The organism is Acinetobacter pecorum, assembly GCF_014837015.1.
Classification (GTDB): Bacteria; Pseudomonadota; Gammaproteobacteria; order Pseudomonadales; family Moraxellaceae; genus Acinetobacter; species Acinetobacter pecorum.
Genome location: NZ_JACSPT010000008.1, coordinates 57,672 through 156,661, shown reverse-complemented (window position 1 = coordinate 156,661; position 98,990 = coordinate 57,672). Strand labels below are relative to the sequence as shown.

At 41.6% G+C, this 98,990-nt stretch carries 89 protein-coding genes and 2 tRNA genes (1 of these 91 only partly in view); 32 read left to right on the top strand and 59 right to left on the bottom strand.

From position 1 onward, the window contains the following. Positions 1 to 394: 394 nt before the first annotated feature. From H9629_RS08185 to def, 3 genes are all read right to left on the bottom strand, one after another. Positions 395 to 2,425: a TonB-dependent copper receptor gene (locus tag H9629_RS08185; protein WP_191730893.1), complete on the bottom strand. Its 2,031-nt coding sequence runs from the start codon at positions 2,423 to 2,425 to the stop codon at positions 395 to 397. A 73-nt stretch (positions 2,426 to 2,498) separates the two neighbouring features. Then, positions 2,499 to 2,918 carry a DUF2946 family protein gene (locus tag H9629_RS08180; RefSeq protein ID WP_064096964.1) on the bottom strand — a complete coding sequence of 140 codons (420 nt, stop codon included), beginning with the start codon at positions 2,916 to 2,918 and terminating at the stop codon, positions 2,499 to 2,501. A gap of 91 nt (positions 2,919 to 3,009) precedes the next feature. Continuing rightward, on the bottom strand, positions 3,010 to 3,540 hold the full coding sequence (gene def, locus H9629_RS08175; RefSeq protein ID WP_004644875.1) for a peptide deformylase: 531 nt from the start codon (positions 3,538 to 3,540) through the stop codon (positions 3,010 to 3,012). A gap of 121 nt (positions 3,541 to 3,661) precedes the next feature. Here def and H9629_RS08170 point away from each other — a divergent pair, with 121 nt between their 5' ends. The 3 genes from H9629_RS08170 to H9629_RS08160 are packed head-to-tail and all read left to right on the top strand — an operon-like array spanning position 3,662 to position 6,622. Next, positions 3,662 to 4,816, top strand: coding sequence for a LysM peptidoglycan-binding domain-containing protein (locus H9629_RS08170; protein WP_064096963.1), 1,155 nt, complete (start codon positions 3,662 to 3,664; stop codon positions 4,814 to 4,816). Between the two features lie 56 nt (positions 4,817 to 4,872). Then, positions 4,873 to 6,012, top strand: coding sequence for a DNA-processing protein DprA (dprA, locus tag H9629_RS08165; RefSeq protein WP_064101729.1), 1,140 nt, complete (start codon positions 4,873 to 4,875; stop codon positions 6,010 to 6,012). Positions 6,013 to 6,052: 40 nt separating this feature from the next. Beyond that, positions 6,053 to 6,622: an L-threonylcarbamoyladenylate synthase gene (locus H9629_RS08160; protein ID WP_064101728.1), complete on the top strand. Its 570-nt coding sequence runs from the start codon at positions 6,053 to 6,055 to the stop codon at positions 6,620 to 6,622. Between the two features lie 432 nt (positions 6,623 to 7,054). Here the strand turns inward: H9629_RS08160 and H9629_RS08155 are convergent, their stop codons facing one another. Then, complete coding sequence (locus H9629_RS08155; protein ID WP_074384151.1) at positions 7,055 to 7,963, bottom strand: DMT family transporter; 909 nt, start codon at positions 7,961 to 7,963, stop codon at positions 7,055 to 7,057. A 190-nt stretch (positions 7,964 to 8,153) separates the two neighbouring features. Here H9629_RS08155 and H9629_RS08150 point away from each other — a divergent pair, with 190 nt between their 5' ends. Together H9629_RS08150 and H9629_RS08145 are read left to right on the top strand one after the other, a co-directional pair. Beyond that, positions 8,154 to 8,699: a glutathione peroxidase gene (locus H9629_RS08150; RefSeq protein ID WP_064096960.1), complete on the top strand. Its 546-nt coding sequence runs from the start codon at positions 8,154 to 8,156 to the stop codon at positions 8,697 to 8,699. A gap of 410 nt (positions 8,700 to 9,109) precedes the next feature. Then, complete coding sequence (locus H9629_RS08145) at positions 9,110 to 9,685, top strand: hypothetical protein (RefSeq protein WP_191730892.1); 576 nt, start codon at positions 9,110 to 9,112, stop codon at positions 9,683 to 9,685. 76 nt (positions 9,686 to 9,761) lie between these two features. Here the strand turns inward: H9629_RS08145 and adhP are convergent, their stop codons facing one another. From adhP to H9629_RS08080, 13 genes are all read right to left on the bottom strand, one after another. Further along, complete coding sequence (gene adhP / locus H9629_RS08140; RefSeq protein WP_191730891.1) at positions 9,762 to 10,793, bottom strand: alcohol dehydrogenase AdhP; 1,032 nt, start codon at positions 10,791 to 10,793, stop codon at positions 9,762 to 9,764. A gap of 401 nt (positions 10,794 to 11,194) precedes the next feature. Beyond that, a complete protein-coding gene (locus tag H9629_RS08135) occupies positions 11,195 to 12,571 on the bottom strand; it encodes an NAD-dependent succinate-semialdehyde dehydrogenase (RefSeq protein ID WP_100355396.1) in 1,377 nt (458 codons plus the stop codon). Positions 12,572 to 12,772: 201 nt separating this feature from the next. Further along, entirely contained in the window at positions 12,773 to 13,564 is a 792-nt protein-coding gene (locus H9629_RS08130; RefSeq protein ID WP_191730890.1) for a DUF4145 domain-containing protein, read from the bottom strand. A gap of 77 nt (positions 13,565 to 13,641) precedes the next feature. After that, positions 13,642 to 14,061, bottom strand: a complete 420-nt coding sequence (locus H9629_RS08125; RefSeq protein ID WP_004814254.1) for a F0F1 ATP synthase subunit epsilon — start codon at positions 14,059 to 14,061, stop codon at positions 13,642 to 13,644. A gap of 26 nt (positions 14,062 to 14,087) precedes the next feature. Then, the gene (atpD, locus tag H9629_RS08120) at positions 14,088 to 15,482 is read right to left on the bottom strand and encodes a F0F1 ATP synthase subunit beta (RefSeq protein ID WP_004280997.1); all 1,395 of its coding nucleotides are present in this window, start codon (positions 15,480 to 15,482) and stop codon (positions 14,088 to 14,090) included. 26 nt (positions 15,483 to 15,508) lie between these two features. After that, positions 15,509 to 16,378 carry a F0F1 ATP synthase subunit gamma gene (atpG, locus tag H9629_RS08115; RefSeq protein ID WP_004280996.1) on the bottom strand — a complete coding sequence of 290 codons (870 nt, stop codon included), beginning with the start codon at positions 16,376 to 16,378 and terminating at the stop codon, positions 15,509 to 15,511. An 88-nt stretch (positions 16,379 to 16,466) separates the two neighbouring features. Beyond that, positions 16,467 to 18,011, bottom strand: a complete 1,545-nt coding sequence (gene atpA, locus H9629_RS08110; protein ID WP_005094547.1) for a F0F1 ATP synthase subunit alpha — start codon at positions 18,009 to 18,011, stop codon at positions 16,467 to 16,469. Between the two features lie 43 nt (positions 18,012 to 18,054). Next, positions 18,055 to 18,591: a F0F1 ATP synthase subunit delta gene (locus tag H9629_RS08105; RefSeq protein WP_191730889.1), complete on the bottom strand. Its 537-nt coding sequence runs from the start codon at positions 18,589 to 18,591 to the stop codon at positions 18,055 to 18,057. A 12-nt stretch (positions 18,592 to 18,603) separates the two neighbouring features. Then, positions 18,604 to 19,074: a F0F1 ATP synthase subunit B gene (locus tag H9629_RS08100; RefSeq protein ID WP_064096954.1), complete on the bottom strand. Its 471-nt coding sequence runs from the start codon at positions 19,072 to 19,074 to the stop codon at positions 18,604 to 18,606. A 39-nt stretch (positions 19,075 to 19,113) separates the two neighbouring features. Continuing rightward, a complete protein-coding gene (atpE, locus tag H9629_RS08095; RefSeq protein ID WP_000424060.1) occupies positions 19,114 to 19,359 on the bottom strand; it encodes a F0F1 ATP synthase subunit C in 246 nt (81 codons plus the stop codon). Between the two features lie 85 nt (positions 19,360 to 19,444). Then, a complete protein-coding gene (gene atpB / locus H9629_RS08090; RefSeq protein ID WP_005094552.1) occupies positions 19,445 to 20,320 on the bottom strand; it encodes a F0F1 ATP synthase subunit A in 876 nt (291 codons plus the stop codon). A gap of 110 nt (positions 20,321 to 20,430) precedes the next feature. Next, positions 20,431 to 20,823: an ATP synthase subunit I gene (locus H9629_RS08085; RefSeq protein ID WP_005173819.1), complete on the bottom strand. Its 393-nt coding sequence runs from the start codon at positions 20,821 to 20,823 to the stop codon at positions 20,431 to 20,433. 174 nt (positions 20,824 to 20,997) lie between these two features. After that, on the bottom strand, positions 20,998 to 21,834 hold the full coding sequence (locus tag H9629_RS08080) for a metal ABC transporter solute-binding protein, Zn/Mn family (protein ID WP_100329707.1): 837 nt from the start codon (positions 21,832 to 21,834) through the stop codon (positions 20,998 to 21,000). Positions 21,835 to 21,980: 146 nt separating this feature from the next. On the opposite strand from H9629_RS08080, the gene H9629_RS08075 reads away from it, so the two are divergent. Genes H9629_RS08075 through znuB form a run of 3 tightly spaced genes read left to right on the top strand, consistent with a single transcriptional unit; the run spans position 21,981 to position 24,046 of the window. Further along, positions 21,981 to 22,478 carry a transcriptional repressor gene (locus H9629_RS08075; protein ID WP_064096950.1) on the top strand — a complete coding sequence of 166 codons (498 nt, stop codon included), beginning with the start codon at positions 21,981 to 21,983 and terminating at the stop codon, positions 22,476 to 22,478. Next, entirely contained in the window at positions 22,460 to 23,242 is a 783-nt protein-coding gene (znuC, locus tag H9629_RS08070; RefSeq protein ID WP_404793772.1) for a zinc ABC transporter ATP-binding protein ZnuC, read from the top strand. Before H9629_RS08075 ends, znuC begins: the two co-directional genes overlap by 19 nt. A 3-nt stretch (positions 23,243 to 23,245) precedes the next feature. Beyond that, a complete protein-coding gene (gene znuB, locus H9629_RS08065) occupies positions 23,246 to 24,046 on the top strand; it encodes a zinc ABC transporter permease subunit ZnuB (RefSeq protein WP_191730887.1) in 801 nt (266 codons plus the stop codon). Between the two features lie 88 nt (positions 24,047 to 24,134). On the opposite strand, the gene H9629_RS08060 is transcribed toward znuB, so the two are convergent. Then, on the bottom strand, positions 24,135 to 24,755 hold the full coding sequence (locus H9629_RS08060) for a LysE family transporter (RefSeq protein ID WP_005108402.1): 621 nt from the start codon (positions 24,753 to 24,755) through the stop codon (positions 24,135 to 24,137). 161 nt (positions 24,756 to 24,916) lie between these two features. Between H9629_RS08060 and H9629_RS08055 the strand changes: the two genes are divergently transcribed. Next, a complete protein-coding gene (locus tag H9629_RS08055) occupies positions 24,917 to 25,837 on the top strand; it encodes a Dyp-type peroxidase (RefSeq protein WP_191730886.1) in 921 nt (306 codons plus the stop codon). A gap of 131 nt (positions 25,838 to 25,968) precedes the next feature. On the opposite strand, the gene H9629_RS08050 is transcribed toward H9629_RS08055, so the two are convergent. The 3 genes from H9629_RS08050 to H9629_RS08040 are packed head-to-tail and all read right to left on the bottom strand — an operon-like array spanning position 25,969 to position 30,576. After that, positions 25,969 to 26,439 (bottom strand): hypothetical protein, encoded by a 471-nt coding sequence (locus H9629_RS08050; protein WP_191730885.1) that lies wholly within the window; start codon positions 26,437 to 26,439, stop codon positions 25,969 to 25,971. After that, positions 26,426 to 27,724 carry a LysM peptidoglycan-binding domain-containing protein gene (locus tag H9629_RS08045; RefSeq protein ID WP_191730884.1) on the bottom strand — a complete coding sequence of 433 codons (1,299 nt, stop codon included), beginning with the start codon at positions 27,722 to 27,724 and terminating at the stop codon, positions 26,426 to 26,428. The genes H9629_RS08050 and H9629_RS08045 overlap by 14 nt, the downstream gene beginning before the upstream one ends. 2 nt (positions 27,725 to 27,726) lie before the next feature. Further along, positions 27,727 to 30,576 carry a type VI secretion system Vgr family protein gene (locus tag H9629_RS08040; RefSeq protein ID WP_191730883.1) on the bottom strand — a complete coding sequence of 950 codons (2,850 nt, stop codon included), beginning with the start codon at positions 30,574 to 30,576 and terminating at the stop codon, positions 27,727 to 27,729. 246 nt (positions 30,577 to 30,822) lie between these two features. Between H9629_RS08040 and H9629_RS08035 the strand changes: the two genes are divergently transcribed. Beyond that, on the top strand, positions 30,823 to 31,977 hold the full coding sequence (locus H9629_RS08035; RefSeq protein WP_191730882.1) for a methionine aminotransferase: 1,155 nt from the start codon (positions 30,823 to 30,825) through the stop codon (positions 31,975 to 31,977). Positions 31,978 to 32,109: 132 nt separating this feature from the next. Further along, positions 32,110 to 33,474, top strand: a complete 1,365-nt coding sequence (locus tag H9629_RS08030; RefSeq protein WP_064101713.1) for an MATE family efflux transporter — start codon at positions 32,110 to 32,112, stop codon at positions 33,472 to 33,474. A 118-nt stretch (positions 33,475 to 33,592) separates the two neighbouring features. Here the strand turns inward: H9629_RS08030 and H9629_RS08025 are convergent, their stop codons facing one another. Beyond that, positions 33,593 to 34,441: an SDR family NAD(P)-dependent oxidoreductase gene (locus H9629_RS08025; RefSeq protein ID WP_191730881.1), complete on the bottom strand. Its 849-nt coding sequence runs from the start codon at positions 34,439 to 34,441 to the stop codon at positions 33,593 to 33,595. Positions 34,442 to 34,665: 224 nt separating this feature from the next. Here H9629_RS08025 and H9629_RS08020 point away from each other — a divergent pair, with 224 nt between their 5' ends. From H9629_RS08020 to phoR, 3 genes are all read left to right on the top strand, one after another. Then, on the top strand, positions 34,666 to 35,343 hold the full coding sequence (locus H9629_RS08020) for a TetR/AcrR family transcriptional regulator (RefSeq protein WP_064096939.1): 678 nt from the start codon (positions 34,666 to 34,668) through the stop codon (positions 35,341 to 35,343). Positions 35,344 to 35,593: 250 nt separating this feature from the next. Continuing rightward, positions 35,594 to 36,304, top strand: coding sequence for a phosphate regulon transcriptional regulator PhoB (gene phoB, locus H9629_RS08015; protein WP_064096938.1), 711 nt, complete (start codon positions 35,594 to 35,596; stop codon positions 36,302 to 36,304). Positions 36,305 to 36,330: 26 nt separating this feature from the next. Continuing rightward, a complete protein-coding gene (gene phoR, locus H9629_RS08010; protein WP_064096937.1) occupies positions 36,331 to 37,689 on the top strand; it encodes a phosphate regulon sensor histidine kinase PhoR in 1,359 nt (452 codons plus the stop codon). A gap of 48 nt (positions 37,690 to 37,737) precedes the next feature. Here the strand turns inward: phoR and H9629_RS08005 are convergent, their stop codons facing one another. After that, positions 37,738 to 38,388: a glutathione S-transferase family protein gene (locus H9629_RS08005; RefSeq protein WP_191730880.1), complete on the bottom strand. Its 651-nt coding sequence runs from the start codon at positions 38,386 to 38,388 to the stop codon at positions 37,738 to 37,740. Between the two features lie 160 nt (positions 38,389 to 38,548). Next, a complete protein-coding gene (locus tag H9629_RS08000; RefSeq protein ID WP_191730879.1) occupies positions 38,549 to 39,496 on the bottom strand; it encodes a pirin family protein in 948 nt (315 codons plus the stop codon). Between the two features lie 502 nt (positions 39,497 to 39,998). Here H9629_RS08000 and H9629_RS07995 point away from each other — a divergent pair. Together H9629_RS07995 and H9629_RS07990 are read left to right on the top strand one after the other, a co-directional pair. Next, a complete protein-coding gene (locus H9629_RS07995) occupies positions 39,999 to 41,321 on the top strand; it encodes a GGDEF domain-containing protein (protein WP_191730878.1) in 1,323 nt (440 codons plus the stop codon). A gap of 193 nt (positions 41,322 to 41,514) precedes the next feature. After that, positions 41,515 to 42,276 (top strand): GGDEF domain-containing protein, encoded by a 762-nt coding sequence (locus H9629_RS07990; RefSeq protein ID WP_225215748.1) that lies wholly within the window; start codon positions 41,515 to 41,517, stop codon positions 42,274 to 42,276. 259 nt (positions 42,277 to 42,535) lie between these two features. On the opposite strand, the gene guaA is transcribed toward H9629_RS07990, so the two are convergent. Both guaA and H9629_RS07980 read right to left on the bottom strand, forming a co-directional pair. Continuing rightward, positions 42,536 to 44,104 carry a glutamine-hydrolyzing GMP synthase gene (gene guaA / locus H9629_RS07985; RefSeq protein ID WP_064101707.1) on the bottom strand — a complete coding sequence of 523 codons (1,569 nt, stop codon included), beginning with the start codon at positions 44,102 to 44,104 and terminating at the stop codon, positions 42,536 to 42,538. A 191-nt stretch (positions 44,105 to 44,295) separates the two neighbouring features. Then, positions 44,296 to 44,658, bottom strand: coding sequence for a NirD/YgiW/YdeI family stress tolerance protein (locus H9629_RS07980; RefSeq protein WP_191730877.1), 363 nt, complete (start codon positions 44,656 to 44,658; stop codon positions 44,296 to 44,298). A gap of 271 nt (positions 44,659 to 44,929) precedes the next feature. Here H9629_RS07980 and H9629_RS07975 point away from each other — a divergent pair, with 271 nt between their 5' ends. Beyond that, positions 44,930 to 45,568 carry a DedA family protein gene (locus tag H9629_RS07975; RefSeq protein WP_064096932.1) on the top strand — a complete coding sequence of 213 codons (639 nt, stop codon included), beginning with the start codon at positions 44,930 to 44,932 and terminating at the stop codon, positions 45,566 to 45,568. Between the two features lie 21 nt (positions 45,569 to 45,589). Here H9629_RS07975 and H9629_RS07970 read toward each other — a convergent pair whose 3' ends face one another. From H9629_RS07970 to H9629_RS07950, 5 genes are all read right to left on the bottom strand, one after another. After that, a complete protein-coding gene (locus tag H9629_RS07970) occupies positions 45,590 to 46,183 on the bottom strand; it encodes a hypothetical protein (protein WP_064096931.1) in 594 nt (197 codons plus the stop codon). A gap of 197 nt (positions 46,184 to 46,380) precedes the next feature. Further along, positions 46,381 to 46,773: a hypothetical protein gene (locus tag H9629_RS07965; RefSeq protein WP_064101705.1), complete on the bottom strand. Its 393-nt coding sequence runs from the start codon at positions 46,771 to 46,773 to the stop codon at positions 46,381 to 46,383. Between the two features lie 13 nt (positions 46,774 to 46,786). Continuing rightward, positions 46,787 to 47,623, bottom strand: coding sequence for a ParA family protein (locus H9629_RS07960; RefSeq protein WP_191730876.1), 837 nt, complete (start codon positions 47,621 to 47,623; stop codon positions 46,787 to 46,789). A gap of 96 nt (positions 47,624 to 47,719) precedes the next feature. Beyond that, positions 47,720 to 48,112: a SirB2 family protein gene (locus H9629_RS07955; RefSeq protein ID WP_064096928.1), complete on the bottom strand. Its 393-nt coding sequence runs from the start codon at positions 48,110 to 48,112 to the stop codon at positions 47,720 to 47,722. A gap of 9 nt (positions 48,113 to 48,121) precedes the next feature. Then, positions 48,122 to 48,430 (bottom strand): BolA family protein, encoded by a 309-nt coding sequence (locus tag H9629_RS07950; RefSeq protein ID WP_064096927.1) that lies wholly within the window; start codon positions 48,428 to 48,430, stop codon positions 48,122 to 48,124. Positions 48,431 to 48,663: 233 nt separating this feature from the next. Here H9629_RS07950 and H9629_RS07945 point away from each other — a divergent pair. Both H9629_RS07945 and H9629_RS07940 read left to right on the top strand, forming a co-directional pair. Further along, positions 48,664 to 48,736, top strand: a tRNA-Gly gene (locus H9629_RS07945). A gap of 48 nt (positions 48,737 to 48,784) precedes the next feature. Next, positions 48,785 to 48,860 (top strand) — tRNA-Gly (locus tag H9629_RS07940). Between the two features lie 170 nt (positions 48,861 to 49,030). Here H9629_RS07940 and H9629_RS07935 read toward each other — a convergent pair. The 10 genes from H9629_RS07935 to H9629_RS07890 all read right to left on the bottom strand — a co-directional run bounded on the left by H9629_RS07935 (position 49,031) and on the right by H9629_RS07890 (position 63,709). Next, on the bottom strand, positions 49,031 to 50,290 hold the full coding sequence (locus H9629_RS07935; RefSeq protein WP_191730875.1) for a capsule biosynthesis protein: 1,260 nt from the start codon (positions 50,288 to 50,290) through the stop codon (positions 49,031 to 49,033). A gap of 12 nt (positions 50,291 to 50,302) precedes the next feature. After that, positions 50,303 to 52,279 carry a capsular polysaccharide biosynthesis protein gene (locus H9629_RS07930; RefSeq protein ID WP_225215747.1) on the bottom strand — a complete coding sequence of 659 codons (1,977 nt, stop codon included), beginning with the start codon at positions 52,277 to 52,279 and terminating at the stop codon, positions 50,303 to 50,305. Positions 52,280 to 52,328: 49 nt separating this feature from the next. Further along, positions 52,329 to 53,651 carry a hypothetical protein gene (locus H9629_RS07925; RefSeq protein WP_191730873.1) on the bottom strand — a complete coding sequence of 441 codons (1,323 nt, stop codon included), beginning with the start codon at positions 53,649 to 53,651 and terminating at the stop codon, positions 52,329 to 52,331. Positions 53,652 to 53,750: 99 nt separating this feature from the next. Beyond that, complete coding sequence (locus tag H9629_RS15535; RefSeq protein ID WP_191730872.1) at positions 53,751 to 55,976, bottom strand: capsular polysaccharide export protein, LipB/KpsS family; 2,226 nt, start codon at positions 55,974 to 55,976, stop codon at positions 53,751 to 53,753. A gap of 16 nt (positions 55,977 to 55,992) precedes the next feature. After that, positions 55,993 to 57,675, bottom strand: a complete 1,683-nt coding sequence (locus tag H9629_RS07915) for a polysaccharide biosynthesis/export family protein (protein WP_191730871.1) — start codon at positions 57,673 to 57,675, stop codon at positions 55,993 to 55,995. A 3-nt stretch (positions 57,676 to 57,678) separates the two neighbouring features. After that, complete coding sequence (locus H9629_RS07910; RefSeq protein ID WP_191730870.1) at positions 57,679 to 58,776, bottom strand: capsule biosynthesis protein; 1,098 nt, start codon at positions 58,774 to 58,776, stop codon at positions 57,679 to 57,681. Continuing rightward, entirely contained in the window at positions 58,766 to 59,428 is a 663-nt protein-coding gene (locus H9629_RS07905) for an ABC transporter ATP-binding protein (RefSeq protein ID WP_191730869.1), read from the bottom strand. The genes H9629_RS07910 and H9629_RS07905 overlap by 11 nt, the downstream gene beginning before the upstream one ends. Beyond that, positions 59,425 to 60,252 (bottom strand): ABC transporter permease, encoded by an 828-nt coding sequence (locus tag H9629_RS07900; RefSeq protein WP_191730868.1) that lies wholly within the window; start codon positions 60,250 to 60,252, stop codon positions 59,425 to 59,427. Before H9629_RS07900 ends, H9629_RS07905 begins: the two co-directional genes overlap by 4 nt. 209 nt (positions 60,253 to 60,461) lie before the next feature. Further along, positions 60,462 to 61,505 carry a phytanoyl-CoA dioxygenase family protein gene (locus H9629_RS07895; protein WP_191730867.1) on the bottom strand — a complete coding sequence of 348 codons (1,044 nt, stop codon included), beginning with the start codon at positions 61,503 to 61,505 and terminating at the stop codon, positions 60,462 to 60,464. Positions 61,506 to 62,008: 503 nt separating this feature from the next. Beyond that, positions 62,009 to 63,709, bottom strand: a complete 1,701-nt coding sequence (locus tag H9629_RS07890; protein WP_191730866.1) for an NAD-dependent malic enzyme — start codon at positions 63,707 to 63,709, stop codon at positions 62,009 to 62,011. Between the two features lie 293 nt (positions 63,710 to 64,002). Between H9629_RS07890 and H9629_RS07885 the strand changes: the two genes are divergently transcribed. After that, positions 64,003 to 64,965 (top strand): alpha/beta hydrolase, encoded by a 963-nt coding sequence (locus H9629_RS07885; protein WP_064101694.1) that lies wholly within the window; start codon positions 64,003 to 64,005, stop codon positions 64,963 to 64,965. A gap of 5 nt (positions 64,966 to 64,970) precedes the next feature. On the opposite strand, the gene H9629_RS07880 is transcribed toward H9629_RS07885, so the two are convergent. Next, on the bottom strand, positions 64,971 to 65,294 hold the full coding sequence (locus tag H9629_RS07880; protein WP_171255265.1) for a hypothetical protein: 324 nt from the start codon (positions 65,292 to 65,294) through the stop codon (positions 64,971 to 64,973). Between the two features lie 28 nt (positions 65,295 to 65,322). Between H9629_RS07880 and exaC the strand changes: the two genes are divergently transcribed. The 9 genes from exaC (at position 65,323) to H9629_RS07835 (ending at position 75,418) form a co-directional block, all read left to right on the top strand. Continuing rightward, positions 65,323 to 66,834 carry an acetaldehyde dehydrogenase ExaC gene (gene exaC / locus H9629_RS07875; RefSeq protein WP_064096915.1) on the top strand — a complete coding sequence of 504 codons (1,512 nt, stop codon included), beginning with the start codon at positions 65,323 to 65,325 and terminating at the stop codon, positions 66,832 to 66,834. Between the two features lie 420 nt (positions 66,835 to 67,254). Then, positions 67,255 to 68,370, top strand: coding sequence for a bifunctional 3,4-dihydroxy-2-butanone-4-phosphate synthase/GTP cyclohydrolase II (gene ribBA / locus H9629_RS07870; RefSeq protein WP_191730865.1), 1,116 nt, complete (start codon positions 67,255 to 67,257; stop codon positions 68,368 to 68,370). Between the two features lie 18 nt (positions 68,371 to 68,388). Beyond that, positions 68,389 to 68,859: a 6,7-dimethyl-8-ribityllumazine synthase gene (gene ribH, locus H9629_RS07865; protein ID WP_004280926.1), complete on the top strand. Its 471-nt coding sequence runs from the start codon at positions 68,389 to 68,391 to the stop codon at positions 68,857 to 68,859. 4 nt (positions 68,860 to 68,863) lie between these two features. Next, positions 68,864 to 69,313: a transcription antitermination factor NusB gene (nusB, locus tag H9629_RS07860; RefSeq protein WP_005173752.1), complete on the top strand. Its 450-nt coding sequence runs from the start codon at positions 68,864 to 68,866 to the stop codon at positions 69,311 to 69,313. A 17-nt stretch (positions 69,314 to 69,330) separates the two neighbouring features. Further along, the gene (thiL, locus tag H9629_RS07855; protein WP_191730864.1) at positions 69,331 to 70,248 is read left to right on the top strand and encodes a thiamine-phosphate kinase; all 918 of its coding nucleotides are present in this window, start codon (positions 69,331 to 69,333) and stop codon (positions 70,246 to 70,248) included. Next, positions 70,226 to 70,747, top strand: coding sequence for a phosphatidylglycerophosphatase A family protein (locus H9629_RS07850; protein ID WP_064101737.1), 522 nt, complete (start codon positions 70,226 to 70,228; stop codon positions 70,745 to 70,747). The genes thiL and H9629_RS07850 overlap by 23 nt, the downstream gene beginning before the upstream one ends. A gap of 20 nt (positions 70,748 to 70,767) precedes the next feature. Further along, positions 70,768 to 72,132, top strand: coding sequence for a bifunctional UDP-N-acetylglucosamine diphosphorylase/glucosamine-1-phosphate N-acetyltransferase GlmU (gene glmU, locus H9629_RS07845; protein ID WP_191730863.1), 1,365 nt, complete (start codon positions 70,768 to 70,770; stop codon positions 72,130 to 72,132). 11 nt (positions 72,133 to 72,143) lie between these two features. Further along, positions 72,144 to 73,982: a glutamine--fructose-6-phosphate transaminase (isomerizing) gene (gene glmS / locus H9629_RS07840; protein WP_191730862.1), complete on the top strand. Its 1,839-nt coding sequence runs from the start codon at positions 72,144 to 72,146 to the stop codon at positions 73,980 to 73,982. A 59-nt stretch (positions 73,983 to 74,041) separates the two neighbouring features. Next, positions 74,042 to 75,418, top strand: a complete 1,377-nt coding sequence (locus tag H9629_RS07835; protein WP_191730861.1) for a phosphohexomutase domain-containing protein — start codon at positions 74,042 to 74,044, stop codon at positions 75,416 to 75,418. An 84-nt stretch (positions 75,419 to 75,502) separates the two neighbouring features. On the opposite strand, the gene H9629_RS07830 is transcribed toward H9629_RS07835, so the two are convergent. The 15 genes from H9629_RS07830 to tviB all read right to left on the bottom strand — a co-directional run bounded on the left by H9629_RS07830 (position 75,503) and on the right by tviB (position 92,333). Then, the gene (locus H9629_RS07830) at positions 75,503 to 76,381 is read right to left on the bottom strand and encodes a beta-1,6-N-acetylglucosaminyltransferase (RefSeq protein WP_191730860.1); all 879 of its coding nucleotides are present in this window, start codon (positions 76,379 to 76,381) and stop codon (positions 75,503 to 75,505) included. A gap of 2 nt (positions 76,382 to 76,383) precedes the next feature. Further along, complete coding sequence (gene galE, locus H9629_RS07825; RefSeq protein ID WP_191730859.1) at positions 76,384 to 77,403, bottom strand: UDP-glucose 4-epimerase GalE; 1,020 nt, start codon at positions 77,401 to 77,403, stop codon at positions 76,384 to 76,386. 1 nt (position 77,404) lies between these two features. After that, positions 77,405 to 79,063: a glucose-6-phosphate isomerase gene (pgi, locus tag H9629_RS07820; protein WP_191730858.1), complete on the bottom strand. Its 1,659-nt coding sequence runs from the start codon at positions 79,061 to 79,063 to the stop codon at positions 77,405 to 77,407. After that, positions 79,063 to 80,319: a nucleotide sugar dehydrogenase gene (locus H9629_RS07815; RefSeq protein ID WP_191730857.1), complete on the bottom strand. Its 1,257-nt coding sequence runs from the start codon at positions 80,317 to 80,319 to the stop codon at positions 79,063 to 79,065. The genes pgi and H9629_RS07815 overlap by 1 nt, the downstream gene beginning before the upstream one ends. Before the next feature lie 12 nt (positions 80,320 to 80,331). After that, positions 80,332 to 81,207: a UTP--glucose-1-phosphate uridylyltransferase GalU gene (gene galU / locus H9629_RS07810; protein ID WP_064096906.1), complete on the bottom strand. Its 876-nt coding sequence runs from the start codon at positions 81,205 to 81,207 to the stop codon at positions 80,332 to 80,334. A gap of 12 nt (positions 81,208 to 81,219) precedes the next feature. Beyond that, complete coding sequence (locus H9629_RS07805) at positions 81,220 to 83,094, bottom strand: polysaccharide biosynthesis protein (RefSeq protein WP_191730856.1); 1,875 nt, start codon at positions 83,092 to 83,094, stop codon at positions 81,220 to 81,222. A 118-nt stretch (positions 83,095 to 83,212) separates the two neighbouring features. Continuing rightward, a complete protein-coding gene (locus H9629_RS07800; RefSeq protein WP_191730855.1) occupies positions 83,213 to 84,388 on the bottom strand; it encodes a DegT/DnrJ/EryC1/StrS family aminotransferase in 1,176 nt (391 codons plus the stop codon). 31 nt (positions 84,389 to 84,419) lie between these two features. Next, entirely contained in the window at positions 84,420 to 85,088 is a 669-nt protein-coding gene (locus H9629_RS07795; protein WP_191730854.1) for an acetyltransferase, read from the bottom strand. Continuing rightward, positions 85,078 to 85,683, bottom strand: a complete 606-nt coding sequence (locus H9629_RS07790; protein ID WP_191730853.1) for a sugar transferase — start codon at positions 85,681 to 85,683, stop codon at positions 85,078 to 85,080. Before H9629_RS07790 ends, H9629_RS07795 begins: the two co-directional genes overlap by 11 nt. Continuing rightward, positions 85,684 to 86,826, bottom strand: coding sequence for a glycosyltransferase family 4 protein (locus H9629_RS07785; protein WP_191730852.1), 1,143 nt, complete (start codon positions 86,824 to 86,826; stop codon positions 85,684 to 85,686). Then, positions 86,819 to 87,679, bottom strand: coding sequence for a glycosyltransferase family 2 protein (locus tag H9629_RS07780; RefSeq protein ID WP_191730851.1), 861 nt, complete (start codon positions 87,677 to 87,679; stop codon positions 86,819 to 86,821). Before H9629_RS07780 ends, H9629_RS07785 begins: the two co-directional genes overlap by 8 nt. Before the next feature lie 3 nt (positions 87,680 to 87,682). After that, positions 87,683 to 88,747, bottom strand: coding sequence for a glycosyltransferase (locus H9629_RS07775; RefSeq protein ID WP_191730850.1), 1,065 nt, complete (start codon positions 88,745 to 88,747; stop codon positions 87,683 to 87,685). After that, a complete protein-coding gene (locus H9629_RS07770; protein ID WP_191730849.1) occupies positions 88,744 to 89,808 on the bottom strand; it encodes a hypothetical protein in 1,065 nt (354 codons plus the stop codon). Before H9629_RS07770 ends, H9629_RS07775 begins: the two co-directional genes overlap by 4 nt. 41 nt (positions 89,809 to 89,849) lie before the next feature. Further along, entirely contained in the window at positions 89,850 to 91,025 is a 1,176-nt protein-coding gene (locus H9629_RS07765) for an MATE family efflux transporter (protein WP_191730848.1), read from the bottom strand. A gap of 30 nt (positions 91,026 to 91,055) precedes the next feature. Further along, positions 91,056 to 92,333 carry a Vi polysaccharide biosynthesis UDP-N-acetylglucosamine C-6 dehydrogenase TviB gene (gene tviB / locus H9629_RS07760; protein ID WP_191730847.1) on the bottom strand — a complete coding sequence of 426 codons (1,278 nt, stop codon included), beginning with the start codon at positions 92,331 to 92,333 and terminating at the stop codon, positions 91,056 to 91,058. Positions 92,334 to 92,626: 293 nt separating this feature from the next. On the opposite strand from tviB, the gene H9629_RS07755 reads away from it, so the two are divergent. The 3 genes from H9629_RS07755 to H9629_RS07745 are packed head-to-tail and all read left to right on the top strand — an operon-like array spanning position 92,627 to position 96,361. Then, complete coding sequence (locus H9629_RS07755) at positions 92,627 to 93,730, top strand: polysaccharide biosynthesis/export family protein (RefSeq protein ID WP_191730846.1); 1,104 nt, start codon at positions 92,627 to 92,629, stop codon at positions 93,728 to 93,730. Further along, the gene (locus tag H9629_RS07750) at positions 93,730 to 94,158 is read left to right on the top strand and encodes a low molecular weight protein-tyrosine-phosphatase (RefSeq protein ID WP_191730845.1); all 429 of its coding nucleotides are present in this window, start codon (positions 93,730 to 93,732) and stop codon (positions 94,156 to 94,158) included. Before H9629_RS07755 ends, H9629_RS07750 begins: the two co-directional genes overlap by 1 nt. A 16-nt stretch (positions 94,159 to 94,174) precedes the next feature. Beyond that, positions 94,175 to 96,361, top strand: coding sequence for a polysaccharide biosynthesis tyrosine autokinase (locus H9629_RS07745; RefSeq protein WP_191730844.1), 2,187 nt, complete (start codon positions 94,175 to 94,177; stop codon positions 96,359 to 96,361). 438 nt (positions 96,362 to 96,799) lie between these two features. Here the strand turns inward: H9629_RS07745 and H9629_RS07740 are convergent, their stop codons facing one another. Continuing rightward, positions 96,800 to 97,429 (bottom strand): sugar transferase, encoded by a 630-nt coding sequence (locus tag H9629_RS07740; protein WP_318245699.1) that lies wholly within the window; start codon positions 97,427 to 97,429, stop codon positions 96,800 to 96,802. 1,106 nt (positions 97,430 to 98,535) lie between these two features. Further along, positions 98,536 to 98,990, bottom strand: the end of a protein-coding gene (locus H9629_RS07735; protein WP_225215746.1) for a GNAT family N-acetyltransferase. Its footprint extends 502 nt past the window's final position; only the last 455 of its 957 coding nucleotides appear in the window; its start codon lies beyond the right edge, outside the window; it ends in the stop codon at positions 98,536 to 98,538.

The window sequence follows — 98,990 nt, the reverse complement described above, 5'->3', positions numbered from 1 at the left end:
TAGGTCGGCTATATTACTCTCTATCTCTAGAAAGTCAACCAGTCATGAACATTATTTTTAAACTTTCTTTCTAAAACCCAACTCAATCAATCTTAACTAAGTCACTGTTTTATCAGAAGTTTTAATCTTCATCACCGCCGATGGATGTGCATTCTACAGCATTTCAGGAGGCTTGCAACCCTATTTTTCAAACTTTACAAACGCATGTTTATTTTATAATCCACAGAATTAATAAATTATTGTTTTATTTATAAAAATTATTTTAATAAAAATTTGAATTATTATTTAATGCAAAACCAAACAACATCAACTTATTGATAAATATATATTTGAATTATCATCATCAACAAAAAGCAGGAAAAAATTCCTGCTTTTTGTTTGTTTTCAGTTCAAATTAGAATTTCATACTGATTCTTGCCCAGTAATTCCGTCCGATATTATTAAATTGCTCATTGGCAGCAAATCCAAAACCAGAACTGCCCATCTTGTTCAAATGCTCGGCATAGGTACGGTCCAGTACGTTATCGATGCCCACAGAAAGATCCATGCTGTCATTTACATGATATGTACCATTTAAAGAGAGAGTACCAAAACCAGCACTTTGCTTAAGATCATAGCCGACAATATTGCCTTCACGCTCACTAATCCGGTTCTGGCCATCGACCAGGCGCCAGTAGGCACCCAAAGTATAGTTATCCTGGATATAACGTAAATTTACCCGAGCCTCTAAAGGTGAAATCTGTGGCAACGGCGTATTGTCACTGGTATTTTCACCCCAGGCATACATCGCACTCAGGTCAGCCTGAATCGCATCAGTAAACTGATATCCGATTCCGACTTCTGCACCTGCCACTGTTGCATCTACATTTCGGCTATGTGCTTCTAACATTCCCATATTACCTGTCGGCAAGTAAGTCGTGAGGATGTAATCATTGATCACACCTGCATATGCCGATGCCCATGAACTGAAATTACCATGTTCATGCTGGTAGCCAATATCCAGCTGTAAAGTTTTTTCAGTATCAATGTTCTTAAAGGTATTTGGATGACCATTGCCTGATTTTGGACTGAACAGCTCCCAGTAATCCGGCATACGTTCGACATAGCCAATACCCATATAAGTCTTGCCATCATCATGGTCTGGATGCTGATTCTCAAAACGCAAAAAAGCGCTTGGTAAAGTTTTTTTACGCTCCTGGTTTGACTCCACTGCTTCTACTTTGACCTGATCCAGACGCAGGCCACTCACCAGCTTATGATTATCAGTGACCTGATAACTGAGCTCACCGAAACCACCGATCGACTGGAACTCCATATCTTTAATACGTGGCTTATTCTGATACGCTGTCATCAGATTTCCGTTACGTTTGCTATGCTGATTATTCTGGTTGTCGATACCTGTAATCAGCTGTAATTTATCCCATTCACTGGTCACGGCCATACGCGCATTCAATGTCTTACGCGCCACATTGGTGGCCATAGGCATACTCATCATACCGCCAGGCTTGAACTCGCGCAGACTATAGTTATCCATGACATGGTCATTAAAATTGTAGTTCACCTGTGCTTCAAATTTTTTGATCACATCGCTGACATTTCTCTTTTCAACACGCAAACCCAGACTTTCACGGGCAAACTTGGAGCCATCCATTGCACGGCCGGCATACACAGCTTCACCATCCGCCTTGCCCCCGGTCAGCTCTACCCAGGTATCGCTATCCGGCGTCCAGCCTAATGCAACGTCGGCATTCCAGCGCTCCCAATCGGAAGGAACGGTCGTGCCATTACCATCTTTATAACTGTCTGAAACAGAGCGGCTGGTATTCAGGCGAATATATTTCTGTGCATCACCTGCTGCGACTTCGACATTATGATCAAGACGTCCGAAGGAGCCCAGCAGGACACTGGCCTGACCGCGATAGTGATTGTCTGCATCAAACTGTTCAGGTGAACGCTCAAAAATGACGGTTGCGGCTGAACCGGTATTGGCATATTGCACCGTCTGCGGACCTTTAATGACCGAAATCTGGTCATAGCTTTCCGGGGAAATATAGGAGGTGGGCGAATCCATCCGGCTTGGACAGGCCCCCAGATTTTCCGTGCCATCCGTTAAAATTTTAATTCGTGAACCGAACATGCCGCGGAAAGTGACATCCCCATTGGTTCCTGCGCCACTATTGACTGAACTAAAACCCACAATGCTTTGCAGATAATCTGCGCCATCTGTGGCAGGAACAGGCTGGATCGGCTGTTTAGGATCGGCATGGACAATCAGTCCATTGGCATCATTCCCCGCAGTCGAGGTCACCACAATCGGAGCCATGGTTTGTACAGGCATGGCTTCATTGGCCATTACAGAAGCTGAATAACAGGCAATACAAATCGCAGCCGCAAGTGGCTGTAGAAAAAATTTAGGCTGAGCCATTTTCTATCTCACTGAATACATAAATTGAACACGGTCTAAGTCACTCAAGACCCAGACGAAAAACAACGTGGATTTATGCAAACAGTGGTGGAGCTCTGCCCTGCGGTAACAGGAACAGTCGCTGCAGAGCAAACCAGACATGCTTAAAGGTTTTTTCAAAAGCCAGCAGTCTGACCTGGATTCGGTCCAGAACTTCTTTAATGTCCAGCTCAGGCGGCAAGATCAGGTTGCCATAGACGGTACAGTACTGGCATTGATGGCTGGCATCATGCTCATGGACATCAGCAGGAATATGCTGTGCTGTAACAGAATGCTGAGCGTGCTGCTCGGCATGATGAGAATGATCAACAGAGGATTTGTCTAAAAGTGCATGCGTGATGGTTTCACAGACCGGAGCAACCTGATATTGCTTCGGCAATAAAGGCTGTAAAAATACCGCAATCTGTAAAAACACTGCTACCAAGGAAAGTAGCAGACCGCCCCGCAGGACCATAGGCAAGCCCTAAAATTTATCTAGGCCAAGTATAGCAAAGCCCAATCAGAATTGGGCTGGTTTGGCCATTAAAATAGACTTTGAAATTATCCTAACGTTTCACTGCTACTTTGTCTTTATTACGCTGGCGTACCAGTTTTTCCACTTTTTCACGGGCACGCTGGCGTTTTAGTGGAGATAAATAATCAACAAATAACTTGCCATTTAAGTGATCCATTTCATGTTGGATACACACAGCGAGAAGTCCGTCAGCATCGAGCTCAAATGCTTGACCTTCCAGATTAATTGCCTCAATTTTTACGCGTGACGGACGATCAACTTTATCGTATATTTGGGGGACTGACAGACAGCCCTCTTCGTAGGGCTGCGTTTCTTCAGTCAATGGTGTGATTTTGGGGTTAATGAACACCATCGGTTGATCTTTATTTTCAGACAGATCCATAACAATCAGCTGAATATGACGATCCACCTGAGTCGCGGCAAGTCCGATACCTGGTGCTTCATACATGGTTTCAAACATATCCGCAGCGAGCTGACGAATTTCATCAGTCACTTCTTCGACAGGTTGTGCAATGGTACGAAGACGGGGATCCGGGAAACTTAAAATAGGTAATAAGGCCATACTGCGTCCTCAATTATGCCATTGATCAAAAAAACCAAATGAAGGGAATGCTTCATCAAAAAAATGTGTGTAAGATCGTTATTATAACGCAACTACGCACATAATTTTAGGAATTATGATAATGAAAAAGGTTTTGAAAGGCATGCCATTTTTTAGTGCCTTGGGGTTTAAAAATCAGATGCTGGCACTTGCCGTCTGTGTTGGCGTCAGTATGGGGACCATTCATTCTGCCGAGGCAGCACCTGCGCGCAACGTTAATCCACCGGCATTAAAAGCCAATGCACCGAACGTTTATGTGGTGAAAAAAGGCGATACGCTTTGGGATATCTCAAAACGCTTCCTGAAAAATCCGGTACGTTGGCCGGAAATCTGGGCCAGCAATAAACACGTGAAAAATCCGCACTGGATTTTCCCCGGTGACCGCCTGCTCATGTGTGATTACCAGGGTCGTCCAATTATTGGTAAAGACGAAGGGGATGGTTGTGAGGGTATTATCAGCCGCTATCTGGGCAGCACCACCCTGCAACCCCAGATTCGGGTTGAATCTTTAAATAACACTATTCCCGTGATTCCACTAGAACATATCAGGCAATGGCTAGAGCGTTATACCCTGATGGCGCCTGATTCAGTTCAAGGTACACCCTATATTCTCGGAACCGCAGACCAGCGCGTACTGGCAGGCAAAGGCCAGAAAGTGTATGCACGTGGCAACGGTCTGGAAGTTGGTCAACGCTATGCCGTTTATCGTGAAGCGGAACCGTATGTATTTACGGATGCAAACGGCAAGAAATATACTGCTGCACTTGAGCTGCAACAGGTGGCGTCTGGTATTGCAGTACGTAACGAAGGTGATGTCACCACACTTGAACTGACGGACAGTTACAATGCTGAAGTACGTCGCGGTGACCGTGTACTCCCTGAATATGATCCAATGTTACCAACCCTGTTCTATCCGACCAGCGCGGAAAACATTGCTGCCGGTGGCCAGATTGTTCGCGTATTGGGATCAATTGGTACCGCAGCACGTCATAGTGTTGTGACCATTGACCGTGGTACGGCACATGGGGTTCAGACGGGTCATGTCTTTAGTGTCAACCAGAAAGGTGAAGTGGTGACTGATCCTAAAACTAAAGAACGTGTGCAATTGCCAGGTGAGCGTATTGGCCAGATCATGGTATTTAAAACCTTCGATCAGTTGAGCTATGCCTATGTGCTGGAGAGCGAATTACCAATCAAGGTTGGTGCAGGAATTCAAGCACCTCTTTTAGATGAATAAATATTTGTCTAAATAAAAAAACTTAATAATAAGAAGACAACCTTATAGGTCTCAATATGCTGAACCCGTTATCGCGCGCGCAACTGGAAACAATTACGTTATGGTATCTGGTTCAGCATTCTCTTTCGAGTTTCCATAAAGTCAGTCAACATTATGCCGAACTGGCCCATGCCATTCAGCCGGATCAAGCCCCTGTCTGGCAGGCACTCGGTATTCATGCCAATCATGTACAGCGCTTAAAAGAATTTTCTCTTCCCGAAGCCCAGCAGAAATTTCAGCGTTGTCTGCAGCAGATCCAGCAGGATAGTGACTTTGTTTTATTGCATGGCGATCCGCATTATCCGCAGCAGTTGCATCCTTATACAGATAAACCCCCAATCATTTTTGGTCAGGGTAGACCCGACACCCTGCTTCAGGCACAGATTGCCATTGTGGGCAGCCGCAAACCCAGTCCACACGGCCGGCAAGTAGCTTATGATTTTGCTTTTTACCTGAGTGAACAGGGTTTTTATATCAATAGCGGTCTGGCACATGGTATTGATGAAGCAGCTCATCGGGCTGCCCTACAACATCAGGGGACAATTGCAGTGATGGCGACCGGACTGGATCAAACCTATCCAGCACAGCATCAGTCACTGCGCCAGCAAATCATTGAGCATGGCGGTGCCGTCATCAGTGAGTTTCTGCCAGATACACTGCCTTTGCAGCACCATTTCCCACGGCGCAACCGAATTGTCAGTGGTTTAAGCCTAGGCATCATTGTGGCAGAGGCTGCATTAAAAAGTGGTTCTCTGATTACGGCTAAACTGGCAGCCGAGCAAGGCAAAACCGTGTTTGCCATTCCGGGACATATTTACAGTGAGCATCATCAGGGCTGCCACCAACTGATTCGTGAGGGTGCGATTCTGATTGACCATCCACAGCAGGTAATTGAAGAACTGGCACTGGCGACGCAATGGCAGGCTTTGGAAAATACTCCCAAACTGGAAGTCGCTGCAGCAGAATCACAACAGATCCCGCCACATCTGCTCAGTCTGTATAACCAGCTGGACTGGGTGGGACAGAGTCTGGATCAACTGGGAACGCAGGTTCAGCAAGAGGTATCTGCTTTGACCAGTCAACTGATGGAACTGGAGTTACTCGGTTTTTGCACCCAGCAAGCCGGCCTGTATCTACGTTGTCGGATTCTCAAATAAGGTTCACAATAGCGCTTTGTTGTTTGATAAAGGTATTCACATGATCACTACCTCTGTTGCCGAAGCAGCAGCATGGCTTAAAGACGGACAAGTCTTGGCATATCCCACAGAGGCTGTTTGGGGCTTGGGTTGCGACCCCTATAATGAACAGGCATTTCATCAGATTTTAGAATTGAAGCAGCGCCCGATTGAGAAAGGTGTGATTCTGCTAGCAGCTCATCTTTCACAGGTAGAACATCTGCTACAGGATTTAAGCGAAGAAATGCGTGAAAAAGTGATTGAATCCTGGAACCATGACAGGCCTGCTGAGCGTGCGACCACCTGGCTGCTTCCTGCAAATAAAGAGATTCCTGACTGGATTAAAGGTCAGCATACTCAAGTGGCCGTACGTGTAACCACTCACCCGCTCTGCGTGGCACTGTGTCAGGCCTTTGGTGGTTTTATCGTTTCGACCAGTGCCAATCCTGCCGGTATGGAACCTGCCCGCTCACTTCAGGATGCCCTCCGCTATTTTGACCAGAACCTGAATTATCTGAATGGCGACCTTGGTTTAAGTCAGCAACCGAGCCGGATTATTGATGCACTCACTGGCGCGGTTATTCGTGACTGAGACTTAGCGGATTTAGTCGGGATATTCAAACCCGACTAAAGTTTTAAGACAAAAAAAAGCTCAACCATATAGGGATGGCTGAGCATAAAAAAGGATGTGCATAAATCACATCCAGAGGGTTCAGAAAATCTCTGGGAGCCTGATAAAACAAGGTTTTTTTTGCTTGATCATTCTCGATGGGCGCATTATGCGAGAAATTAGTCACAACAACAAGTACAATAAAAAACTCAATTAATACATTTTTTCTATTAACAAAGTAGAACTTTTATTGAAAATTCAAAATATCTAACTCATTCCATTCCGATTTTAAAATAAAGTGCTAATTTTCTATTTATTGTTACATTCAGAAATCAGTATTTAACAGATGAATTCTATTAAAAAAACATGCCTAAATGATCAATATTTAAACAATTAAGGATTTTAAAAACTGGGCTACTTCCTTATGACTTGGCTTTTCCCGGGGTATTGCGCCCATAAAACCCCCAATAAAATAATACTGCCTCCAATAGTGTGATACATGGTCCAGGCTTCGCCTAACCACAAATATGCGACTACTGCGGTAAAAACCGGCATCAGGTTCATAAAAATACTGCTGCGATTTGGACCAAGTTGCTGCACAGCCATCATCCAGAATAAGGGCGCGGCAATGGAAGGAAAAATTCCGGCATAGACAATGCTAGCTGCATTCGCGCTATTGATGCTGTCCAGACCTAAAATCAGTATCAAAGGAATATGGTAAAGAAAAGCCATAAAAATCTGGATATACAGACTCAGTAGTAGTGGAATCTGAATCTGCCATTTCTTCAGCAATACGCCATAACAGGCATAGAAAAAGACCGCGATCAACATCAGCAGATCGCCAATATAACTTTCACCTACGCTTAAGAACTGCAGGCCCTGCCCTTGCGCCATGACATACATCAGGCCAATAAACGACAAAAGGCTTCCCAGCACTGCAGCCTGTGTCGGGCGAATCTTTAAAACAAAAATACCCACGATAATGGTAAAAATAGGAATAAAGGCATTGATCAACCCCATGTTGGTGGCAGTAGTGTAGTGTGCCGAGCTATAAGCCAGTCCCTGATACAGCACCATTCCCAGTGCACTCAAAATAGCAAAATGTCCGAGATGCGGACGGATTTCTGGCCAGGCTGCTTTGACTCTGGGCAACATGAAGGGAGTCAAGATCAGCAAAGCCAAGGCCCAGCGGTAAAAACTGATACTGATGGGAGAAATATAATCTGCCACATAACGGGTAACCGTCATATTCAGAGACCAAATCAAAACTGCGGCCAGTGGTAAGGCCATAGCCCACCAGACTGCTTTTTGTTGTTGTGTCATACTGTCATCCATGAGTCGCTGGTCTTGTGATTAAGCTATTCCTATTCGCACCCTAGCATAATAGATTTTTCACATAATATTGCAGCAATTTTACTGCCTTAAGTAAATCAGCTCACCTGTTTGTACTTGTACTAAATCTGAATACCCGTTAAAACAAATACCGATTCAGTCGCAATAAACAGGAAATCTAATGACTCGCTCTGTATATGACATTCCAGTCAAAACCATTGACGGAACAGAAACCACTTTAAACCAGTACCAGGGTAAGGTTTTGCTGGTGGTCAACGTCGCTTCTAAATGTGGCCTGACGCCGCAATATGAAGGTTTACAAAAACTGTATGATGACAAAAAAGCTGAAGGTCTGGAAATTCTGGGCTTTCCTGCCAACAACTTTTTGGAGCAGGAACCAGGCAGTGAAGCCGAGATTCAGGAATTCTGTTCGGTGAATTATAAAGTCGACTTTCCGTTATTCGCAAAAATCTCTGTGGCGGGCGAAGACAAGCATCCTTTATATACCACTCTTACGCAGGCTGTACCGGAACGTATCGGCGAGGGGCCTTGGTGGAAAGATCTGGTCGATTATGGCCTGACCCCTAACCAGCCACCGGAAGTACTCTGGAACTTTGAAAAGTTCCTGATCAATAAAAACGGCGAAGTGGTGGCACGTTTTGCACCAGACATTACTGCAGATGATCCACGGATTGTAGATGCGGTGAATGCAGAACTTGCAAAATAATGCTCTACTCTCTCAATAAGTATTAAGATTAAAATAAGTATCTGTTTTCATAATGGGTACTTATTTCTATTTAAAACTCTTATTTCACTAAGTTGATATTCACCTACATTTGTAAAGACTCAACCAAATCCGTGCACACTCAGCAATTGCTTAGGAGGCAGGAAAATAATAGTCGAATGAAATTCCACACAATAAAGTCTTCAAGTTAATCGCCGGCCAAACGAGCCGCCCCGCTTAAAATAAAATATTTACTTATTCATTTTTATTAGATTTTTCTCACTTCTATCTGGCTAATTATTTAAAATCCAGAAGAATTGTTATGAGTTTGCAACAATCTTTTTTATCTCCATAGTTTGTCCTTATATTAAATACTATCCAAATTCTATCACCTGTATCGAGACCCTGATTCTATGTCCAAAATTCTTGCCAATACTGTCCTTCCTTTCGCATTATTTAGCTCGGGAATTTTACTGATGGGCTGTGAACAGGCCGTCGAAACACCCACTGAACAGGCAGATACAACAACGTTAGATCTGGAACCAGCCTCTCAGCAACAAGGCTCGGCAACACCAACTGAACTCAAATCTGGCAACATGTTTTATATGGTTCGGGATGTCGCCGACTTGCAGCTCAAGGCCGGCAGTTATGTGGAACAGTTAAAACAGACCCAGACCGAACTGCAAACGGCGGTCGAAACCAAAGATACCCAGCAACTGCAATCCACTGCGACTCAGCTTCAACAGCAACTCAGCAGTTTTAATCAGGTACTGGGCAACCTGAACTTAAAAAGTCAGGAAATTGACCAGATTCGTAATAATATGATGTCTGCAAACCAGCAAGTGCTGGCTTCTCCCCTCTTGAATGGTCAGGTGGATTTTAGCCAAGTGGACTTGAAAAAGATTGAATCGCAGATGGTCAATGTTCAAGCCGAAATGGTCAAACTGGCAGGCTTGTTGATCCAGAATCCCGAGCAGGAACAAGGTTAAAACTCATTTAAACCCTTTCATCAAAAAGCCAATCCGGCAAGAACCAGATTGGCTTTTATTTCCCCTCAATGAGGAATTAAAGTCGCATATCGATCACGATCCGGCCATCAATTTTCCCTTGTTCCATACGCTGAAAAATATCATTGATATTTTGCAGCGGCTCAACCTTAATATGTGCCTTAACCTTACCCCGGGCAGCAATATCCAATGCTTCCTTGAGATCCAGTCGCGTACCCACTATCGAGCCGCGCACCGTAATGCCGTCAAGTACCATATCAAAAATCGACAAGTCAAACTTGCCTGGTGGTAAACCATTTAGCACCATAGTTCCCCCCCGACGCACGATCGAGACTGCCTGTTCAAAAGCTTTGGGAGAGACTGCTGTTACCAATACCCCATGACAACCTTCTCCGGTGGCTTTCATCACTTCTTCTTTTACATCAGATTTCAGTGCATTTATGCCCACATCAGCACCCAGATTTTTGGCCAGTTCCAGTTTTGAGTCATCCACATCTATGGCAATAACATTAAATCCCATGGTTTTGGCATATTGAACAGCAATATGACCCAGACCGCCAATGCCCGAAATTGCCATCCAGTCTCCTGTTTTGGCATCAGCCATTTTCAGACCTTTATAGACAGTGACGCCTGCACAGAGAATAGGTGCAATTTCAAGTAAATCTACTCCCTCTGGAATTACTCCTACATAATCTCCATCGGCCAGACAATATTCAGCAAAGCTGCCGTTGACCGAATACCCCGAATTTTGCTGTTTTCTGCACAGGGTTTCCCAGCCCGCATAACAATGTTCACAATGGCCACACGCCGAATACAGCCATGGAATACCGACAATATCTCCTATTTTTAAATGGTCAATGCCTGCACCTATTTCAATCACTTCTCCTACTCCCTCATGCCCGGGAATAAAAGGTAAGCTCGGTTGCACCGGCCAGTCGCCATGCATGGCATGCAGATCGGTATGACAAACACCTGTGGCAATGATCTTGACCAGGATTTTGCCTGGGCTAACTTGAGGGATGTCGAGTTCTTGGATTTCTAAGGGTTGGTTAAATGCAGTTACGACCGCTGCTTTCATTGTTGTTGGCATATTAATTCTCTCTTCTATTATTATAATTTCAGATTATTTTTGAATAATCTCCTTAACTATAGACAATAGAAAAACTGCAACAACAATAGAATTGTATTTCTCAGCTATTCTTTACAAATTCTTAAAATTCTTTTGGCTGTTATTTTTAAATTATGCTCGACTATCTCAAAACAAATATTTTTATTTATACATAAATATAAGAATAATAATGATTTAATTAAATTCACTATCAGCAGATATAATATTTTTATCCAAATAAGATAGCTTCAAATTTTAGACTCCATCTTCTTAAGCCCATATCTTTATAATAAGGTGATAATTAGTCATATTCGAAAGGAATTTAATCAATACTAATTAAAAGAAAGCCCCTTCAGCAGTGGCTTTCTAGTTTGGTGTTGGGCTTATTTGTTCGGGCTTTTGACGACGACCAGTTTTTTCTGCACAAATTCTCTGAAACCGTCAATGGAGAGTTCGTGACCATAACCCGAGTTCTTGATTCCGCCAAATGGCAGTTCTGGTGCAGTATCGGTATACCAGTTAATCCAGATCATGCCCGTTTCGACACGTGAAGCCAGCTTTTTCGCCCGCTCGATATCTTGTGAATGAATCACGCCACCCAGACCATAATTGGAATCATTGGCAATCGAAACAATCTCATCCTCATCCTTGGCCACATAAATCTGGGCAACCGGACCAAAGAATTCTTCATACCAGGCCGGATTATCTCGGCTGATATTTTCCAAAATCGTCGGCTGATAGAAATTGCCTGCATGCTCATACGGCTTACCACCAGTGACCACTTTCGCACCATGTTCTACCGCCTTATCGACCTGTTCAGTCAGCTTTTCCAAAGCGTCAGCGGAAGACAGTGGACCCAATGTGGTTTCAGGATCAAGCGGATCGCCAATTTTTAACCCTTCAAATACCTTGATCATGCCAGCCTTGAATTGTTCGGCAATTTTTTCATGTAGGATAAAGCGCTTGGCTGCTGTACAGACTTGACCGGTATTGTTCACCCGAGCTTGGCAGCCTATCTTGATGGCCTTTTCCAGATCAGCATCATCCAGCACAATAAAGACATCATTACCGCCCAGTTCCAGCGTTGATTTTTTAAGATGTTTTCCGGCCTGCTCAGCGACAGCACTGCCCGCACCTTCTGAACCTGTGAGTGCCACACCACGTACACGTTTATCTGCAATCACCTCAGCAACCTGATCACTGCTAATAAACAGGTTGGTCCAGACACCTTTGGGTGCGCCTGCATCCAAGATCAGTTGTTCAAAAGCTTCGGCACATTGCGGTACAATTCCGGCATGTTTTGCCAGAACCGGATTACCGATGGCACAGTTCGGTGCAAAAACCCGCATTAATTGATAAAACGGAAAATTCCACGGTTCAACTGCCATAACAATGCCCAATGGATGATGCTCAACCCAGGATTCTCCCAGTTCCGTTTCGTAGGACACAGGCGCTAAAAATTCTTTGGCATGATCAGCATAGTATTCAGCAATTTTGGCGCAGGTTTCGATTTCACCTTCACTCTGCTTGATCAGTTTACCCATATCCAGCGTCATGAGCTTGGCCAGTTCCGACTTTCGCTCACGCATACTGCTAGCCAGCTTGCGCAGTACCTCAATACGGGTATCGGCCTTTTGAGCCCATTCCGATTTCAGGATTTTTTCTGCGGTATCGAGGGCATTTTGAATATCTTGATCGCTATGGGAGGGGTAGTCTTTCAATTTTTGATTGGTAAATGGATTAATAGATTGATAAGCCATGATTTTCCCTTTTTCAATTATAAGTTTCGCCTGTTCTGAACCCAGTCAAATGAAGTTATAACAAGCAAGTATCTGTTCGAATTATTTAACTTATCATTGATTCTTTTATGGCGTGTGCCTGCTTACAGATTGGTTCAAAACATTACTGAGAAAGGGTAAAAGTTATATCGAGCGGTACAAAGCACAATACATGCAGGAGCTTTATAACTTTTTCTTGGGCTTTCTTTTTTGAGTAGTTTCTCTTACTACTGGAATGGCATATTTAGGTGAGGGTTTCAACTTTATACTTTTAGTTTGCTTTATTTCTGCTTGATCTAGATTGTAGTATACAAAAAGTTGCTGAATTAAATTTTCTAAAACCTTTAAATGCAAAATTAATTCTTTTCTAGATTTAGTATCCGCACGGTGTGCTGCATCATTTCCTAAATATCTAATATCATCAAGTAAAGCTCGTTGTTTGGTCGAAATAAATCCATCTTGCTCAAACTGATTTAAAATCAGACCCAAATCATTAGAATTACCAAAGTACTTAATGATCTGTTCTAAAAGAGTTCTTAGACCTAAACCAGTCAATAAAGGCATTTTATTATTTAATGCAACAATTACTTCCTCATATGTATTATAAATTTCTGTAGGTAAAATTTTTTCAAATTCGATTGAAAAAGCAGTTTCCTCATCCCTCATTGGAAAAACACTATAAGTTGCAGCCTCATCGTAAATAGGATCACCATTCAACTCATATCCTATTTGATAAACATCTTCAGAACATAAAGTTTTGGTTTGATAACTAATAGTACCGCAATTAATACATTTTAAAATTCTATAATTGAAGTAGAAATCAATAGGACTATGATTAAAATCAGAATCAGATATATCAACTAATACTTCATGTTTGATAAGAGTCTTACATTTTATACAGAGTACTTTCTTATGAGCTATTGTATTTTTAAATTCTGAATCCTGAAAAATAGGATTTAAGGTATTTAATTTCATTATTTTTTAGGTATTAAAAAATTAAGTATATAAAAAAACCACCCTTTCGGGTGGTTTCTTCAATCTTAAACCTGCAATTACATTGCGCGGTTTTTGATTTTGCGGATCGTTTCCAGCTGAGCAGCAGTTTCTGCAAGAGCAGCCAAAGCAGCAGCAGCGTCCAAATCGCCCTTTTGATTTGCTAGCAATTGTTCAGCGTGTTTACGCGCTTCAATAATTGCAGCTTCATCTAAGTTTTCTGCACGGACTGCAGTATCTGCAAGAACCGTAACAACATGCGGTTGAACTTCTAGAACACCACCAGATACATAGATTAATTCTTCTGTACCGTTTTCCAAAATAACGCGGATCGCGCCAGGTTGGAGCAAAGTTACCAGCGGAGCGTGACCAGGCATAATACCTAACTCACCGCCAGCACCTTTAGCAATTAGCATAGTTACAGTGCCTGAGTACAAAGACTCTTGAACACTTACAACGTCACATTGCATAGTCGCCATGAGAATCTCCTAAATTAGGGAACTAATTAAAGTTTCTCAGCTTTAGCAATCACTTCGTCAATACCACCAACCATGTAGAACGCTTGTTCTGGGATGTGATCGTATTCACCAGCTAGAAGACCTTTAAAGCCACGAATCGTTTCTTTAAGAGATACTAATTTACCAGGAGCACCAGTAAATACTTCAGCTACGTGGAACGGTTGAGAGAAGAAACGCTGGATTTTACGCGCACGGTAAACAACCAGTTTATCTTCTTCAGCAAGCTCGTCCATACCAAGAATCGCGATGATGTCTTTAAGCTCTTTATAACGTTGCAATACGTTCTGTACAGAACGTGCAATTTCATAATGCTCTTGACCAACAACTAACGGATCTAACTGGCGTGAAGTTGAGTCTAGTGGATCGATCGCCGGGTAAATACCAGAAGATGCGATGTCACGGCTCAATACAACAGTTGCGTCCAAGTGAGCAAACGTTGTAGCAGGCGATGGATCTGTCAAGTCATCGGCAGGTACGTATACCGCTTGGATTGACGTAATAGAACCAGACTTAGTCGATGTAATACGCTCTTGAAGAACACCCATCTCTTCTGCAAGTGTAGGCTGGTAACCTACTGCAGATGGCATACGACCTAGAAGTGCTGATACTTCAGTACCCGCTAGTGTATAACGGTAGATGTTATCTACGAACAATAGTACGTCACGGCCTTTACCGTTTTCGTCTTTCTCGTCACGGAAATATTCAGCCATGGTCAAACCAGTCAACGCTACGCGTAAACGGTTACCCGGTGGCTCGTTCATCTGACCGTAGACCATTGCTACTTTGTCTAGAACGTTAGAATCTTTCATTTCGTGATAGAAGTCATTACCTTCACGAGTACGCTCACCAACACCAGCAAACACAGATAAACCTGAGTGAGCTTTCGCGATGTTGTTGATCAATTCCATCATGTTTACAGTTTTACCAACACCGGCACCACCGAACAGACCAACTTTACCACCTTTAGCGAACGGGCATAGCAAGTCGATGACTTTAATACCAGTTTCTAGAAGGTCAGTAGAAGCTGCTTGTTCTGCATAAGAAGGTGCAGAGCGGTGAATTGGTAAACGCGCTTCAGTCGCAACAGGACCAGCTTCGTCGATCGGGCGACCAAGAACGTCCATGATACGGCCTAGAGTCGCTGTACCTACTGGTACAGAAATCGGCGCGCCAGTGTTAACTACGTTCAAACCACGCTTAAGGCCTTCAGTAGAACCCATTGCAATAGTACGAACTACGCCATCACCAAGCTGTTGCTGAACTTCTAAAGTAGTTTCAGTACCATCTACTTGGAGAGCGTCATAGATCTTAGGAACGCTGTTGCGTTCAAACTCGACGTCGATAACCGCGCCGATGATCTGAATGATACGACCGCTATTCATTGCTGTCTCCTCAATTCAAAATAATGTTAAACGGCAGCGGCACCACCAACGATCTCAGAAATTTCCTGAGTAATCGCGGCTTGACGCAGCTTGTTATAAATAAGTTGCAGGCTCTTAATGATCTCGCCTGCGTTGTCTGTCGCTGCTTTCATAGCGACCATACGTGCAGACTGCTCACATGCGATGTTTTCAATCACACCTTGATACACCACAGACTCGATATAGCGAACCAACAAGCCATTTAAAAGCTCTTCAGCTTCAGGCTCGTAGATATAATCCCAACCGTATTGACGGTTAAGAGTCTTGTCTTCTTCAGCAGCAGCCAAAGGAACAAGTTGTTCGATCTTTTGATTTTGAGTCATGGCATTGACAAAGCCGTTTGACACTAGATAAATACGATCTAACTCGCCTTTATCATAAGCATCCAACATCACCTGTACAGAACCAGATAACTGCTCAAGACTTGGAGTATCACCGACTTGCGTCGTCGCCCCAAGCACTTTACCGCCGTAGTTTTTAAAAAACGAAACCGCTTTTTGACCAATTAAAGCAAATTGAACTTCAATTGACTGCTCTTGTTGCTGTTGAACGTGTTTAACCACTTTTTTGAACAGGTTAATGTTCAAACCACCAGCAAGGCCACGATCTGATGACACAATAATATAGCCAACGCGCTTAACCGGGCGTTCAACCATATAACGGTGTTTGTATTCAGGATTCGCTTGAACCAAATGAGCAATTACACGGTGCATATTTTCGGCATACGGACGGCCTTGAGCCATGCGCTCTTGCGCACGACGCATCTTAGAAGCTGCTACCATTTGCATCGCTCGAGTAATCTTTTGCGTGCTCTTGATACTAGCTACTTTGGCGCGAATTTCTTTTAAATTTGCCATACGCTTAACCTAGTATTCGAAAGCCCTTGCGAGCTTCCGAAGGTTGATTCCGTGAACCAAACCAACACTAATCTAGCAAGTTGCTAAATTAGTAAGTTTGAGTCGCTTTAAAGCTTTCAATACCTGCTTTGATTGCAGCTTCGATGTCTTTGTTGTAATCACCAGAGGCATCGATTTGTTGCATTAACGCAGCATGTTCTGAACGGAAGTAAGAAATCAACGCAGCATCAAAGTCTACGATTTTCTTAACGTCTACGTCAGCCATGTAGCCTTCGTTAGATGCATAAATTGAAACAGCCTGGTCAGCAATTGAGTATGGAGCATATTGTTTTTGCTTCATTAACTCAGTTACACGTTGACCATGTTCAAGTTGCTTACGAGTTGCTTCGTCAAGATCAGAAGCGAACTGAGCAAATGCTGCCAATTCACGGTATTGCGCCAAAGCAGTACGGATACCACCAGACAATTTCTTGATGATCTTGGTTTGCGCTGAACCACCAACACGAGATACAGAGATACCCGCGTTCACAGCAGGACGAATACCTGCGTTGAATAATGATGTTTCAAGGAAGATCTGACCATCAGTAATCGAAATTACGTTGGTTGGTACGAATGCAGATACGTCACCCGCTTGAGTTTCAATAATCGGCAATGCAGTTAATGAACCAGTTTGGCCTTTAACTTCACCGTTAGTGAATTTCTCAACGTAGTCAGCAGATACACGAGAAGCACGTTCAAGTAGACGTGAATGTAGATAGAACACGTCACCTGGATAAGCTTCACGACCTGGTGGACGGCGTAAAAGCAATGAAATTTGACGATACGCAACAGCTTGTTTAGACAAGTCATCATAAATGATTAACGCGTCTTCACCACGGTCACGGTAGTATTCACCCATTGTACAGCCAGAGTACGGAGCCAAATACAGCATTGCTGCTGGATCAGATGCACCTGCTGCGACAACAGTGGTATACGCCATAGCGCCAGTTTCTTCTAGCTTGCGTACTACGTTAGCGATAGTCGATTGTTTTTGACCGATGGCTACGTATACACATTTAATGCCAGAGTTTTTCTGAGCGATGATCGCGTCGATCGCCATTGCTGTTTTACCAGTTTGACGGTCACCAATGATCAACTCACGCTGACCACGGCCTACAGGGATCATTGTATCTACTGATTTATAACCAGTTTGTACAGGTTGATCCACTGACTGACGCCAAATTACGCCTGGTGCTACTTTTTCAACAGCATCAGTTAATTTAGCATCGATCGGGCCTTTACCATCAATCGGGTTACCCAAAGCATCTACTACACGGCCTAAAAGTTCTGGACCAACCGGAACTTCTAATACACGACCTGTGCAACGCGCTTTTTGACCTTCTTGAAGGTTCAAGTAGTTACCTAAAACAACGACGCCCACTGAATCCTGTTCTAGGTTCAGTGCCATACCGTAAAGGCCGCCGTCGAATTCGATCATTTCACCGTACATAGCGTCAGCTAAGCCGTGAATACGCACAATACCGTCGGAAACCATAACAATGGTCCCTTCGTTCTTAGCGGTTGCGCTGGTGTCCAGATCGCCGATACGCTGTTTAATGAGCGCACTGATCTCGGATGGATTCAGTTGTTGCATTGCGCTATACCTCAATCTTTTTAAAGTTCAGTCTTCTTATTTATTAAGCAAGAAGACGAGTACGCATTTTTTCAAGCTTATTAAGCGCAGAATCATCTATCACTTGGTCGCCTGCACGAATAACTACACCAGCAATAAGCTCTGGTTTCACTTCCACAGAAACATTCACTGCTGCGTTAAAGCGTTTTTTCAACGCATCTGCAAGCAATTGTTCTTGGTCAGAAGTCAATGGGAATGCTGATTCAATCACAACATCCACAGTATTGTTATTCTGTGATTTGAGCTGTTCATATTCTGCAGCGATTTCAGGAAGAAGTTCCAAACGGTTGTTTTCAGCAAGCAATGTCAAGAAGTTAGACACTGCTGCAGTTTGGTCTTCACCTAAAACTTTAGCAAAAAGAGACACCTGCTCAGCAGGTGTAAGCTCTGGGCGATTTAGATAAGCTGAAAATGCTTCGTCTTGCACCGCAGCACTGAGCAATTCAAGTGCAGTCGACCAAGAGTCAGTTGCACCCTGCTCAGAAGCGTAAGCAAATGCTGCTTTAGCGTAAGGGCGTGCCAACGTCAAGAGTTCAGCCATAATCCGCCTCTCTTAAAGTTTAGCAGCCAGCTGAGTCAGCATGGCATTGTGAGCTTCTGCATCAACTTGCTGGCTAAGAATTTTCTCAGCACCAGTCACTGCAAGAGCAGCCACTTGTTGACGCAATTCTTCGCGAGCAGAATTGATTTCAGTATCAACAGCTTCTTTAGCCTGTTGACGAATACGCTCACCTTCAGCCGCAGCCTGGTTACGCGCTTCTTCGATCAATTGTGCACCACGACGGTTCGCTTGTTCGATCAATTGAGCCGCTTGTGCTTTTGCCGCGTCCAGTTCAGCTTTCACTTGTGCTTGCGCATCTGCAAGGTCAGCCTTCGCTTTTTCAGCAGCGTTTAAGCCATCAGCGATACGACGCTGACGTTCACTAATCGCATTGATTAGTGGTGGCCATACAAACTTCATGCAGAATGCGACGAAAATCGCAAATGCAATCGCTTGGCCAAACAATGTGAGGTTGATATTCATTGCAAATTCCTCAAATAGTGAATTTCGGAATTAAGCTGATTAACCTACAAATGGATTAGCGAAGATGAAGAACAAGCCAATACCAACACCGATCATAGGCACAGCATCAAGAAGACCCGCGATTAAGAACATACGAGTTTGAAGTTGTGGAGCCAATTCTGGTTGACGAGCTACAGCTTCAAGGAAACGGCCGCCTAGAAGACCAAAACCAATCGCAGTACCTAAAGCACCGAAAGCGATCAAGATAGCAGATGCAATTGCAACTAGACCTAAAGTGAGTTCCATGATAATTCCTCAGAGGTTAGGTTTTATACCAAATTAAGTTAAAAAATTGTGTGCCCAACCATCCGTTGACAGTTAGGCAATACCATTAATGCTTTTCGCTTGCCATACTCATGTACACGATAGTCAACATCATGAAAATGAATGCTTGTAGCGTAATAATCAAAATGTGGAAAATCGCCCAAGGCACAGACAACGCCCACTGGATCCAGAACGGTAATAACGCGATAAGAATGAAGATTAACTCACCCGCATACATGTTACCGAACAGTCGTAGAGCCAATGAAACTGGTCGCGCCAAGAAAGTGGTCAATTCCAACAATAAGTTGAATGGAATCAAAAGCACTTTAGCAACTGGGTTACTTGGGTTAAATGGGTTAAGTGCTAACTCACCAACGAAGCCGCCAACACCTTTCTCACGAATACTATAGAAAATGATCAAGAAGAATACAGAAATAGACATACCGAGGGTAACGTTTGGATCTGTAGTCGGAACAATTTTAAAGTAAACCTGATGAGGGTCTACACCCAGCATAGAAGCAATCGCGTGTTGAGCTACATAAGGAATAAAGTCAACAGGGATCAAATCCATCAAGTTCATGAGGAAAATCCACACGAAAATGGTTAAAGCTAAGGGTGCAATTAATCGAGACTTCCCGTGGAAGGTATCACGTACACTTGAATCTACAAACTCGATAATCATTTCAATTGCAGACTGGAACTTGGTAGGAACACCAGCATTAGCCGCTTTCGCAACCAACCAGAATAACAAACAGAAAATCAGACCCAGTCCGATAGACCAACCCATTGAATCCAAGTGAATAGCAGTGAACCCCATCTGTTGAGCTTCAGCACCGCTCTCGGCCAATTTCCATGTACCATCTGGCATTTTGCCATAGGTCATGTTGGTCAAGTGATGCTTGATATACTCGGTCGAAGTAAGGGCATGTTCTTCAGCAGCCATAAATCACACCTGGTCAATGTCAAAAAACTAATAGAACAAACGAATATCGCGTGCTGCTTGATATCTCGCCTGCTCCTGAAAAACTTTTCAATTTCTTGTTGTGTCTATACTCATTTTTGTAGACGTGACGCCCAAAACGGAGCGACCCACGACATGGCTTGAACAAGTATAAAACCACAAAACAACGCCACCGCTGACAACGGTTCGACATTGCTTAAAATTAAAATGAAACCAACAATCACAATTGCAAACTTTCCCATTAAGCCTTTATACATGTTCGAAAGAACTTGTTTAGACGCGCGGGCTCCTGCTGCTCGAAACGATTGCCACGAAAAATAACAAGTCGCGAGCCAACAAACGAGCGCACCTAATGCTGCACTCAAGGCTGCGGTTGAGTCTTTCACGACCCAACCGATCAAGGCTGAAACAGGGATCATACAGGCTTGCAGGAGGACCAAAGCTTTCGCTAATCGTCGGTCAATCAAGCGACTAGTTCGGCTCATTATTTATTCACTCACAGCAATCATGCTTGACAAGTTTAACAGGTGATTATTTTTAATCGCAGGCATTATAGAGTTACACCCCTGAACATGCAATCTTTTCCCGACCTTAGTCGTGTTTTTTTAAATCGGGGCAATGCTGTTAAACTAATCAAAATCTGTCTATTTTTTAAATCATTAGCGTGCATTTAATACGCACTTCTGGGTTTCTGCTGCTAATTGCTGCCAGGCTTGCACAAAGTCCCCTGCCCCGCTCATGCTTTCATCGACATGCTGAAACACCACCGGTTTCAGTTTTCGGTACTGATTTTCACTGGCATGCCCTTCGGCCAGAAGGCACATTTTAGGCTGTGGACGATGATCCTGTAAGAACTTGATTTGTGCCACAGTTGGCGAGACATGTGGATCATCGGTCAGTGCGCCCATGAATTTCAGATTCAAGGGACGTTCCAGATATTGATAGGCATCATGATACGACCAGTAAGCTTTGGCTTTAGTGCTGGAACTATAACGCTGGGCCGTCGCAAACATGCTTTGCGCAAAGTCGCGTGCATTTTTCCAATACAGTTCACGGTTCTCCGGCAATTGTTGCGAACGCAGCGCCGCAATAAAGAAACCAATCCTTACGGCATTATTCGGATCGAGCCAGACATGCGTATCTACCGTATTTTTTAAGGCCTCACCACGCGGGTTACGCATCGGCAATGTGGTCAAAATACCGGACTCTAAAATAGCGATACCTTTATGACTGTCATTCAGCACTTTGGCCAGCGGTGCCTCATGCGCCTGACCCAGCCAGATCACCAGACCGGCATCCTGAATGATTTTACGATGTGCCGGGGTCAGACTGACATCATGTCCGCTCTGATTGGCCAGTAATAAAGTCGGCTGTTCCACGCCCTGAGTAATTTTCTTGGCAATCAGATAGATCGGCTGAGTCGAGACCACCAGACTTTGTGACCAACTGAGTGTACTGAACAAAGCCAAAAGACCCATTGCAAGGAGACGGAACATGAGTAGAAATCACTTAAAAACGAGAAAATTAGTGAGTGTTATAATATAACAAAAATACAAAAATACCTATGCCCAATCGAAACTCTGAACGCTTCATGTTAAGATTTGAAATCTATTAATTTTCAGTTTCGCACTTGAGGTGAACTATGGGTTCTTGTTCGCACGAACACCACAACGCATTGCACGGCGTGCACGACCATCCGAATGTCGCACAACGTCTTGTCGAAGCTGAAAGTCTTTGTGCAGCAAGCGGCGCACGTCTGACACCTTTACGTAAAGAAGTGCTGGAACTCATTCTGAATGCGCATGGCCCAATGGGTGCCTATGATCTGTTGGCACAAATGAAAAATGCCAGTGATCGCCCTGCGGCCCCCCCAACGGTTTACCGTACCCTGGATTTTTTATTAAGCAAAGGTCTGATTCATCGCCTGACCTCGATCAATGCCTATATTCCTTGTTGCCATCCGCGTGAAGGACATCAGGCCGCTTTTTTAATCTGTACCCGATGTAAAGCCGTCAAAGAAGCTTCAGCGCAGGGTCTACTGGATCAACTCGATGCACTGGCAAGCTCGGACGACTTCACTGCACATCATAGTATTATTGAAATTTCAGGAATTTGTCAGCAGTGCCGCAACAAAGCGTAAGTGCCCCTCCCTTGATTCAGCTTTCCAATATCTGGGTCAAAATCGATGAGCGCGATATTCTAAAAGCCATTGATTTCTCGCTACAAGAGAAAGAAATTGTCACACTGATTGGTCCAAACGGTGCAGGTAAGTCAACCTTAATTAAAGTCATGCTCGGTATTCTGAAACCGCAATCAGGTGAAATCACGACTGCGCGCAAGCTCAAATTTTCTTATGTGCCACAGAAATTCAATCCTTCACATAGCTTGCCGCTACGGGTAAAGGATTTACTGGCACTAGAAAAGTGCCCAACCAAAATTAAAACCGAGATTATTCGCGATACCGGCATTAATAACCTACAAGACTCCAAAGTTCAGCAGTTATCTGGTGGCGAACGTCAACGGGTACTGCTGGCTCGCGCCTTGTTGCGCCAGCCGGATATTCTAGTTCTCGATGAACCGATGCAGGGTCTGGACATCCAGTCCGAAGCGGAACTCTATGAATATGTCCGCAGTCTGCCGGAAAAATATGGCTGTGCCATTCTCATGGTTTCACATGACCTGCAATGGGTGATGCAGGGTACACACCGTGTCGTTTGTCTGAACAAACATATCTGTTGTAGCGGCCTGCCAGAAAGCGTGCAGCAACATCCGGAATACCAAGCTATTTTTGGTACCAATCGGGTGTTTTACCAACATCATCATGACCACTGTGCTCATGGAGACTCTGCGACCCCCTGTCAGCATGATTCACGCCCTCATATCCACCCAGAGCCGGAAGCTTAAACCATGATGGATTGGTTACAACTCCTTTTACCTGCATGGATCATGGGTACGCTATTGGTATTTCTGACTGCCCCACTGGGCTGTCTCATGCTGTGGCGTCGTATGTCCTTTTTTGCCGACACCATGGCACACGGCACTTTATTGGGTGTAGCGCTTGCTGGCGCTTTAAGTTTACCGCTTTGGGCAGGTGTGACCTTTTTGGCCCTACTTTTGGTCGGAATTCTCTGGATTTTGCACGATCCTCGCTTGCCCAATGATGCCCTACTTGCACTTTGCTCAGCGACCCTGCTCTGCTCAGGATTGTTATTCATCCAGCATTTACCCAGCTTAAGACCGGAACTGCTCAGCTATTTATTTGGTGATTTACTCACGATCTCCTGGACTGACTTACCGACTTTTGCCATTGTCATTGGTCTGGCCTTAGCCGTCCTCTATAAAAGTTGGCAAGCGCAGATCCAAATCGCGATTGATCCAGACATGGCGGTCAGTGAAGGCGTCAATGCCAAATGGCAACGCCTGATTTTCATGTTGTTGTTAGCACTCTTTACCGTGCTCGCCCTAAAAGCTGTTGGTTCACTCTTGATGGGGGCATTACTGGTGATCCCTGCTCTGACTGCCCGATTACTGGCAAACTCCCCTCGTCAAATGGTGATCTGGGCATTCGTGATTGCACAAATTGGGGTGACCGTAGGCCTCTGGTCTAGTGCAGGCCTCAACACTTCAACAGGTCTAACCATTGTCCTGACCATGGCCACCCTATTTGCATTAATTTTTTGTATCCAGAAGTTTAAAAAGCTGAGTTAATCTTTCTTTCGCATCGTTATAACTTTTATATACTTTTTATTTTCTATTAACCCATTCAGCTCTCTCCAAAGGAGAGAGCAAACAATCTCTATTGATGCACCAAACTCAATAAAAATGCTGCGCCAGCAAATAAACCGGCAAAAGTCCGGTTCATGACTTTTTGTTGTTTCGGCGATCTAAGTAGCCTTAAAACTTTAGCCGCCAGTCCGGTATAACCGGCCATCACAATCAGATCAATTGTCACCATCGTTGCTGCCATAATCAGATATTGAATCCATTGCGGCTTGGACAAGTCCAGAAATTGTGGCAGGACTGCCAGTAAAAATACGATGGCTTTGGGATTACTCATATTGACCAAGAAACCATGTAATACCAGTTTCCCTGCCGATTTACGTGCCAATTCGTGTTTAATCTCGATAGATTGTGCGGGTGCTTTCCACTGTAAATATGCCAAATACAACAAATAAGCCACGCCAAACCATTTCACCGCCAAAAATGCCCATGGTGTGGTTGCAAACAAAACTCCCACACCTGCCGCAACCACTGCAATCTGCACCAACAACGCCAGTTGCAGACCCAGCGCATTCCAGTAACCATGCCGAAAACCATAATTCAATCCGCTCGACATCGATGCAATTGCTCCTGCGCCCGGGGACACACTAATCACCCAGCAGGCAAGCATATAGGCAAACCACATTTGATAGGACATGAACAATTCACTCAGCAAAACCCACCCAATATTATATGAATCTTCCAATAAAATCAGGCTAAAAACCTGCTTAAATATAAAGCATTGGACTATTCACTCTGTCTGGCTTCAGGCACAATATAGAAATTAGAAAACAGGACTTATTCTTACAGGAGCCATGAATGACAGCCCAATCGGTAATCTTGCCACTTCCTTCAGATCATGCCCGCTTTATTGTTTTACGTATTAAAAACTTAAGTATTGAAAAATTAAAAGAACAACTTGAACATCTGTTTACTTCACGTGATCGGCTGATCACGCAACATCCTCAAGCACAAATTAAAACAGCGGTAGCCTTTGGGCCTGAGCTCTGGTCACGCCTGTACTCACAAAGTCCTGCAGGTTTTAAACAGCTTGAACCCATTCATGGTTCATTTGAAATGCCTGTGGTTCCAGCAGATATGATCATTCATATAGCCAGTGCCCGTGCTGATATCTGTTTTGCGCTCAGTCAGGCTTTTTTTGAAGGCATTCAGGACCAGGTTCAGGTGCTAGATGAACGGGTTTGCTTCCGCTATTTTGATGGTCGTGACATAACCGGATTTATTGATGGTACTGAAAATCCACAATTCCCGGATGATCGTGCTGAAGTCGCATTATTAGGTGAAGATTCAGGTATTTTCCAAGATGGTTCGTTTATTTTTGCCCAGCGTTATGCGCATAACCTGGAAAAATGGAAAAAGCTAAAAGTCGATACTCAGGAACAGGTTATGGGTCGCACCAAGCTTGAATCTATTGAATTGGATGATGAAGTCAAACCTAAAAATGCGCACGTGGCACGTACTGTAGTTGAAGATGAAGAAGGCGAAGAAATGGAAATCCTACGTCATTCTCTGCCTTATGGTGATGGACGTGGTGACCAGGGGCTATTCTTTATTGCCTATACCAAAGACCTGAAAATTATTGATGCTATGTTAGAACGTATGTTCGGTACCTCTGGCGATGGGATTCATGACCGTCTATTGCATTTCGTAACACCTCTGGATGGTGCCTATTACTTTGCACCGAGTGAGGAGTTGCTAGAAGAGGTTTTGGAAGGGTAACTTTTAATATTCAATTTAAATTATAAATAAAAGGCTTTAGATTCTTTTTAAAGCCTTTTATTTATTAGTTTTAGTTAAATTTTTTTCAGCTATCTTTTAAGCCAAATTTTTATATTTATATGTGATTCAGATTAATTACAGTTCTTCGTTAAAACTGATTTTGGTATTCTTTTCTTATACATATCAAATTTTTTAGCGATATTTTTATTTGTACTCCCAATAAATGATTTATTGCTAACTAATTCCCTATCATTATCGGAATTAGTACTATCATCTGCAATGAGATCTTTTAACTCATCATCAGTAACCAACAATCCATTTTTATATCTATATTTCAAGTAAGATGTTTCTATTAAATTATTTTTTTTAAACTTAAAGTTATATTTTTCTTGACCATTTTCCCTATAAATATTGAGTAGAAGTGAGCAAAAATTTCTATCTTTATACAACTCAATTCCACCACCTTCTGCGCTTATTCCTTCATTCGTGAGATCTAATTCAAATACTTTTTCTTCAATATTTTTCCTAATGCTCTGATTCGCTGAACTATTGCAAGCAGTTAAAAATATTAAGAGGATTATATAAAATTTATTGAATATCATATTTTACCTTTAGAGGGTCACCACCCGCACTCTCAGTTAATTCTCTAAGCTGAGCCATTGTTTTCCCAGTTTTAAGCTGAAAGTGGGGATTATCGATAATTGATTTCCAATCTCCACCCCATTCCAATCCAATCCCCTTTCCAATAGGAGCAATCTTTTTAAGGATCTTGATATTTTTCTGGTCTGATTTTACATCCATATGTAATTTACCGTCCTCCCATAAAGGAAACACATCAACTGCTAGGGCAAAATTATGATTGCTTTGCCCTCCCCTTGCATTCGTTACCACACTGCCAGAGGCTGTTCTCCCTTTTGCATATAAAGCATCTTGCTGTGTATATGTACGATAATCCTGAACAATTACAAGCTGTACTTGGTGTTTAGTATATACATCATTAATGAATTTTCTAATTTTATCTTGAACTTGGGGATGTAATTTTGCTATTGATTTTTCATTTCTCTGTGAAACTTTAGAGCTAGTAGGAACAAAAGATTCTACCTTGGCTGTTGGTGCATTTTTTTTATTCTTAGATGCATCCTGTTTTACTATTGGTGGAGTAAAAGGCTTTTTATTTTCATTTTTTGTTTTCGCAATAGTAAATACTTCTTTACGAGCATAAACTTTTAATTTTTGATTCTGATTTAGCTTGTCACTGGCTAAACCATTTAACTTCTTGATTTCATTTACAGAATTACCTGTTAATTTTGCAATCAAAGGTAAAGTATCTTTTTGTTGAACAACAATAATATTTATTTTCTCTTGCTGGCTAGATTCTGTTACTTGTGATTTTCCATTCGATGCAATTGTTGAGGATTCTGCTTTCCTAACTGGAAGTTTGAGAATTTGCTGTGGATGTATATCTATATCACTTTTTAAATTATTAAGATGCATCAATTCAGCCACGGTTGTCTGATTATCATCTGCTATTCGAGATAGATAATCACCTTCAGCAACGATATACGTAGACCTTATATACTTACCTGTCGCCATATCTTTAGCTGACAAACTCATCCCTTTAAGCAACACTTTAGGACTACGTATAATAAAAGTTGTCTTTTCTCCAATAAGTTGTATTTTTACTTTAGGTTCATATTCACCAGATGTAAAACTTTTAACTTTTACGTCAATGATTGTACCTATTGGACGCTTAATCCAAACAGATTCACCAATAGGAAGAGTAATATAATCAGATATTAGCGATGAGCCCACCCATAGCTGATGAGCTAAATCATTAATGGGCTGGTCAAGGGCATCTAAAAATTTAATATTTGCTAAACAATCCATACTTATATCCCTTCATCATGTTCATGATTGTCAGTTAATCCACAATTACACTCATGTTCAAAATCATCATTTTCACCACTGTCGTCTATTGAAACAGTCCATTCATCAGCTGTGCCAATCAGAATATCGTAATCTTCATTATTGTAAGTATTCATACGTTGGGTTCGACCATGTTGATCAAGGGTTCCTGACACATAGGTATTATTTTTATTATTGATTAATTTATATTTAACCTCTGCAAAATTAGCTTCATAGAACAGATCATAAAAATCCCATTTATTTGTAAAGATTTTAATATCTTGAACCATGGGCAAAGTAGGTATTTCGGCTTTAACTTTAGCCCCTTCCATAAAACTATGCTGCCCGGCTTTACACTCAAATTTCCCACCAGTTGTGACCACCACTCCACCACCATTGATCTTAATTTGAGACCCTCCAGCGGTCAGTACAATCTCTTTCGGACTGGTGATTTCGATCTTGTCTTCAGTCGAAATAAGCTTGATTACCTTGCGGGCAATCGCTTCAATCGCATCATCTTGGGCTTGTAGTTCAATTTTTCCTTGAGCAGCATAGAGACTTGCACCCTCTTGAGCAGCAAATAAACTGATCTTGTCTTGTGCATGAGCGACTAAAGACTTTTGTGTGGAAAAATGAATATTGTCCCCGGCACTCTGATTGATTTGCTGATCAGCGGATAAATGGATATTTTCCTTTGTACTCAGTGCAATCGATTGGGGGGCAGTTAACAGCATCACCGCCTGTTTAAATGCGGCAGCCTTGGCTTGATCTTCAGCTTCAATCTGATTCAGAAACTGTTTTAAACTATCAAAAAATTGTAGCGGATCAGTCTGCTGTTGTTCAGCAATATCACTCAAGGCTTTACTGTGAGTGGAATTCGATTCAATCTGCTCTTTGGCACAACTCGCATCCAGGTGATTGCCTGCTGCTGAATCTTGCCGATAAGTGGAAATTAATAAGCCTTTTCCTGCACGTATGGCACCCCACTGGTCCGTCCTTAGTTCAAACCCTTCTCCTCGCCCTTCACTGCTTTCACTTTCTTTGGGGTGACTTAGATTTCCCAGATTGAGCTGGCTGGCTGCATGACTACTTTGCAGCTGCACACTAATCTGTTCATGAGTATCATCGAAACGCAACTGGTTAAAGCCCTCACCATCGACCTCCTGAGAACGGATGCCACTGAGTTTTTTGGTCGCAGGTAGTTCTCCCTTCGCATCAAACATGGTCGGATGCCGCTCTGCTTCATGAATTCTCCCCACCACAAAGGGCCGGTCGATATCACCTTCAAAGAAATCAATCACCACAATTTCGCCAATTCGCGGATGCAACCTGATGCCATAGCCTTCACCCGCCCAAGGGGTCAAAACATCCACCCAGGCAGAATCGCTATCATTGTCATTGCTGCCTGCACCGCCATCATGCTGATGATCCTCACTCCGGGTAAATAGAAAACGAACTTTCACCCGTCCCCATGCATCGACATGAATAGTTTCACCTTCAGGTCCGACCACTCGAGCCCGTTGCGGATATGCAGCAGGCCGATGAATAAAAGGCTGATACTCAGGAACAATCGGGATTTCACGGCGCACCATCTGTAGTTCATTGGCCTGTCGTTCCTCCTGTGCCATCTGCCAACCGCTCTTCTCAAGCAAAATGTCCAGCTGCGATAAGATATCTTTGGGTAAATTGTTCTGGTTATAAAACCGCTTAGCTAAAATCAGAAATTCACGTTGATGGGCAGGATGCTGATCAATTTCAGGATGCTGTTGCAGTTCAAACCAGTATCCAACCTGAGCATCTCGTACGCTGCTACTGGCTTTGAAATATTTGGACTGCAAAGCATGATAGTCACTGAGCTGCTGATTGAGTCGATCCAGTTGGGCTATACCAGATGCTGTCACCTGATCCTCATGATTTAAGTCGCCGGTCCAGGCCGGACTGATGTTCCAGGCATCTTCAAGCTGAAGAGTGGCATTTGCGTGAATATCACTTTGCTGATGATTACTGAATAAAGGCTGGCTTTGATCCTGGGCGAGTTGCTGGGCGTGCCAGCGCTGGGTCTGGGTACTATTCGGATTGAGCTGACGTACCGCAATCAGACTGTTCAGCGTGTCGAGCTGTTCGGTGGCATGACTGCGATGAAACCGGATGGAGCGGCGTTTTAAAGCTGAAAAATATTGGGAATGATCTACCAGTTTTAAAAGCTGATCTTGAATCTCGCTGGCTGATACAGGCACAGTTAATTGCTTTTCATCAATCAGCCAGTTAATTCCTTCGCTACGCCATAAACGGGTCAGAAAATCATAATCCGATTCATTCGACTGCATCACAAAAGGCCGAACATCATAATCCCGGCTGAGTCCTGTCAAATCCAGGCTGAGACTGGCTGCGAATAACGCACTTCTGTTTTGCCATTCACTAAACAGGATTTCACTGATCTCGCGCACCGTCTTGTTCATAAAAACCCGACTGTTACGGCGCTTCTGCCAGAGTGCAGTCGCGTCATTTAGCGTCAGTTTATACAGGGTCAAAGCTCCATCATTCTGTCCTTGGCTGGCTGCAGTAATAATGCCCGTAGTCCGGAAAAGTTCACCCCAGTCTGTGACCTGATCAATGGCCACCCGACAGCCGATAAACTGTTTCAAGGCAATATGAGCATGAGTGGAAAGACAGATCAGTTCAGCATGCAGGCCTTGATTGATCTGATGCTGACCCTCAATCCGCTGAATCAAAACCTGATGATTTAAAGGAGGATGTGAAAACTGTAAATGTAGCGCACGATGCTGTCGCTTAAGCCCGAGCTGCTCCAGCAGCATATGGATAGGTTTTGGCATTTTATAGTTATCATTTTAAGCTTTATTATTGTGCGGCAGATTTTAGGAAAAGTTATCTATTTCGTCCAGTTTACGATGCATTTCACATAATTAGGCCTTTAATTTATGGACCTTCAATTAAAAATCTTAAATCGCATGTGGTACATCTTAATTTAAACTATTGCCCAATATCCCCTATTTTTCTGATTATCCTATACGGAACTTGCTGCTACACTTATTCAGATCTCATTCTTCAAGGCCAAGGACATGCTGGAACTCCCTTCTAAATTACCTGATTTGGGCGTGACCATTTTTAGTACCATGTCGGCCTTGGCACAAAAACTCGGGGCCTTGAATCTTTCTCAAGGATTTCCGGACTTTGCAGCGCCTCCTGCCTTGATTGAAGCTTTAAATCGGGCTAGCCAGAATGGATTTAACCAGTACGCTCCGGGAGATGGTCTGCCAGTCTTGCGAAGTCTGGTGGCAGATCTCTATCAGCAGCGTGATCAACTGATTATTGATCCTGTCGAGGAAGTCACGATTACGCCTGGGGCCACAATTGCGATTTTTTGTGCCATTCAAGCCACGGTGCGTGCCGGGGAAGAAGTAATTATTTTCGATCCAAGCTACGACAGTTATGGACCTGCGGTTCAACTGGTTGGGGCAAAGCCAGTGCATATTGCTTTGCAGCATCCTGATTTTTCTGTGGACTGGAATCAGGTCAAAGATGCCATTAATGATCGTACCCGCATGATTGTGGTGAATACTCCGCATAATCCGAGTGGGAGTGTCTGGTCCAAGGCAGACTGGCAGCAACTGATCGAGCTGATTCGCGAGCGCAATATTGTGGTGCTGTCCGATGAAGTCTATGAACATCTGGTTTTTGACGGCGTTCAGCACCATTCGGCGTGGTCATTTCCAGAACTTCGCGAGCGTAGCTTCGTGATTGGCTCTTTTGGTAAAACCTTCCATGTCACGGGCTGGAAAACCGGATTTTGTATTGCTGCACCGGCACTGATGAAAATGTTCAGACAGATTTATCAGTTTGCCAGTTTCTGCGGTGTGACGCCCGTTCAGGTTGCCTTGGCGGAATATATGCAACTGCATCCTGAGCATATACCTGGACTGTCCTCTTTCTATCAAAACAAACGGGATTTATTTAACTCATCCATTGAAACGTCACGCTTTAAGTGGACACCCTCTCAAGGAACTTATTTCCAGAACTTAGATTATTCAGAGATTCGGCCTGAGCTCGATGATTTGTCCATGTGCCATTTTCTGGCAGAACAACATGGGATTGTCGCGATTCCAGTCTCTGCGTTCTACCAGCACCCTCCTGCCGATTTACGTCTGCTCAGGTTCTGCTTTGCAAAAAAAGAACAAACTCTGGTCCAGGCAGGTCAAATTCTTTCAAAGGTTTAACTCACCTTTTAACTAAAAACCTTATAAAATAAGTAGCTTAGTTACCTAAAAGCTAAGGCTTTTTTCTATACTCTAGCCAATAATAGTTACAGCAATAAATAAGTAGATAATAATCCAATCACAGGATGTCGCATGGCACAGCAAGCATTGATTCACCAAGAGAATTTATGGAAAGCCTTTCTGGTTTTTCTGGTGCCATTGATTGTGACCAATATCCTGCAAAGTCTTTCTGGCACGGTCAATACAATATTTGTGGGGCAAATGCTAGGCGTCAACGCCATTGCTGCTGTTGCGGTATTTTTTCCAATCCTGTTTTGCCTAATGGCTTTTGTGATTGGCTTATCCGCCGGTTCTACCGTACTGATTGGCCAGGCCTGGGGCGGGAAAAATATAGAAAAAGTCCGCTGTGTGGTTGGTTCAACTTTATTTATGACCTTGATTGGCGGCAGTTTGATTGCACTTTTTGGGGTGATTTTTGCTGAAAATATTCTCTTGGCACTCGGCACAGATCCGGATGTAATGCATTTGTCCCTGCCTTATGTGCAGTGGATGCTGGTAGGTAGCCCATTAATTTTTATCTATATTGTTTATACCTCTATTCTGCGTGGTGTCGGAGACAGTACCACACCCCTATTTGCTTCCGTCATCACCATTGGGGTGGGTCTGGTGGTGACACCGGTCCTGATTGGCGGTTATTTCGGCTTTCCTAAAATGGGCATTATTTCACCGGCACTTGCTACCATTCTGGGAAATCTCGCAGTTCTGGTATTTTTGATTTTGTATCTAAAGCGCAAGCAGCATCCGCTCAAGCTCGACTGGGCTCTATTAAAAAATATTCGTCATCAGCCCCAGTTAAGCAAAACTATCCTTAAACTGGGAGTTCCAACTGGTGTACAAATGGTCACGACTTCAGTGGCTGGTCTGGTAATTGTGGGACTGGTTAACCGTTATGGTGCAGAAGCAACAGCCGCTTATGGCGCAGTCAATCAGGTCTTAAATTATATTCAGTTCCCCGCCTTATCGATTGCGATAGCTGCATCTGTATTTGCTGCTCAAGCCATTGGTGCAGGCAAATCGGATCTGCTGAATAAAGTTACCCGCACTGCGCTCATTATGAATATCCTATTCACCGGTGGTCTGGTGATTCTGGCTTATCTGTTTTCCAAATATCTGATGGCGCTGTTTATTACCGATCCCCAGGTGGTGGTACTGGGTCAAAAACTGCTGTTCATTGTTCTGTGGGCAATTCTGTTTTTTGGTGCCAGTGCCATTTTTGCTTCGATCATGCGTTCGAGTGGTACGGTAACCATGCCAATGCTGATTAATATTTTCGCCATTCTGTGTATTGAAGTTCCCGCCGCTTATCTGTTTAGCCGGTGGTGGGGCCTGGAAGGTATCTGGTATGCCTATGCATTGGCCTTTGTCAGCATGTGTATTTTGCAGGGACTGTATTATCAGTTTGTCTGGAAGAAAAAGACCATTGAGACCTTGATATAGATAAAAATTTTATAATTTAAAAGCCTTACATTACCTCAGATACTGACCTGCTAAAGAGTCAGACTATGATTATTGCCATAAAAGAAAACCCGCTTTCGCGGGTCTGTTTTACAGTTTCTTAAGCAGACTTTTTCTTTCTTTTACCAAATTGGGTCGCCAGTGCAGTGACATGCTGATAACCGGTCGGTAAGATTCGCTGAATCAGGTCTATCGCTTTGGCATCATTGCCGATGAGCAGACGGCGCTTGTCTTTTTGTACCGCCTCCAGAATTTGACGGGCAGCTTCTGCAGGTGGACAACGCAATAATTTATTAAAATTACGGGCTGATTTTTCCGGATTCATACCTAAAGTCAGCAGGCTGTTATTCATTTTTGCTGCATTGGCAATGTTGGTACGGATCCCGCCCGGATGCACACAGAGCGCACTGACTCCGCAATTTTCCATGTCCAGTTCCTGACGCAGGGATTCAGTAAAACCACGTACTGCAAATTTGGTCGCATTATAAGCAGACTGGGTCGGCTGAGCCGTTAAACCAAACAGGCTGGAAATATTGATAATATGGCCATCACCAGTTTTCTTGATCAGTGGCAGAAATTCTTTGGTGCCATACACCACACCCCAGAAATTGATTCCGACGATCCATTCCAGTTCTTCATAAGATGCCCCTTCAACAGTTGAACCCAGTGCAACACCTGCATTGTTAAAGATCATATTGATACTGCCATGATCCTGTTCGACCTGCGCCGCCCAGTTACGCACCTGTTCCAGATCAGCCACGTTCACTTTCTGGATAGTCACACGGACATCACTCTCTTTGAGCAATTCGAGCGTTTGTGCCAGACCCTGTTCATTAATATCACTCAGGGCCAGATGACAACCCTGCTTAGCCAATAATACTGCCAGTTGCTGGCCAATACCTGAACCGGCCCCGGTAATTGCGGCAACTTTATTGTTAAAATTTTTCATTCAATTTCCTTATGTAAACTACTGCCATTCCATGACAGCAGGATCTTGTTCTGTTGTTTCAGGAGCTAGCACAGATCCTCAATATAGTTTTGACAATACGGATTGTCAATAATTATCCCATGTCCTTAGAGGCCAACTTTCGGGATAGAATTTCTCATGTAGGTCTAAGCGTGATTTATTGCTAAGATATTCAAAATCTTTATACAGATGAGCACTCAGGCCTTATGACCGATTCAATCGACTCAGCAGTGAAACCACGAGCCGCCAAAACCAGACAACGTCAGTTTAAAGGCTTGTCGATGGCGGAACGGCAGCAGGCGCGTCGTGAAAAGTTGATCGAAGCTGGCATTGAAGCCTATGGCAGTTACGGCTTTTTTTCAGTCACGGTCAAAGATATCTGCAATGAAGCCAAACTGACTGAACGTTATTTTTATGAATCTTTCAAGAAAAGCGAAGATCTGTTTCAGACCATTTTTTTGAAACTGATTGATGAACTGCAACAGAATGTGATGCAGGCCATGATGCAGGCATCGAGTGATCCGAAAAAAATGATCGAAGCCGGTTTGACAGCCCTACTCACCACCTTGCGCGACAATCCACGTATGGCCAGGATCATTTATATTGATGCCATGCTGGTACAGGAACTGCATAATCAGGCTACCATTCATGAAACCATGTCGCGTTTCGACCGTATGATTCATGCTTTTGTCATGTTAATGATGCCGCAGTTAAATCGTAGCGAGCAGGAAATTTCCCTGGTGTCGACCGGTTTAAATGGTTATGTCACCCAAATTGCCATTCGTTGGGTGATGAGCGGTTTTAAGCATTCGCTTGAGGAGGTTTTATCATCCTGCAGTGTGGTTTTTTTAGCACTATTAGAGTCATTTTCCGAGAAAAAATAGCTGTTAAATCCTTTTGTTAAAAAGGTTTTATGAGCTTTCCAGTGAAGTTGTGAATTTATGCTTTATCCTGGAAACAGGTAAAATTAATTTATGATTTTTTAACAATTTTCTGCGCTATATTTGTCACAAATCTTTGTGAATTTCAGCAGTTTTTCCCTTTCTGCAATGATACTGTCATAATTAGTCTTTGTAATAAGCCTGTCATAAATATAAAACGGCTCACCGTTTACATGAAATAGGGTATTGCGTTGTGAAAGATGACTACATATTAATCGTCGATGACGAGCTCCCGATTCGGGAAATGATCCATACCTCTCTGGATATGGCCGGTTTTCAGTGCTTGCAGGCAGAAGATGCCAAGCAGGCGCATCAGATGATTGTGGATCAGCGTCCGGCACTGATTTTGCTGGACTGGATGATGCCAGGTGGTGTCAGCGGTGTGGACTTATGTCGTCGTCTGAAACGTGATGAAAGCCTGTCTGAAATCCCGGTGATCATGCTGACAGCACGCGGTGAAGAAGATCACAAGGTACAAGGTCTGGATGCCGGTGCCGATGACTACATGACCAAACCGTTCTCGACCCGGGAACTGGTTTCCCGGATTAAGGCAGTATTGCGCCGTGCCAATGCCCTGAGCGGTGAAAAAACCATTGATGCCAATGGCCTGATTCTGGATCCGGTCAGCCAGCGGGTGAATTTTGGCAATAATATTCTGGAAATGGGACCCACCGAATACCGTTTGCTGGCATTCTTCATGACCCATCCGGAACGTGCCTATACCCGTGCACAATTGCTGGATCAGGTATGGGGCGGTAACGTCTATATTGAAGACCGGACCATTGATGTGCATATCCGTCGCCTGCGCAAGGTGCTGGAACCCTATGGCGTGGACCGTTATGTACAGACCGTACGTGGCACAGGTTATCGTTTCTCGACCCGTTCCGATGTCGCTTTAGGTTAAATATCATTTAAGGTAAATCTTGTTTTATGTATGAACCCTACCCTGTCCCCGAACTGGCACGCGAGCACAAAAGAATCCGTTACAGCAGTTTATGGGATTTCGCCAAGCAGGATTTACGCCTGCTGGCTTTTTTTCTGATTATCGCCAGCTTTATCGGTTTTGGGATTGGGTATTTCTGGATTTGTATCGTAATCGCCTTCGTGGCGTTTTTTGCGACCCAGATGCGTTCTTTATACCTGGTCAATGAATGGATTTCCAACCGCCCCTATGATGTTCCGCCCAATATTGGCGGAATTTGGGGTGCACTGCTTTTCAATGTTTACCGCGCCCAGCGTCAGGAACGGATTGTTCAGGCAGAAATGGTTGAACTGATCGATCGTGCACAGTCTTCTCTGGTAGCCTTGCAAGAAGCTGTCGTTTTAATTGATGAAAACCAGCAGATTGAATGGTGGAATCCTGCTGCGGAACGTCTGCTCGGAATCTCGAGTGATGACCGTGGCCGTAATATCCTGACCTTGCTGCGCCAACCGAATTTTATTGAATATTATCATCACATTGATGAATCTCCGGACGGCCTAAAAATGCGTTCTTCACTGTTTGAAGACCATTATGTACAGGTCAAAATGACCCGTTTTGGCGGAGAAAGCCGGGTACTGGTCGCTTATGATGTGACCCGGATGCATAATCTGGAACAGATGCGTAAAGATTTCGTCGATAATATTTCCCATGAACTACGGACTCCTTTGACCGTACTCAGTGGCTATATTGAAACCTTCACCGATCAGGAAGACATCAATCCACGCTGGAAACGGGCCTTTGATCAGATGCAGTCGCAGACCCGACGCATGAATGCACTGGTCAATGACCTGCTGTTACTGTCACGTCTAGAAAATGACAAGAATATTGCCAAAAACCAGATCATTGAAATGCCGAGTCTGATGAACCAGCTGTTCGATGATGCTCAGGCCTATAATATGGATTATGGTCATACCCTGAATCTGGACATTGACAGCCATTGCGATCTGATCGGTTCAGACATGGAACTGGCCAGCGCTTTTAGCAATCTGATCACCAATGCCATCAAATATACGCCTAAAGGCGGCACCATCACTATCGGCTGGCATGATGATGGTGAATCGGCCTATTTTGTAGTGCAAGATAACGGTATCGGCATTGATCCCAAGCATCTGCCACGTCTGACCGAGCGTTTTTACCGAATCGATTCAGACCGCAGTCGCCGTACTGGTGGTACCGGTTTGGGACTTGCCATCGTCAAACATGTATTGATGCAACATCAGGCACATCTGGAAATCGAGTCCAAAGAAAACCAAGGTTCCACGTTTAAGGTGGTTTTCCCCAAAGAACGTCTCAGCTTCCCGGACTAATCTCACAAAATCAAAAAAGGTGCCATCGGCACCTTTTCTTTTAAGCATTTAAGAGCTGATCTGTTTTTCCCTGCTCAGTGCACGCGCATAGGCTGCACGTTGCGAGACCCGTTTCAGATAGGCCTGAATGGCCGGATAACTTTGGCCTGTCCGGCTCTGCATCGCTTCCAACGGAAAACTCATCTGAATATCAGCAAAACTGAAATGTCCGGCAAAATAATCATGCTCGCTCAAATAGCTTTCCAGAAACTGGATATGATCTTTTAGGCGGCTTTGTACAAACTGTTTCTTTACTCCATCGCAGATTTTCTTGGCTACAGGCCGAATCAGCAAAGGGGTATGTTTTGGTACAGTGGTCATCACCAGTTGCATCACCAGCAGCGGCATTAACGAACCTTCCGCATAATGCATCCAGTAACGGTACTGGGCCTTGCCGGCAGGATCTTCGGGACGAAACTGCTGCTTTTCGTCATAGGTTTCCTGTAAATATTCCAGGATCGCTGCAGATTCCGCCAGTACCTGACCCTGATCGACCAGAATCGGCGCCTTGCCCAATGGATGGATCTGTTTTAAGGCCGGTGGCGCAGAAAGATTGGGCTGACGCTTATAGTATTTAACCTCGTAATCCAGTCCTAATTCTTCCATGGCCCACAGGATACGAAATGACCGTGATTGTTCGAGATGATGTAAAACACGCATAGTAGACTCATGATTTTATTGTTCTTGCTCATTGAGCATAGCAAAAAGCAGCCGACTCCAGCTCATTTTTTGATGACTGTAATGATATGTATCCCATGTTGCAGATTCACTCTTTGAGTTCAATTCAGCCAGCGCTTTATATTCCCATCATTTTTAGCCTTTATCGGGAAGCACGCATCCGGTCTGGAAATACAGGAGCTTCTAAACGTGGCCCATCATAGGCTGGAATAGAACCAAAACGTTCATGCCCTTCTATCCATTGTTCCCGTGCAATTTTAAGGTCCTCTACCGTACGCCCGACCAGATTCCACCATAATAAAATCGGGCTTTCAAATGGCTCTCCTCCAATCAATAACACCCGGCTTCTGGCATGAATTTCAGCATTGACCTGCGGCAACCCGGGCTCCAGAATCAGCATATTATCCTCTGTCAGTTCATGTCCATTTATACTGGCCGCACCTTCAAGGACCATAAAGCCATATTCAAATTTTGGATTCAGTGGCAAGCGCATACTGCTACTTTCATCTGCATACAGATCCACGCCCAGCAATTCACTATGCACTTTAACCGGCGATCTGGTATTTAAATATTCTCCAACCAGCACGGTAAATTCGATACCCTGCTCATTGACCACCGGTAATTCAGGATAATGGTCAAACCCGGGTGCCATATTGATCTTGTCATCTGGCAAGGCAATCCACAACTGTGCTGCATGCATATGGATCTCACTTTCCGGAGAGACTTCAGTATGTGAAATACCATAGCCCGAGGTCATCAGATTGACCTGCTTGGGACGAATCAATTGCTGATTTCCCAGACTGTCATTGTGCATCATGCTGCCCTCGATCATCCAAGTAAAAGTCTGCAGCCCGATATGCGGATGTGGTCCGATATCCAGACCATCTCCTTGCGGGAAACTGGCCGGACCGGCGTGGTCGAGAAAACACCAGGCACCTATCATGCGCTTGTGTCTGCTTGGCAAGGCACGTTTAATCACGGTACCCTGCCCGATTTCTGCGCGGCGTAAAGGAAATTCCTGAATAAACCGGTTTACATACTTTTCACAATCATCAGAATTGGACAGTTCAATATCACTATTGGTCGACATGGCTGAGTTTACCTCGGCATTTTCATTCTAGTTCCGGAGTGGGTGAGACATTCACATTAGACTGATCCAAAATGCCCCTTGCTCAGGACAATGTACAGGGTCCAGATTCAAAATCTATCTCTAGAAATATTTAGATACGTATTAAGTATTCTAATGGCTACCCTATTTAAAATCTGAACGGCTAATACGATTTGTATTGTAAATACAAATACTTGAGTTAGCTTAAAAATTTTTGATGTAGCTACCTAGCTTAAGGAGATGATATGGGGTTATACAAAGAAGTATTGCGCAACCATGTTTCACGTGAAACGAATGAATAGTTTTTTAAAATTCTGGCAAATAAGATGATTTTTCATGTATTTCAAATACTTCCATTATTAAAAAACACAAATTTTGTTACGTTTTAAATGTAAAAACCTTCTGGATACCCAATTTTTGGGAGGTTATTTTTTATGCAATCACGGCATAATAGGCACCTATAAAAATAATACTGGACCAGGACATGTCTGCTAAGAATGAGAATATATATTCAACGACGAATGTATCTTTTCAAAATTCGACGACTGATAAATCACTAAAACTATCTGAATGTGATCTGAAAAACCGTCAGCTGATTGAACAGGCGCTGACAGATCCGCATGCCCGTATTCCTGCTCCATTTCAGCAATATTTCTATGATTATGTCTATACCCATAGTCATCAAAATTTGCGTCAAATTAACTATCTGGCGCAAATAGCATTTCTTCTGTATTTTTTTGCCGATATTCTGATTATTCCAGACATGTTTTTTATGTCCGGTCTGATACGTGTGGTTCTGGTTCTGGGCGCACTGTTTTGCTGTTATTACCTGTTTAAAAAATATAAAAACATTCAGGTTCTGGATAGAATCGTGCCTATAGGTACGACTGTGGCCGCAGCGGCCTGGATTGGCTTACTGGTACTTTCAAGTAGTCCTCATGTGGCCACCTATATTTATGCCTCTGCGATTTTTATTCTTGTCGCCAATCTCTGTATACAGACCCAGTTTAAAGTCGCGGTCTATTGCTCCATCTTGATTGCCCTGTTTATCATGCTGGGAGCCAACCAGTTAATGAGCACATCTCAAGCTTTTATTTTTGCAGTAGTTTTTAGTCCTCTCTGGTTTTTTAGTATCTATATTAACTGGAATAATATTCTAAATGTTCGACGTTCGTTTCTGCGTTCCCTACTTGACGAATGGAACTATCAAACCTTAAAAAATCTCGCACATACCGATGATTTGACCCAGCTATATAATCGTCGCCATTTTGTCGATATGGCTGAACGCTCAATTCATCAATGGCCTAAACATGCCAGTAGCTGCCTGCTGATGTTTGATGTTGATCATTTTAAGAATATTAATGATAGTTATGGACATGATGTCGGTGATCGGGTACTGCAACTCATTGCTGAAGTGACTCGTAAAGAAATGCGGTATAGCGATGTACTGGCACGTTTTGGCGGGGAAGAATTTATCGCCCTTCTGGAGGATACTCAGCTACAAGACAGTCTGGTGATTGCAGAGCGAATTCGCTGTGCTATTCAAAAGCAGTACATTTATGTCAAACCTAATCATGCCATCCGGTTTACTATTTCGATCGGGATAGCAGAACTGGAATCACATACCCAAACTCTGGAAGACCTGATCAAACAAGCGGATATTGCTTTATATCAGGCCAAAAAAACTGGACGCAACCGGATTGAAGTCTATCATCCCGACATACTGGATCAGGCCAAGCCTGCAACAGACAATCCCTGGAATGTATTTAAATCGAGCACTCAGCCAGTTCAATCAGCCACAAATTAAAGTTGAACCCAGTTTGGTTTGTTATAACAAGCCAAGCTCATCCTGAGAAGGATTAATCAGATATTTTTACCTGATCAAATAAATTTGTTTCTTCACTTTTAAAATATTTAACAAAAGAATAGAATATTTTTTATACAACTATATATAAATTTCATCTTATTCATTTTTATAAATTTTAAGTTGGGAAGGCTGCATGCCTCATGATTATGAAAAAGAATCTCGTAGTTTGATTCAGGAGGCTCTTCAAGAGCCTCTTGTTCGTATTCCTGCACCCTTAAAACCGGCTTATTATGCTCATCAAAAACAACTTACTTTAAAATACCTGTTACAGGTTAATTTATTTGCACAGCTGGCCTATGCATCCTATACCCTTGCCGATATTGTGGTACTCAACGATATCCTTACCTTGCTCATTTTGACCAAAATCAGCTATACCCTTCTGATCGTCATGGTGACGATCTGGATGTATCATTCTTACCGTAATCTGCCTGTCTTTGATCTGCTCTTGCCCACTTCAATTATTGGTGCAAGTGCCATCTGGTTCTTTAACCTGAATCAGTCCGAAAGTGCCTCTGTCCTTATTTATCAATATGCGTCCCTGGTCTTTATTGTGTTGGCCAATTTGTGTATACAGATCCGTTTCTGGCCGTCTTTGATTACTTCAGGTCTGATTACCCTGGTCATTTATCTTGGCGTATATTTCAATACCCATGCTGACCCGTATCAGATATTTTTATTTTCCTTGATTTATCTGCCGGTATTAACCTTCAGTCTTTATATCAGCTGGAACTCGACCTTAAAATCACGCATTGTATTCCTGCAATACACCCTGAATGAATATAATCGTCAGGCCTTTGAAAATATGGCACATACTGATTCACTCACTGGCCTGAACAACCGTCGATGTTTTGAATATCTGGCCCAACAGCTGGTACAGCAGACTGACCCTGATTAAACAGGCCGATATCGCCTTATATCAGGCTAAAGCCAATGGTCGGAATCGGGTTGAGACTTATGATCCAGATCAGATTTTAGATGGAGAGCTGCAAAACTGGCAAGTTAAACCGGCTTAAGTCTCTTATCTATTTAAAAAGTATAAAAAAAGAGCGCCTAAGCACTCTTCTTTAATTTGGAAAGTTTAGATTCCTAAACTGCCGCGAGCATAGCTCTTGGCGTAATTTAGGCGGACAGCAGTGCTGTCCGAAACCCCTAAATTACTCCCATTCAATTGTTGCTGGTGGTTTAGACGATACGTCATACACAACACGAGAAACTTCAGCGATTTCATTCATGATACGGGTCGAGATCTTATCGACTAAATCATAAGGAAGATGCGCGAAACGAGCCGTCATAAAGTCCACAGTTTCTACCGCACGCAGTGCAATCACCCATGCATAACGACGGCCGTCACCGACTACACCCACCGATTTCACTGGCTGGAATACTGCAAAGGCTTGAGCCGTTTTATCATACCAACCACTGGCACGCAGTTCCTGCATAAAAATATCATCCGCAAGACGTAAAATGTCTGCATATTCTTTCTTCACTTCACCCAGGATACGTACACCAAGACCTGGGCCCGGGAATGGATGACGATAGATCATGCTGTGTGGCAAACCTAAAGTTGTACCCAATTTACGTACTTCATCTTTGAACAGGTCACGTAATGGTTCAACCAGTTCAAACGCCAGGTCTGCCGGTAAACCACCCACATTGTGGTGCGATTTAATCACATGCGCCTTGCCCTGCTTGCTTGCGGCAGATTCAATCACGTCCGGATAAATCGTACCTTGAGCCAAGAATTTTACGCCATCTAATTTACGTGCCTCTTCAGCGAAGACTGCAATAAATTCACGGCCAATAATCTTACGTTTTGCTTCAGGATCAACCTCACCTGCAAGTGCAGTCAGGAAACGCTCTTCTGCAGCGGCACGAATCACGCGGATACCCATGTTATCTGCAAACATTTGCATCACTTGATCGCCTTCGTTCAAACGAAGCAGACCATTGTCTACAAACACACAAGTCAACTGATCACCAATTGCTTTATGCAACAGTGCTGCCACTACAGATGAATCCACACCGCCAGAAAGACCAAGTAATACTTTTTCATCACCAATCTGTTGGCGAAGCTGTTCTACACGTAGATCAATAATGTGTTCTGGTGTCCACAGACCGCGACAACCACAAATTTGATGAACGAAGTTCGACAGTAATTCTGCGCCTTTAGAAGTATGTGTCACTTCAGGATGGAACTGAATACCATAGAAACGGCGAGTTTCGTCAGAAACCATCGCAATTGGACAGCTTGGAGTTTGTGCAGTGATCTGGAAGCCTTCTGGAATACGGGCAACCTTGTCACCATGGCTCATCCAGACATGCAACTGGTTTTCACGGTCCTGTAAATTACCGATCAGCTTGTCACGTACGACAATATCTACTTCTGCATAGCCAAATTCGTGTACATGACCCGGCTCAACTTTACCGCCAAGCTGTTCGCACATGGTTTGCAGGCCATAACAAATACCCAATACCGGCACACCCAGTTCGAATACCACTTGTGGCGCACGCGGGCTGCCTTCTAGGTGAACACTCTCAGGTCCACCAGACAAGATGATACCGTTTGGATTAAATGCACGAATGTCTTCTTCAGACATATCATAGGCATACATTTCAGAATATACACCAGCTTCACGAACACGACGTGCGATGAGCTGACTATATTGAGAACCGAAATCCAGAATCAGGATACGATCTTCAGTAATTTGAGTATTGGTAGTCATGACGAACAACTATGAAAGGCAAACGAAAGATAAGCGCCGTATTCTAGCATTTTTCTTGCATTTAAGCACACTATTCCAAAGCGTTTAAATATTAAACAGTTAAGAAATTATAGAAATTGATGGCTTCATTTTTGGCTGGTTCACAGGAGAGCAGACTTCCGCTGCTTTCCTGTTCCAGCCAAATGAATGGTTTATTTCAGGTGTTCAATCTGAATCACTTCAATATCGGTGGGTTTATTGCGGTGCGTATCGACCTCGCCCCAGACTTTCACCCGGTCGCCTGCTTTGAGTTTTAATCTTTTCCAGTGGTCATCATCCACATCAATCATGATGCTGCCGGTTTTATCTTTTAATTCAAATTCATCACTTTGCGCTGCACGCTGTTTGACGATCTGGCCTGTTAAGGTCACGCCGGTTTCATCTTTCATTTTGTGTGCCTGAGCAATACTGACCACATTCTTTTTGGCTTCTGCCAGAACAGCCTGATCGGATTTAGCCCAAAGTGCCGGACTGGCAACTGCCAGAACTAGTGTCACAAGAATATATTTTTTCATATGTTTTGACCTGCTATTTTTATGATGATTCCATGATCTAAACAGAAAGCTGGAGCAGACGCCACAGAAGTTATGTAATACCATGATGACCTTGTGTAGTCTGCTCAGAAAGCTCCAATAAAAATCTGTAAATACGCTGATACATCCATTTTTAAAATGACAGGATTAGCCTGAAAGCAGAAAAATAAGCCGCAAAATAGTCGACTTTTATTACTGACTTTAGAGGTGATCGCTGTTAGGATTTGAGCACACTTTTGCTTGTACTGGGCTCATGGAACTGATTGATTTTATCTTGCATGTTGATGATCACTTGCTTGAATTTATCACCAATTACGGGATCTGGATTTATGCCATTCTTTTCCTGATTATCTTTGTGGAAACAGGTTTGGTGGTAATGCCATTCCTGCCCGGTGACAGCTTGTTATTTGCAGCAGGTGCTTTGGCAGCGTCTACAGGTGCGATGGATCCCTGGGTGCTGATTCCGCTCCTATTTGTTGCGGCAGTGCTGGGTGATACCCTGAATTATCACATTGGTAAATATATTGGACCTCGGGTGTTCGAGATTGAATCGCGCTTTATCAATCAAAAACATTTATTGGCGACTCAGCAATTCTTTGCCAGACATGGGGGTAAAACCATTATTTTTGCGCGTTTTATTCCTTTTGCCCGTACCTTTGCACCCTTTGTAGCCGGTGCTGGCAGCATGAATTACAAATATTTCCTGACCTATAATGTGGTCGGGGCATTTGCCTGGATTAGCTCATTTGTAATCTTGGGTTATATGTTTGGCAATATGCCGATTGTTAAAGACAATTTTACCTATCTGATTTTCGGCATCATTATTTTAAGTGTATTGCCAGGTGTGATTGGCTTTATTCAACAAAAGCTTAAAAAAAGTAAAACAGCTTAATATTTTTTATAGCCTGCGCATTTAATCCCACAGCTTGATCAGGAGTGGGATCAGACAAAGCAGGACAAACAGAGCCGCGCCTTTATAAATGAGGCCGGCTTTTATTTTTTCAGAATGACTGCTCAAAATTGCCTGACCAAAAATCATCCAGAAAACCCCTACAGGAATGGTACTCAAGCTAAAGGCAGCAAAAACCAGCACGAAGTTGGTCGGACTTTGCCAGGTTTCCATGGGTAAAATTCCTGAGGCCAACAGGGCTGCTTTAGGATTTTTTAAGGTGGCCCTAAACATTTGCCAGGGACGAATCTGGGGATGGTTCTTATTATAGCGCTCTAACTGTTGGGCCTTATATAAATGCAAGGTCATCCAGCCCACACAGATGGTACTCAGTACATAGACCACACCTTTAAAATTTGGCCAGATCGGTGAAGCCAGATGAATCAACAAAGCCCAGACATTAATGGCATAAAAATAGCCCATCAGAATGGCAGGAAGATAAAGACTGGTTTTGGGCCGTCCCTGCTGATAAGCGGAACTGGCCACCAGGGCATTGGCCGGCCCTGGAACCATCAGCACAGCAATAAGTCCTAAAACAAATAACCAATTTTCAATCATCGCGATGAACTATTCCGGGCCTATGTTCTAGCTTAATCAATATGCGAATATCATGACAAGCTTAAAAATTTCAGACTTCTATACAGGCCGGTCAATTTCACGTGAGTTTTATCTTAATTTAAACCGCTCTATTCTTGGTGAAAGCAATAAAAAATGCCGACCCGAAGTCAGCATTCATCCTTTTAATATAGAATGATTTATTTAGGTATCGCCTGCCGCACGATCATCGGGCAGTTCTTATAACGTGCAGCCTGGACAATCGCTTCCTGCTCGCCTAAAAGTCGTGCCAGTTCGGTTCTTTTGGTATCAGATGACTGTCCCATATTGACTGAGATACTCGGACCAATACCCCAACCACCGTGACTGCCCCAACCACCGCCAAGACCCACACCTACACCCATGCCAGTACGTTTCGGTGGTTCGACACCATTATCAATATACTGCTGAATACGGTTATATTCACCCTGTAGTTGCGAGCAACCCAAAGTCTGATACAGGGTTGGCGACACATAAGTCGGTTTTACCGTCGTTGCACAAGCACTGAGTAATGCAAGTGCAGCAATACTCAGGCCGATTTTCACAAGTTTCATAGCTAACTCGATCTTAATTCTGTTCTATCTCATTGAACAACGATTGATAGGCCTGAGTCAATTTATGATCAGTAGCCAAATGAATCAAAGGCAGATTTTTATGATGAGATTCTTTCATCAAGATCGACGGTGGCAACATACTGTCAAGCACCGGTAAGCCTTCATCTTTGAGCTGCTGTACCACTTCACGCGGTAATTTGGCCTGTGCCTGAAACTGGTTGACGACAATGCCTTCAATTTCCAAATTTTCATTATGGTCATCTTGGGTTTCAATCACATTTTCAATCAGGGTCTGCAGGGCGCGTTTAGAAAATACGTCACAGTCGAAAGGAATCAGCACGCGGTCTGCTGCAATGAGTGCGGAGAGGGTAAAGAAATTGAATGCAGGCGGTGTATCAATAAACACCCGGTCATAATGTCCCGACAGTTGTTGCAAGGCATCTCTTAACTTGTAAATCTTGTGCTTGGATTCCAGGGCATGAGCCAATGTCCCAAGTGTAGGGCTGGCCGGAATAACATCCAGATGCTTAAAAGAGGATTGATGCACATAGCTTTCCAGACCTTTGCTACGACTTTTTAAAATCGAGCCAATGGCATTGCCGAGCAGCCCCTTACTTTGCTGGTTGCCGAGTACATCTTCAAAATAGTTTTCGATATTCGGTTCGAGTGCAGGCTTGTCACTGGAATACGTCGCATCATCGCCTAGCACATACTGGCTGGAGTTAGCCTGCGGATCCAGGTCGATCAACAAGGTTCTTAAGCCCTGATATGCGCTGATCGCTGCCAGATTGACGGTAATACTCGACTTGCCCACCCCACCTTTTTGATTAAATACCACACGTGTACGCATGTCCCCTCCTGTCAATTTTTAATTACTTTTACTACATTTGTACTTTTTAATTATTCAGATGTAATGGCTATGCTGATCGTCATAGCCAGTCTATTTTTAGCCAAAATTCGGCTTGATCATCACCAGAGCCAGAATAGACACCAATGAAACCACAGCAATAAATAAGCCAGCCCGACGCTGTACCAGCAAAATCGAATCATCTTTTTTATAGGCTTTGCCTAGCGAGGACACCAGTACCAAAAATAAAATAACTTTGGCATAGAACCAGGGCTGCACATCAAAATCTTTAAGGAAAAGCGACACGATACCGGTCAGTACAATCACCGTGATGGCGAAATGCTGCAAAGCCACTAACACGGTGCGTGCTACCGGATTAGGCATATTTCCCTGGGTGCCGACAAACAAGGTCAAGGCACGGGCAAGAATGGCGACAATTGCCAATCCTGCTACCGACATATGGATAATCTTGACTAAAAGTTGGGTTTCCATCATTTCCTCTTAGTTTTTTGGTGCATGGGCACAAGCAGGACTGCTCGTATCCTGTCCTGTCCATTCTTCAGGTAAAAATGCATGAATCGCCAGCGCATGAATCTTGTCTTTCGACAGCAGATCACCCGCAGCAGCATAAACTTTCTGATGACGCTGGACGGGGCGCAAACCGGCAAAAGCCTGACTGACAATGACGGTTTTAAAATGCGATTCTTTTCCCGGGAAATAACCGCCATGGCCCGAGGACTCATTAACCACTTCCAAATAGGTTGGGGATAATTGTGCCAAACGGTCTTTCAGTTGTTGTTCTAAGCTCATGGCCGGACTCCAATTTTGAAAAATATGGTTTCAGTATACCTTGTTCTGCGAAGTATTTTGGCAGTCTATATGGGTGCAATCCGTTGATTGTGGCTAAGTTTTATAAACTACCAGATAAATATTGGCTATTTAATGTCTAATCCAAAGGATTTTGATTTTATTTTATGCAATTGATGCAAGATTTTTAACAAAGGTGTTGACCTCATTTTTGCATGCTGTATTATACACGGCATGCGGGAATAGCTCAGTTGGTAGAGCATAACCTTGCCAAGGTTGGGGTCGGGAGTTCGAGTCTCCTTTCCCGCTCAAAATTTTTTCATTTAGTTTTTTCATTTAAAAAACTTTATAGACTCCGCGGGAATAGCTCAGTTGGTAGAGCATAACCTTGCCAAGGTTGGGGTCGGGAGTTCGAGTCTCCTTTCCCGCTCCAGATTCTAAAAAAGCCCTGATTTTTCGATCAGGGCTTTTTTTTAAATTCTTTTCTGCTCTTCAATGAATTTCGGGCAAAAGTATTTTATTTAAGGATTTCTCTCAACAAGATTTCTAAAATTTCTAAATTTTACCAGTTAATTATATGAGCCATGAAGGCTCTCATCCCGATCAGATGGAAACAGGATTATTGACCGGCTGCATTTCTACATCTACCTCGATATGCGACAGATCATAGTGATCCATCCAAGGTGAAGCACCATAAAATGCCCCGTTTAATTGAGAATAATTAATCAGCTCTTCACGGAAGTAATTAAAATACACCTGATCCACCTTACCTGGATTCCTCCAGAATTTAGCCAGTGGCCGTTGGTTGGTCAGCTTAGGCAAGTTATAGAGTGCATAGCCCAATACCTTGACAGGAATATGGTGATACAAAGCCTGAATGCCTGTCGTACTATTTACTGCAACAAAACCCAGACTATTTTTTAATAGGGTAGGTAAATGAATATCACAAAAATAGTGAACACGCCCTTCAACATCATGAGACTTCACTAGCTTACGAATATAAGAGGCATAATTACGATAGCCACGATCCATCGGATGATGTTTGAGCACCAAATGATGATATGGATCTGCATGTTGTGCAAAATCCTGAATGACCATTTCAATGTACTTTTTCATGCATTTTAAATCAGAATGGGTACGAATCTGAAAGTCATTATGTACTTGTAGTGCAAAAACAAAATAACGTTTTTTATAGGCCTGTATAAATGCATTAAACTGTTTTTCTTCTACGAAAGAATTTTTAATCCGTCGCACACCCGACCAGACCCAATAATAAATTTCTGACCAGATACTCATCTGCCGATGATGTTTATAATGTGGGTATTTCCAGGAGAAAAGCAGCATAAATACATAATAGACCATGACACTGATCAGCATCGAACGATAACTATTATTGACTTCAGATACTTTTTTCACTTGGGTATTTTTAGGTTTTTTTGTTTTTAATTTTAAATGCGATAAGAAGTTGGAAAAGAAATTTACCCCATCTTGCTCAAACGTAATATAGTTCGGCCGAATATAGCCTTCCTCAAAAGCAAAAAAGTTAATTCGATGCTTTAAGGCAACTTTTTTTGCAGCTTGATGATACTTGCGACAGTCTCCAAAACAGACCACTGCATCAATCTCTTGAGACAAAAGCAAGTCTTCGATCCAGGCTGAAAAATCGGCGTAAGTACCTGTAAAATCAAAGTTGTATTCAAAAGAACGTGAAAAAAATTGATCTCCACCATTCAGATTCACTTTCAAGCATTGAATATCATGATCTTTGAGCCAGGCAGAAAAACGATTAAAAAAGTTTCCCATCGGCCCCTGTAATAACAGAACCCGTTCAGAAAGCAATAAACGATTCACATGAACTGACATAAAGAAATTAACCTATTTTTTTAACTTGTTATATAAATATAATAATACACGCTTATACTTATGATCATGAGCTACCGGTTGATCTAATTGACTTTTGATATAAGCGATCACATCCTCGGGACGCACCAAGGGAATACCCGATGCCCGAGTATTCGGTAAATTATATGTAGGATATTCTACTAGAGTTACATATAACAAAGTTTCCAAGCTTACATTTTTATTGTTGCGTCTTTGTGATGAATACAAGTCCTGTGTTAATCCCCAACCTGCATAAAATGATAAACCATAACAATAAACTTTTAAGCCTCGAATCAGGGCCTCAAAGCCACTGAGTGAGGTTATCGTATGTACCTCATCACAAATTTCAAAACATTCTAAAATAGAGGTGTTCAATTCAATTTGGTTAGCATAGGTTAACATGTCTTGGTCGGAAATTTTCCCGACCCGCAAACCCGTTTGTACATCTGGATGGGGTTTATAGATAATATAACTGTCCGGATGATCTTCCCGCACCTTTTTCAGCAAATCCAGATTAGTTTTAATCCCGATTCCACCTAGCTGAATTGACATATCATCTTCAACCTGCCCTACTACCAATAAAATGCGCGAGTGCTGAGGGCGTTTTAATTGTCTTGATTCCCCTACATTGTATTTTGAAATATTTAGATCAATCAACAATCTCTGCAAATGTTGTGCGCGTTTTATTTGTGAAGGATTCAACTCTATCTGATTGAGGAGCTGCTCAATACGGGATGGCTGTGTGGCATCATAATAAATCCCGATATCATCAAAAACCAGAGAGCATGGACGAATCAGCTTTGCACCCAGACCCACAGAACGAATAAAACCATCTTCAACTGTCGTGACCTGTTCATAGTTCAGATCTTTTAACTGTTTGGCTTTTTTGCCCCATGCCAAAACATGAGCATTTTTTTGAGGTTTGAAATAGCGTTGGAAATTTAGCTTAAGCTTAGGAAAAGCTAAATAAGCAGCAATAAAATTTTTCTTCCAGGGGCTAAACCCATAAGCTGTATAGGATGGAGCTAGGCGTTGCTGGAACTGAATATTTGGGATCAGCAACTCAAGGATTTCTTCTAGCTCACAACGCTGTGCTGTCACCGGATTAACATAACGGGCATATTGTAAATACGCACAGGCAAATAAATGCATTAAAGATTTAGCTTGAGAGCGCCTGCCATGCAGGATATGCAGGGGGGCATGCTGATCATCCGTAAGCCCCCAGCCCGCATACCACGGCACACCAAAACAGTGAACTTTTTTGCCACATAACAAGGCTTCGAAGCCCAGTTGTGAACTGACCACATAGACTTCGTCCATATGGCCCAATAATTCAATTGGATTATAAGCTTCCGTTAAGACCTGAATATTTGCAGATGCAAAGTCTTGCGGTTGAAAATGTGATTGTGCTTTACCTGCCAATACGTCTGGATGGGTTTTAACCCAAATCGTCGCTTCTGGATGATCTAAACAAGCTTGTACCAGCATGGTCTTAAAGGTTTCTGGCGTAGCACCTGCATATTTAATCGATTGATCGCCATAAGTTTGATCAATCACTAAGATATGTTGGGTATTTGGATTAAATTGAGCTGGATCTATGCTTTGGAATTTTTGATTATATTTGGTGATTTTATGACGCAGAATGGTCTGAATTGCGTGTTCAGCACGTAAGTTTAATTCTTCACTTTCAGGTTGAAAAATCAGTTGTTCCAAGTCTGAAGTCTGCAAGGCATCAAAATAAATTCCGGTTTCATCGACTACAAGAGAAAGAGGTGCGTAACCATCTTTACCTAAGCCGAGAGAACGGATAAATCCATCCTCTAAACAGAGCGCTTTTAAACCCTTTTTTTCGGCAAAAGTCTGAGCTTTAAAGAAGCTTTTTTTACGGCCCCAGCCTGTTAAAAGAAATGTATATGGTTGAAAAGTCGTTTCCCATACATGTAACTTATTTCGATAAAGAAAATTTCTCAAAGAGAATTGATGTGTTTTTTCAAAAAGATAATACATAGTTTCCAAAATATTAATAATTTTTTTGATCATTATTTAATGATAAAAAAGATTTTTCATAAAAGTAATCTAAATTCGTAGCTAAATTAGCAATAAAACCATTTTTTTCAAAATAATCAAAATTAATATAATAAGCGCAAATAGAATTAGTCAAAGTACTAATTTCTATATATCCGAAATTAACTTTTTCTCTTTCAGGTACCTCTAGCTGTTTTACTAAGCTTTGGTTATTATCAAGTTCAATTTGAAATTTTTCATCAAGAATCCATACCCCATCATAATTCGGATAGGTTTTTTCTACCATCTCTAATCCAGACTCAATATTTTTAACTTTTAAATTGTCGATAGCTTCAAAAGATATCTCACTTTCTAATAAATTTAGAATAATACAATCTGCCCAACGTTTTTTAATTACTTTCACCAATTCATAAACATTGTTAGAGCCTTTATAAATCACACAAACTAATACTCTAGGTTGAAATCCAGATTTAGTTTTTTCTAAATTTTCATTAATTTTATTAATTAATAATTTTTTATAATATCGCCCTAATTTTTTTTGCCTTTTTAAAATATAAATAATTCGATCATTACAATCCTGAGAGTTAGTAGATATAATAATAGGATGATAAAAACCTTGCTTAATATTTACAAAGTTTGGATTAATAAAATATAAGTTACCACTGGTTGTAAAATTAAAATTTTCTAAATCATCTTTACTATACAATTCATCCATACGTAAATTTTTATAATTTTGACTAAAATTTGCTAAAAATGACTCATCATTTAAAAAATTAAGAAAATTATTTTTAGAATAAAGCTCTACATATTCTATTCTTTTTCTTAATGCTTCTAAACAAAAATTTTTCGATACATAAACAATTCCGAATGACATTTTCTTTGCTACAGGTATATTAAAATATTGCTCTGCGCTTTCCTTCCAAGGCCATCCATCATGTGCTTTCCAAAAAGATTTAGCACAGAGGTCTAATTTTTCTAATAAAGGTTGCCCAAGATAGAAGAGTAAATTCTCACTAAATACAAAAGCATCATCTTCTATAAGCCAATATCCTTCATAATTTGGATACTCCAATGCCATTAAATATAAACCAAAATCCCCACATAACCAGCCTATTTTTTCATGCTCGAAATAAAGCCTTAATTTTAATAAGATATCAAGATTTAAAGATATTTTTGGAAATATACCGAAATCTACTTTATTTTTTATTTCATCAACAACAAAAACGACATCAATTCCAGCATTCTTATAATATAAAAATAGAGTTAAAGTTTGAATATCTAATTTTGTAGTTCTTATTCCAATAAGATATTTACTCACTACAAATTACTCCAATTTAACTAATATTGAACATTTAAAATAATATTAAGAAATTAAACAATTAAAAATATGATCAACTCTTAAGTTAGCCAATCAAAATTATATTCTTTTCTTAATAAAATCCACTACAAAAGCTTTTGGATCTCTCTGAAGCTTTTTCACCTTTTTCATAAAAATTGATGTCTTCTCAGCAGTTACATTAATATTTTTTAAGGGTTTTTTCTCATTTTTATCTTTAATAGATGAGTTTTTAGGGTTCTCTACTCTTAACATAGCATTTAAATAACTTCTATTATTATAGCTAAAAAGGGGATTTAAACCAGAAAACCATGTTTTTCCTTTAAAGTTAAAAAACTCGACATTAATATAATCGTAGGCATGTGATTTTCTATTATCAAACTCTTTAATAATATCTTTTGCAGTAAACCAACTATATTTTTCTGTAATCAACCAGTTAAACAATCTTATAGTTTTACTTTCATTTAAATCAAATACTTCATTATTATATAAGTCTTTAATAATAATCTCCAGACTTTCTATCTGCTTAGTCAATGTACCATTAAAACTATAATATGCATTACCAACAGTATAAACAGGTTTATTATGTGCAAGCGCTAACAACCCTACGCCTGAATTATATAAAAGAATAGCATTTACACAATCTATTACAGCATGTATATTCTCATTATTTAAATTGGTTACATTTTCATAATCAAATCTATTAGCTTTTTTATCTAATGGGTGTGGCTTAATGACAAATTGGATATTTTTATTTTTAATTATAGTATTTTCTAATTCATCTAAAAACTCTTCATATTTTAAATAACCTTCATTAAAAAATGTAACAGCCATATCATCATTAAGTTGAAGAGGAATAAAAATAGATTGTTTAAATTTGAGTATTTCTATGCTTGGTTTAGAAATCGTTTCATCATAAGTCTCCATTGACTCTAAAGTATGAGATCCTGTTACTAAACTATTTATATAGTTTTTTGTTAAAAAAATATCTTCTTCACTTAGTTCTTTATCTAATATTTTTGTATTTTTAAAGTCATTATCATCATAACTAACTTGGTTAGCATAATAGATAGAGTTTGGCAGACCTCCTCGCTCTATAACTGAAACCTCTACACCATTTTTCTTTGCAAAATCAAATAAATCTTTATATTTCTTATGACTTTTCATATATGGATTAAACATACATAAAAAATCAACTTTGCCTTCAGAAATAAGCTTATAACCTTCGACAATTTCTTCCAAATTATTCCTTGATAAAACTTTTAAATTATAACCAAGATATTTTAATGGTAAAAAATATCTCCAGTTTTTATAGTCATTCATTAAGCAAAGACAGTTTTTATCTTTAATTAAATAATCAGCTTCTAATACCTTTTCCTCTTTTTCAATATAAGCTGAAATCACTTCATTAAATTTCTCTCTCTTCCAGTCATTGTTATTAGTCCAATAACCATTATTTTTTGGTTTTGGATGCCATAAATGGTAAGCTTTATATCCTAGACTTTCATTAGAAAACATCACAGCTTCAATATATCTTCTGAAACCTGAATAATATTTATCTCCCCAAAAAGAATCTTTTAATGGACCATAAAAGTCTTTATTTAATTGTTCTGGCTTAGGAATATCTGAGCAGATCAACCCAATTCTTAACATTAAATCAAAATCTTCTGAACCATGCCCTCTAAATTTGTCACAGTATCCTCCTATTAAATTAAATAGCTCCTTAGTCATGAAAAATACATTACTATAGCTTGTATAGAATTCTATATCTTTTCCATATTCAGCTTTAGAAACAAAATAATTTAACTCTTTGATAAAACTTACTTTATCTTCACTATTCCAAAATTTATTTGTTTCATTTTCCTCTAAATGACATATTGACATTGTTAAAAATCTTTTTGGATAAATATGCATTTTTAATTGTTCTGCATCTTTCGCTAAATTAGCAAAAACATTTTTATCAAATACAAAGTCTATATCAGATAAAAGAAAATATTTAGTTTTTACATTATTAACAGCAATATTACGTGCTTTAGCTAGTGAAAATTCCTCTCTATCATTCTCAAAAATATAATTTGCTCCATATTTTTCACAAATATTTTTAATCTCTGTAGCAAAAAAATCCTCAGAGCCAAAATCTACAACATTAATTTCCGGCTGTGGACTATAATAACTTAAGCAAAACTCTAATCTTTCTAAAATCCAAGGGGTAATCTCACTTACTCTTATACATAAACAATAGGTAATATCTTTAGGTGTTACAGATATATTTTCTTTTACGAAAAAACTTTCTAATTGTGTTATCACTTAAACTTCCTCATTCTTATAAATCTAAAGCAACTTTCGCCGCTACTGCAATTTGATAAAGCACTTGGGTGATTCCGCGCGTCAACTCTATCCCCTTGGTCTGAGCTTTAGGCAAAACTAGGATCTCATCGCCCTGCTTAATTTTTTCACTTTTACGTACCAGTTCAGCTTTACCATTTTGTCGAATCACAATCACTTTGGATTTATTTGATTTCTGGCTAAAGCCACCGACCTGCTCAATATAATTTTTAGCACTTAAGCCATTTTTGTATTCAATGCCATTCGGAAAAGCTACTTCGCCATGTACCATAACTACAGATGTTTTTTCTGGAATATGTAAAATATCACCCTGTTCCAGTATCACATCATGAAAACTGTCCGGGTTCAGTACGACTTGCCCTTTAGGCTCAACCAATCTCGCTTTGGTAATAAACTGCTTGACGAGTTCAGCATCACGTAAACGTAAAGCAGCTTCTTCCTGAGTGCTTGAGCGTGCATTAAATGTTGTTTCTTCTAACTTATCTAGAGCAACATTCAACATCTCTTTTTGACGCTTGGCCACCGAAGGACGAAATAATTGCAATGACTCAACCTCAGCCAAGGCATTAGGCTGTAATTGGGTCAACACATCACTCAATTTAGCCCCATAAGGTAAAACAATAGCATGGGCACCATTATGAGCACCATCTACACGTACTTGAATCGTACCCGCATAACGGTCAGCCGTTACAGTGACAATATCACCATCCTCAATCATGATATTCGATGCTTGACTCAACGAATAATATTCACTACGGTATTCTGCACCTTGCCGGCGTTGAATACTGACATTGGTCGCTCCGGGTTTAAGCTTGGCAAATGCCAAAGCCTGTGCCAGCGTAACCGCAGGTGAGTTAAACTCAAAGTCATTCTGGTTATAAACCTCACCCGAGACATTAAAGGTATGGGTACGCTGCCCGACCACAATTACATCACCGTCACGGAAGGAAAAAGGACGAATTTGACCTTGTAATAGGAAGTCATACAAATCGACCTGCTGAACCGTTTGGCCATTGCGCATAACTTTAATATCAATATAACTACCACGTTCTGGATCTACCCCACCCGCGCGGTCCAGATACGCAATCACACTATCATTGGCTACACCACCATAATTACCCGGCTGATTGACAAATCCGGTGACCATCACCTTCACGGGCTGAGCTTGCTCAAGGGCGGCATACACGCCGACATTAGACACATAAATACGTCGTACCTGCGCTTCAACTACCGACTGCAGATTGCCATTACGAACACCCACCACTTTGACCGGTCCAACATTCGGAATAAAAATATTGCCTTGTGGATCGACGGTTTGAGTACCGTTAAACTGATAAGCGCCCCAGAGACGTAAATTAATATTATCGCCCGGGTTAATCTGATAACTACTATTGAAGGTTGATCCTGCAGTTGAAGCAAAAGCCCCCTTAAAGAGCTGTGAACCAAACATCTGATTTCGATTTGGATATTTCATTGAGCTACTTGGAGAAAGCTCAACCACCGATTGACTCTTTAATAGAGCAGCATTATTGGCACTGCTTGGATCCAAGTTTCCACCATTGAAAGCCTGAGACACTTCTGTGGGTAAAAGGTTTGGCTCAAATGCATAGCTTGCCGTTGCACACGCCAATGATAAAATCGATAAAGCAATTTTTTTCATAATTTATTCTCTGTGCTCACGGATAATTGAATGAATCAGTAATCCAATACCAAAAATAATATTCAATAAAATAAATGAAGTCAGACTGATATACACTTTCCGCGGATATAAAGCATCCTGAGCTAAACGCGGTGTCGCAATCACCACCAATTTCTTGAGCTTACGTGAAGCTTCTAAACGCGCTTTTTCCAAAGATACCAAAGAGATTTTATAAAGATCAGCGGCAAATTCAACCTGCGCCTTCAGTGCTTCAAAGTCAGCTACATTCTTATTCAGTTTTAAGTTATTCGGTGAAGTCAGTTTTGAACTTTCAGTATTAATTTGCTGTTGCAAGGCTGCGATTTGACTCTGTAAAGCCACTACTTGAGGTGCTTCAGGGGTTAAATAGCTAAGTAGTGTCCGTTCTTCAGTTTTCAATTGCGCCAAACTACTCTGTAAACCTGCAATCAGTGTCGCCACCGCTTTGGCTTGTAATTCAGGATCAAAGATTTCATTTTCATTTTGGTACTGGAGTACCGCCTGACGAGCCTCATCTAACTGCGCTGTTGCTTCTGTATACTGTTTCTCTGCAAATACTTGCTGCTCTTGCGCAATGGTCTGGGAAATTTCATTGATAAACTCATCACTTTGCTTTAATACTTCTTGATTGAGTTTCAGTGAGAACTCTGGCGAAAAGCCCTGAGCATGTACATGTAGCATCATGGTTTGCTCATCAAGTTCGACTTTAATCATTTTGTTAAAATATTCAACCAAGTCTTCGATTGAGGCATCTTGAGGCAATGCAAAGATTGGGTCACTGACCGATGAAAATTCTTTGCGCAGATTCAGCGTTTGATCCAGCCTCTCGATCATATCGCGAGAGCCAATATACTCTTTCAGAATTTGAGAGTCTTCACGACTGGTATTGGGCACGCCCAACAAAGCGCCTATTCCTGCAGTATCAGCCACTGGCGTATCTGCCACCTGCTTCACCAACAGTATCGAAGAAGACTGATAACGGTCTTTGGCAAAGGCGAACAGATAAATGACTATGATCACCACCGGGATCAGGACACAGCAGGTATAGGCGACCCAGAGTCGCTTATTTATTTTAGCTTGCATACGCTTTATATACCCCTACTGCATCTTGCACATTATCAAAATATTCTGCTTTACCATCCCGCACCAAGAAAGCAACGTCACAATTGCGGGTTAAATCCTTTAAGTCATGAGAAACCATAATAATATTTGAATTTTCTTTAAGTTCGTCAAGTAAAGCCTGACTCTTTTTTCGGAAAGAAGCATCCCCTACTGCACCAGCTTCATCGAGCAAATAATAATCAAAATTAAACGCCATACTTAAACCAAAACCAATCCGGCTACGCATACCACTCGAGTAACTTTTCATTGGCATATCAAAGTATTTACCAATTTCAGCAAACTCTTCAACAAAATTTACCACATGTTCAACTTCATCATGACTATTTACATAAAGCCTGGCCACAAAGCGTACATTTTGCCGGGCAGTCAGGCTGCCCTGAACCCCCCCGGACAATGCCACCGGCCAGGAAATGGTTTTATTGGTGATTACCTTGCCCGAATCTGCGTAGTCAATTCCGCCAATCACACGCAGCAAGGTACTCTTGCCCGCACCGTTTTTCCCCAACAGGGCCACGCTTTTATTTTCCGGTAAAACTGCATTTAAATCTTTAAACACATAATGCCGTCCTTTGGGTGTGGCGTATGATTTTGTTAGATTTTTTAATTCAATCATTTTGATTTCACCATATGGCGTTCAAAGCGTTTATATAGTAATAATCCGATGAATAAGGAGACAATGATCCATATGACAAAGTAACTCAAACTAATTCCTGGCACTAAACTATAAGTCGGCGCAACCGCATGGCGCATTAACTCAAAGATATGAATCAAGGGGTTGTATAATAAATATTCACGATATTCCACTGGAATAATATGAATGGAATATAAAATACCAGACAGGAAGTAAAGGATTAAAAAGAACATTGAAAGAAATTTCCCTATTTCTTTTGAGAAATCACCAATTACAATAAAAATCAGGCTACACGCCAGCATAAATATAAATAAGAGCGCCCAATAGCCTAGAAGTTGCGGAATTTGTTCAAAACTGATGTGATAGCCAAACCATACAAAGGCTGCAGTAAAAGCAATATAAGCGGTAAATTTAAGCAGGAATTCAAGAATATTTCGTGCCAGTAAAGCATCGATCGGTTTGACTGGGCGATAGCTAAACAAGCCCCGATTGGATTCAGTGGCACTGATCCCCAAAGTCACTCCCGTTCTAAACATAAAGAAAGGAATAATGCCATTAATTAAAAAAACAGCATAATCCATCCCCGGTAATGTTCGTTGCATGACGGTACCAAAAAGTATCACCATGATCCCAATAGTCAATAAAGGCTCTAAAAAAACCCATAAATATCCTAGACGGTATTGACCAAAGCGGGTTTGTAATTCCCGAAGCAATAATGCACGTATCGATGCATACATCACCTGTAAACCACCACGTGCTTTCAGGCGTGGGAGTTTTCTTAATGGCATCTGACGTTGTGGTTCCATTGCGATGACTTATAAATTTATTATGTAAAATTTTCACTATCATACAGCGATCAATAAAGAGAAGAAAGTTAAACCCCCAGTAAATAAACCTGCCTATACTTAAGTGGTAGACAGCGAAATGAGAAAAAAATTCAATCACTGCTTTATTTAATACGAGCTTTTTTGTCCATATTCAAGGCCGATCCAGTGTTCTAAGTTTAAAACGTTTCTTATTTACTGGTCAGAACAGCAGGATCTGCTGCACACTTTTTACCTACTTTCTTCCAGGGATTATTGCGCTGGAATTTCTTTTCCATAAAGTCCAGACCTGACCAATATAAAGGCACTAGATTTGACTTCAGAAAGGGCAAGGAAAGTGGATCACCCCCCAACCAGGGCACAAATGGATTTCGACGTGCATAGGCCCATAGCTCAATCCTGACTGAAGGTTTGAGACTCTTTGCTCTGGCATGAAAACCATAGGTATCTGCAATCACCAGGGTATTGGCTTTTACAGCAAAAGCTTGCGGTTTTGCATAGCCTAATTCCAGTATTTCACTTTCAGAAACTCGAAAAGAGCCTCGGCGGGTCATCACATCAGTTTTTGCTGTAATTGCTTCAGATTTCTGCTGTTCCCAGTTTAATCGTGCAGGATTTAACAGATGCGAGCCGGGTACATACACAAACGGACCTTCATCTTCAGCGACATCTTCTAGAAATAGCCAGGCTTTTGCACTAGGGTGAAAAGTATCACTGTGTAAATTCGTTTGCGGGTCCGCTTTGGCTTTTCTGACATGCGAAAAGATGACTTGCAGATAAGAGATGGGTTGAACTTTAAAGCTGGCCACATAGTTCAGCAGGTTTCTCCATTTCGCTGAATGCAGGAATTGTTGGGTGACGGGCATGTAATTCAAGGTTTTGCCATCTAATGCCATACGGCGAGTCACCGTATCCCCCTGTAAGGTTTCCCGTGTTTCCAGAGGCGTGGTCAGTAATTCCTGTTTTAATTGCGAAAACTCTTCTGCAGCTAAAAAGTTTTCTCTGAATATAAACCCGTTTTTTTGAAAATTTTCAACGTCTGCGGGATGAATGAACTTCGCTAACTTTGATCTGCGTTGGGCTGCCATTTGTGCAGCAAACTGCACCCGAAAACGGTGTAAGCCGAGTTGGTTTAATCTGGAGTTTCCCAAGACAGAATTGGCTTCAAAGGATTTGGACTGCGTGAACAAAGCCATACTATCTAAGATAAATTTGCTTGGGGAGTGAATAAACATCTTGTGTAATTCCTGAGCCACAGCTATTTTTTTTTGTTTTTTCTGGTCCAGTTTTTTAATATTTTCAAAAATATTTTTTTTAAATAAATTCAATGGAAGTAGCCTTATTCTATACTTGATTCATATTTGGAAAAATTATAACTAAAAACAAAGTTGTCCGTTAATACTTCTCTTCTCTCATTTACACCCGAACCCTTAAGCCTCTAATAAAATTGTCTTTATCTTTTTAAGTGGAAGTCTGAGGTTGCAGTCTACTTTGCCTGCTTCAGCTGTAAGGCCCTGATCTTTTTTATGAGGGTTATTTTTATATTCGAACTCTTTCATCCACATTTTTCAAACATTAAAAAATTTTCAAGGAAGCCCCTTCTTGCGGAAACAAGAAGAGGCTTTAAATGCTATTTAAAATAGTAATGCACGATTATTTCCTGATTAATCAAACAATCCTATTCTTGCCTGGGCATCAAATCAACTCAGGCTAGCACAGCAAAATTTATTTGACCTCATTAAAAGGTGCTGCGCTTATAATCACGGTATTTTGGCGTCCAGAAATTACGCTCAATTGCCTGCTGTAAGCTTTCCACACTGACTTTCGGTGCTACCCCGTCTTCAATCGCAGCAAGCGCTACTTTTAATGCAATCTGCTTTGAAATAGTCTGCAAACTATCCAGACTTGGCAGTAAATCTGCCTGAGGATCTTGCAGTTTTGGTGAACAGTCGGCCAAAGCATTACTGGAAGCTATCAACATATTATCTGTCACACGCTTGGCACCCGAAGCAATCACTCCCAAACCTATACCCGGAAAAATATAAGAATTATTACACTGGGAAATATGATGGATCTGGCCCTTATAATTCACGGGAGCAAATGGACTGCCCGTCGCAATCAGTGCCCTGCCCTGGGTCCATTGCAAAATATCTGCCGGCACGGCTTCTACCTGGGAGGTCGGATTCGACAGGGGGAAAATAATCGGTTGCATACTGTTTTCAGCCATGGCTTCAATCACTTCCTGAGTGAATAAACCGGGCTGTCCTGACACTCCAATCAGTACCGTCGGTTTGGCGCGCTTGACTACATCCAGCAGAGAAATCATGCGTTCGGCATCTGCCCAGTTTTCTACATTTTCAAGCGGCTGTGCCAGTTTACGCTGGAAGTTCAGTAAATTCGGCTGATTTTCAGTGATCAGACCAAAGCGGTCGACCATAAATATGCGTGCACGCGCTTCCGCATCACTCAAGCCTTCAGCCACCATTTGCTTAATGATCTGTTCTGCAATCCCGCAACCGGCCGAACCTGCTCCCAGGAATGCAACGACCTGATCTTTAAGCAGCTTGCCTGCTGCACGCGAAGCAGCAATCAGACTACCGACAGACACCGCAGCGGTGCCCTGGATATCATCATTAAAACAGCAGATCCGATCACGGTATTTTTCCAGCAAAGGCATGGCATTTTTCTGGGCAAAGTCTTCAAACTGGATCAAGGCATCAGGCCAGCGCTGTTGAATCGCCTGAATCACCGTTTCGACAAAAGCATAATATTCATCGCCGCTGATCCGCGGTTGGCGCCAGCCCATATAAATCGGGTCACTCAACAGTAGCTGATTATTGGTGCCGACATCGAGGGTAATGGGCAAGGTATAAGCCGGACTGATCCCGCCACATGCGGTGTAGAGCGCCAGTTTGCCAATGGGAATCCCCATGCCGCCAATGCCCTGATCTCCAAGACCCAGAATGCGCTCACCATCCGTAATCACAATGACTTTCACATTTCTTTTACTGATATTGTGAATAATCTGGTCGATCTGGTCGCGGTCCGGATAGGAAATAAAAATCCCGCGGTGACGGCGATAAATATCAGAAAAGTGCTGACATGCCTCACCTACCGTTGGAGTATAAATAATCGGCATCATCTCGCTAAGATGATGTTCAATCAGATGGTAAAACAGGGTCTCATTGGTATCCTGGATATTCCGCAGATAAATATGCTTGTTAATATCACTGTTAAACGCACTATATTGCTGATAAGAACGCTGACTTTGTTCCTCAATCGTTTCGGTAACATGAGGAATCAAGCCATGTAAATTAAAACTTCTGCGCTCTTCTTCAGAAAATGCAGAGCCTTTATTGAGTAAAGGGAGTTCTAACAGAGTATTTCCAGCATAAGGAATATATAAGGGACGCTTACTGTTCAAATTTTCTCTGGGCATTCTTTAACTCATCTAATCAATTTTCGGCAATCCTGCCAAAATAATCACATCACTTTGCTTATTTTATATAGCTTAGCCTGATTCTAGGCTATTAGGTCATTTAGTAAATTGATAATACTTTTAGCAGGATTTTATAATCTGATAACACTCACTTTCCCGCATAGGTTCGGGGCTGATTTTAAAATGAACCGGTATCGATATTATTAATTCAAGTGAGCAGCAAGTTCCGTTTGACAAAAAACTGCAGCTCATCAAGGATAAAGTATAATTTCAAGAAAACGATGAGTATAACAATGAGTGAACTACAGCCCCTTTATCAGCCCGATATCCTAGGGACAGGTTATGAGCAAGCGACCTTGAACTTTCCCGACGATTATGAGGGCAAGGTAGTCGCCACGCTGATCCGTAAAAAAGCGGCACAACCTACATCCAAAGCAGTTTTATATATTCACGGATTTATTGACTATTTTTTTCAGACTGAAATGGCAGAGCGTTTTAATCAGCAAGGCTTTGATTTTTATGCGCTGGATTTGAGAAAATACGGCCGTTCGATTCTGCCCCATCAAAAATATTATAACGTGCATGATCTGTCTGAATATGATGCAGAAATTACCCAGGCGCTCGACATTATAGCAGCAGAGGGCCACGATGCTGCCCTGCTCTGTGGTCATTCTACCGGTGGTCTGATTACGACCTTATATGCAGCGCACCATCCGCAGCACCCCTTAATCAAAGCGCTTTGGGTCAATAGTCCATTTTATGACTTCAACATGAACCCGATCAAACGCGCGCTGGGTCTTCCTCAGCTAAGCAGGCTGGCTAAAATCTTCCCGAATCTTAAATTTCCAAGTGAGTTAAACAAGTGGTATACCGCCAGTCTGCACAAGGACTTAAAAGGAGAATGGGACTTCAATCTGGACTGGAAAAAGACCCGCTACCCTAGAGTAAGGATCAGTTTTGTTCGTGCCGTTCATGAGGCACAAAAGGAAATTCATCGCGGTGTTCAGATTGATATTCCGGTACTGATCATGCATTCGCACCAAACGCTCAATCCTAAAAAATGGGGCAAAGCGGCACAGAGCAGTGATGTGATTTTAGGCATTAAAGACATTCAGAAATATGCCAAAAAAATCAAAGGTGATGTCACGGTTCTGAGTATTCAGAACGGTTTACATGATCTGGTACTTTCAGAGAAATCAGTACGTGAGCAGGTTTATCAGCAGCTGTTTCAGTGGCTGCATGACCAAGGCCTTTAAACACTTTAAATAAAGCAGCGAGGAGAAATGAAAATTTCATTCGTTTCTCCATTTTGGCTGTCTGGTAAAACCCGCACTATGGTGTGAATGTAAGCAAACACATTGAAAATATGCCAATCTTTCGATGTTTTTAAACTTCCATAACTCATTGTTTTTAAATTTAAGAATTGAGAATTTATAGCTTTTATTTCTCTAACGCTTGTCTCCAAATATTGTCTTTTGTAGCAAGCCTGTAAACAAACAACCGTCCGTCTTGTTCCCTCTTTATAGTAGAGCTGAATGCAGAAGCGCCTATATTTTTTGATCAGCAAAATGCGCTCAGCCTGCACCACTAACAATCATATAAAGGAATAGATTATGCGTTACGCAGATCCCAATACTGACGGTTCAAAAATTCAATTTAAAGCACAATACGATAATTTCATTGGCGGCGAATGGGTCGCTCCGGTCAAAGGTGAATACTTTGACAACATCTCTCCGGTAGATGGCAAGGTCTTTACCAAAGTGCCGCGTTCTTCTGTAGAAGACATTGAGTTGGCGCTAGATGCAGCGCATAAAGCCAAAGAGCAATGGAACCGGTCATCTCCGACCACCCGGTCCAATATTCTGTTGAAAATTGCAGATCGTCTGGAACAAAATCTGGAAATGCTGGCCGTGGCTGAAACCTGGGACAATGGTAAGCCAGTCCGCGAAACACTGGCTGCCGATATTCCTCTGGCCATTGACCATTTCCGTTACTTTGCTGGCTGTATCCGCGCGCAGGAAGGCGGTATTTCCGAAATTGATGAAGATACCATTGCCTATCATTTCCATGAGCCGTTGGGCGTCGTGGGTCAGATTATCCCGTGGAACTTCCCGATTCTGATGGCTGCCTGGAAACTGGCACCTGCTCTGGCTGCGGGTAACTGTATTGTGCTGAAACCTGCGGAACAGACTCCGGTCAGTATTCTGGTGCTGGCTGAACTGATTCAGGACATTTTGCCACCGGGCGTGTTGAATATCGTCAATGGCTACGGGGTTGAGGTGGGTCGTCCACTGGCGACCAATCCCCGTATTGCCAAGATTGCCTTTACCGGCTCGACCGCAGTGGGTCAGCTGATCATGCAATATGCCACCGAAAATATTATTCCGGTGACCCTCGAGCTGGGCGGCAAATCCCCAAATCTGTTCTTTGCCGACATCATGGATCAGGAAGATGACTATCTGGATAAAGCGCTGGAAGGCTTTGCCATGTTTGCCCTGAATCAGGGTGAAATCTGTACCTGCCCTTCCCGTGCCTTGGTACAGGAAAGCATTGCAGATCAATTCTTGGAACGCGCGGTTGAGCGTGTGAAGCGCATTAAAACCGGTCATCCACTCGATACCGACACCATGATTGGCGCGCAAGCCTCACAGGAACAGCAGGACAAGATTCTGGGCTGTATTGCCACTGGCCGTGAAGAAGGTGCACAAATCCTCACCGGTGGTGAAGCACGTCAGGAAGTGGGTCAAGGTTTCTATATTGAACCGACCATCTTTAAAGGCACCAATGACATGAAGACCTTCCAGGAAGAAATCTTCGGGCCTGTACTGGCTGTGACCACCTTTAAAGACTTTGATGATGCGATCAAGATCGCCAACGATACAATTTATGGACTCGGTGCCGGGGTCTGGTCACGCTCAGCACATACTTCCTACCGTGCCGGTCGCGCCATTCAGGCGGGTCGGGTCTGGACCAACTGTTATCATATCTATCCTGCGCATGCGGCTTTCGGTGGCTATAAAAAATCCGGGATTGGCCGTGAGAACCACAAAATGATGCTGGATCATTATCAGCAAACCAAAAACCTGCTGGTGAGCTATTCAACCAAGCCTGCCGGTTTTTTCTAAAAAATAAAGTCAATCTAAAGCGGGCTTCGGTTCGCTTTTGATCCCCTGATCTTCATTTTTTAATATCAGGTAAAAATTTTCTGCTATTTCCCTGCCTGCTCCTGTCAGTCCAGCTTCAAAATTCTACTGGCTGAACCAGTGAGGATAAAACCTGGGTAAAACATCTGCCGAATGTCTGCACTTATATTAACTTCACCTAAGTTTCTCATTTTTTATGCTTTTTGTTTGTTCAAAAATTCCGCATAAAGTTCAGGCTTTCATTTAAAGTTGGCTTTTCATGTTTATTAAGACTGTGTATAACAATGGACCACTAGAGGGAAAACAATAAGCATAGGCAAAATTGCGCAAAAAGCGTTAGACTATGTACCCAATAATGTCATGATTCGGTCTGATCAAGATCAAAAAAGAAGGTGAAGGTTGATGCCGCTCAATACTGTTGAAGAGCTTGTAGCAGATATCCGTGCAGGAAAAATGGTCATCCTGATGGATGATGAAGATCGTGAAAATGAAGGTGACCTGGTCATTGCTGCCACGCACGTACGTCCTGAAGACATCAACTTCATGATCACCCATGCACGCGGTCTGGTCTGCCTGACTTTAAGTAAAGAGCGTTGCCAGCAGTTAAATCTGCCGTTGATGGTAGATGCCAACGGTGCTCAGCATGGAACCAATTTCACCCTGTCGATTGAAGCAGCCAAAGGTATTTCTACCGGTATTTCTCCGGCTGAACGTGCGCACACGATTCAAACTGCAGTGGCTGCCCACGCCAAACCGGCAGATATTGTACAGCCAGGACACATCTTCCCGCTGATGGCGCAACCAGGCGGTGTATTGCACCGTGCCGGGCACACCGAGGCAGGTTGTGACCTTTCCCGTTTAGCAGGACTGGAACCCGCATCAGTCATTTGTGAAATCATTAATGAAGATGGCACGATGGCGCGCCGTCCGGATCTGGAAGTCTTTGCTGAAAAGCATGGCCTGAAAATCGGAACGATTGCCGACCTGATTCATTACCGCATGACCAATGAACAAACGGTTGAGCGTATCGATCAGCAAAGTATTGATACTGAATACGGCAGCTTTGACCTGTACCGCTATCGTGAACTGGGTAATCCGGATATCCATCTGGCCTTGGTCAAAGGTGAGCCTAAAGAGGGCGTGACCACAGTGCGTGTACATGGTTTTAACCCGACCCGCGACTTGCTCAAACTGAAAAAACAGGATGGCGAGCCAGCCTGGAACCTGGATCGTGCCCTGAAAGAAATTTCCAATAGTGATCGTGGTGTCCTGGTCTGGATTGGCCAACGTCATTTACAGGATTTGGGCCCGGCATTAGATACCCTGAAAATACCAAAAAATGTAAAATCAAATTCTGCACTGTCTCAGCAGTATCAGACCATTGGTGTGGGTGCACAAATTTTGCGTGATCTAGGCGTTGAAAAAATGAAGCTGCTGAGCTCTCCATTACGTTTCAATGCCCTGTCAGGCTTTAACTTAGAAGTGGTGGAATACATCACCGCACAACAAACATCTTAAGAAATCATCGAGGTTGTTATGGCAGTTCGCCGTATTGAAGGTATGTTACATCTCGCGAACGAAGACCGTTATGCGATTTTAGTTGGTCGTTTTAACAGCTTTGTGGTTGAACATCTGTTAGAAGGTGCTATTGATACATTGAAACGTCATGGTGTATCAGAGGATAATATCACTGTTGTTCATGCACCTGGTGCCTGGGAACTTCCTGTGGTTGCGAAAAAACTGGCAGCTTCAGATCGTTTCGATGCCATCATTGCGCTTGGCGCCGTGATTCGTGGCAGCACGCCTCACTTCGATTTCGTTGCAGGTGAATGTGCCAAAGGTTTGGGCGTTGTTGGCCTGGACACTGGCTTGCCTGTCATTAACGGTGTACTTACTACGGATAGTATTGAACAAGCGATTGAACGCTCTGGAACAAAAGCAGGCAATAAAGGTAGCGAAGCTGCCCTGACTGCGATTGAAATGGTTAACTTGTTAAAGGCTATTTAACGCTATGTCGCAAACACTTCAAGCAACTTATGCAGCAAAACGTAAAGCACGTCGCTTTGCTGTACAAGGAATTTATGAATGGCAGATGAGCCACAATCCGGTGCATGAGATTGAAGCACGTACGCGTGTGGAAAATGCCATGCACAAAGTGGATCTGAGCTATTATCATGAATTGTTGACTCAAGTGGTTGCCAATCATGAAGAGCTGGATGCGCTCTTGGTTCCGGTACTTGATCGCGAACTTTCAGCACTGGATGGTGTTGAGCTTGCAACCCTTCGTCTAGGCGCTTATGAACTCAAGGAACATCTTGAGATTCCATATCGCGTGGTTCTGGATGAAGCAATCGAACTGGCTAAACATTTTGGCGGTGCTGACAGCCATAAATACATCAACGGTGTATTGGATCGTTTAGCGACAACCTTGCGTGCAGCAGAAAAACAGCAGTCTAACTAATAGCGTAGATATGTTGGATGGCTGAATTTTCGATTATCGACACCTATTTCAATCGCAAGAATGCCAATTCTGTCGATTTAGGCGTCGGTGACGATTCAGCCTTGCTCACCCCCCCGCCTCAGCAACAACTGGTCATCTGTGCCGACACTCTGGTTGCTGGACGCCATTTTCTAATAGACACCAATCCGCATGCGATTGGCTGGAAAGCCGTGGCTGTCAATTTATCTGATATTGCCGCGATGGGCGCAACTCCACACAGTATTTTACTCGCATTGAGCCTACCCCAGATTGATCATGACTGGCTAAAAGCTTTTAGTCAGGGCCTATATGATTGCTGCGATCAATTTGGGGTGAGTTTAATCGGTGGTGATACCACTCAAAGTCCTCATTTAACCCTGTCTGTCACTGCATTAGGCTGGGTTGATATTGGCCAGGCTGTGCCACGCTCAGGGGCCAAACCGGGTGATCTGGTCTGTGTCAGCGGCACCGTTGGAGATGCGGCTTTTGCACTACAGCATCTTGGCCATCCGCTACAGCAACGTCTGGACTATCCAACGCCACGCTGTCAGCTTGGTGCTGCTCTAAAGGGACTGGCCCATAGCATGATTGATGTCTCGGATGGTTTGGCTCAAGATCTTGGACATATTCTCAAAGCTTCTCAAGTCGGTGCCAGGCTGCAACTTGAAAACCTGCCAATCAGTCCTGCCTTGCAGGCATTAGACGATGCACAAAAATGGCAGTATGCACTGGCAGGTGGTGACGATTATGAATTATGTTTTACAATAAGCCCGCAAAATTACGAAAAATTATTGCAAAAACAACTTGATGTTTCGATTAGTATGATCGGCACAATTCAGCAGCAAGACGGCTTAACTTTTGAAAAAGATGGCACAGACCATTTATTTCAATTTAATGGGTATCAACATTTTGCATAAACCTGCGATCAATTTTAAAGCCATGTCATGGACCGACCGACTGATTGTATTTAGTGGGGTAGGATTTGGTTCTGGCCTCATTCCCAAAGCACCAGGTACTTTCGGTTCGGCCTTTGCACTTTTATTTATCCCTATCTGGCTGCATCTTGGTTTTTTAAACAGTGTTTTTGCCATTGCTATCATGTCCCTGATTGGCATATATATCTGCGGACATACTGCCAAGGTTATGGGAGTTCATGATGATGGCCGCATCGTCTGGGATGAATTTGCCGGACAATCTATTACCTTCTTACCACTGATTTATTTAGGTCAGATGAACTGGTTATGGTTGCTGGTCGGTTTTGCCCTGTTCAGATTATTTGATATCTGGAAACCTTGGCCGATCCGGGTGGTTGACCGACAGGTCGACGGAGGCTTTGGCATTATGCTGGATGATATTATTGCCGGTCTTTGGGCTGCTCTTTGTATTTTGCTTTATTTTTACTTCATCGTGGCATAAGCCATATTTAGGATTAGAACATGTCAACGACTGTTATTATTCTTGCTGCAGGTAAAGGAACGCGCATGCGCTCTAGCTTACCGAAAGTATTACAACCCCTTGCAGGACGTCCTTTACTGGGTCATGTCATTGAAACGGCAAAAAAATTAAACGCAGATAATATTATTACCATTTATGGTCATGGTGGTGACCAGGTTCAGACAGCATTTGCACAACAGGATATTAAATGGGTAGAACAGGCTGAACAGCTGGGTACCGGCCATGCAGTGCAAATGACCTTACCTGTCCTGCCTCAAGATGGCGTATCACTGATCCTCTCCGGTGATGTACCCTGTATTAATCCTGTGACCTTGCAAAAATTACTCGATGCCACTACAGCAACCGGCATTGGTCTGGTAACCCTTACCCTGCCAGATGCCAGTGGTTATGGTCGTATTGTCCGTGAAAATGGTGAAATCCAGGCCATTGTGGAGCACAAGGATGCTTCCGAAGAACAGCGTCAGATCAAGGAAATCAATACCGGTATTTATGCCGTCAGCAATGCTAAATTACATGAATGGCTGCCAAATTTAAGTAATGACAATGCGCAGGGTGAATATTACCTGACTGATATTGTCGCGATGGCTTTGGCAGATGGTATGCAAGTTGCATCGGTAGAACCTGAGCAGGCTTTTGAAGTTGAAGGGGTAAATGACCGCGTGCAGCTCGCTGCTTTAGAGCGTCAGTTCCAGTCTTATCAAGCCAAGCAGCTAATGCAGCAAGGTGTACATCTGGTTGATCCAAGCCGCTTTGACCTGCGTGGCAATTTAACTGTCGGCCAGGATGTCCGCATTGATATCAATGTGATTATCGAAGGGGATTGCGAGCTGGGCGACAACGTTGAAATTGGCGCCGGCTGTATTATCAAGAATACCAAGATTGCAGCTGGCACCAAGGTTCAGCCATATAGCATTTTCGATAGCGCCATCGTTGGGGAAGATACCCAAATTGGACCTTTTGCACGACTACGTCCGGGTGCACAACTGGCCAATGAAGTGCATATCGGTAACTTTGTTGAAGTTAAAAATACCACGATTGGTCTAGGCTCTAAAGCCAACCACTTTACCTACCTGGGTGATGCAGAAGTTGGCAGTGGTTCAAACATCGGTGCAGGGACTATTACCTGTAATTATGATGGTGCAAACAAATTTAAAACGATTATTGGTGATCAGGCCTTTATTGGTTCGAACAGTTCATTGGTTGCACCTGTGAAAATTGGCAACGGTGCCACAGTGGGTGCAGGCTCGACGATTACCCGTGATGTGGAAGACAACAGTTTGGCAGTAGAGCGCTCTAAGCAATTTGTCAAAGAAAACTATCCACGTCCGCAAAAAATCAAGAAATAAGGGGAACAAATATGTGTGGTATTGTCGGTGGCATTGCGGAACGTAGTATTACCAATATTTTGGTTGAAGGCTTAAAACGCCTGGAATACCGTGGTTATGATTCAGCAGGTTTGGCTCTTATCAACAATCATCAGGTCTTACGTGAACGCCGTGTCGGTAAGGTTTCCAACCTTGAACAGGCGGTGAGTGAATCAAAAATTAGCGGTTCACTCGGCATTGCGCATACACGCTGGGCAACCCATGGTAAACCGACTGAAGAAAATGCCCATCCGCATATTTCTGAAAATGTTGCAGTGGTGCATAACGGAATTATCGAAAATTATCAGGAACTCAAAGATGATCTTGAAGCTTTGGGCTATGTGTTTACCTCACAGACTGATACTGAAGTGGTTGCCCATCTGATCAATGATGCGCTGAAATCTACCCCGAGCCTCTTAGAGGCTGTACGCCAAGTGGTTCCGCAACTGAAAGGTGCTTATGCTCTGGGCATCGTGCATACGGATCATCCAGATGAACTGATTACCGTGCGTGAAGGTTCGCCACTGGTGATTGGTGTCGGTATTGGTGAAAACTTCATTAGTTCCGATCAGTTGGCATTACTTCCAATTACCAATCGTTTTATTTATCTTGAAGAAGGTGATATTGCCCGTTTGACCCGTACCACGATTGAAGTCTTTGTCGATGGTCAACTGGTCGATCGTCCGGTCAAGGAACTGGATGCTGCCGTCAGCAATGCTTCTAAAGGTGAATACAAGCACTATATGCTCAAGGAAATTTATGAGCAGCCGGAAGCAATCCAGCAGACCATTTCACAAGCATTAAATGGTCATGAACTGCGTGAAGACTTCCTGACCAATGCAGAACATGACTTCTCAAAAATCCAGCAAATCCAGATTATTGCCTGCGGTACCAGCTATCATGCCGGTATGATCGCCAAATACTGGTTTGAACAGCTGATTGATTTGCCTTGCCAGGTCGAGATTGCCAGCGAGTTCCGTTATCGCACTCCGGTGATTGTGAATAATACGCTATATATATGTATTTCCCAGTCTGGTGAAACTGCCGATACCTTGGCTGCCTTACGTGATACGCAGAAACGTGCAACGGCCAAAGGCCTGGACATTAGCACGATGACGATCTGTAACGTGGCAACCTCTTCGATGGTACGTGAAACAGATTTCAGCCTGCTGACTTTAGCTGGTCCTGAAATTGGCGTGGCTTCCACCAAAGCCTTTACCACCCAGCTTGCCGCCTTGATGCTGTTGGTGCTGAAAATCGGTTCTGTAAAAAATACTATTTCTACAGAAAAAATGACAGAAATTACCACAGGACTTTGGCATATGCCTAAAGTCATGCTGGATACCTTGCGTCATGATGATGAAATTTTACGCCTTTCAGAACTGTTTGTTGAAAAGCAGCACTGCCTGTTCCTGGGTCGTGGTACGCACTTCCCGATCGCGCTGGAAGGTGCACTCAAGCTGAAAGAAATTTCATATATTCATGCTGAAGGTTATGCTGCAGGTGAACTGAAACACGGACCATTGGCACTGGTCGACAATGACATGCCGGTGGTGATTCTGGCACCACAGGATGACATGCTGGATAAACTGAAATCCAATATGGAAGAAGTTCAGGCGCGTGGTGGTGAACTGTTTGTTTTTGCTGATGAGCACAGTGGCATTAAAGCCAAAGAGCGCAAGCACGTAGTCCATATTCCGGCAGTCAATGCAGTACTGGCACCGATTGTGTATAGCATCCCGGTGCAGTTACTCTCTTATCATGTGGCAGTGCTACGTGGTACGGATGTGGATCAGCCCCGTAACCTGGCAAAATCGGTTACTGTAGAATAATTAAAATTGAATCGAGGCTGGGAAACCGGCCTTTTTTCTTCTAAATGGAGAGCCTCTAAATGACAAAACTGACTTGCTTCAAAGCCTATGACATTCGCGGCAAGCTGGGCACAGAACTCAACGAAGAAATTGCCTACAAAATTGGCCGGGCTTATGGACAGATTTATCAACCTGAAACAGTAGCCATTGGTTGTGATATACGACTCAGCAGTGAAGAGCTAAAACAGGCCACTATTCGCGGCTTGAATGATGCCGGGGTCAATGTGCTGGATCTTGGCATGACCGGGACCGAAGAAGTTTATTTCGCAGCTTTCCACCTGGATGTCCAGGGTGGTATTGAAGTTACTGCCAGCCATAATCCGATGGACTATAATGGGATGAAACTGGTGCGTGAAAATGCCCGTCCGATCAGTGCAGATACCGGTCTGAAAGAAATTCAGGCCTTGGCCGAATCAGGGCAATTCCTTGAAGTTAGCCAAAAAGGTCATACGGAAAAATATAATATCCTGCCAGAATTTATCGACCACCTGATGACCTATATCGATCCGGCAAAAATCCGCCCGATGAAACTGGTGATGAATGCCGGTAATGGTGCCGCAGGTCATGTGGTGGATGCGCTTGAACAGAAGTTTCAACAGCTACAGATTCCGGTTGAATTTGTCAAAATTCACAATGAGGCCGATGGTAACTTCCCGAATGGCATCCCGAATCCAATTCTGGTTGAAAACCGTGATAGCACCCGTGATGCGGTCATTCAGCATGGTGCGGATATGGGCATTGCCTGGGATGGCGACTTTGACCGCTGCTTCCTGTTCGATGAAAAAGGTCAGTTCATTGAAGGTTATTATATTGTTGGCCTTCTTGCGCAGGCATTCCTGCTGAAGCAGTCTGGTGAAAAAATTGTCCATGACCCGCGTCTGGTCTGGAATACGCTGGATGTGGTGGAGCAGTATCAGGGGATTACCGTCCAATCAAAATCGGGGCATGCCTTCATTAAAGATGTCATGCGTGAACATAATGCAGCTTATGGCGGGGAAATGAGTGCCCATCACTATTTCCGTGATTTTGCTTACTGTGACAGCGGCATGATTCCATGGTTACTGGCTATGGCGGTACTGTCTGAAACAGGAAAATCCTTATCTTCTCTTGTGGAAGAAATGATCGCCAAGTTCCCATGCTCAGGTGAAATTAATTTTAAAGTGGCCGATACCCAGGCAACCATCCAAAAACTTTTCGATCATTATGCCGATCAAAAACCAGAAATTGACCAGACCGACGGCGTCAGCCTGAATTTTGGCACATGGCGTTTTAATGTGCGCGCCTCCAATACTGAACCATTATTGCGTTTGAATATTGAAAGCCGCCGTGATCATAATCCACGCCCAATGCAGGACTATGTCGATGAGCTAACCCAGCTGATCCAGGGCGAAGCTTAAGTCCTCAAAAAAAACCTGAAAAAAGTACCCTTTAAACCAGAGAAAAGATTCCAGTTTTTAGGGTACTTTTCCGGCCTGAAGCTTTTATGGAAAATGTTTTTCGAGTATATCCACTGTGATATTTGTATTCATTTTTCGCGCAAACAGCATGCCTGACTGCTTCATTTTATCAAAATCACACACATCTAAAGTTCTTGGATAATCCGGCCCGGAATCCCAGTCAATATATCTTAGCCCTGTTTCACAATCCTCTATCCTATGCTGGGCATGATAGATGCGTTGCTGAAAATGGGAATTATAAATAATGGTATGGAAAAAGATTTCATCTGCACAGAGTGAAGATTTAAAGGTTTTTGCATAATCCGGATTCGCTTCCAGATAATCCAGAATAAATGTCACCGCCTGATCGGTGAGGGTAATCCAGTTTGAACCTTTATATAGTTGAGGTAAATGAGAAATATCCTGTTTACGGAAGTGCCGGCAATACCATAATACCCATCTGTTCAGGAACTGAAATAATGGTGATTTAGCTTTCTGATACATAATCGGTAAATACAGGACATTAACCCGTTGTTCCACATCATCTGCTAAATCATCATGACCCACAAACTCGGTCTGTTTTTGGTATTCTTTTTCTAGAAATAATTCTCTTGCCGTATTGGAACATAAAGGAATGTCATCTCCAGACAGGAAGAAAAAATAGCCGTAATCATATTTTTGCGCTTCCTGCAGGAGTTTTAACATAACCTCGATTTGGCTATAGCTGCCCCATCGTACATCTGTCCGGTCTGCTAAAAAATATACCTGATCATGCTGTCCGAATTGAGTATGAAATGGGGCAAGGTCGGCTTTCTGATCGACATGAATAAGAATAATACTATGAGGACTTTTCAGCAGCTCATTCACCAGAAAAACCAGTGAATGGGTAAGTTGATGACAAATAACCCCATAAATAAAATTCATATCTATGATCCATATCCTTTGGGATTCTGCTTCTGCCATTTCCAGCTATCGGCAAGCATATCTTCCAAGCCATATTTAGCTGCCCAACCAAGTTCCTGTACAGCACGTCTATTGTCTGCAAAACAGATCGCCACATCGCCTTCACGACGTGGTACAAACTCAAATGGAACAGCAACCCCATTCACCTGCTCAAAGGTATTCTTGACTTGCAGGACTGAAATGCCATTGCCAGTACCAATATTCCAGGCCCGGCAGCCTTGGGAGGCCAGACGGTTATTCAAGGCACATAAATGTGCATTGGCTAGATCCACTACGTGAATATAATCACGCACGCCAGTGCCATCTACCGTGTCATAGTCCTGCCCAAAAATAGACAGTTTTTCACGACGACCTACAGCCACTTGAGTCACATAAGGCATCAGGTTATTGGGAATCCCTTGTGGATCTTCCCCAATCTGGCCGCTTTTATGCGCACCGACCGGATTAAAATAACGCAATAATGCAATCGACCAGCGTTCATCAGACACAGCCAGCTTTTCCAGTAGCTGCTCTACGATCAGTTTGGTATAACCATAGTTATTGGTTGGCATTCCGGTAGGCATCTCTTCATTTAAAGGTGAGGGATTATCTTCACCATAAACCGTAGCTGAAGAGCTAAAGACCAGTTTGAACACCTGTGCACGCTGCATCGCCTGCACCAGACTGATGGAACCGGCAATATTATTATCAAAGTAGGCTAAAGGAATCTGCTGGCTCTCACCAACAGCTTTCAGTCCGGCAAAATGAATCACCGCATCAATCGAATTTTGCTGAAAGACCTGATCCAGTAACTGGCTATCCCGAATATCACCTTCCACAAAGGTCAGGCTTTTTTGACTTAACTGCTGGACACGGTTTAAGGATTCAGCTGAGCTATTGCACAGATTATCCAGTACGATCACTTCATGTCCGGCATTCAGCAATTCCACACAGGTATGTGAACCAATATAGCCTGCCCCGCCTGTGACCAGAATTTTCGCCATTTTACTTTCCTAATAGAACTTTAATTAAACCTTGGGTTGAGCCATCTAGACCATCCAGATCGGTCTGTTCACCATTCAGTATGGGCAATAACTGGTTGGCAATTTCCTTACCTTTTTCCACGCCCCACTGGTCAAACGGATTGATATTCCACAGCACAGACTGGACAAATACCTTATGCTCGTAGAGTGCAATAAGCATACCTAAACTGTATGGATTGAGCTCTTGCAGCAACAGTGTACTGCTTGGCTGATTACCTTCATACTGCTTATAGGCCGGCAAGCTTGCCAATTCAGCCTGATCCAGTGCTTCATTGCCAAAAGCCAGTAAGCGCGATTGCGCCAGACAGTTAGATAAGGCCAAATGATGTTGTTCTACCAATGCTTCGGCACTGTCTGCATAAGTATATTGCTGGCTGTTATAACGCTCTACCGGTGCAATAAAATCACAGCTGACTGACTGAGTGCCCTGATGCAATAACTGATAGAAGGCATGCTGGGCATTCGGTCCTACTTCTCCCCAGATGATCGGGCAGGTATCGAACTGGACTTTTTCGCCATTGCGCTGAATTGACTTGCCGTTGGATTCCATTTCCAGCTGTTGCAGATAGGAGGCAAAATATTTCAGCCGGCCATCATAAGGCAGAATTGCATGGGTCTGGATATCCAGAAAATTGGTATTCCAGGCCCCTAATAATCCCATCAATACCGGAATATTGCGTTCAAAAGGCTGGTACTGGAAATGCTGGTCAACGGCATAGGCACCCGCCAGCAGCTGCTTGAAGCCTTCAATCCCGATACTCAAGGCAATTGGCAGTCCGATACAGGACCAGAGTGAATAACGCCCGCCGACCCAGTCCCAAAGCAATAACTGGTTTTCGGGCGCAATACCCCACGCGGTCATTTTTTCCGGTTTGGTTGATACTCCAATAAAATGATGCTTAAGAATATAGGGATGCTGGCCTAAAGTCTTTTCCAGCCATAAGCGTACCGTCTGGGCATTGGTCAGAGTATCAATGGTGCCGAAGGATTTGGAGGAAATAATAAACAGTGTCGTTTCCGGACGCAGCTGATGCAACAGCTCGGACAGCTGACTGCCATCCATGGTCGAAACAAAATGTACGTTGAGTGGCTGGGCAGACTGGTATTTAAAATCCGATAAAGCATGCGTGACCATCAAGGGGCCCAGATCTGATCCGCCCACACCAATATTGACCACATCCTGAATCACTTCACCGGTAGCACCGCGGCGCTGTCCGGCATGAATCTGTTCCACCAGGGCATACATCCGTTCCAGCTGGGCATGTACATCCGCTGCCAGATCAGCATGCTGTTGATCCTGTTTAGGCAGGCGTAGTGCCCAGTGCATGGCAGCACGCTGCTCGGTATAGTTGATTTTTTGATTGGAAAATAGGGAGCCAATCCAGGATCTGAGGTTCTGTGCATCGGCCCATTCGATCAGGCCCTGCAGCACATTTTTATTGATTCTGTGTTTGCTATAGTCAAACAGCAGTTGTTCAAACTGGATAGAATATCGATTAAAGCGCTCCGGGTCAGCAGCAAACAGCTCCCGCAAATGCTCAGATTGAAGCTGTTCTTTGTTCGAGGCGAGTTTCTGACACACAGTTTCAGTGTCGAGATTTGGATTAAAATGGCTCAACATTAACGTCCTACCCCAATATAATTAAAACCACGTGTCTTGACATACGTCGGATCATACAGATTACGTCCGTCTAGAATCAAAGGATGCTGCATCAGCTTGATCAAATATGGATAATCCGGACTGCCATACTGTTTCCATGCCGTCATTAGACACAAGGCATGCGCCCCTTCCACGGCCTGATACTGGTCTTTACACAGAATCAGGTCTTCCCGTGGCCCATAGACCTTTTCAATATTTGCGATTGCCTGAGGGTCATGTAACTTGACCGTCACACCTTGCGCCCACAAAGCGGTCAGCATGGCATGTACCGGAGACTGCTGGATACTCGGGGTATTTTCCTTAAAGGCTGCACCCCAGATCGCAATGACTTTACCCTTCAAGTCTCCACGGAAATAGTTCCAGAGTTTACGGAACAATAATTCTTTTTGCTGTTCGTTAATGTCCCAGACCTGTTCCAGCAGTTGGTTTTTTACCCCTGAATCTGCCACGGCGTGAGTAAGCGTCCGGATATCATGGGAGAAATTCTCTCCACCAAAACCAACGCCGGGGAACAGATAGGCAGAACCAATCCGGTTATCTGCTGCCATGCCTTGACGCACCTGCTCAATATCAATGCCCAGTTTTTCTGCCACACTGGCCAGATCATTCATATAACTGATCCGGGTGGCCAGCATGCCGGAAATACTCAGCTTGGTAAATTCGGCATCCAGCACCGGCATAAATAAATACTGCTGCGCGCGTGGAAAAAGAGGACGTAAGAGTTCTTTGATTTTTGGCTGGATATCTGCATGATCACAGCCCACAATCAGCTGGGTGGCCTGAGTAAAGCTACGCAGTGCATTCCCTTCCTGAATAATATCTGGCAGATAAATCCAGTCATCATTCGGCAGCAACTGCTGAAAGCGCTGGGTGCCATGCAAGCCAAAGGTCGAAGCATTAATCATTAGTTTGGGATGGGCAAAACAGGCATGCCGGATGGTGTCCAGCATCTGAAATGCCTGCTGTTCTTCAGTCGCATTAAAACTAAAGAAAAAAACATCCTGATTAAAATCCAGATGCTGAAAATCGCAACAGTTTAAAAAGCCAGATTTTTCCTGTTTTTGCAGTAATTGTTGTAGAGATTCATCCTGGAAATAGGGCCGGGCCGACTCATCTGCATTGAAGCTGTTACACCAGACCACCTGGTGACCACATTCAGATAAAAGAGCCGACATGACTCCGGAAAATAAGGTTTTTCCCAATACTGCGACTTTCATAATATTCCTTTCTTATAAAGCAAGTTCCTGAATCAATGCTTTAAACTCGCTGCCGAGTTTAGGATGATCAATCCCATAATGTAAAACAGCCTTTAAATAACCTAACTTGCTGCCACAGTCGAAGGTCTGACCTTTCATGCGATAGGCTTCTACGGCTTCGGTTTGCTGCAGCATGGCAATCGCATCGGTCAGCTGGATTTCATTGCCTGCCCCGCGTGGGGTCTGTTCCAAAAGCTGCATGATTTTTGCCGGCAGAATATAACGTCCGACCACAGATAGATTTGAAGGTGCAGTACCGACGGCCGGTTTCTCGACGATTCCCTGCATGACGATACTTTCCCCTTCCTCAGGTGATGCAGCAACTTCAACAATGCCATACTGGTCGACCAGATGTTCAGGTACCGCTTCTACCATGATTTGTGAAGCCCGAGATTGAGCATAACGCTGAATCATGCGTGCCAGATCATTTTCCGGATCCTGATCCTTGACCAGCACATCCGGCAACAACACCGCGAAATCATCATCGCCAATCACTGCTTTGGCACACAGTACTGCATGGCCCAGACCCAGAGGCTGTGGCTGGCGTACACTAATCACACTCACGCCTGCAGGCAGAATCTCCGTAATTTCTTTCAGCAGGTCGGTTTTGTTTTTTTGCTCAAGGGTGGTTTCAAGCTCAAAGTTACGGTCAAAATAGTTTTCAATCGAAGCCTTGGAAGAATGGGTCACCAGAATAATCTGCTCAATTCCAGCAGCAACCGCTTCACGGACCACATATTCAATCGCAGGGCGGTCCACGACAGTCACCATCTCTTTCGGAATGGATTTGCTGGCAGGTAAGAAACGCGTACCTAGACCCGCCACAGGGAGAATTGCTTTTTTGATCATATCTATAAAAACCTAGTTCACTTTAATTTCGTTACCGCGTACATAACCGTCGACATAATGTTCCAGTTGTGCCAGTGCCCATTCAATATCGGCCTGAGTCGCGGTAAGTTCATGTATACGGTTAAATACTGCCAGAATTTCTGCCAATGGATAATGTTTTTCGACAGAACGCAGAATACGCGTATGCGCGGTAATTTCCGTATTTTCTTCGTCAATCAGCAGCTCTTCATAAAGCTTCTCGCCCGGACGTAATCCGCTATATTGAATTTCAATATCACCATCTGGATTTTTTTCTTCTCGAACCTTGAGTCCGCTCAGCGCAATCATTTGTCGTGCCAGATCCTGAATTCGTACCGGCTCACCCATATCTAGCAGGAATACATCTCCACCGGTACCCAAAGCACCGGCCTGAATCACCAGTTGCGAAGCTTCCGGAATGGTCATAAAGAACCGGGTCACTTCCGGATGAGTCACGGTAATTGGTCCACCCTTGGCAATCTGCTGTTTAAACAGCGGCACCACCGAACCTGAAGAACCGAGCACATTACCAAAACGCACAATACTGATCTGGGTCTGGTTCTGGGCTTCGGCCATGGCCTGACAATACAGCTCTGCCATACGCTTGGTCGCTCCCATCACATTGGTGGGACGTACCGCCTTATCAGTTGAAATTAGCACAAAGGTTTCGACACCTTTTTTCACCGCAGCATTCACACTAAAGGCAGTTCCGACGGCGTTGTTTTTCAGCCCTGCCAGAGGATTACACTCCACTAGTGGGACATGCTTATAGGCGGCAGCATGGTAAACAGTCTGTACGCCATATTGTTCAATCACCCGCTCCAGCTTGGATTCATCCAGTACAGAGCCCAGAATCGGAATAATTTCACAGCTAGCGCTAAGGCGTAACTCTTTTTCAATACTATACAGTGCGAATTCAGTCAGTTCATAAATAACCAGTTTGGCCGGCTGGTTTTTAATGATCTGGCGGCAGAGTTCTGAACCAATCGAACCGCCCGCACCGGTGACCATCACCACTTTATCTTTAATGTTTCTGGCCAGCAGCTCCGGCACTGGCGGCACCGGATCACGCCCCAGCAAATCGATAATATCCACTTCCTGAATATCAGAAATCCGGATTTCACCATCCACCAGTTTGGTCAGCCCCGGAATCTCGGTAATTTTTAAATGCGCCGGTTCTAAAAACTTGATGATTTCACTTTTACGGACCCGCCCTACAGAAGGCAAGGCAATTAAAATTTCATCAATTTTTTGCTTGCGCATGAGTTTTAAGGCAGTCTGGGCATCATAGACTTTGAGTCGACCCAGCTGCTGTCCGGTCAAGGAGCGCTTGTCATCAATAAACATAACGGGTAAATGCTGATTGGAACGATATAGTGCAGCAGCGACCTGTTGGCCTGCATTACCCGCGCCATAAATCGCAATGCGTTTTTTCTGTACGTCAGCCTGCAAATAGGAACGGATAATAAAACGGATAATGCCCCGGCTAAACCAGATCCAGGCAAACATCATAAAGCCGAACATGAGTGGAATAGAGGTCGGAATAAAGGCCGGGGTAAAATAAGCCAATGCATAAAGACCAGCGACAGTCAATGCCGTCGCTAGCCCCATCTTGATCATAAACACTTCATTATAAGTACGGACAATAAAGCGATAGACCCCACACACAAATAGGGATACGACTGCAATTACACTGACCCAAACCGCACCAAAAGCCAGATTTGGTACCACCTCTGCGCCTAAATCGAATCGGCGAATGGCATAACATAGCCAGATCAAGACAGGAAAAGCACAAAAATCTAGAATAATTAAAAATGCAAGTTTGGCGGCTCGTGGTGATTCTACGAAAGGCGTAATGATCGATTTCACTGGATGCGTTGTCTCAATTCTAATAAATTTTTAATAAGTCACAATGCGATGAGTAACTTAAAAACATATTCTATATAAGTTAAATGCACCGAACACGGTGCACTTATATTCTTAAAGTTTAAGCAACTATTCTATTAATAACTTGTTGAATTGCGGTGACTGTTTTGTTAATACTTTCATCACTTAAAGTAGGATGAACTAAAAACATCAGACTGGTTTCACCCAATTGCTGCGCATTTTTCAAACGCTGCGCTGGTCGCCATGGCGTATTATCAAAAGCATGCTCGAGATAAACTTCTGAACAGGAGCCACTGAAACAAGGCACATTCTGCGCACTGATTTCCTGCATGATCCGGTCACGTGACCAGCCTTCAGGCAAAGCATCGATATTGACCTGCACATAACATTTATAGGCAGCGTGCACATAATCATCGGATGGACGATGGACGCTAAAATATGGACTGTCTGCAAATGCAGCATAAATTTTTTCCATATTTGCATTACGCTGTGCTGTCCATTCGGACATCTTTTTCAATTGAATCCGTCCAATCACAGCCTGCATTTCCATCATGCGCCAGTTGGTACCAAAGGAATCATGCAGCCAGCGGAATCCCGGTGGATGCTGTTTGTTATATATACTGTCAAAGTTCTTGCCATGGTCTTTATAGGACCACATCTTTTTCCACAGATTCTCATCATTGGTGGTGACCATGCCGCCTTCACCACCCGTGGTCATAATTTTATCCTGACAGAATGACCAGGCACCAATATGACCGATTGAACCTGCAGATTTTCCTTTATACATGGCGCCATGGGCTTGGGCACAATCCTCAATCACATACAGGCCTTTTTCTTTTGCCAATTGCATGATTGGGTCCATATCACACATCCAGCCAGCCAGATGTACACAGATAATGGCCTTGGTATTGGGTGTGATCACCGCTTCAATGGTACGGCGGGAGATATTTTGGGAGTCCAGTTCGACATCGGCAAAAATAGGATTGGCACCTGCAGTTACAATAGAACTGGCCGAGGCCAGAAAGGTACGTGAGGTCACAATCACATCATCCCCTGCGCCAATACCTAATGCCTTGAGTGCGACATCCAGTGCTACTGTTCCATTGGCTAATGCCACTGCATATTGGGTTTCTGCGAACCGTGCAAATTCTTTTTCGAACTCGCGGCATTCCTGTCCGGTCCAGTAGTTGACTTTATTCGACAACAAAACCTGGGAAACCGCATCCGCTTCTTCCTGAGTAAAACTTGGCCATGGTTCAAATGCAGTGTTTAACATGATGTTTCCTGAATTTTTAAAATTTAAAAACTTATTTTTTCTCTAAGATCCGTGCCGGATTGCCAATCACCGTTACGCCGGGCGGTACACTTTTGGTAACCACAGCTCCCATACCCACTACCGCACCTTTACCAATCACTAAAGGTTGGTCAGGTGTACCCTGTTTAATCACAACACCTGTACCAATATAGGCATGATCTTCGATATGGATATTGCCATTGCATTTCACCCCGGGAGCAAAGGTGACGTAATCGCCAATGATGCAATCATGGGCTACATAGCTAAAGTAGTTAGCGTGGAAAAATTTTCCAACTTTAATATTTGAAGTAAAATGTACGTAATTACATAAAATTGCACCTTCACCTATTTGTACTTCATCCATGGAAATGACAGTAGGTGCGATTACTGACCAATGCTTCAAGTTATATAGTTCAACTTTTTGAACAAGTTTCTCACGAATATGATGGTTAGCAATTGCAATAGCTATATATTTATCAGCAGCGCCTAACTCTAGAAAGGCTTCAAAGCTATAAACTTTATGGCCATTTACTATACTTTGACATTCAGCATCATCAATAAATACAAGTTCATAATTTTGAATATTTTCAGCAATCAACTGTTCACGTGCAAGCGGCATGACTCCACGACCAAAACCGCTTGCACCGTAAATTGCATATAAACGTTTTAAACTACTGCCCATCTTTTTTATTACCCAAGAAGCGAGTCATAGTTACTTCTTCTGATTGATTAATTCCCTCTTTAACCAATACTTTTTTCACGGTTTGAAACATGATTTTAAAATCTAGCCAGATTGACTGATTTTCTACATACCAGGTATCCAATTTGAATTTTTCTTCCCAGCTAATAGAGTTTCGCCCATTGACTTGCGCATAGCCCGTCATGCCGGGACGAACTTTATGACGTTTGGCTTGTTCTTCATTATATAAAGGTAAATAATCCATAAGTAATGGTCGTGGACCGACAATACTCATATCCCCTTTAATCACGTTCCACAATTCCGGCATTTCATCCAGACTCGTTGCACGCAACATTTTTCCAAATTTCGGTAAACGTTGCTCATTCGGCAATAAATTACCATGTTCATCCCGTTCATCTGTCATAGTTCGAAACTTAATCATCTCAAAAGGCTTGCCATGTAAACCGGGACGTACCTGGCGAAACAAGACGGGAGAGCCCAGATTTTTTTTTACTTTATAGGCTACAAAGGCATAAAGTGGTGAAAGCAAGATCAGGGCGATGGAGGCGATGACAATATCAAGTAAGCGTTTTAACATTTATAGACCTAAAATTTTTATTAATCTTCGATTAACTTTCTCTGCATCGAACTTTTCAACTGCTATTTTATGGCTTTCATTTCCCATAATAAGAATCTGTTCAGGATGCTCTATAAAATAAATCATTTTTTCAGCCAATGCTTCAGGATTCCATTTAGGTACTAAAAAACCATTAGTGCCATCAACTACTGTTTCTCTACAACCAGGAACATCTGTAGTAATAATAGCACGACCAATCGCCATAGCCTCTTGTGTACTACGTGGTACTCCTTCACGATATGAAGGCAACACAAAAACATCACTATTGACAATCCAATCTTTTACATTTGATACAAAACCAGGATAATTAATTACTCGAGTATTAATCAAATTATCTAATTCCGATTGTAACAATGAACCCATATTAGCAGTATCTATACGACCTAATATAGTAAATGTTGCTTCTGGATATAAGGCTTTAACTATTTTTGATGCCGCTACAAAATCATGAATTCCCTTTTCTTTTAACAAACGACCAATAAATAAGAAAGTTATTTTATTATTTATTTTTTCATGATTAATACATCTATAAGGATAATCGTTCAGATTTAAACCAATACCACCAAGAATTTCCGTTTCTTTTACCTTGATTTTATATTTTTCTAACAAATCTCTAGGATCATCAGGATTCAAAAAAATCACCTTATCTAAGAATGGTAAAGATACTTTATATAAAAAAACTTGTATCTTTTTAATAAATTTTGTTCTCTTAGATAACCCTTCAGGTTGATCCGTAAAGGTATATCCCAATCCTTCCAACATACCAACAATTTTTGGAACTTTAGCAATTTTAGCTGCTAGGGTTCCAAAGATTACAGGCTTAGTAAAATAAGAAAAAACTAAGTCAGGGTTTATTTCTTTTATCTTCTTAGCAAGTAAATAAGTTTGTTTAATATCAGCAATCGGATTTAAGCCACCACGATGTAATTTATAAACAACAGGAATAGCACCTAATTCCATAACCTTTTTTAAATCATCTTCATGTTTATATTCAGATATAAAAGCATAAACTATATGACCTTTTGCTAATAAGGAAAGAATAAGATCTTTACGAAAGTTATAAAAACTTGAAGCAATGGTTCCAATTAATACGATTCTACTCATGATTTTTTAACATCTCTAAATTTTTAAGAAATTCATTTTTTTGAATTTCAGTTATAGCTATAGAACGTTTCTCTATGATTGAGTTAAAACCAAATAATCTCGTATAAATTTTTAATCGAATAATTTTTAGATATTCTAAAATTGCATATCTTATAGAAACTATAGGATAAGTTTTAAAAAATTTTAAATAACCTTTAGCACTGAATCGATAACTACTAAAAATCTTGCTAGGGGTATTTGAAATATACTCATCATACACATATCCTGCATAATCAAGCTTAGCATATTGATGACCAATTAAAATACGTCTTAAAAAATCCATGTCTTGTCCTAACTTGAACTCTAAGTCATAAGTATGTCCATTTACAATTTCACGTCTAAACATACTACTTGCATGAGGCACAGGCACAGGCATAGGTTGATTAAAATGATCTATTTTTTCATTTTGAATACCTCTAACTCCAACACACTCCTTATTCCTTTGAATAACCATACCACAAGAAACCAAAACAACTTCAGGATGTTGATTTAAGAAATTGACCTGTTTTTCTAATTTATCATGATAATACCAATCATCTGCATCTAACATGGCAATTAAATTACCTTGGCATTTTTCTAATGCAAATTGTCGTGCAGTACCACGTCCTTTATTATTATTAAAAGAAAAAATTTTAAGACGCGGTTCTTTAATTGCAAGTTTATTTAAAATATCTAAAGTTTTATCAGTAGAACCATCATTTACAATAATACATTCCCAATTAGAGTATGTTTGATATTGCAATGATTTAATTGCCATAGCAATCGTACTTTCAGCATTATATACTGGAATCATAATAGAAACTAAAGAAGACATATATTACTCATTTTCAACAATATCTTGATAAATATTTTCCCAAACAGATATCATAATCTGTTTAGAAAAATTATTCTTAATTTTTTGATATAAACTTTCTCTTATTAGATCCAAATCCATTTTTTCTAAATTCAAAAATTTATTTAATAAATCATTTTTATCATTGTTGTTAACTACTAAATATTCAAAACCTTCTAAAATTTCCTTCACGCCACCACAATCAGTTGATAAGACTAATAATTTCGAAGCAATAGCTTCAATCAACACTGTTGGTAATCCTTCAGTAAAGGAGGTAAGTATTAAAATATCATATTCTTTCATAATATCAGGAACATCTAGTCTTTTTCCTAAAAATATTACTTTATTTTCAACATTTTGGCTTACAGCATATTGTTTAATAGCTTCTAGTTGATCGCCATCACCAACAATATCACATTTGTAAGCCCCCTCAGGTAACGCCTTTAGGAAATCTATTAGTAAATGAAGATTTTTTTCTTTAGATATTCTACCAACATATAATATTTTATTAATTTTATGTGTTTTTTTCAAACAATAATATTCCTCTAAATCTATACCATTATATACACATATAATTTTATTTTTATTTACTATCTTATATTTTACATAACTTTCGACACTAGACTGACTTACATTAGTAATCAAGTCAGAAAAACTATTAGTAAATTTCATTAATTTAAAGCCAATACCTTTACTTAGTAAATAATTCATTGTCCCATGTTCACTTGCAATATATTTTGGTTTTGTACAAAATATTTTTGCCACACGAACAAATATATGGGAATAAACTGTATGTGAATGAACAATATCTGGTTTTTCAAATTTTATTATATTTATTAATTTTAAAATTCCTCTAAGCAGATCTTTTTTATATTTAACCTTCAATTCAATAATTTTTATATTATTTAAAATTCGTACCTGTCTATAGTGCTCATTCAATGTAACTATTATTACTTGATGTTCATTCTGCATCATCCCTGTAGCAAGCTCATTAACAACTCTAGATACTCCACCTACATTTAAGTTCGGTAATACATATAATAACTTCATATATCTTTATTTCCAGGATTTTTAAATTTAACGTGCATGACATAGGTAGCTAGAAAAAACCAAAATATTGATGCTCTTAGACCATACGTAGAAAATCCATATACCAATGGTGCTAGAAATATTATTTTTTCATAAAATGACAACCTGGACCAGATAGTCCATAAAAAAATTAAAAATAATAATAGTCCTATAAATCCATAGTAAAATAGTATGCCAGCCCAAGTAGAATGTATTTCATGATTTGTAGAAGAAAATCTATTATATTCTCCTTGGCCACCACCAAATAATAAATACTCAGGATATTTACCAAGAGCTGTATAACCTCTAATATCAGCTTGATCTTCTATATCCGTTTCTGCAAACCTATCTATCAAATAGCTCACTTCATCTTGGTTATTATAAATAATAATATTAATAGAGACAAATAATATAAATATAGAAATAACTTTAAAAAAAATACTTTTAATATTTAGTTTAAAATTAAAAGTATATCCTAAAAATATTAAAACTATTCCCAAAATTGCCGATCTAGACATTGATGAAATTACAATAAGAAAACCCAATAATATTACAAATAGAGATAATTTATTAGGCTTAATCAGATAGATAGATAATGAACATAAAACCCAAAATGCCAATTGATTTGGATCATTAAAGAAAAAATTATATCGAGGATTAAAGTTATATCTTCCGACTCCCAATAACCAACATAAAAATATTATTATAAAAGAAAATAATATGATATTTTGAAATAAAGGAAACCTAATTTTCTCAATACTAATAAATATACTAAATGTTAAGAAATTAAAAACCCAAAAAACTATAGAGTTTAAATAAGATTGTGATCCACTAATTATAGCCCAAATTAAATTAACAACTACCACATAAGAAACAAAAATAAATAAAGCTTTTAAACTTTTATCACCTATCGCCTTAAAATTAAATATTAAAAAATAAATTAATAGAATTAAAATTAAAAAATGACTAGGCTGAGGTAAACCAGACTCAAAAATATAGAATTTTGACGAAAAATAACTAGATAAAAATAGCAACTCACCCATTAATATATACCGTGAAATTTAGAATAATAAAAAATAGTTGATTACTTCTTTTCCTTCCATAAAAAAGTTAATGTACAAGCAATAAAACCTAGAATATAAGTACTTCCCATAGCAATGAATGCTCCTAAATAACTATATAGACTTACCAAACAATAACAAAGCACCAGTTGAGCAATAAATGCTATAGTAGAAATATATACTTGTGCTCCAAAATTTCTTTGAATAGTGAGAATAAAATTACCATAATTAAACCAGAATAAAAAAACAGATAACGCAATTGAATAGAAAAGTTCATCACTATAATTTACGAAATTCTCACCAAATATTAATACTACAATAAAATTACGCCAGAAATACACTGGTATTAATCCAAACAATATAATTAATGTAATAAAAAGAAAATTTAAAACTATTTTTTTATAAGATTTTACTTTATCAATATCATATATATCTATAGTTTCTCTTAATAATACTTGAGTCAATGAGTTTAAAAAAATATTTATAAAAAACATAATTGAAGTTATAGCAGAAAAAACACCTAATGCCTTCAATCCATAGATATTTTCTATAAAAAATCTTGGTATGAGAATTAAACCTGATACTAATACTGCAGACAAACCTAGAAATAAATTATTTTTTATTAATTGTAAAGATTTTAAAAAATTAAAATCAGAATATATATTTTTTTCATTATTAATCATAAAATGATTAAGAATGATACACATACCCCCCCCTACTATAATTCCAACTAAAGAGGCTGTAATTTCTTTTGTAAAACTATAAATAGCAATAAAACATAGGCAACTTAATATTCCGCTTAAACTATTAGAAATAAAAATACTTCTATATTTTCTATCAATTTGAAAACTCGCAGAAAAATATTCTTTCACAATCATCAAACCATAATAAATCGCATATATTAAACAACAAACTTTTATTAATAGGTTGTAATTGCTAAATAGCATATAAAAAGCTATTAATACTATGCACAGTATTGCTGATATGATTCTTGCAAAATAGTAATCTACTTCAGAAAATTTTTTTTCCACGTCTGAAATTTGTACATTCATTAACTTAAAAGTACAAAAAATAAAAAAAACCAACCCTAAGGACTGTACTAAACTTAAGGTGCCTAAATCTTCTAGTGCATCGACCCTTACTAAATACAAAGTAATCAACCACATAGATAAGGCAGAAATTATATTTCCGCCTATCATGTAAAAATATCTCATGTTTATTTTAGTACTTTAGAGTCTTAAATCACTACTTCTAGAATCTAATATATATTTTAGATCATATAATATATAATTCTCTTTAACTAATTTAATATAATCGTTGATAGCCATTGCCTTAAACTGATCATGAGCAACTGCTAAAATAATTGCATCATAACTGTTTTGGGTTAATTCTTTAATAGGCATTAATCCATATTCTAATTCTGCCTCTAGAGGATTCACCCAAGGATCATAAATATCTAAATCTAGGTCATATTCCTTAAGTGCCTTAACCATATCCACAATTTTCGTATTACGAATATCTGGACAATTCTCTTTAAAACTTAAGCCCATAATTAATATTTTTGAACCAACTACTTGGATACGCTTCTTCACCATTTCCTTAATTAGTTGCGTAGCAACATATTCACCCATACGGTCATTTAAACGGCGCGCAGCCAAAATAATTTCAGGATGTAAGCCCAGTGCTTGTGCTTTATGAGTTAAGTAATACGGATCAACACCAATACAGTGTCCACCGACCAGACCTGGACGGAATGGCAAGAAATTCCATTTGGTACCGGCAGCCTGCAATACTGCTTCGGTATCAATTCCCATTTTATTAAAGATCACGGCCAGTTCATTAATCAGGGCAATGTTGACATCACGCTGGGTATTTTCAATGACTTTTGCTGCTTCAGCCACTTTAATGCTAGTCGCTTTATGTGTACCTGCCTCAATCACTAGGTTATACACCTGATCGACAAATTCAGCGACTTCAGGGGTAGAACCTGAGGTAATTTTCAGAATATTGGTCACGCGATGCAATTTATCACCCGGGTTAATTCGCTCCGGACTATAACCGGCAAAGAAGTCCTGATTGAACTTCAGGCCTGATACCTGTTCCAGAACCGGAATACAGGTCTCTTCCGTTGCGCCTGGATATACGGTGGACTCATAAACCACAACATCGCCTTTTTTAAGCACCTGAGCAATGCTGGTCGAAGCCTTAACAAGCGGAGTTAAATCTGGCTGCTTAAATTCATCAATAGGGGTAGGCACAGTGACAATAAAAAAGTTACAGCTTTTTAAATCTTCTAAATTTGCTGAATAACTGAGCTGATTTGCCTGTTTGAGTTCTTCTGGGGAAACTTCGAGGGTATGGTCTTGGCCACTTTTAAGTTCATCAATTCGTTTTTGGTAGATATCAAAACCGACCACAGGTACTTTTTTCCCAAATTCAACTGCAAGTGGCAAGCCCACATAACCTAGACCAATCACCGCAATTTTTAAATCTGCAATAGATAGCATTTCAACGCCTTATTAATGTACTGTACTTATGAAGATTCAATCTTTCGGCGCGCATACTAGCAGAAAAACATGAAAATTCTGTTGTGATTTAACACCAAAAAACAAAAAATAAGAAAATATTCAACTAAGCTTATAGAGGAATACTTTAAAAAAAGATTTTATTGAGCGAACAGGCTTTATTATGTTCATTCACTATTCAGTTAAAATCAGATACATTTTGTTATAATAAAATCAAAGTTCTCAGGTAGAATGTCGCAGATTTAACGAATTAAATATTAAAAACGGGATTTCATGTGCGACAAATTCAACTGGCTTTTTTACTGACTTGCGGTCTTACTTTGACCGGCTGCGCAGTGACCTCTGGTCTGCAAACTTATGACCTACCAGCAGAAGGTGTTTATCAAACCGAACTCGGCACTTCAGTCAATGTGATTAAACTCACTCAAGACTCTATGCTGGCCGTTCAGCCTGCTGTACAAAACATTCAACAAGACTACGCCCATTTGTTTAGCACCCCGCATCGTAGCTACAGTCTAAGTCCGGGCGATATCCTGTCCATCTATTTATGGGCTTATCCGGAAATGACTCCATCTTCTCCAAATGCAGGAAGTGAAGACTCTGCGCGTTCAATTGGCTATCAGATTGACTCTCAAGGCTATATCCAGTTTCCAATTATTGGCCGCTACAAGGCAGCAGGAAAATCCCTGACCCAAGTCAACCGCGAGTTGCGCAGTCAGTTAGCCCGTTATTTAAAAACTCCGGATGTCATTGTACGGGTTCTGTCCTATCAGGGGCAGCGCTACTCCGTTCAGGGCAATGTCATCAAAGGCGGTCAGTTTTATTTAAGCGATCAGCCGGTAAGTGTCTATACGGCCTTGGGCATGGCCGGTGGTGTCAATGTACAACAGGGAAATAATGCTTCCATTACCTTGGTTCGTCAGGGACAGACCTATACCCTGAATACGGTAGAACTGGAAAAAGCAGGTTTTTCACTGCATAACTTGCTGATCCAGCCAAATGACACTTTATATGTGAACAATCGCGAAAATCAGAAAATCTATGTCATGGGTGAATCTGGCAAAAACCAGTCCTTGCCACTGCGCGATCAAGGGATGAGTTTAAGTGATGTATTAGGTGAAAGTTTGGGCCTAAATCCACTCTCTGCCAGCCGTAGCAAGATTTATATCGTACGCAGCCAACCAAATGCTGTGCACACTGAAGTTTATCACATGGACCTAAGCAGTATTGCCGACTTCGGTCTGGCCAACCAGTTCAAGATGCGCAGCAATGACATTGTCTATGTCGATGCTTCAGGTCTGGCACGCTGGCAACGTGTCGTGAACCAGGTGATTCCATTCTCGAATGCACTTTATAACCTGGATCGTTTGGGACAATAATGCAGATTAAACATATTTTAGTGGTTTGTATTGGCAATATTTGCCGTAGTCCTATGGCCGAATACTTTTTAAAACAGCAGTATCCGCATTTACAGATTGAATCTGCGGGTATTGCGGGCATGGTAGGACATGCAGCAGATGAAAAAGCTAGTCTGTGCATGCAAAGTTTGGGCATTGATATGAGCGCGCATGTGGCTCGAAAGCTGAATGCCGAGATGATTAAACAGGCTGATCTGGTTCTGGTGATGAGTCAAAACCAACAAAAACATCTGGAACAGACCTGGCCTTTTGCCAAAGGTAAAACCTTCCGTTTGGGGCACTGGCAAGCCAGGAATATCGCCGACCCTTATCAGCATGACCAAGCTGTATTTGATGATACCTGCCAGTTAATACAGAGCTGTATTGCTGACTGGAAAAAATATATTTAAATTTGAAATCAAGATTATGAGCCAAAATAGCAATACTGAAGATACGATAGACTTAAAAGAATTATTTTTTTCACTCATTGCCCAGTGGAAGCTGATTGCGCTGTGTGTCATCTTAAGCGTGATCTGCGCATTGCTATATTTAAGAGTCACTCCGGACACCTATTCAGTCGATGCACTGGTACAGGTCGAAGAGAATAAAGGGGCTTCTGCTGCCTTATTAGGTGATCTATCCAATATGATAGAGCAAAAGCAGCCGGCTCAGGCAGAAATAGAACTGCTGAAATCGCGTCTGGTGCTGGGTTCGGCCATTAAAGCCTTAAACCTAGATCTACGCATCGCTGGCACTGAAAACAGCTTTACCGACCGCTTGTTATCACCGCATGACTATCAGACCGAATACAGCAAAACATCTGTTTTGTTTAAGGACAATGGTAAATCCTTTGATATCCGTCAGTTTGAAGTGCCGGCTTATTTCCATGACAAAAATTTACGTCTAGACTTTCAGCAAGGTAAATACACTTTAACTGATCCGGCCACAGAACAGGTGGTATTCTCTGCGCCATTAAACCAGCGCAGTCAATTACAGTCCGAACGTGGTGAATGGAAAGTTGCCATTTATAGCCAGGACCAGTTCAAGGCACCTTATCTTGTACGCAAGCAATCTCTGCCCGCTGCCGTAAAATCAATTCTCGCCAATTACTCGGTTGCAGAAAAAGGCAAAATGACCGGTGTATTAGGCCTGAATTATCAGGGCACGGATAAACAGCATATTACTGAGGTTCTCAATGCCATTCTGGCTGCCTATAGCCAGCAAAATATTGAACGTCGTTCTGCAGAAACGGCTCAAACACTTAAGTTTCTGGATGAACAGTTACCTGAATTGCGCCAGCAACTGGATGTAGCTGAGCGAGAATTCAATACTTTCCGTCAGCAATTCAACACGGTCGATGTCACCAAAGAGTCAGAACTGTATCTGACCCAAAGTATTAGCCTGGAAACCCAAAAAGCTCAGCTGGAACAGCAAGTCGCTGAGGCTTCTGCCAAATACACCAATGAACATCCGGTGATGCAGCAGATGAATGCACAACTGGCTGCCATTAACAAAAGAATTAACGAGCTGGAAGGTACTTTAAAGCAATTGCCCGACCTGCAACGCCGATACTTGCAACTCTTCCGTGAAGTTGAAGTGAAACAGCAACTCTATACTGCCCTGCTAAACTCTTATCAGCAGCTACGAATTGCCAAAGCTGGTGAAATTGGTAATGTACGTGTAGTCGATACTGCTGTTGAACCATTAGAACCAATCAAACCGAAAAAACTGCAAATCCTGATTTTATCCATCTTCTTGGGCGGGTTCTTGGGAACCTTGCTGGCACTGCTACGCAACATGCTACGTTCAGGCATTAAGGATTCCAGTCAAATTGAAAATGAACTAGATTTGCCGGTATATGCGACGGTACCTCGCTCACCTGCACAAAATGGCTATATCAAGCTGGCCAAGAAGAAAAAATATATTCCTATTCTGGCAGTTAAAAACAGTGATGATATTGCGATTGAGAGTTTGCGTAGTATGCGTACTGCCATTCACTTTGCCTTAAGCAATGCACGGAACAATATTGTGATGATTTCTGGGCCTGCACCAGAAGTGGGTAAATCTTTTATCTCGACCAACCTGGCTGCAATTTTGGCACAAAGCCAGAAACGTGTGCTTTTAATTGATGCAGACTTACGTCGCGGTTATATCCATAAATACTTTAATCAAAATCATCAGCCTGGTTTAGCCGAGTATTTAAATAAACAGGCTACTTTAAATGAAGTGATCAAAGCCACAGATATTCCAGGATTAGATCTATTGACTCGGGGTAAAAGCCCGGTGAATCCCTCGGAGTTACTCAGTACCCCATTATTTGGGGAAATGCTGACTCAGTTATCCAGTCAATATGATCATATCCTGATTGATACTTCACCTATTCTTGCAGTGACTGACGGAATAATCATCTCGCAATATGCAGGTGTAAATTTATTGATTGCACGTTATGCACAAACTCAGATGAAAGAGCTGGAATTAACAGTCAATCGCTTTGAACAGGCTGGAGTTAAGGTGAATGGTGTGATCTTGAACGATATCCAGCGCTCCAGTGCAGGTTATGGCTATGGTTATAATTATGCTTATTCCTATAAGGCTTCAAAAAATGAAGACTAGGTCTTTGACCTAGATATCCTGCTTCAAACAGATTCAGAATCATTCAATTTAAATCTGTTTGAAGCTTTTTATATTTATCTGAATAACAAATATTATTATAATCAAGCCTGTATTCAGTAATCAGAACGCTACTGAACAAGATAGTTTAAGCAAATTAAGCTGAATAGATTATCTAACTCTGCACTGTAAATCTAAATTACTGACTCAATATGCAGACATTCTAAAAATAAAATATCAGTCATGACCTTTTTTAAAGATTTTTATTGTTTGTCCAGCAGCCACAAATTAAAAGTTTCCAAGCTGGATAAAACAAGCTCTTTTTAAAAAAATACAGGATTAAAAACAAATAGTGAAATTCATTCTCTCTAGTACGTAATCATTTCTGACTAGAAAATAGCTTCCTAAACCCGCAATAACTGAAGCAATTTCTTAATCATATTATTTTACCTCTTTGGTATATAAAGGAGTTTCAGGTATATTTTTCCCTGAAAATCTTGCAGCACCAACTTCCTGATCAGGAGCATTAATTCCCTCCTGACTCAACATCACTTTAGCTGTTTTAAACATGATTTTAAAATCAAGCCACACGTTACACTGTTCAACATATTTTACGTCAAATGCAAATTTTTCTTCCCAAGACAAATTATTACGTCCACTTACCTGAGCAAGTCCTGTCATACCTGGCTTTACTTCATGACGTCTCATTTGTTCATCAGTATAATATTCAAGAAACTCTTTCATTTGAGGCCGGGGTCCGACAATACTCATATCTCCTTTTAGCACATTAATGAGCTGCGGCATTTCATCTAAACTGCTAGAACGTAACCTTTGTCCAAATGGAGTAATACGGAATTTATCTGGTAAAGGATTACCCTCTTTATCTACAGCATTCCGCATAGACCGAAATTTAATCATTTTAAATAATTGACCATTTTTACCCGGTCTTTCCTGATAAAAGAAAACAGGTGACCCTAAATTTTTCCGCACCTTATAAGCTATTATAATAAAAACAGGAAATAATATGAGCAAAGCTAGGCAGGCAATCACTATATCAATCAATCTTTTCAAGATATCCTGCTTGTATTTAAGTATATCAGCAACAGAATAAGCATATACCTGAGGCATTAAAGAATTTTTTAAAATTAAATTATTTTTATGCATAAAATTCCTGAATGGCTTTTTATCCACTTTATTAAGTTGATCTTTCTTTAAAGAAAACTGTATTATTTTATTTTTATAATGCCCCTCATTCATCGAATGTTCTTTTAAAAAAATATTATTTTTTTCATTAAATAAAGGCTTATATATTAAAATAGTACTTTCTTCATTTCTTTTAATATTCTTTTTTTCTTTTTCTATTATCATTAATAAACACCTCGATATGTCTATTTTTCAGAATCATAGCAAGGATATTTAATTTTAAAAATAAATTATGTTTTAACCAGCTAACAAGCAATCAAATGAAATCAAAATAACCTGATATTAATATTTTTTTTATTATTACTTTAAATCTAAGTAGTATTAGTGAAATTTTATTTGATAATGAAATTAAATTTTTATAGAATTTCCAATTAAATTAGCCACTTATAAAATTATATCCAACCAGTGCAATCTTCCAGATATTTACAACAAAGAAAGAAAATTATTGTTAATTAACAAAAATATCAATTACAAAATACAACACAGCTCACACTAAAAAAAATGTGACAAAATGTGATCTAATTTGCCATTTTGTGACCAAATACACAGATTTACTTATAAGCGGATCAAATTCTTAACTTCTGGAAGCTCATTCAAAAAACATAAAATAGACACAAGTTTTTGAAATTATTATAAATAAATGAATTATATGTTTTTAAAGCTGAAGCCATTGTGATAAACAGGTCATTTTCAGCATAGACGGATATATTTAACTTAATTTTTTATACATTATCTGTATCGCTTTATTGTCCTTAAAATACTGGATATTCTTGTACCATTCAGGCAAGGACAGATGGCCTGTGGCAAGGTTGTATACAATGAAAGTAAATATTACATTAAGATAGTAGTCCATGATTACACAGATTAAATTTGCAATCTAATCTCTGCCCTATTTGTCATTCATTCTTGGGTAGTCGAAGCAAGTGGGAGTACAAGTAAATAGGACATAGGCTGGCTTAGCCAAGCGCCGAGTTTTATAAATCTATACTATAATAATCATGCACAATCGCACGAGCACCAAATCGTTCTTTTTGATAGATTAAACCCTTATTCAAAAATTTTCCTTCATTCTCGTTAGAAGTACCAAAATCAAATATTTTAGCAAATTTTTTACTATTATTTATCAAGAAATCAATCAGATAGTCTAGAACCTTTTCTTCCCGACCCTTATCATTACTGGCCAAATACTGGGTATGTACCACTCTATCAGTTTCAAAAGTGATTGCTGCTGCCACAATATGGCCATCAATACAGCACTTATAAGCTTTTATATTATTAGGGAATCTACTTTTTAATAAGTCTATTTCAATTTCATTATGTACAGGTTGCTGATTATGATGCTGAAGTAACACCTCACGCAGAACCCCCCAAACTATACTGGGCTGATCTACTTCTTCACAACTAACCCCGTTTTTTTTAAGCTTCTCAA

Coding starts and splice junctions, on each gene's coding strand:
- H9629_RS08185 (WP_191730893.1), bottom strand. CDS start 2,425: ATGGCTCAGCCTAAATTTTTTCTACAGCCACTTGCGGCTGCGATTTGT.
- H9629_RS08180 (WP_064096964.1), bottom strand. CDS start 2,918: ATGGTCCTGCGGGGCGGTCTGCTACTTTCCTTGGTAGCAGTGTTTTTA.
- def (WP_004644875.1), bottom strand. CDS start 3,540: ATGGCCTTATTACCTATTTTAAGTTTCCCGGATCCCCGTCTTCGTACC.
- H9629_RS08170 (WP_064096963.1), top strand. CDS start 3,662: ATGAAAAAGGTTTTGAAAGGCATGCCATTTTTTAGTGCCTTGGGGTTT.
- dprA (WP_064101729.1), top strand. CDS start 4,873: ATGCTGAACCCGTTATCGCGCGCGCAACTGGAAACAATTACGTTATGG.
- H9629_RS08160 (WP_064101728.1), top strand. CDS start 6,053: ATGATCACTACCTCTGTTGCCGAAGCAGCAGCATGGCTTAAAGACGGA.
- H9629_RS08155 (WP_074384151.1), bottom strand. CDS start 7,963: ATGACACAACAACAAAAAGCAGTCTGGTGGGCTATGGCCTTACCACTG.
- H9629_RS08150 (WP_064096960.1), top strand. CDS start 8,154: ATGACTCGCTCTGTATATGACATTCCAGTCAAAACCATTGACGGAACA.
- H9629_RS08145 (WP_191730892.1), top strand. CDS start 9,110: ATGTCCAAAATTCTTGCCAATACTGTCCTTCCTTTCGCATTATTTAGC.
- adhP (WP_191730891.1), bottom strand. CDS start 10,793: ATGCCAACAACAATGAAAGCAGCGGTCGTAACTGCATTTAACCAACCC.
- H9629_RS08135 (WP_100355396.1), bottom strand. CDS start 12,571: ATGGCTTATCAATCTATTAATCCATTTACCAATCAAAAATTGAAAGAC.
- H9629_RS08130 (WP_191730890.1), bottom strand. CDS start 13,564: ATGAAATTAAATACCTTAAATCCTATTTTTCAGGATTCAGAATTTAAA.
- H9629_RS08125 (WP_004814254.1), bottom strand. CDS start 14,061: ATGGCGACTATGCAATGTGACGTTGTAAGTGTTCAAGAGTCTTTGTAC.
- atpD (WP_004280997.1), bottom strand. CDS start 15,482: ATGAATAGCGGTCGTATCATTCAGATCATCGGCGCGGTTATCGACGTC.
- atpG (WP_004280996.1), bottom strand. CDS start 16,378: ATGGCAAATTTAAAAGAAATTCGCGCCAAAGTAGCTAGTATCAAGAGC.
- atpA (WP_005094547.1), bottom strand. CDS start 18,011: ATGCAACAACTGAATCCATCCGAGATCAGTGCGCTCATTAAACAGCGT.
- H9629_RS08105 (WP_191730889.1), bottom strand. CDS start 18,591: ATGGCTGAACTCTTGACGTTGGCACGCCCTTACGCTAAAGCAGCATTT.
- H9629_RS08100 (WP_064096954.1), bottom strand. CDS start 19,074: ATGAATATCAACCTCACATTGTTTGGCCAAGCGATTGCATTTGCGATT.
- atpE (WP_000424060.1), bottom strand. CDS start 19,359: ATGGAACTCACTTTAGGTCTAGTTGCAATTGCATCTGCTATCTTGATC.
- atpB (WP_005094552.1), bottom strand. CDS start 20,320: ATGGCTGCTGAAGAACATGCCCTTACTTCGACCGAGTATATCAAGCAT.
- H9629_RS08085 (WP_005173819.1), bottom strand. CDS start 20,823: ATGAGCCGAACTAGTCGCTTGATTGACCGACGATTAGCGAAAGCTTTG.
- H9629_RS08080 (WP_100329707.1), bottom strand. CDS start 21,834: ATGTTCCGTCTCCTTGCAATGGGTCTTTTGGCTTTGTTCAGTACACTC.
- H9629_RS08075 (WP_064096950.1), top strand. CDS start 21,981: ATGGGTTCTTGTTCGCACGAACACCACAACGCATTGCACGGCGTGCAC.
- znuB (WP_191730887.1), top strand. CDS start 23,246: ATGATGGATTGGTTACAACTCCTTTTACCTGCATGGATCATGGGTACG.
- H9629_RS08060 (WP_005108402.1), bottom strand. CDS start 24,755: ATGTCCTATCAAATGTGGTTTGCCTATATGCTTGCCTGCTGGGTGATT.
- H9629_RS08055 (WP_191730886.1), top strand. CDS start 24,917: ATGACAGCCCAATCGGTAATCTTGCCACTTCCTTCAGATCATGCCCGC.
- H9629_RS08050 (WP_191730885.1), bottom strand. CDS start 26,439: ATGATATTCAATAAATTTTATATAATCCTCTTAATATTTTTAACTGCT.
- H9629_RS08045 (WP_191730884.1), bottom strand. CDS start 27,724: ATGGATTGTTTAGCAAATATTAAATTTTTAGATGCCCTTGACCAGCCC.
- H9629_RS08040 (WP_191730883.1), bottom strand. CDS start 30,576: ATGCCAAAACCTATCCATATGCTGCTGGAGCAGCTCGGGCTTAAGCGA.
- H9629_RS08035 (WP_191730882.1), top strand. CDS start 30,823: ATGCTGGAACTCCCTTCTAAATTACCTGATTTGGGCGTGACCATTTTT.
- H9629_RS08030 (WP_064101713.1), top strand. CDS start 32,110: ATGGCACAGCAAGCATTGATTCACCAAGAGAATTTATGGAAAGCCTTT.
- H9629_RS08025 (WP_191730881.1), bottom strand. CDS start 34,441: ATGAAAAATTTTAACAATAAAGTTGCCGCAATTACCGGGGCCGGTTCA.
- H9629_RS08020 (WP_064096939.1), top strand. CDS start 34,666: ATGACCGATTCAATCGACTCAGCAGTGAAACCACGAGCCGCCAAAACC.
- phoR (WP_064096937.1), top strand. CDS start 36,331: ATGTATGAACCCTACCCTGTCCCCGAACTGGCACGCGAGCACAAAAGA.
- H9629_RS08005 (WP_191730880.1), bottom strand. CDS start 38,388: ATGCGTGTTTTACATCATCTCGAACAATCACGGTCATTTCGTATCCTG.
- H9629_RS08000 (WP_191730879.1), bottom strand. CDS start 39,496: ATGTCGACCAATAGTGATATTGAACTGTCCAATTCTGATGATTGTGAA.
- H9629_RS07995 (WP_191730878.1), top strand. CDS start 39,999: ATGTCTGCTAAGAATGAGAATATATATTCAACGACGAATGTATCTTTT.
- H9629_RS07990 (WP_225215748.1), top strand. CDS start 41,515: ATGCCTCATGATTATGAAAAAGAATCTCGTAGTTTGATTCAGGAGGCT.
- guaA (WP_064101707.1), bottom strand. CDS start 44,104: ATGACTACCAATACTCAAATTACTGAAGATCGTATCCTGATTCTGGAT.
- H9629_RS07980 (WP_191730877.1), bottom strand. CDS start 44,658: ATGAAAAAATATATTCTTGTGACACTAGTTCTGGCAGTTGCCAGTCCG.
- H9629_RS07975 (WP_064096932.1), top strand. CDS start 44,930: ATGGAACTGATTGATTTTATCTTGCATGTTGATGATCACTTGCTTGAA.
- H9629_RS07970 (WP_064096931.1), bottom strand. CDS start 46,183: ATGATTGAAAATTGGTTATTTGTTTTAGGACTTATTGCTGTGCTGATG.
- H9629_RS07965 (WP_064101705.1), bottom strand. CDS start 46,773: ATGAAACTTGTGAAAATCGGCCTGAGTATTGCTGCACTTGCATTACTC.
- H9629_RS07960 (WP_191730876.1), bottom strand. CDS start 47,623: ATGCGTACACGTGTGGTATTTAATCAAAAAGGTGGGGTGGGCAAGTCG.
- H9629_RS07955 (WP_064096928.1), bottom strand. CDS start 48,112: ATGGAAACCCAACTTTTAGTCAAGATTATCCATATGTCGGTAGCAGGA.
- H9629_RS07950 (WP_064096927.1), bottom strand. CDS start 48,430: ATGAGCTTAGAACAACAACTGAAAGACCGTTTGGCACAATTATCCCCA.
- H9629_RS07935 (WP_191730875.1), bottom strand. CDS start 50,290: ATGTCAGTTCATGTGAATCGTTTATTGCTTTCTGAACGGGTTCTGTTA.
- H9629_RS07915 (WP_191730871.1), bottom strand. CDS start 57,675: ATGAAAAAAATTGCTTTATCGATTTTATCATTGGCGTGTGCAACGGCA.
- H9629_RS07910 (WP_191730870.1), bottom strand. CDS start 58,776: ATGCAAGCTAAAATAAATAAGCGACTCTGGGTCGCCTATACCTGCTGT.
- H9629_RS07905 (WP_191730869.1), bottom strand. CDS start 59,428: ATGATTGAATTAAAAAATCTAACAAAATCATACGCCACACCCAAAGGA.
- H9629_RS07900 (WP_191730868.1), bottom strand. CDS start 60,252: ATGGAACCACAACGTCAGATGCCATTAAGAAAACTCCCACGCCTGAAA.
- H9629_RS07895 (WP_191730867.1), bottom strand. CDS start 61,505: ATGTTTATTCACTCCCCAAGCAAATTTATCTTAGATAGTATGGCTTTG.
- H9629_RS07890 (WP_191730866.1), bottom strand. CDS start 63,709: ATGCCCAGAGAAAATTTGAACAGTAAGCGTCCCTTATATATTCCTTAT.
- H9629_RS07885 (WP_064101694.1), top strand. CDS start 64,003: ATGAGTGAACTACAGCCCCTTTATCAGCCCGATATCCTAGGGACAGGT.
- exaC (WP_064096915.1), top strand. CDS start 65,323: ATGCGTTACGCAGATCCCAATACTGACGGTTCAAAAATTCAATTTAAA.
- ribBA (WP_191730865.1), top strand. CDS start 67,255: ATGCCGCTCAATACTGTTGAAGAGCTTGTAGCAGATATCCGTGCAGGA.
- ribH (WP_004280926.1), top strand. CDS start 68,389: ATGGCAGTTCGCCGTATTGAAGGTATGTTACATCTCGCGAACGAAGAC.
- nusB (WP_005173752.1), top strand. CDS start 68,864: ATGTCGCAAACACTTCAAGCAACTTATGCAGCAAAACGTAAAGCACGT.
- thiL (WP_191730864.1), top strand. CDS start 69,331: ATGGCTGAATTTTCGATTATCGACACCTATTTCAATCGCAAGAATGCC.
- H9629_RS07850 (WP_064101737.1), top strand. CDS start 70,226: ATGGGTATCAACATTTTGCATAAACCTGCGATCAATTTTAAAGCCATG.
- glmU (WP_191730863.1), top strand. CDS start 70,768: ATGTCAACGACTGTTATTATTCTTGCTGCAGGTAAAGGAACGCGCATG.
- glmS (WP_191730862.1), top strand. CDS start 72,144: ATGTGTGGTATTGTCGGTGGCATTGCGGAACGTAGTATTACCAATATT.
- H9629_RS07835 (WP_191730861.1), top strand. CDS start 74,042: ATGACAAAACTGACTTGCTTCAAAGCCTATGACATTCGCGGCAAGCTG.
- H9629_RS07830 (WP_191730860.1), bottom strand. CDS start 76,381: ATGAATTTTATTTATGGGGTTATTTGTCATCAACTTACCCATTCACTG.
- galE (WP_191730859.1), bottom strand. CDS start 77,403: ATGGCGAAAATTCTGGTCACAGGCGGGGCAGGCTATATTGGTTCACAT.
- pgi (WP_191730858.1), bottom strand. CDS start 79,063: ATGTTGAGCCATTTTAATCCAAATCTCGACACTGAAACTGTGTGTCAG.
- H9629_RS07815 (WP_191730857.1), bottom strand. CDS start 80,319: ATGAAAGTCGCAGTATTGGGAAAAACCTTATTTTCCGGAGTCATGTCG.
- galU (WP_064096906.1), bottom strand. CDS start 81,207: ATGATCAAAAAAGCAATTCTCCCTGTGGCGGGTCTAGGTACGCGTTTC.
- H9629_RS07800 (WP_191730855.1), bottom strand. CDS start 84,388: ATGTTAAACACTGCATTTGAACCATGGCCAAGTTTTACTCAGGAAGAA.
- H9629_RS07795 (WP_191730854.1), bottom strand. CDS start 85,088: ATGGGCAGTAGTTTAAAACGTTTATATGCAATTTACGGTGCAAGCGGT.
- H9629_RS07790 (WP_191730853.1), bottom strand. CDS start 85,683: ATGTTAAAACGCTTACTTGATATTGTCATCGCCTCCATCGCCCTGATC.
- H9629_RS07785 (WP_191730852.1), bottom strand. CDS start 86,826: ATGAGTAGAATCGTATTAATTGGAACCATTGCTTCAAGTTTTTATAAC.
- H9629_RS07780 (WP_191730851.1), bottom strand. CDS start 87,679: ATGTCTTCTTTAGTTTCTATTATGATTCCAGTATATAATGCTGAAAGT.
- H9629_RS07775 (WP_191730850.1), bottom strand. CDS start 88,747: ATGAAGTTATTATATGTATTACCGAACTTAAATGTAGGTGGAGTATCT.
- H9629_RS07770 (WP_191730849.1), bottom strand. CDS start 89,808: ATGGGTGAGTTGCTATTTTTATCTAGTTATTTTTCGTCAAAATTCTAT.
- H9629_RS07765 (WP_191730848.1), bottom strand. CDS start 91,025: ATGATAGGCGGAAATATAATTTCTGCCTTATCTATGTGGTTGATTACT.
- tviB (WP_191730847.1), bottom strand. CDS start 92,333: ATGCTATCTATTGCAGATTTAAAAATTGCGGTGATTGGTCTAGGTTAT.
- H9629_RS07750 (WP_191730845.1), top strand. CDS start 93,730: ATGCAGATTAAACATATTTTAGTGGTTTGTATTGGCAATATTTGCCGT.
- H9629_RS07745 (WP_191730844.1), top strand. CDS start 94,175: ATGAGCCAAAATAGCAATACTGAAGATACGATAGACTTAAAAGAATTA.